Source organism: Trichococcus ilyis (assembly GCF_900109135.1).
GTDB lineage: Bacteria > Bacillota > Bacilli > Lactobacillales > Aerococcaceae > Trichococcus > Trichococcus ilyis.
In genome coordinates, this window is sequence record NZ_FNYT01000010.1 from 1 (window position 1) to 95,797 (window position 95,797).

Here is a 95,797-nt window from a genome sequence, read left to right on the forward strand (position 1 = left end):
GCAGCGATTGGGGACGCGGCCCTGGCCCACGTAATATCTACTCTGGCGGTGCCGTCTGACTTCTTTTGAAATGGAGGTCGGGTCTTTGTCCAGGGAGCGGGCTATGGTGCGGAAGGAGTGGCGTTTTTCAAGTGAGTGTTGAATGGCGTAACGATCTTCAAGGGTTAAATGTTTCTGTGTTGTCATAGGTGAACACTTCCTTCTTTTTGTAAGTGAGGAAGCAAAACATTATCCACCTTGAATTATAGGCTGTTTGCAGGAGTGAATTCCACTCCCAGCTTTGCAGAAGTTAATTCCGTATTTTGAACCAGTCAACTGGAATTTAGTTTTTCAAATAACACCTGTTGCTGCTTTAATGTTTCCGGCTTCATGCGCTCGTGTTTTGCTTGCCAATGATTGATTAATATGCTACTATACGTATATAGATTTCTGAGGTGTTCGACTTATTCTCAATGTGTTGACCGAACAATTTATTACTACCTTGGGATCCTGTTTATTCCGGTGGATAACACGCCTTTTCATTTGGTAGTTAGAGACTGGATATTGGAGCCCACCTGCTTATATGCGGGTTCAAAACTAGTAGAATATACTCACCGGCACCATCGGATTTCTAATAAAGTTTTATACTTTTGGAGCTGCTCTCAGAGCGGCTTTTTTTGCAGACTGGAAAACGCGGGAACGCACTGATTAGGTGTCTATCCTGCAACTTCCTTGAGGAGAGGACGCCCATTGGCAGAATTATTGATCGCTCTTTTTTCATTATTGCTGGTTCTGACCGGCCTTTTCATGACAATGAAAGGCCCCACTGTTTTTGTGCTGGACCCCGATCGGGTAACCGAGCAGCAACGCCATCAGATTTGGCTCTTTTTCCGCAATGGCGGAGCCCTGTACATGTTGATCGGGTTTCTTTGCCTAGTGACGGTTTTCTTCAAGAGCACCCTGCTCTATGTCTTTGCCGTGCTTATCGCTTCAGGCTATACAGCTCTGTTCAGCATCCGGTTGGCTGGCATGATGAAAGATCAGAACGGCTGACCATGAATTTCTCGAAAACAACCGCATGCGCTTTCATTTTTATGGAAAGTGAAGTAAAATAAACTTGTAAGCGATACTAGTTTAGAGGAGTGGTTAATATGTTTCAAGAGTATAAGAAAATTTTGATACCGGTTGACGGATCCAGAGAATCAGAATTGTCCTTCCGCAAAGCAGTGGAAGTGGCCAAACGAAATAAAGCAGCCATCATCATTACTCATATTATCGATACGCGGGCCATACAGACCCCTACCGGCTTCGAAGGCAGCTTTACCGATGAAATCGTCCGCCAATCGAAAACGTTGATGGAAGAGTACAAAACCTATGCCACAAATGAAGGAATCGCGGACGTTCAGACCGTCATCGAATACGGCTCGCCGAAAGCCATCATCGCAAAGGACTTGCCCGGCGAATACGGCGTTGATTTGATCATGATCGGCGCGACCGGCCTGAATGCGGTCGAAAGACTGTTCATCGGTTCTGTATCCGAATACGTCATCCGAAATGCTCCATGCGATGTGCTCGTTGTTCGGACCGACCTCGAAAATAAACCAAAACCAAAAAAATGACAGGCAGTGAGCGGCTTTAGCACCGCTGCTTCAAAAAACAAAAAAATTCCGGCGCGCCTTTCGATGGCGCGCCGGAATTTTTTGTTGATTATGATCAGTGATGTTCGCTGAAACGAACGACGTCGCGAGCGATCATCAATTCTTCGTCAGTAGGGATCAACAATGCTTTTACTGTTGAATCATCAGTCGAAATGATTCTCTCAACGCCGCGGACGTTGTTCTTTTCATCGTCGATTTTGCAACCGAACCATGAAATGCCATCAATGATGATTTTGCGGGTAACAGCGGAATTTTCACCGACTCCGGCAGTGAAGACGATCGCATCCACACCGTTCATGATCGCAACATATTGACCGATGTATTTGATGATGCGGTTATGGAAGATATCCAAAGCGATTTGAGCGCGCTCGTTGCCGCCCTCTGCTGCTGTTTCAACATCGCGCATGTCGCTTGAAACGCCGGATAAGCCCAACAAACCTGATTTTTTGTTCAGGATCTCAACAAATTCGTTGATGTCCGTAATGCCCAGTTTGCCCATCAGGTAAGCGATCAATGATGCATCGATATCCCCTGAACGCGTCCCCATCGTGATGCCTGCCAAAGGAGTGAAGCCCATGGAAGTGTCGATCGATTTTCCGCCTTGGACTGCAGTGATCGATCCGCCGTTGCCGATATGGCAAGTAATAATCTTCAACTCTTCGATCGGTTTGCCCAGCATTTCGGCAGCACGTTCAGCAACGTATTTGTGGCTTGTTCCGTGTGCACCGTATTTTCTGGCAGCATATTTTTCGTAGTATTCCATCGGGATGCTGTACAGGTAATTCACTTTCGGCATTGTCGTATGGAAAGAAGTGTCGAATACGGCCACACTTGTGATTTCAGGCAACAATTTTTTGAATGCGCGGATTCCGGTGGCGTTCGCTGGATTGTGCAACGGTGCCAAATCGCCCAATTCTTCGATTTGTTCCAGGACAAGGTCATCCACAAGTGCGGAATCTTTGAAGATTTCTCCGCCGGCAACGACGCGGTGGCCGACGCCCGTGATTTCATCGTAGCTTGAAATGATGTTTAATGCCAACAACTGATCCAGCAAATTTTGGACTGCGATTTCATGGTTCGCGATATCTTCGGTTACTTGGAATTTTTCGCCTTCTCCGTGTTTGATTGTGAAGATGGAATCGTTCAAACCGATCCTTTCGATAATTCCGTTTGCCAGAACGTCCTTCTCAGGCATAGCATATAAGGTAAATTTCAAGCTTGAGCTACCAGCATTGATAGCGATGATTTTTGACATTTTTTTCTCTCCTTTAAATTGACTGATTTTTATTATATCTCTGCTAAATATTATATCATCTTTGCGCTCCAATTGTGGAAAATATCCAGGAAAGATTGCATCTTTTGTGCGTTTTTAAGATCTGGAATTTCGCCCAAAAGCACTTGTTTGGCTTGAATCGATTTTTCGCCATTTTTTTGAACAATAATGATTGATTTTTTCATTCCATTTTTATGGAACAGCTCAGCCGGAAGGCTCAGAAAAGCTTGTATATGAACGTTTTCTTTCAGCCACCCCATTAATACAGAACTTTTATCTGTTTCAAAAATATCAGAAGGAACGATAAAAACGCCCCAACCGGATTCTTTCAAATAGTTCACATTTTGTTCAAACATTAGAAAATGCGCAAAAGAATTCCCTTCCGAAAAGGCGGTTTTATAGTTCTTTGCGCGCTCATTTACCGGATAATAACCGACCGGAAAATCCGAGACGACGATATCCGACGGCTCAATCAACAGCTCCTGCAGACTGTCCGAATGCGTATAATGGATTTTATCAGACAACCCCAGCAAAGATCCGCTGTTGGCTGCAAGACTGATCAACAGGTCGTCGTTGTCCACCGCATCCGCGGTCACTTCATTTCCCCTGCCCTCAAGATGCGCCAAGACGATGTTGAGCAGATTCCCTGTCCCTGCGGCCAAGTCTGAAACATGCAGTTTTTCTGTCTTATTCTTTTTGATTTCGCCGATGAAATAAGCGATCAGATATGCGATGGTGTCGGGGGTCATCTGGTGGTTCATCTGCAGCTTGTCTTCCTTTGTTGCCCTGATGAAGGTCAACTGGATGCTTTTGCGGATGATCTCCTTGTCCAAGGTATCCAGATTCATCTTCTTGTACAGGCTGTCCAAGCGTTTCACCGCATCGTCTGAAGGCAAACCTTCCACTTGCTGGGCTTTTCCGCCGAAGGAAAGGTTTTCCAACGTCTCAGCCAACGCTTCAATATATGATAGCTCCGCCTCCGTTTGAAGCAATCTGATGGCTTCATCCATCAATCCGAAAAGACTTTCAACATTTGTTGCTTTCAAATCGTTCACCTACTCTTTCTGCCGCTTGAAAAGGCTACAAAAAAACCCGCGAAGGAAGTGACTGATCATTTTCCCTCGCAAGGTTTTTCGTGTGTATGTAATTGGTTGATCGGCAAAAGTACAAGTATTATTTAGCTGTAGGGTATACAGAAACTTGTTTTTTGTCACGGCCAAGACGTTCGAAACGAACGACACCGTCAACTTTTGCAAATAAAGTGTCATCTCCACCGATACCGACGTTCGTACCTGGATGAATTTTAGTTCCGCGTTGACGGTATAAAATTGATCCGCCTGTTACGGTTTGTCCATCAGCACGTTTAGCGCCTAAACGTTTTGATTGGGACTCACGGCCGTTTGAAGTAGAACCGCCCCCTTTTTTGTGGGCGAATAGTTGTAGATTCAATTTCAACATGGTTTGCACCTCCTTATTGAGTAGTACAGTTTTTATTGCATTTTTATGGACACATAATCCGGATATGTCTGAGCGACATCCTCCAATGAATAGAATAGATGCTTCAGTAAAATTTGTGTGATGTATTGCTGTTCAGCTTCGGTATCGGTCCGGATCTCTGCATAGAGATAACCGCCCTTTGCGTCCGCTTCATCGACAAGCATTTGATAGCCTGCCAGCCGTTCCACACTGTTGACAGTTTCGATGGCCAATACGGAAACGGCGGCGCAGATGATATCCTCACCGTGGACTCCGTAGCCGGCGTGGCCTGTGACTTCGAAAGAAATCAGGTTGCCGTAGTCATCTTCTCTGAATTTCACTTCAATCATGATTATTCACACTCTTATGCGTTGATTGCGTCAATGATTACTTTTGTATAAGGTTGACGATGACCTTGCTTGCGGTGTGTATCTTTTCTTCTCTTGTATTTGAAAGTAGTTACTTTCTTTTCTTTGCCCTGTTTTTCAACAGTGCCTTCTACAGAAGCACCTGTTACGAATGGAGCGCCAATTTTAGTTTCTTCTCCACCTACAAATACGATTTCATCAAAAGTTACTTTATCACCAGCTTCAGCATCTAATTTTTCAATGTAGATCGCTTGACCAACTTCAACTTTCAATTGTTTACCACCAGTTGCGATAATTGCGTACATATTCTCTGCACCTCCTTATTTTACTTAGACTCGCCAAACGAAGTGCCCTTGCGGATCTTAAGACTCCCGTTCGTGCGGTTGTAGCCGTGGTGCGCACATTTACAACATGAATAGTTTAACAAAAACCAGCGCGTACGTCAACCTAAATCATGTCATAAAAAAACAGGGCAGCTGCCCTGTTTTTCGGACTGTCGAACTTGTTGCGAACAGGCCCGGATTTTTGCGCTATATTCTCAAAGATCCTTGATGAATTCGCTTGAGGACACGATTCGCGTGCCGTATTGTTGCCCGAATTCGGTATCATGCGTGACGATCAGGACACCTGTCCCTCCAGCGGCGATTTCTTGGATCAGTTTGCCGATGCTGTCCGATGATTCGCGATCGAGGGCAGAGGTCGGTTCATCAAAACAAAGCACGCGCGGATTCAGCATCATCGCCCGGGCGATTGCGACCCTTTGCTTCTGCCCTCCGGACAGAGTGGACGGCATCGCATCCAGCTTGTCTTCCAGGCCCATCTGCTGCAATAAATCTGCCGCTTTCGCCGTCAGCTCCTCACGGCTGCCCAATTTTTGGGCAAGCGGCGCCTCCAATAAATTCTCCAGCACAGTCAAGTTCGGGAATAAGGCATAATCCTGAAAGACCATACCGATTTTGTTCTGGTAGAGTCGTCTCTGTTTGCGGTCCGCATATTCCGCACCCTTCAGCCCTTGCTTGCACAAAACCGCATCTTCGATGGAAATGGTGCCTTGATCCGCTCTTTCCAAATTGTTGAGCAAACGCATCAAGGTCGTCTTGCCGGTACCGGAACGTCCCACGAGTACAACGATTTCACTGGAATCGATGTGGAATGAAAAGTCATCGATCACTTTCGTGTCATGATAAGACTTAGTTAAATTCATTGCATTCAATAACATGATTGCCTTCCCCCCTAAAAGTTCCCTTTGGATTCAAGTTTATTCAGCAGCACCGTAATGATGGCCGTAACGGACAGGTAGACGATACCCACTGCCAGGAAAGGCACCAGCGAGGCATATGTATTCGCTGCAATCTGCCCTGCCCGCAACAGTTCCCCAAGACCGATGACATAAACCAAAGAAGTATCTTTTACTAAAGCAATCACTTCATTCCCTACCGAAGGCAAGACGATCTTGGTGACCTGCGGAATGATGATTTTGAAAAAACCTCTGAACTTGCCGATACCCAACACTGAAATGGCCTCAAACTGCCCTTTCGGAACCGCAGTGATCCCCCCGCGGAATATTTCCGCATAATAGGCAGCATAGTTGATCAAATATGCTAAAATTGCTGCGGAAAAACGATCCAATGTGATTCCGATGAGCGGCAAACCGAAGAAAACAAACATCAATTGCAGCAGCAACGGCGTCCCCCTCATGATGAAGACATATATCTGGATCAGAAAACCCAGCCACTTCGGTCCGTAAACCCGGATGACGGCAATCAGAAAACCTAACGGAATGCTGGAGATCCCTATGATGAAGAACAACGTGAGCGTCATCTTCAAGCCGTCAAACAATGATGGCAGTATCGTCTGTATCAAGTCCATTTCATAAACCTCTTTCTTACCCTGTATTTTCTTTATTCGCTATAAAACCATTTGTCGTATATTTCATCGAAGGTCCCGTCTGCCTTCATCTCGGCCAAAGCTGCATTGACCCGTTCTTGCAGCTCCGTGTTGCCTTTTTTGAAAGCGACCGCCATCTCGTCTTCCCCGAAGTTGTCTTCAAGGACACGATAAACGTCTTTGCCGGACTGCTTCATGTAGTAACGCCCATAGACTTCGCCCACGACGACGGCATCCACCCGCCCTGACTCCAAATCGCTGAAGGAATTATTGTTGGAAGGATAAAGCACCAGATCTCCGCCCAATTTTTCGAAGATCCCGGATGCATCTGCTTTGATTTTATCCACGGAGCTGGATGATTGCTGCGTCGAAACCAATTTCCCTTCCAGATCCGCTTTCGTCTGGATATCGCTGTCCTTCAAAACGATGATGGCTTGCGCATCCGTGATGTACGGTTCGCTCAAGAGGACTTTCTCGGCCCGCTCCGGTGTGATGGCGTAGCCGTTCCAGATCATGTCGATGTTCCCCGAATCCAGTTCGGTCTCCTTCATTGCCCAATCGATCGGCTGAAAAACCATTTCGGCCCCGATTCGTTCGCCAACCGCTTTCGCCAGATCGACATCGAAGCCGACGATTTCATTGTTCTCATCGCGGAAACCCATCGGCGCAAAAGTGTCATCCAACCCCACAATCAACCTTTCGGCAGCAACAGCTTCCGAACCGGCAGCAGACTCATCAGTGGTCCCACCACTGCACCCAGCCAACAACAATAACCCTGTTCCGATAAATACAGCTTTCTTGATCTGATCCAACATCCGGCTTCCCCCCTCAACAACCAATTTTGTTATTCAGCGAACCATGTTGCGTAGATTTCATCGTAGGTTCCGTCTTCACGCATTTCATTCATCGCTTTGTCGATCGCTTCTTTAAGAGCGCCATCTTCCTTGCGCAAACCCACACCGTATTCTTCTTCGCCAAAATTATCACTGAGGACGGTATACTTTTCCTCGCCTTTTTGTTTCATGGTGTAACGGCCCAATACTTCGTCAACGACGATTGCATCACTGCGTCCGCTTTCCAGATCGTTGAAGACATCATTGAAGGTAGGGTACAAAATCGGCGCGCCCCCATCAAACTCATCTGCAATTCCGGTTTCGTCGGCTTTGATGGCATCGAATGCTGCAGAGCCTTGTTGCGTCGCGACCACTTTCCCGGCCAAATCGGCTTTTGTCTTGATGTCGCTGTCTGCCATCGTGACGATGATTTGGCTGTTGTTCAGGTATGGTTCAGTGAACAGCACTTTCTCTTTGCGTTCCTCGGTGATGGTGTAGCCATTCCAGATCATGTCGATGTTCCCCGAGTCCAATTCGGTTTCCTTCATTGCCCAATCGATCGGCTGGAAAGTGATTTCCACATCCAGTCTTTCAGCAACCTCTTTCGCCAAGTCGACATCAAAACCAACGATTTCGCCGCTTTCATCCTTGAAGCCCATCGGCGCAAACGTGTCATCCAACCCCATGACCAATGTTTCTTTGATTCCCGAATCTGTCGATCCGGTCGCCGAAGAATCCTCAGCAGCTCCGCCTCCGCATGCTGCCAATAAACTTGTGGATGCCAACAACAATAGCACTAATTTCTTCATACTTTTCTCCTCCATATAATAAGTACTTTTTACTGCCGTTTTTTTTGCGCGGTCCCACAGAATGGCTCTTCCAATAAAAAAAGCCCTCTAACTTCCTGCTGAAAGTTAAAGGACGATTGAAGTCGTGGTTCCACCTTTTTTTGCGGCATCTTCACAGAGACCGCCTCATAACGTTCCGTTCGAAACGTCAGCGCTGTAACGGGCACAACCGAGTCAGCCTACTTGGGACAGCGGAAACTGTCGGTTCAGCTTTCTTGCTCAGAGATGTGATTTCACTGAATTCTATTGTCTGCTCGCACCACCCGCAGACTCTCTGGAAATAGGCAAAAGTTACTTTTTCTCTTCATTGCATTTAGAATTTAAGACAATGATACCACAGCATTTTGGAAATGCAAGCTTTTCATTAAAAAATATCTCATCCATTTCTAATCAGGATCAGTCATACATCCAGGCCACGAGCTTGAACAGCGGATAATACACCACGATGAACAAAACAAGGTTCAGCACAATCGTCGGGCCCAAACGGCCAGAAGCGAATGCGTTGAAATCAAGCTGCGTGAGTTCCATCAGGCTATAGAAACCAAAAACGAACGAATCGACCAGCACAATCGCCAGTATGAACAGCAAGGCCAGCACAAAAACATTTTCCGTCAAGTATTTCTGCATTTTTTTTACCAAATACACAATGACCGAAAAAGCGACTGCGTAGATGCCCAAAATACCGCTGTAGTAACTGTCGAACAGCAGCCCGAACAGAACCGCATATAGCTGCATCGGCTGCTTTGGGAAATAATAGGAAAAGAATACGAAACCAAACAAGGCCAAATGCGGCACGAGGGTATATTCCTCACTGAGAAACTGACCCGGGAAGGCATTGATCAAAAAACCGTCCAGAATCAAGAGCACGTACAGCACCACCGGGATGAAATAAGTGTGGTGCAAAGATCTGTTCTGCACCATCACTCACCACTCCCGCTCAAACGTTTGATGACCGTCACGAACCGGATATTGTAGACCTCTCCGGCCGGTTCGACCGTCACTTGTTTAAAGAGACCGTAGCTGTCCATGGAGACTTCCTTGACGGTACCGATCAGCAGCGCGCTTGGGGACACGCCTCCCAAGCCTGATGTGATCACGCTGTCGCCCGGATTGATCGCCGCATCCGGTGCGATCTGGGACATGGATAGCATCTTCGTATCCTCATCATAGCCATTGACGATGCCATGAACCGGTCCGGATTCGGTCTGGATTTCAGCCGACACGCGGTTTGTCGTATCGTTCGAAGTGGTCAACAAAAGGACTTTCGCACTGGTGGAATTGACTTCGGAGACGCGACCGATCAGACCGTTCCCGGCCATCACCGACATGTCAACTTCCACGCCGTCCTGGGATCCCTTGTCGATGACGATCTGATTCAGCCAACTGTCGGGGTTGCGGGATACCACGGAAGCATTGATTTGCTCATATTCTGATAACGTGTTCTTCAAATCAAGTTCTTCCTGCATCCGTGCATTTTCCTGCTCCAGATTATAGACTTTCACTTGCAGCTCATAAACGGTATCAATTTTACTTTTTAAAGATTGGTTTTCTTCATACGTATTCATCAGGTTATCGACTGAATCAACAAAATTCGCCACTACTTCCGCCGGCTTCGAGAATATCCTCGCAACGGAGCCTGTCACATCGTTCCCCACACGTTGCGGCGCCGATGTGTCTTCTCTGTTGTTGGTGAGAGAATATGCTATCAAGCTGATAAAGGTGATCACACTGACCAATAGGATAATCAATTTTTTATTGTTAAAAAACTGATTCACATTGACACCTCATTTCGTACATCACTTTCAATTGCATGCATTCTTTTACTGCCTAAAATTTTTACGTTTGTATACGTTGATATTCTTCAATGTTTCGCCTGTCCCGATGGAAACGCAATCCAACGGATCGTTGGCGATAAATACGGGGACTTCCGCCTCGGCGGAAATGACTTCGGCAATGTTCTTCAAAAGTGCGCCGCCGCCTGTCAAAACAATGCCGTGATCGATGACGTCAGCGGAAATTTCAGGAGGCGTCTCCTCCAGCACTTCCCTGACGGAATGGATGATGTTCTCGACCACATCATGAATCGCAACGGCTACATCCTCGGCATGGATTTCCAATGTCTTCGGCAGTCCGTTCACCATGTCCCGGCCGCGGATTTCCATGGAACCGTAGGAAGCCGCCTTCCCGATATCGGCACAGCCGATTGTTATTTTGATATTTTCGGCAGTCCGTTCCCCGATCAGCAAACCGTATTTTTTGCGAATGAATTGGATGATGGCCTCATCCATCCGATCCCCGCCGGCAGTGTTGGATCGGCTCGTAACGATCCCGCCAAGCGAAATCGTCGCAACATCCGTTGTGCCGCCGCCGATGTCCACCACCATGTTGCCGGTGGGCGCATGTACGGGAAGCCCAGCACCTACAGCAGCAGCGAAAGGCTCCTCTATGATGAAAGCCTCCTTGGCGCCGGCTGTCCGGGTTGCATCAAGAACAGCCCGTTTCTCAACTTCGGTTACACCGCTGGGCACGCAGACCATCACATACGGTTTGATGAACGCATTCCCAGTCGCTTTTTTGATGAAATATTTCATCATTGCGACAGTCGTATCATAATCCGCAATGACGCCTTCCTTCATCGGACGGGATGCCACAATCGTGCCAGGCGTTCTGCCGAGCATCTGAAAAGCTTCCTCCCCAACGGACAATATTTCGCCTGTATGGATATTTTTTGCGACGACAGAAGGTTCTCTGAATGCGATGCCTTTGCCGGCTATGAAAACGATCGTATTGGCCGTACCCAAATCGATTCCGATGTTTTTACCTTTAAAATTCAAACTTACCAAGTACTTCTCATCCTTCCGTCTGATTGACTACAAGCTCTCCCACAAACAAATTCTTTTCTATTTTACCACAAACCGGAACAAGAAAAACATCAATGTAACAAACAAAAGAAAGAATTAATCAATTTGACAGGAATGCCGCCGATCAGTAATACTGACGCCGAATCCCCAACCTAATTGACACAATATATTCACACCATTTGCGTTGGGCGTTCCAACACACCAAAGCTTGGAAGGAACGTCCGGTTATCGAAATGCTCATACTCGTGTCATGTAAAAAGGGCCCGAGACGATGTCCCGGACCCTTTGATCGATTAAGTTAAGGCAGATTAGATTTTTTCTACGTTGGAAGCTTGCGGTCCACGGTTTCCATCGACGATTTCGAATGAAACTGCTTGTCCTTCTTCCAAAGATTTGAAACCTTCACCCAAGATAGCTGAGAAGTGTACGAATACATCGTCTCCGTTTTCGCGTTCGATAAATCCAAAGCCTTTTTCTGCGTTAAACCATTTTACTGTTCCTTTTTCCATGAAAAATTCCTCCTCGTGCGCAGCACTTAAAAATGATATTCTTGCTTTTGGTACGATAGGAATGCTCATGACAATCTATTCTTTACCAAACAAAAACACTGACATAATCATATATCAGGATTTCTGATATTGCAAGTTTTTTGCCATCAAATTTTCATTTTCGCAGCAAAAACTAAATGATACCGTATTCCCGCAAACTGAGATATGCATCGACGCCGATGATGAAGTGGTCGAGGATTTCGATCCCCATCATTTCGCCGCATTCCACCATCCTTCGCGTAAAAACCAGATCGGCCTCCGAAGGATCAGGGTTCCCGGAAGGATGATTGTGCGCAAGGATGATCCGCGCAGCCGCAAACCTGACCGCCTCCCGGAAAATCTCGCGGGGATGGGCAACCGAACTGTTCAGGCTGCCGATGAAAATCGTCTTTTTCTTGATGATTTCATTCTTTGTGTTCAGATAGACCGCCACCACATGCTCTTGCTGGAGGTCGCGCATCTCTTTCTGCAAAAGCGTCCCTGCACTCTGAGTGGAGGTGATCGTTCCGCTCTTCAATTGCGTCGCATTGGCTATGCGGACTCCCAATTCGACGCAGGCTTTGATTTCGATCGCTTTGGTTCGGCCGATTCCGTTGATCGAAGTCAATTCTTCCAACGATGCCATCTTCAAGGAATGCAGATCCTCGAACTCATTCAATACCCGTAACGCCAATTGCATGACATTGCTGTCCCTGGGTCCCGTCCGCAGAATGATCGCCAGCAGCTCGTGCGTCGCGAGCGCTTTTTCTCCGAATTGATCCAACCTTTCGCGCGGCCGCGAGGCTTTGGGAACCTCCATCAGCAGATTTGTTTCTTGCACCATCTTGTTTTACCCCTTTCCTTCCGTCTATCTGATAGATACGCAGGAATGAGCCGAACAAGTTATTTCTCTTTCAACCAATCCATGACCGCATGCAGATCCGGCAAAACAGCGGTCGTTTTTGCTTTCGCTTCGTCATCTGGAACGATCAGATCCGGGATCATGATCACTTCAATGCCCGCATCGAAAGCTGCGCGGACACCATTCAGCGAATCTTCCAGGATCAGGCAGTCTTCCTTCGGAATGCCGAGGGGTTTCCAGGCGCTCAGGAAAATCTCCGGATCCGGTTTGGCGAAGGATACTTCATCGCCGCAGACCTGGTAGCGGAAATACTGCGAAATGTCAGCCAACTCAAGGTAAAAACAGACTTCCCTCCGTCTGCTGCTGGAAGCGACAACGCAAACCACTCCTTCCGCCTTCAGAAAGGCCAGCAGATCGTGAAGGCCTTTTTTGATCGGAAGCCCCTGCTCGGAAGCGATGTCCGTCTGCCTCTTTTTCATTTTCCTCAGGAAACGTTCCGCCAGTTCAGCATCGCCGAAGTCGGAAGCCAATTCCGGCATCACATCTTTATCGGATCGCCCTACTTGTTTCAGGTAATAATCGAAGTCGAAGGCTATCGGCAAAGCGAGCTCTTCCGCCAATTCACGCTGCGCCTGATACCCCAGCGTTTCCGTGTCGAACATAAGTCCATCCATATCGAAAATGACCGCTTTTTTACGCATCTGAAAACTCCTTGTCATTTAATAAATAATGCCTTACTTCGGAAAGGAAATAAAGCGAACCGGTAATCAACAGCATGCCCCTGTCGGATTGCTGCGCCTTCAGATCGTCGATGGCAACGCGCCAATCCCCATAGGCTGCAGATTCCGGTGCGCCGATCCGCTCGCAAAGCTCAGTGACCGATGCTGCCCTCGGGAAATCGAAACTGGTCACGTACAGTTTGCTGCCGGGGATCGATTTGATCAACCGGCCCATCTCCTCCAGATCTTTATCCGCCAAAGCCGCCAACAGAACCGTGATTTCCTTGTCAGGAAACTTCTGCTTGATCGCTTCGGTCAGCACTTCCATGGCAGGGATGTTATGGGCACCATCCAGCATGACAAACGGTGCCTGCGAAACAATTTCCATCCGCACCGGCCAAACCGTCCCCAGAAATCCGGTTTTGATTGTGGCCTCCGAATAAGCCAAAGCGTATTTCTGGCAGAACAGCAAGAAAGCCTGCAACGCAGTGGCGGCATTATCCACCTGATGGCCGCCCATCAAGGCAATTTCAAGGTTTTCGTAACTCCCCAACGGAGAGCTGAAATCAAAGACTTCATGGTAGGCGGACCCGCCCTGCCAATTCGAGACGCTGAAATCCCGGCCGAACGCATACAGAGGCGCTGCCATTTTTTCGGCAGTGTCCCGCATCACCGCCAACGCCTCTTCAGGCAGTCTGCCGACGACGACGGGCGTCCCTTGTTTGATGATGCCGGCTTTCTGGTAGGCGATCTCCCCGATGCTGTCCCCGAGGATATTGCTGTGGTCTTTACCTATCGTTGTGATGAGCGACAAGTCCGGCTCGGCTACATTGGTGCTGTCGTACAGTCCTCCCAAGCCGACCTCCAGCAAGACGACATCGCAAGGGTGTGACCCGAAATAGGAGAACATCATGGCGGTCACCACTTCAAATTCCGTCAGCGGCCCCATATCCGTCTGGCTGATTTCCTCATAAAGTGCGTACAACAGGTTCGCTTGCTCCAAAACGTCTTCATCCGGGATGTTTTCTCCATTGATGCCGATTCTTTCGTTGAAGCTGACGATATGGGGCGAGGTGAACGTCCCCACCGAATAGCCAGCCGCCATGAACAGGCTTCTTAAATAAGCAACATTCGAGCCTTTTCCATTTGTTCCGGCGATATGGATGGATCTGAATTTACGTTCCGGGTGACCCAGCCGTTCCATCAACCATTCCATCCGGACTATGCCCGGTTTAGGCCCCATCCCTTTGCGGGTATGGATCCACTCCATTGCTTCTTCATAAGTTGCAAACATCCAGCTCTACACTCCTTTTCCATTTAAGAAGAACCCTATTTACAAAGGCTTTTGCTAAATAGGGTTCTTCCTGTTCAATTCGCTTCCCCGATTAAGCTAATTGTTCTTTCAGGGCAGTGATGCGTTCTTCGACAGCCGCCAATTTTTCGCGGTATTCCGTTTCTTTTTGCTTCTCCCCATCGACAACAGCCTGTGGGGCTTTGCTGATGAATTTTTCGTTGTTCAACTTGCTTTCCACACGGTTGACTTCTTTTGCCAATTTCTCCGCTTCCTTCTCAAGACGGGAAATCTCATCTTCCAATTTGATCAGGCCGGCCAACGGCATATAGACTTCTCCGCCTGAAAAGACTGCGGTGACGGCATCGCTGGCAGCTTGGATCTGTTGGCTGATTTCGAGTGTGTCCGGATTGCAGAAGCGGAAGATGTACGATTCGTTGGCGCGGAAAATCGCTTCGGTCGCTGCGTCGTTCACTTTCAGCTGCATCGGAACTTTTTTGGACAATGGTGTGTTCATTTCAGCGCGGACATTGCGGACGCCGCGGATCAGTTCGATCAGTTTTTCCATCGCTTCTTCGGCTGCTTCATCGATCTGGCTGTAATCCGCTTCCGGATAGGCTGCCGTCACAATGGATTCGCCTTGATGCGGTACATTTTGCCAGATTTCTTCGGTGACGAACGGCATGACCGGATGCAGCAAGCGCAAGACGTTATCCAAGACGTACGCCAGGATGCTGCGGGTTGTCTGTTTTGCCGCTTCGTTTTCCCCTTGCAGCACCTCTTTGGACATTTCGATGTACCAGTCGCAATAATCGTCCCAGATGAAACGGTACAACAGGCGTCCGGCTTCACCGAACTCAAATTTTTCGAACAGATCCGTCACTTTTGTGATGGTCTTGTTCAGGCTGGAAAGGATCCATTTGTCTGCGATTGTCTTTTCCCCGGAGATATCGATATTGTCGAACGTCAGGTCCTCCAAATTCAGCAGCACATACCGGCTGGCATTCCAGATTTTGTTGATGAAGTTCCAGGCTGCATCCATCTTCTCGTAGCTGAAGCGGACGTCCTGACCGGGAGCGGACCCGTTCGCCAGGAACCAACGCAGCGCATCGGCGCCGTATTTTTCGACGACTTCCATCGGATCGATTCCGTTCCCGAGCGATTTGCTCATTTTGCGGCCTTGCTCATCGCGGATCAGGCCATGGATCAGCACATTCTCGAACGGGCGTTTTTCCGTGAATTCCAGACTCTGGAAAATCATCCGGCTTACCCAGAAGAAGATGATGTCGTAACCGGTCACCAGCGTGCTGGTAGGGAAGTAGCGTTTGAAATCTTCCGCATCCTCATCCGGCCAGCCCATTGTCGAGAACGGCCACAGCGCGGAGCTGAACCATGTATCCAGAACGTCTTCGTCCTGCGTCCAGTTTTCGCTGTCGCTCGGCGCTCCCATGCCTACGTACATTTCGCCGGTTTCCTTGTGGTACCAAGCCGGGATCTGGTGTCCCCACCAAAGTTGGCGCGAGATGACCCAATCATGGACATTTTCCATCCAAGTCAGGAAGGTGTTCTCAAAGCGTTCCGGATAGAAGGATACCTTCCCGTCCGTGTTTTGGTTCTGGACGGCCTGCTCGGCCAATGGTTGCATCTTGACGAACCATTGCGTGGAGATGCGCGGCTCGACAACGACGTTCGTGCGCTCAGAATGGCCGACGCTGTGGGTCATTTCTTCCACCTTCACAAGATAACCCAGTTCCTCCATATCTTTCACGATCGCTTTTCTGGCCGCGAAACGGTCCATGCCGGCATATTTGCCTGCCAGTTCGTTCATCGTCGCATCATCGTTCATGACGTTCACTTGCGGCAAATTGTGGCGCAAACCGACTTCAAAGTCGTTCGGATCATGAGCCGGTGTGATTTTCACGACGCCAGTCCCGAAATCCCTTTCGACATAATCATCGGCTATGACCGGGATTTCCCGGTTCACCAACGGCAAAGTCACCGTTTTTCCGATGAATTGCTGGTATCTCTCGTCTTCCGGATGAACGGCAACAGCCGTGTCGCCCAGCATGGTTTCAGGGCGGGTCGTCGCCAACTCCAAATAGCCTGAACCATCCGTCATCGGATAGCGGAAATGATAGAAAGCGCCCTGGACATCCTTATGAATAACTTCGATATCGGACAGGGCCGTTTTAGCTTTGGGATCCCAGTTGATGATATAAGCGCCGCGATAGATCAAGCCTTTTTCGTACAATCCGACGAAGACTTTGCGCACCGCATCGGACAGACCTTCATCCAACGTGAATCGTTCACGGTCGTAATCGACGGAAATACCCATTTTGCCCCATTGCTCACGGATGACGCTGGCGTAGTCCTCTTTCCATTCCCAAACCTTGTCCACGAAAGCTTCCCGGCCCAAATCGTAGCGGGTGACGCCTTCCTCGGCCAATTTAGCTTCGACTTTGGCTTGGGTCGCGATGCCCGCGTGGTCCATCCCCGGCAGCCACAAAGTGTCGAAACCTTGCATGCGTTTTTGGCGGATCAGCATATCCTGCAGCGTCACATCCCAGGCATGGCCCAAGTGCAGCCTGCCGGTTACGTTCGGAGGCGGAATGACGATCGAATACGGTTTTTTGCTCTTGTCTCCGCTTGGCTTGAACAGCCCTTCTTCCACCCATTTTTGATATTTCCCGGATTCCACTTGTTGGGGTTGATACTTTGTCGGCATTGCGTCTGCTTTAGACATTCAGCCACTTCCTCTCTTTTTCATTGATTTGTTGCATTGATTTGTTGCGAAAAAAAACGTCCTGCATACGAATATGCAGGACGATATGATCGCGGTACCACCTAAATTACAGGAAACGGATTCCTGTCTCTCTTTTTGATAACGGAGAATGCTCCGAGCTGCGCTACCCAGTCCATCCGAGGACCTTCACACAACTTGCTCACAAGCTACTTCACTTTCCTTCCCCAAAAAAGCTTTCACCAAACGCTTTTCTCTCTTATGTGGTTCCGGGCAAGCTACTCTTCTTGATCGACGCTTTATGTATACTTCACTAGTTTAGCACCTTTTCATTGAAATCTCAATGCGATTACAGCAAATTTTTGGCCGCCGCCAAGGCTGCGGCTTCATTCGGTTCCGTCGCGATTTCAGGAACGATTTCCATGTAGGAAAGAATGCCTTCTTTGTCGATGACAAAGACGCTGCGCGCCAACTTGTTGTCCATTTTGGGGATCTTCAGTCCGTAGGCTTCCGCAAATTCGCCCGCATCATCATGCAGCATCTGCATATCGATGCCGTTTGCCGAACACCAGTTGATCAATTCTTCTTTTGTATTTTTAGAAACCGACAACAAGGTCAAGCCCTCGATATTCGCCGCCGTCTCGTTGAATGCGCGCGTTTGTCTGTCGCAGACGCTCGTATTGATGTCCGGGAATACGCTGATCAGAACAACCGAACCGCGCAAATCATCCAAAGATACCTTTTCGTCTTTTGTGTTGTACAAAGAAAAGGCCGGCGCCTTCTCCCCAACTACAGGCTGCGTCCCTAAAACCTCAACCGGTTCACCCTTTAATGTCACTTGCATGAAAACATTCCCCCTTATCCGATAATACTTCCATTATACAGATAAGCCATGATTTATGGTAAGGATACGCTCTCGCATGCCGTTCACAGCAAATCGGAAAAGAGCGCCTCATCCTGGCTGGCGGTGTCCTCCCGGCCGGTGATGTTCGACACCACAATGCCGGCGACTGCGCGCGCCACGAGCGGTTCCACATCGAGCAGCGCTTCGAAACGTCTCGCCTTGTCCAGATTCGGCTTGGTTTTGGGCGACGGCGGAGCAAAAATCGTGCAGCAATCCTCGAACGGCTGCACCGACAAATCGAAGGTATCGATTTTTTGCGCCAACTCGATGATCTCCAATTTATCCATCGTCGCCACAGGACGGATGATCGGCGTGGTCGTGACGTCATTGATCGCAACCATGCTTTCCAGCGTCTGGGATGCGACTTGGGCCAGGGATTCCCCGTTAAAGATCGCCCGCCCTTTGCGTTCCGCTCTGATAGCATCGGTGATCCGCAGCATCATCCGGCGCGTGATCGTCATCAGGTAATCCGCCGGCACCTTCTCCTTGATTTCTTCCTGGATTTCGGTGAACGGCACTTCGATGAACTGGATTTCGCCGCCGAATTTAGTCAATTTGGCCGCCAAATCTTTGGCCTTCTGCAATGCTTGCGGGCTCGTGTAAGGCGGACTGTGGAAATGCACGGCCTCGATCTTGACGCCGCGCTTCATGGCCAGATAGCCGGCAACCGGCGAATCGATGCCGCCGGAAAGCATCAGCATGCCTCTGCCGCCAGAACCGACCGGCAAGCCGCCCGCGCCCTGGAACGTCTGCGTGCTGAGCATGATGCCGCCCGTTTTGATGTCCACGCGCACAAGGATATCCGGTTGTTTCATCTTGACCGAAATGTCGGGAAAAGCATTCAGCACAGTCTCCCCCAGTTCGGCATTCATGAAGGTCGTGTCATATTCGTAGCTATGATCCGAACGGCGGGTCGCGATCTTGAATGTCTTTCCGGCCGTCCCCATTTTGGCGAGCAACTCCACCAGAACCCGTTTCACTTCATCGAGATCACGCGACACGAGATAGACCGGGGAGTAATTCTGGATGCCGAACACATGCTGCAGGCGTTCGATGATGACTGCCTCGTCGGCGCCGTTCAGTTCCAGCAGCATGAAGTCATGCTCGGGTTTTATTTTGATCTGCGGATGATCTTTCGTAACCATCCGGACGTTTTGCGCCAACTGTTGCACAAAGCGTTTTTTGTTTTTCCCTTTGGTCGACAGTTCGCCAAAGCGGATTTGAATGTGTGTTTCCATTTATCTTCTCTTCCAATCTCTTGCGTATTCTATTGTATCTTCTGGAACTTTTCGTGCAGGGAGCGGAAATGTTCGATGAAGGCTTCCGCTTCCGCCTCCGTGTTTTCGCCGGCTAGGCTGATCCTGACTGCGCACTGGCTCCAGGAAACCGGCACACCCATCGACCCCAACGTATAAGGCGTCCCCTTCTTTCTGCTTGAGCAGGCGCTGGTGGTTGAAATGAAGATGCCCTGGCTTTCGAAAGCATGGACCATCACTTCTCCCCGAACCCCTTTCATGGCGAAGCAGAGGATGTGGCTGGCTCCGTCTTCAGGCGAGAAGATCCGGACATCCTCATATTCCGAAAGGGCAGCGGACAACTTGTCCCGCAAAAGCTGTTCTTGTTTCCGGCTGGCTCCGCTGTCCGCGAGAGCCATGCGCAAAGCTTTCGCCATCGCTGCGACGCCCCCGACATTCTCAGTCGTGCTGCGCATCCCCGCTTCTTGACCGCCCCCTGTCAACAATGGCGCGATCCGTTTGCCATGCTTTTTGTACAGGATCCCGACGCCTTTGGGGCCGTGGAACTTATGCGCGGAAAGCGACAGGAGATCCACCCGCGGATGCCGGATCAGCGGCTCGCATTCACCGACCGCCTGCACGGCATCCACGTGAAAATGGACCCAAGGGTAGTTTTCCAGCAGATTGCCGATCGCTTCGATCGGCTGGATGCTGCCGACTTCATTGTTGATGGCCATGACGCTGACCAGGATCGTATCTTTCCGGATGGCCTTCTCAAGCTCCTCAAGCGTCACGATTCCGTTCCCATCGACGGGCAGATAGGTGATCTCAAAACCTAACTTTTCCAGCTGTTCCAGCGATTTCGTGACCGCAGGATGCTCTACAGCCGAAGCGATCATGTGCTTCCCGGCAGCGAACTTTTCCATTGCGGTTCCTTTGATCGCCCAGTTGTCGCTTTCTGTGCCGCCGCTTGTAAAGAAAATCTCATCCGGTCGGGCGCCCAGCAGTTGCGCGATCTGTTTGCGCGCTTGCTGCAGCAAAGCATCCGCTTCGTTGCCTAATTTGTGCAGGCTGGAAGGATTCCCAAAAAATTGTTCATTCACCTTCCGGTATGTATCCAGCACTTCCGGATACATTTTGGTTGTCGCACTGTTATCGAAATAAATCATTTATGTCCACACTTCCTTACTGACTTTGCGCTCATATCGGGCATCCTATCCATTATATAGAAAATGCCGGGCCATTAAAAGCTTACGGCTCAAATTTCTTGCGATTGCGTCCGCCTATCGGAAAAGGAGAGCGGGACAGAACGCGTTTACGCAAACTATGTTCGGACGCAAGTAAAAAGGCCGGGATTTTGTCCCGGCCTCCTTGCGTTCTGTTTTTTGCTGCGTTTAATAGTAACGGCGCTCTTTTTCTTCCTGGTAGGATTCTTCCACTTTGCGGGCAGCACCGGCTTCGACACGGTTCAACGGAATTCTGATGGCTTCCAAAGAACCTTCGTAGTCGTATTCGCGATGGAAAAGCACCAACGCTTTATTGATGGCATTCTCGATTTCCACATGCGAATGGCGGTAACGGTTTGCGTACTGGATCATGTATTCCGTCAGCATCGCGTTGTCCACGATCGCTTGCGTTTGGTTATCCAACATTTCGATGTCTTCTTCGCACATTTTGGAGATGGCATCGATTTCGTCCATATCGATCTTCACGCGGTTCAGCTTGGAGGCCAGATCCTCGATGCGGTCCGTGACCGAGAAGAAAAGATCCAAGTAGACTTTCGGCAATCCCGGCAGATGGTACTTTTCGATCGTGCGTTTCATATTGCGCATATCCAACTCGTACAGATCGATGCTGTCCTTGATTTCCTTCTCACGGTTGCGCAAATCGCTGAGATTGCTGACCAATTCAGACTGCTCCTTGTCGATTTCCGAAAGGCGTTGGCTGATTTTTTCGTAATAATCGCGCACGACCGAGTAGGAAATTTCATGTTCCTTCATCATCTTTTCATAATAGCGCAACGCTTCGTTTTCTTTCAGCAATTGCTCTTCGAATTCCTGCGCGCGGCCCAATTCGTTTTTGTTCAGGAAATAATTCTGGGAGACGCGATCGATTTCGAGCAGCACATAACGGTTGCTCTGAAGGACATGGTCCATTTTCTTTTGCAGATTGGCTGTGTGCCTGCCCACAAAGTCCTTGGCTTCCATTTCCCTTTCCATGATGGCATAAACCGCTTCAATATCGCGCTCGACCTTATCCATCTTCTTGGCCGCTTCATTGATGTCGGCAAGGCCGATGGAATCTTTCGCTTCCTGGATTTCTTTTTCGACTGCGGCGATCTCGGCAGAGACATCCACACCTTCGAAAATGTACTTCTCATCCAAAAGGCGCTGGTAGCCGTCTTTCAGATCGACCACTTGCTCTTCGTACTCGGTCTTGATTTTTTCGTTCAGTTCCGGAATCTTTTCGACGACCTCTTCCATCACGAGCAGGTCCTGTTCGATGCGCGAAAGGATTTCTTTGGCTTCCATATGGTCGCCTTCGTTCGTCAAGGAGTTGAATTTCGTGAAGTCCAATTCCATGTAATTCAGGTTCTTCTCCAACGTTTCGATGGCCGGGCCGAACGTGAAGCTGTGCGCCAACAGCTGTTTGCGGATTTTGTTGTAGCGCTCTTGAATTTCTTCCAATTCTTTGCGGTTTTCCTGGGCGCTTTCCAACAATTTTTCGAGCGCCTTGTTCACCTTTTCCACACTGCTCTTCGTTTCGTCGATCAACTGATCGGCTTGCGAAATGGCTTGCTTCGCCTTGATGAAGTTCATGCGTTGGATGTATTGTTCGGCACTGACCAGCGCTGCCTCAATCTCAGGATACTGAAACCGCGTGATGGTCTGCCACGTAGCTTGCCAACTCTCATACGTGCGCTTCGTCTGCCCTGTCAAATTCATATTTTTCAATGTGAACAGATTATCGGCGACCGGTATGGCCATCGCTTTTTGTTTCTTCTCATCGATTTCTTTGATCCGATTCGACTGTTGCCTCGTCAGGTACATGATCGCACCGTAACCGATCAATACTATCAATATTATCGCCACTAACCAATATATAAACTCCATCAATAAATCCTCCACCTATTCCGACAATTTCGTTTATTTGATATTAAAATTGAAAACGCCCAATATATCTCATTTTTTAGTATAACATAGAAAGAACCAATCAGAAACCAGAAAATAATCGGGAAACTGAATTCCTTTCCTTGGAATCGCGAAAGCGTTCCGGAGCGCCGCAAAATCGTATGAACGTCGATTACCCATTGCGTAAATTTCTTTTTTTTGGTACAATAACCTTTGTGTAAAATAATGCAGCGAGAAAGAAGCACCCGCGTCAACAGTTCATCGCCATCTTTCAGATGGTTCAATTGCGTACCCTTGCGGCTGCATAAGGTGAAGATTGAAGGATGACCTGCACGCATTGCCGAATTTTCATTCTTATTTTACTCCAAAAATCAAACATTTATTGGAGGAATTTTATTATGTCACGTTATACAGGACCAAGCTGGAAACAAGCTCGCCGTCTGGGCATCTCACTTTTGGGAACAGGTAAAGAATTGGAGCGTCGTCCTTATGTTCCAGGTCAACACGGCCCAAACAACCGTAAAAAATTATCTGAATATGCTATGCAATTGCAAGAAAAACAAAAATTGCGTCACATGTACGGCATGAACGAACGTCAATTCGCGACATTGTTCAAAAAAGCCGGTAAAATCAAAGAAGGTAAACAAGGTGTTAACTTCATGATCTTATTGGAACAACGTTTGGATAACGTAGTTTACCGTCTAGGTTTGGCTTCCACTCGTCGTCAAGCACGTCAATTGGTTAACCACGGTCACGTTACTGTCGATGGCAAACGTGTGGATATCCCTTCATACGAAGTAGCTGTTGGCCAAGTAATCGGTTTGCGCGAAAAATCTAAAGACTTGGTAGTGGTTAAAGCTGCTGTTGAAGGTTTGTTCGGACGTCCGGACTTCGTTACTTTCGACGAAGAAAAAATGGAAGGTTCATTGAACCGCCTGCCAGTTCGCGAAGAATTGCCAGCTGAAATCGATGAGTCATTCGTAGTAGAATACTACAACAAATTAGGCTAATCTCCCCGGAGAACAGCTCAGCGCAAGAAACGGCAAAGCAATTTGCCGTTTCTTTTTGCATTTTGCATCATGGAAAAAGGACTTAGCGGCCGCTAAGTCCTCTTTTTTTATCATGCCCGCTCACCCATACTGCGCCATGCAGATCCGATAAATCGGCAACAGTTCACGGAAAGTCTCCTCCATCGCTGCCAGTGTGCCATCTTCTGTCGCGAGACGAGGATCGCTGGGCGCCAACTTGCGACCGATCAAGAGTTCCGCCTTCTTCACATCCCGCAGTCTGAGCAGAAGCGTCTCCCATCCGACAGCGGCAACCGGCTGCACCTCCGGAACGGTGTGGTCGACCGAAACGACGTAATCACGCGGCAGCTTCTCCAGTTCCGGAATCCGCTCCAGCAGCGCCAAGGCCATTTCCATTTCTTTGGCGGGCTGGTCTATCAGGCAGAGATAAAAAGTGACGCCCTCTTCGGCAATGCCGATCTGAAAATGCGGATATTTCTTGTAGCCCCTTGCGTCGCCACCAATGGCGCACCACGTATTTTCCGGCGCATATCGGGTGCGGCGCAGGTGCTTGGCGACATGCACCGGCAAAGATTGTTCCCCCGACGCTGATGCGATAAGCTCAGCCGCTGTTCCGGCGAAATAGCGGAACTTTGGCTGGATTTTTTCGCGGATGCCGTCCATCCTTTCCTCAAGTCCCTGTATGTCAAAAATATTGAAGTCTTCTTCCGTGAAGTGAATTCCCGCCAAACCGTGCACCTCTTTCTGATTGTCGTCCCACTATTATAGTGAAAAAGCCGGAAGAGGGACAGTTTTTTGATTATTGGAAGTTCGTTGCGAGTTCCTCGATCATCAGATGCATCGATTCTATTCCCCCGCCTGACAGATACCACAAGTCGGAGGACAAATTGATGATTTTGTTCTGCTTGTACGCATCCGTCTGATAGACGAAATCATTCTCCAGCAAGGCTGCGGTTTCGTTGGATGCCGTCCCGATCGCCGCCGTACGGTCCACGACAAACAAAATTTGCGGATTGATTTCCAGCAGCCCTTCATAGCCGATGGACTGGCCGTGCGTGGATCCCTCGATTGCGGCATCGACAGGAGTGAAACCCAAAGTGTCATAAATGAATCCGAAACGCGAGCCGGTGCTGAAAGCGGACATGCTCCCATCGTTCAAGAGCAGCGTCAAGGTTTTCTCGCGGATGCCGGCTGCAGTTGCCCGGACCGTTTCGATTTCTTTGTTCAGGCTGGCGATGGCTTCTTCGGCGGCAGCCTCTTCGTCAAAAATTGCCCCCAAGGTAGTGATGTTGTGTTGGACCGACCCCCAATAATCCGTGTAATCGACGCTGAGCACGACCACTGGCGCGATTTCTTCCAATTGATCCGCAAAGTCCGCCAGGCGGTTCGAAATGATGATGAGCTCAGGCGCCAACTTTGCCAATGACTCCATGTTCGGCTCTTTCAGCGTTCCGATATTTCCGAATTGGTCTGCCTCTTCCGCAAGATAAGCCGGCATGTTTTCGGTCGCCGTCCCCGTGACCGCAGCCTGTTTGCCCAGAGCGATCAGCGTGTCCAAGTGGCCAAAATCCAAAACGGCGACATTTTCGGGATCCTTAGGCACTTCGACGGAACCGCGCGCATCCTCGATGGTCACCGTCTCTTCGGATTCCGGAGCTGCTGTTGTCGAATCTGCCGCATCGGCAGCCCCTTCCTGGGCGCCGCAAGCCGCCAGAGTAAAGATTGAAGCCAAACTCATGATTGTCTTTTGCCATTTTTTCATGTTTCATTCTCCTCTATTTTAAATTGCTTGATAAGTGCAATGTTTTTTCCCATCGGCAGTTGTGATGACTTCCAATGGCACTTCATACAATTCCTGCAAAACTTGGGTCCGGATCACTTCCTCGACCGTGCCGCTCCGGAAGACTTTTCCGTTTTTCATGGCGATGATGTTGTCCGAAAAAACGGATGCGAAATTGACGTCGTGGATGACGACAAGAATCGTTTTGCCCAGTTCGTCCGCCAGATTGCGGATGGTCTGCATCGTCACGATGCTCTGTTTCAGGTCGAGGTTGTTCAAAGGTTCATCCAAAAGGATATACTCGGTGTCCTGAACCAGTATCATCGCGATGGCCGCCCGTTGGAGCTGTCCGCCAGACAACGTATCCAAATAGCGGTTGGCGAATGCTGCCAGATTCAGATAGCCCAAAACCTTATCGATCATTGCCTGATCCGCATCATTCAGTCTGCCCTTCGTATAGGGGAACCTGCCGAACGAGACCAATTCGCGGACCGTCATGCGCACCTGATAGGCATTCTGTTGTTTCAGGATCGAAAGCTCCTTCGCCAGTTCATCGGACTGCCAAGCCTCGATCTCTTTCCCGCGGATCGTCAATATCCCCTCGTCCTTCGTCAACAAACGGCTGATGACCGAAAGGAGCGTGCTTTTGCCGGCGCCGTTCGGACCGATGAAAGCTGTGATTTTACCCTTCTCGATCGCCAAGGAGATGTCGTCCAACACTTTTTCATTCTCATAGGCTTTGCTGACGTTAGTGATTTTCATAATTTGCCCCTTTCCTTCCATAATAACCAAAAGAAATAGATGCCCCCGAACAGTTCGACCAGAATGCTCACATTCGTTTGCAGTTTGAACACTTCTTCGGCGATGAATTGCCCTGCCACAATCATCACAAAACTGAGCAGACTTGCGCCAGGCAACAGATAGTTCAGGCAATAGGTCCTGAACAGCCGATAAGCGATGTTCGCAGCCACAAAACCGAGAAACATCATCGGTCCGACGAGCGCCGCCGAAACGGTCATCAAGAGGATGGCATGCATGAAGGCAAGCTTCGTTTCCTTTTCGACAGCGACACCCAGATTTTTGGCTGTCTGCGTTCCCAGACCCAAAACCTCCAATACTTTCCGCTTGCGCCACAGGCTGATGACCGAGAACAAGGCGATCGGCGCTGCCAAAACAAGTACGGAACCATTGATGTTCTGAAAACTGGCAAACAGCTTCGTCTGGAGTTTATCGTATTCATTCGGATCCATCAGCACTTGCATGAAGGAACTGATGCTGTTGAAGAATGTCCCCATGACAAGCCCGATCATCAGGATGATCTGCATATCGTAATTGTACCGTTGCCACGAAAGCCGGTACAGCAAGAAATAACTTCCCAGCATCAGGAATACCAAAAAAAGGAACTGCCGCTCGGCGCTCAATTGGCTGCCCAAAAACGAGAAACTGAAGTACATCAGCATTGTCTGGAGCAAGCGGTAGAAGGACTCGACTCCCAGTAGGCTGGGCGTCAAAAAGTTGCTGAGAACGACGGTCTGAAAGCTGACTGTGGCAAAGGCAGTACTGATGCTGATGACTGAAAAAGTCAACAGCTTCGTGCTGCGCCAGCCGATGATGAACCGGCTGGCGTTGCCCAAATCCCAAAAGAAAAAAAGGCAAGCCACAGCAACGGCAAGGATAGCCAAGCGTTTCATGACGATGCGGTTTTTCGATGCGTTCTTCATGCGGGGCGCCCTCCTCTCAGCAGCAGCCACAAGAACAGCCCGCCGCCGAAAACACCGAGCACCGTCTCCACCGGTATTTCGTACGGGGGGATGACCGAACGCGAGAACACATCGCACAGCAACAGGAAAATCGCTCCGAAAAGGGCGGTTTTGCCATGGGTACTGCGGACATTGTCACCGAAGCGCAACGAGACGAGATTCGGGATGATCACTCCCAAAAAAGGAAGATTTCCGACCGTGCTCAAGATGACGGCGACCGCCAAAGACACGAACAGCGTCCCGATGAAAAGGACCGCTTCGAACGGCAATCCGAGGTTTTTGGCCGCATCCTTACCGAAGCGCGCAATCGTCAAATGGTCTGCAAAGAAATAAAGGGCCGCGGACAACAGGAAAATGAGGTACATCCCCTCGTACTGCCCTTTGATCACCAATGAAAAATTTCCCTGCATCCAGGCGGAAAGGTTTTGCGTGACGTTGAAGCGAAAAGCAAAAAAGTTGGCGATGCCCCCCAGAATGTTTCCGTACATCAGGCCCAGCAACGGTATCGTCATCTGGCTTTTGAAAGGCAAGCGATTCACGACGATCAAAAACAGGAAAGTCCCCGCCGCGGCAAAGGAGAAGGAAAGAGCCATCTTCCCCATAACCGATAAGCTGGGAAAGAAAACCATGCCGCACAGCATCCCCACCTTCGCCGCATCCACAGTCCCGACTGTGTCGGGGGCGGCAAACCGGTTCTGCGTCAATGCTTGCATGACCAGTCCGGATAACGCCAAACCCGCTCCAGCCAATAAAACCGTAATCGTCCTCGGCAGGCGTGACGACACCAATATCAGACGGTCCGTGCTGTTCCCGGCCAGCAACTGCTCCATCGAGAATGCGGCCGTCCCCACTCCCAAGGAAAGCAAAACTGCAGCTGCCACCGCCAAAACAAACAATAATTTCTTCAAGCTCAACTCACCATCTTCCAAAAGCAATTCCTTAATGAGAACGATTCTAATTGAGAACCATTCTCATTTAATGGTATAGGTGCTATTCTACTTGAAGCCGGAATAAAACACAAGACCACAAATGAGATTTCCATGAAAAAAAGTAAGCGAATCTTAAATACAGTGTTTTGGTCTAGCCTGAACCGCGAAAAAACGTCACGAAAAAGACCAGCCCTTTTGACGGACTGGTCTTTTTCGGAATGACTTCATTTTTTCAGGATGCCTAAGATCCCTCGGGAAATGACCCGGCCGACTTCCCGGCCGATTTGCGACATCAAATTTTTGGTGAATCGGTCCATTGTGGAATCGCGGGAACTGCCCGCCCGTTTTTGCCGGCTTTGTTCCCTTTGGCGTTCATTTTCGAGTTTTTTCAGCTGTTCGGCTTTTTCCTTTTCCCTCGCGGCCAGTTCTTCGTTCTCTTCCAGCTCGATCGCTTTTATTTCCGCCAAACGCTGAAGTTGCTCATAAGAGGATTCCCTGTCGATTGCCTCGCTGTATTTATAAAACAACAAGGAACGGTTGATTTTTTCTGTCTTGACGAGCGGGTCCAGAATGCCCATCTTGCTCTCCGGCGGATAAATCATGACTTGCTGAACATAGCCGGGGGTCCCTTCCGGATCGAGAAAAGACACCAGCGCTTCCCCGACTTTGAGCTCCGTCACTTTTTTAGCCAATTCTTCCCCCTCGCGTTGCCGGAAGGTATCAGCGACCGCTTTGACTGTCTTCTGTTCCTTCAGCGTAAAGGCGCGCAAAGCATGTTGGATCTTGTTGCCCAGTTGGCTCAAAATGGCATTCGGGAGATCGGTAGGATTTTGCGTCACGAAATAAACCCCGACTCCTTTGGAACGGATCAGCCGTACAATGAGCTCGATTTTTTCCTCCAGGATATCCGGAATATCCTGGAAGAGGACATGCGCTTCATCAAAAAAGAAAACGATCTTCGGCTTTTCCAGATCACCGACTTCCGGCAATTGCTCGTACAACTCCGAAAGGAACCACAACAGGAACGTCGAATAGAGTTTTGGCGACATGAACAGCCGGTTCGCCATCAGAATGTTCACATAACCGCGACCATCCGCATCCGCTTTTAACAGATCCTGGATATCGAACATCGGCTCGCCAAAGAAAAGGTTGCCGCCCTGTTCTTCGATCACCAATAAGCCTCTCAAGATCGCACCAATGGATTGCTTTGAGACATTTCCGTATTCGCGGCGCAATTCCGCCGCATTGTCTCCGACAAAATTCAGGATGGCCCGCAGATCTTTGATGTCGATGAGCAGGAGCTGTTTCTCATCCGCCACTTTGAAAGCAATATTCATGATCCCTTCCTGGGTCTCATTGAGCCCCAGAAGTCGCGACAACAGGAGCGGGCCCATATCGGAAATGGTCGTCCGCACGGGCACACCGCTCGAACCGAAAATATCCAGCAGTTCCACCGGGTAGCCACGGAGTTCAAAATCCGCCGGCTGCAGCCTCGTCACCCTTTCCCTTATTTTTTCGTTCCATTCACCCGGCTCCGCAATGCTCGCCAAATCCCCTTTGACGTCCGCAAGAAAGACCGGGATGCCGGCTTTGCTCAATTGTTCTGCGATAACTTTCAACGTCACCGTTTTGCCTGTGCCGGTCGCACCGGCTATCAGCCCATGCCGATTCAGCTTATCCATCTGGATGATTGCCGGATTTTCCCCTTGCCCGATCACCAGTTCTTGGCGCATTCAAAATCCCTCCTAAGCCTGACATTTCACTCTTATTGTACAATATTTTGAAAACAGCGTACAACCGTAAGCCCTCTCTTTCAAAAGCAACGCCAGAAAGTGCAGCGGAAAGCAAAAACCACTCCGCCAAAAGTCGGGTGAGTGGTTCAAGTCCCTCATTACCTGATGATTTCCGCTCCCAATGAACCGGAAAAATGCCGCAAGGCCCAGTCGTGGCCGATCGGATCAAAACTTGCGACAGCTTTCTCATGGATGACGATCCTGTAGCCGAGATTGTATGCATCCACTGCCGTATGCAAGACACAGATGTCGGTGCAGACACCCGTCAAATGGATTTCCGTGATACCCCGTTCCCGCAGGCGAACATCCAAATCTGTGCCGCTGAAGGCGGAGTAGTGGCGCTTGTCGATCCAATACACGTTCCGGCTGTCTTTATGCTCCTCATAGAGAGCCGCCAAAGAGCCGTACAGTTCTCTTCCTGCAGTACCGGCAAGGTTGTGCGGCGGGAACAGTTTATTCTCGGGATGGTACACGTCCTCGGCGTCATGACAATCGATGGCAAAAACGACAAAGTCACCTTTTTCGACAAAAGACTGCGTGACCGCGACCAATTCCGATTCGATGCGCTGTCCATCGGCTCCAGTCGTCAAAGCGCCGTCTGTCGCGACAAAATCATTCGTATAATCAATCGACAACAATGCTCTCATGGGCATTCCCTCTATTCTTGGTTATTTTTCAGCAGTTCGATGACCATCTCTGCGGATTTTTTCCCGGCTTCGACGATGAATTCGTCGAATGTCTGCGCCGCGCCGTCGCTTGCTCCGTCCGAAATGGCGCGGATGATTGCGAATGGCGTCCCCATTACATAACAGGCCTGAGCGATCGATGCCCCTTCCATTTCAGTTGCAAAGGCGTCGGGGAAACTTTCTTTGATGCGGCTTGTACCGCTCTCTGAAGCGATGAACGAATCGCTGGAGACAATCGTTCCTTGGACGACATGCAGACCGACTTTTTCTGCTGCGCGGGTTATCTTTTCGACGACTTGTTGATCCGCTTCATAGTAATGCGGCATCTGCGGAACTTGCCCTACGGAATAGCCGAATGCGGTGGCGTCGACATCATGATAAGCGACCTTATCCGCCACAACGACATCCCCGACATGCAGACTTTCCTGCAGTCCGCCGGCCGATCCCGTATTGATGACGAAGTCAGGACGGTAACGATCGATGATGAAGGCGGCGGCAATCGCCGAATTGACTTTGCCGATGCCCGACTGGACCAATACCACTTCCTGGTTTTCGATTTTCCCTCTTGTGAAAACGAGGTGGAAATGGCTTTCTTCTGTTCTGTCTGTCATATTTTCCAACAATATACGGTTTTCTTCTTCCATTGCTCCAATAATTCCGATCATACGTGTTTCCTTTCTGGTAGCTGCATTTTAGATCAAAGAACGAAAGCAATCGCGAAGACCAAAATGATCAGCAGGATGACGATCAGGATGGCTTTGTTCAGATAGCTGTCCAATCTCCTGCCTCTCTCCTTGTCCGATAGGCGCTGCGCCTTCGCGGTGGCTGGCTGTTTTTCAGCCTTGCGGAACAGCTTTATTTTCGGCTTGACGATTGGGGCTTTGTTGCCGTTCTCCGACCTTTTCTTTTCGGTTGGCGTGCTTCTTTTTTCAGCCGCAGCAGGAGCCGGTCTGTTTCCTTTTTCGTTTGCCGGAGTGGCGGATCGCTCAGGCACTTTCAGCGGGGGCATGATTTTTTTGCCCTCCGCCCCTGTTTGGGTTGCTTGGTCCCTTTTGTACTGGCGATAACGTTCCCGGGTGATCAGCGGTTTCTTTGGTTCTGACATCCTATCCCTCGATTCTTTCGCGCAAAAGACGCATCTCCCAATAAAGCATGGCGTAGATGGTTTTCGAATCGCAGATTTCTCCGGATTCCTGCAAAGCTTTTGCTTCATCGTATGTCAATTCCAATACCTCGATGAATTCATCCTCATCCATCGGCAAAGAATTTTCGATTTTCGTCAATCCTTCCGCCAGATAGATTGTGATCCGCTCATCCAAGTAAGCCGGTGTCGGATAGAAGACCGCCAATTCGGACCACTGCTCCGCACGATAATCCGTCTCTTCCTCCAGTTCGCGAATGGCTGCCACCAAGGGCTCCTTATCGGATGTCTCCAATTTTCCTGCCGGGATTTCGACCACGGTCCGATCCAATGGTTTCCGGAACTGCCTGACCATCACCATTTTGCCGTCGGAAGTGAAGGGAATCATCGCTACGGCACCCGGATGCCTGATCATCTCCCTGACTGAGGTTTTTCCGTTCGGCAACAGCACTTCTTCCCGCACCAAATGCAACAAGACGCCATCGAATATTCTCTCGCTTTTAACTGTTTTTTCTTCAAATTCCATATTTTGTACCTCCCCTATCCACTCTCTTGATCATGTATTATCATAACCTATCTTTTCCGCAATTTACAAGAGTCTCGCGAGATTCGCCCAAAACAGGCAGCGGCAGTCAAAATCATCCTTTCGGCCGATAGGTGACCACCGCGCTTTTATGCTAGAATAATAGCATAAGCACAGACAAAGTGGACAGCATGTATTCAAAGGAGGAAATGGTTATGTGGAGCAACATTAAAGATATTTTGAGATATACGTTTTCCAGCGTCATCAGCCTGATTGCATTGGTGGTATTCTATTTCATATTCGGGTTTGATTTCTGGACTTCGATTGCGCTGACCCTCGCGCTGGGCATCTTCTTGTACTACGCCCAAAACGGCGGAAGAATCCAATGGCCACTGAAGGCACAGAAACAAAAGAACGCGCCGGGCAGACTCAGCGCCGACAAAGAGGCATTCTACCATTCGAAAGGAATGACCAAGGATCAGATCGCTTACTTCCGCAGCACAATGGCCCAAGCGAAAACAACTATCGAAGACATCGAATCCAATCTGCAGCAGCGCTCAAAATTGAAGGCGATCGCCGCACGCAACGACACGGTGGGCATACTGAAGGACTTCTTCCGGAATATCGTCAATCAGCCCAACCGACTGCATGAAGTCGACAAATTCCTGTACACGAATCTTCCCAGCTTGAAGGAACTGACGGAAAAATATATTACGATTGACGGCCATGTCTCCAAACCGAAGGAAACATACACAGCCTTGGACAATTGCGCCCAGACGATCGATGAGATGTGCCGTCTGATCGCTGAGGATTACGTGCGCTTCATGTCCAATGACATCGAGGATATGGACATCGAGTTGGAACTTGCAAAGCAAGTTTTGAAAAGGGATAATGAAGGAAAAAGCACCGTAAATGCTTTGGACGAAGAAATCTAGGAGGAATACGGATGGATCCATTTGATGCTGCAGGACAGAACAAACAAACTAACAACAAGGATGTCAACCAGGAGTTGGATGATTTGCTGGCCAACCCTTTTGCCGATCCATTTGCCCAGCCAGCGGTGATTGCCGCTGCACCGGAAGCTGCGAACGCGGTGATCAATCCAGATCGGCTGATCGATCGTTTGCCGGAGGAAAGGCAAAAGCAAGCATTGGCATTGGCCGGACAAATCGATGAAAATAACATGCAGGCCATCATCAGCTATGGCGCGGCAGCCCAAAAACAATTGGGCGAATTCTCTCATTCGATGCTGGATCATGTCCAGAACCAGGATACCGGCGAAATCGGCGATTCCTTGAACGATCTGATGTACCGTCTCAACGAGGCCAAACCGGAAGACCTGCGGGCAGAGGACAACAATGTCTTCCGCAAAATCTTCGGCAAGGTCAAACAATCCGCCTATGAGATGACGGCAAAATACCAAAAGATTGGTGCCCAAATCGATAAGATCGCGATCAAATTGGACAGGGAAAAGAACGGTTTGCTGAACGACAATGTCACCTTGGAGCAGCTGTACCAAAAAAACAAGGATTATTTTGAAGCTCTGAACATCTACATCGCTGCCGGGGAAGTCAAAATGGAGGAGCTGCAGAATAATGTGATCCCTCGTGCAATCCAAACTGCCGAGGCCTCCCAGAGCCAGATGGATGTGCAGATCGTCAACGACCTGAAGCAGTTCCTCGATCGACTCGAAAAACGTACGCATGACCTGCGTTTGACCAGACAGATGACGATCCAACAGGCTCCGCAGATCCGCCTGATCCAAAACACGAACCAGGCACTGGCCGAAAAAATCCAGTCCTCGATCCATACCGCCATTCCGCTGTGGAAAAACCAAGTGGCCATCGCCTTGACCCTGTTGCGCCAAAAGGATGCAGTGACAGCGCAAAGGCAAGTGTCGCAAACCACCAACGATCTGATGCGCAAGAATTCTGAAATGTTGAAAATTTCAGCCATCGAAACGGCCAAAGAAAATGAACGGGGTGTGATCGATATCGAAACGCTCAAGCAGACACAACAGGACTTGATCGAAACATTGGAGGAGACCATCAAAATCCAACAGGAAGGCCGCATCAAGCGCAAAGAAGCCGAAAAGGAATTGGCGCAGATGGAAAACGATCTGAAGGGCAAATTATTGGATATCCACCAACAGGAACAACAACTTCATTGATGCCTCAGGACTGCTCCGTTTCGGGGCAGTCTTTCCTTTGGTGCTGAGCCGGACCTTCGATAAGCTTTTCTTGGGAAGCCCATCGAGCGAAGCGCCTTGCTTTTTCTGAAAACCTTCCGTCGCAAGGGCTTATTATTTGTAATGTGACTCATTTTATATATAATAGGAGTATAGTTAATTAGAAATAACTATATTGTTACTGCATTTGTATTTAAAGAAAAGGAGGAAAAGAAATGGGCTTTATTTGGTCTTTAATTGTTGGCGGAATCTTAGGCGCGTTGGCAGGATCGTTTTTGGGCAAGGATGTCCCCGGTGGCATAATCGGAAACATCGTCGCTGGTTTTGTCGGTTCATGGTTAGGAACAACTTTATTTGGAGCATGGGGGCCTGAAATCGGCGGATTCTACATCGTTCCTGCATTGGTCGGGGCAGTCATCCTGATTTTCATCCTATCCTTCCTTCTGCGAAGCATGAAGAAGTAACCTTTCCGATTCGGACCCTAGCAGATAGGATATCTGTTTTATGATAGAACCGTTGTTTTGCGATCGTGTGGCGGATTGCAGGAACAACGGTTTTTTTGCATTCAAAAAGCGCACCGGAAGAAACTTCCGGTGCGCTTTGGATGCGCTAATGTGAAAAAATAGGATTATAATTTTACAACGTTAGCTGCTTGAGGTCCGCGGTTGCCGTCAACGATTTCGAATTCAACTTCTTGGCCTTCTTCCAAAGTTTTGAAGCCTTCGCCTTGGATAGCTGAGAAATGTACGAATACATCGTCTTTTCCTTCAACTTCGATGAATCCAAAACCTTTTTCGCCGTTAAACCATTTTACTTTTCCTTGTTCCATAATCGTGTAATACCTCCAAAATTTTCATTGGTAAAATGCTAATACAAATAATTAGTATCATATTAGTTCAAGTTACTAATATAATTATAACGAATTTCCCGCCCAAATTCAAGAGGAATTTATGCGCTTTCTTTAAAAAATATTCCTCAAAAGATAAAATCTTTGTCTCCTCTGCCAAAAATCAACAGAAGCACGCAAAAACGACGTCAGAATCCGTCATCTTGCGTGCTCTTGCTCTATATTCACATCATTTTAACGCGGCACGACGAGCAGGGATCAGGCTTCTTCCTGCACGAGGGCTTCCGGATATTCGGATCTCACAATATCCGCGCAACGTCTGCATAGGGAAGTCGCATCCTCGATTTGTCCGACCTCTTCCTTGATGGCACGGCATCTTTCGCATGTTTCGCCATGTGCGTGCTCCACCAGAACGGCAAGATGATCGAACGGCACCGCTTCGGCTGGAGCAGCTGCCAATTCATTGACATCGAGATGCGAAACGATGAATAATTGCTCCAGATTCGCATCCAAAGAGTCGAACAGCGCTTTTGTTTCCTGGTCCACGAACAGCGACAGATGCGCCTCAAAAGATTTTCCGATCGTCTTCTCATTACGCGCAACTTCCAGTGCTTTCAATACCGCATCACGGATATCCATGAATTTTTCCCATTGGCCCAAAATTTGGGACTGGTCTTCGCGGATGCTGATTTCCGGCAATTCAGCCAATTGTGCGTACTGCTCCTCTTCTTTCAGGAAACTCCAGATTTCTTCCGTCGTGTGCGGGATGATCGGGGTCAAAAGTTTGGCCAACTTGACCAACACTTCGTAAAACACAGTCTGCATCGCGCGTCTTTCTGCATTATCCGCTTTTTCGATATAGACGACATCTTTGGCAAAATCAAGATAGAATGCCGACAGATCAACCGTGCAGAAGTTCATGATCGTTTGGTAGATGGTCGAGAACTCGTACTCTTTATAGGCTGTCACGCAAGTTTCAACAACTTGATCCAAGCGCGCCATCATGTATTGATCGACGCTGCGCAGCTCTTCGTAGGCCACTGCATGCTCCTTCGGTTGGAAATCTTCCGTATTCCCGATCAGGAAACGCATCGTGTTGCGGATTTTGCGGTAAGTTTCGGAAACTTGCTTCAGGATGTCGTCGCTGATCCGGACATCGGATTCATAGTCGACACTGGATACCCATAGGCGGATGATGTCCGCGCCCATGTTCTTGACGACTTTTTCCGGCAGGACCGTGTTGCCCAACGATTTGCTCATTTTGCGGCCTTCCCCATCCAAAACGAAACCTTGCGAAAGGACTGTTTTGTAAGGTGCAACTCCGTTGATCGCAACGCTGGTCGTGATGCTCGAGTTGAACCAACCGCGGTACTGATCGGAACCTTCCAAGTACATATCGGCAGGGAAGGTCAGATCTTCCCTTGCGCGCAGCACAGCTTCGTGCGAGGAACCGGAATCGAACCAAACGTCCATGATGTCCATTTCCTTCGTGAATTCCCCGTTCGGACTGCCCGGATGCGTGAACCCTTCAGGAAGCAAGTCTTTTGCTTCCCGCTCGAACCACACGTTCGATCCGAATTCGCCGATCAAGGTTGCGGCATGATCGATTGTTTCCGGAGTGATGATCGGTTCGCCATTCTCCGCATAGAAGATCGGCAACGGCACGCCCCAAACTCGTTGGCGGGAAATGACCCAGTCGCCGCGGTCGCGGATCATGTTGAACAATCTGACTTTGCCGGACGGATGCAGCCATTCGACATTGTCGATTTCGTCCAGGATGTCCTGACGGAATTTATCGATGGAAGCGAACCATTGCGGCGTCGCGCGGTAAATGACCGGTTTCTTGGTGCGCCAATCATGCGGATAGCTGTGGACGAAGAAGTCCAGCTTCAGCAGCGCGCCTTTTTCAGCCAGCAGATCAGTGATCAGTTTATTGGCTTTGTCGTAGAATACGCCTTCGAAACCTGGTGCTTCAGCTGTGTAGCAACCTTTGTTGTCGATCGGGGACAGTACTTCCAGGCCATATTTTTTGCTGACGAGATAGTCGTCCTCACCGTGGCCTGGAGCGGTATGGACCAGCCCAGTACCGGCTTCAAGCGTTACATGGTCCCCTACCATTACTAAGGCTTCGCGATCATAGAACGGGTGTTGGGCTGTCATATACTCCAACTCCGAACCTTTCAGTTCCTGCAGGACTTCCACGGATTCCCATCCAATCGCTTCTTTGACCGTACCGATCAATTCCTTGGCGACAACAAATTTCCTGCCGTCAGCGGATACAACCACATAGTCGAAATCAGCATTTACGGAAATGCCCAAGTTCGCCGGCAAAGTCCAAGGTGTGGTCGTCCAGATGACGAAGGCGGTGTCGTTGTCCAAGATCCCTTTGCCGTCCTTGATCTGGAAAGCCACATAGATGGAAGCGGACTTCACATCTTTGTATTCGATTTCGGCTTCCGCCAGCGAGGATTCGCTGGATGGCGACCAGTAGATAGGCTTCAGGCCTTTATAGATGTAGCCTTTTTCCGCCATCTTCCCGAACACACGGATTTCGGCTTCTTCATATTTCGGCAACAGCGTCACGTATGGATTTTCCCAATCGCCTGCGATGCCCAAACGTTTGAAGACGGTTCTCTGTCCGTCGATCTGTTTCCAAGCATAATCTTCGCATAACTTGCGGAATTCAGCCAGGCTCATCGCCTTGCGGTTCACGCCTGTGTTCGTTAGGGCTTGTTCGATCGGCAGACCATGTGTATCCCAACCCGGAACGTATGGAGAGCGGAATCCGGACATGGACTTCGAGCGGACAATGATGTCCTTGCTGATTTTGTTCAGGGCATGTCCCATGTGGACGGCGCCATTGGCGTAAGGAGGGCCGTCGTGCAGGACAAAAGTCGGTTTGTCCGCATTCAGTTCTTGTCTTTTTGCATAGATATCCTTTTCTTCCCAATCCTTCTGCCATTCCAATTCACGGACAGGCAAATTAGCTTTCATCGGAAAAGCTGTTTTTCCCAAGTGCAGCGTATCTTTCATTTTCATTATCGGAAACTCCCTTTTCATGATTTTTTCTACAAAAAAAGACCCGTCTCCAAAAGGGACGAAGTCTTCGTGGTACCACCCAAATTCAAAGCGACAACGGCCGAAATCGGCTGTCATGCTTCCTCTTGCAAACCGTTAACGCTGCTCAGGCGACCTTTTTTACTTCTGTCTGTTCAAAAAGATTCTCATGGAGGATCCTGGAAAAAGAGGGACTTATTGGCCTTCCACCATACGCCAATTCGCTGAAAGTGTCTTTTTTTCGGGTGTTCCATTCTTCAATAATTAGATTCTACTTGTTTTCTTCCGGAATTTCAATAGCTTCCAATGCAGCTGCGGCAAGTTTCTCTTCCGCTCTTGCTTCTTCAGCCAGTCTTCCGCCGACTTCGAATTCGGCGGCATCATCTGAATTTGCGACCAAGTCATCGATGATGCGGGTGCGGTTGGACAAGACTTCATTCAAAGTGGGTGTTGACACTTGGCCTTCCGGGGAAGCGTTCAACAGATTGTTCCACTCATCATTCATGATGAGGTTCAGTTGGGACTCAACAAGCAGCTGCAGCTTCTGTTTGAAATTGCGGCTTTCCTTGCGGACCGCATCCGTCTCTTCATTAATTTTTGTGGCTTTTCCGGCCGCTTCCTGCAACAGGCGATCCGCACTTTTTTCAGCTTCAAACAAGATGATTTCAGCCTCTTTGCGCGCATTTTCTTTCAGTCTGTCGGCGGCATCCTGCGCCACGACGATCGACTTGTTCAGGGCATCCTGCAAGTTGCTGAAATGCTGCAGTTTTTCTTCGGCAAATTTCAGTTGTTTTTGCAGATCTTTATTTTGTTTGATGACTTCTTCAAATTCTTTGGTGACTGCATCCAAAAAGTCGTTGACTTGTTCTTTGTCGTACCCTTTAATTTTGACAGGGAATTCCTTGTGTTGAATGTCTAATGGAGTCAAGCTCATCTAATACACACCTTTCGTTCTTGTCATTCTTTATTTATACAATACGCCAAACTCGACGCGCCATTTGTCTTTTTTGGACTTGCCCTCAATGGCTTTGATCTGGATCCTTCCGTAACCGCGGATGGACACGATGTCCAAAAGTCCCAATTCGAAATCAGGCCGTTCGAAAACTGCCCAGTTCAATTTCACTTTTCCGCCGGTCACCAACTCTTTGGCCCGTTGCCGCGAAATATTGTAAATCGCAGCAATGACTGTATCCAGCCTCAGCGAACTGACCGTGTCATGCACGATCGTCCAATCATCGATAGGGGTGATCAGATCGGTATAGGAGCGGCCCTCAAGCCGCACACTGACCTTGCCGATCTTGGTGACCTGGGCATGCACGTACCCGGCTATATTCGACGCCATCAGGAATTGCCAGCGCGTGCCGTCAGACAAAATGTCGCCGAAAAGTTCCCTTTTCATGCCGGTTCCGGTCAAAGTGCCTAGGATTTTGCCGTGAGTCAAGCTGGCAAATTTGGACGGGTAGACGACTTCCGTAAGCTCTATTTCGAAATCGCTTTGGGTCGGGCTGAAATATTCGGGGCAGATGATCGCCCGCTTGCGTTCAGCCGCTTCATACCCCCCATAGAAATGGACATGGACCTCGCCTTTTTTCCCGACCAGCATCTCAATGATGTACTGCTGCCGGGGATCCAGGAAATCCGTCAGATACGGTGTATAGGTTTCCTCAGCTTGCGTAATCCAAGACTGGGCATTGTCGATGAACGACTGCTCTTCCTTGCGGAAATGTTGATAAACTTCTTGCATGCGAATCCCTCACTTTTTCGTTTGATGAAAAAATGTCCGTCAATTCAGCACTCTGATCAGGAACAGGATGACGACCTGCGCTCCGTATTCCACCAAATTCAGGAACAGGATGCCCGCCACCACACTGAAGCTCACCATGCCTACAGAGGGGATCAGTCTTCTGAATATGTCCAGGTAAGGCTCCACGATGCTGGCGATGATATAGCCGAATTTGGAGGTTCTTGCTCCCGGCAACCAACTCATCAATGCGTACACCAACAGGATAGTCGAATAGGCCGAAATGCTCCAACGGATTATCTGTAACAGTCCAATCAATAATTGTGTCATTATGTTTCCTTTCTAGTAAAACGAACGCTCTTCTTCCAGTGTTTCGGCTAGTGCGCCTTCGACGCCTACTGAAGCGGGGGTGCATAAAAAAATTTCATCGCCGACGCGTTTGATTTCTCCGCCGATTGCATACACCGTTCCCGTCAGGAAATCCACGATCCGTTTTGCCTGTTCCGCATCGATCCGCTTGAAATTAAGCAGGACTGCCTGATTCCGCAAAAGGTTGTCGGCAATCTTTTCCACTTCGGAATAGACTCTTGGCTCCACGACATGGATGCTGGCTTTTTCGGTCATCGCTTGCTGATTCATGGGAATCACCTTTGCTTTCGTCGATCTTTTTTGGGTGCTCCGATAAGACGGAGCTTCTTCCTCATTGCGCTCGGATCTGCGGACGGGAACGAATGCCGTTGGTTCAGCGACTTCCTCATATCCGTCCTCCTCATCTTCAATGACGAAGTACTTTCGGAATAAATCTTTCAGACCCATAAGACCCCTCACCTCTTCCTAGTCTACGCTTCTGTTTCGGCAAAAAATGCCGAGCCGACACGTACGAAGGTCGACCCTTCGGCAATCGCTGTCGGATAATCTTGGCTCATGCCCATGCTTGTCTCTGTGCAGGGGGCATGCATCAAGTTCAACGCCGCTACTTGCTCTTGCATCCTTTTCAGATCCTTAAAGCATTGATGCAACTCCACGTCTGTAGCATCAATGGGTGCCATCGTCATCAATCCGACAACGATGATATTCGGTAAACTTTCCAGGCTCTTGATGAAAGGGATTGCCTCGGACACGGAAAGCCCATGTTTGGAACTTTCACCCGTAACGTTGACTTGCACGAAGCAAGAAACAGGCTTTTCCGCCCGTTCATTGATTTCTTTTGCCAATGAAGGGCGATCCAGGGCATGGAAGTAGGCGATGCGGTTGATCACCTGCTTCACTTTCCTTGTCTGGAGAGTGCCTATATAGTGCCAGACGATGTCTTCCTGAGGAAGGGCTGCTTGCTTTTCGATCAGGCCCTCCAGACGGTTTTCCGCAAAATGGCGGTATCCCAAGCGGTACAATTCTTCCACTTGTTCAACCGGTCTCGTCTTCGTGACGGCAATGACGGTCACGTCTTCCCGGTTGCGGCCGACCGCCGAGCAGGCCGCTTCCACAGTCGACTCCACTATCCGGCAGTTCTTTTCGATGGTCATGCTTATCTGCGTCTCTTGCGGAAGAATGGTGGTGTATCCAGGGAATCCTCTCCACCGTTTCTTTCCTCTTTTTGTTCATGATAACGTGGATAATTGTCTTCTGCTTGTTTCACCGGGAATGCTTCCGGTTCCGTTTCGGATTGGGCAGGAGCTTGCTCTCTCACGCTCGTATCCCTGCGGATATCCCAATCACCGAACAGATCCTTGGCTGGCTTTTCTTCCGCCTTTTCGCTCGGAACATACTTTTCTTGGTAGGAAATAGGCGTGTTGCCTACTTCTTTGCGCCCTTTGAAAGCACTCCCTCCGCGATTAGCGGTTTTTTTTTCATCTTTTTTTTTGTCGTCGATCCCTGTAGCGATGACTGTGACGATGACTTCGTCGCCCAAGTTTTCATTGATGGATGTACCGAAGATGATGTTCACTTCGGATGTTGAAGCTTGCGCTACGATATCGCTCGCATCCTGTGCTTCGAACAAGGTCAAGTCCGATCCGCCGGTGATGTTCAGCAAGATCTGCTCGGCGCCATCGATGGAAACTTCCAGCAATGGGGAAGAAATGGCTTTTTTGGTTGCTTCAGCCGTACGGTTTTCGCCGGATGCGATACCGATACCCATCAGGGCTGAACCTTGGTCCTTCATGACGGTCTTCACATCAGCGAAGTCCAAGTTGACGTATCCTGGAGCTGTGATCAGGTCAGAGATCCCTTGAACCCCTTGACGCAACACATTATCGGCTTCACGGAACGCTTCCAACATCGGCGTCTTTTTGTCGACGATTTCCAAGAGGCGATTGTTGGAGATGATGACCAATGTATCGACGTTCGCTTTCAATTCAGCGATCCCTTCAGCTGCGTAACGGCCTCTTTTTGGCCCTTCAAAAGTGAACGGACGCGTAACGACACCGACAGTCAAAGCCCCAAGGTCTTTGGCGATCCTGGCTACGATAGGGGCTGCACCTGTACCGGTACCGCCGCCCATTCCGCAAGTGACGAAGATCATGTCTGCGCCGGCTAAAGCTTCAGCGATTTGTTGTTCGCTTTCTTCTGCAGCTTTGCGGCCCACTTCCGGAACCGAACCTGCGCCCAAACCTTTTGTCAATTTAGGTCCGAGTTGGATTCTTGTTTCTGCTTTTGACGCATTCAAGGCTTGCGTATCCGTATTGGCAACGATGAATTCCACGCCTTGCACGCCTTCTTCGATCATGCGGTTCACGGCATTGCTGCCCGCTCCACCGACACCGATCACTTTAATTTTTGCCCCATCATTCATGCTTGAATCGAATTCCAATTCCATTTCATTTCCTCCTATTTCATACCATTCTTTTATGTTCAGTGTGATTATTCAAATAAATTATTGAACCAGCGTTTCAATTTCCCGACCAGGCTTTCTTCATAATGGACCTCATCAGCATAGGTCTCGTTTTCGAAGGCCGGCTCTTCTACGACTGGCGGTTGTTTTGCAACTTTGGATTGCATTGGGATCACTTTGCCTGCCGACTGCACTTTCCCTTTGGCAACGCGGTAAATGTCATCCAGACCGGCCACATATTTGATCAGTCCGATGCTAGTGGCGTAAATCGGATTGCGCATTCCCATCTGTTCCGGAATGTACAGTTTGACGTTGATTTCGAAAATTTCTTTCGCCAAATCGACTACACCCGGCAAGGCCGCTGCGCCTCCGGTCAGAATGATGCCGCCGGGAAGATCGCGCGCTTCGACTTTGTCCAAGGCGCGTTTGATGTTTTCGAAGATTTGCACCAGGCGGGCTTCGATGATTTCGGACAGATATTTCTCATCGACTTTCACCGGTTCTTCTTTTCCGATCGTTTCGACAGGGAAAAACTCCTCATCGGATGTGTCCTCGGAAATGGCGTAGCCGTATTCACGTTTTACGCGTTCCGCGTTCTCCAATGTTGTATTCAAAATGATGGAAATGTCCTTGGTCACCAGGTCGCCGCCCTCGGGATCGACAAACGAAAATTTCAATTGATCGTCATGCATGACAGACGCGCTCGTTTGGCCGCCGCCCATGTCGATAAGGATGGTCCCGAAGTCACGCTCGCCTTTGTTCATGGCTACGCTTGAAATGGCTAATGGCTGCACAACCATATCTTCGATCTGCAGACCCGCTTTCTCCACACAACGCTTGATGTTATGGATGATCGTTTTTGGACCCGTGATCATGCTTGCGTACAGTTCGAGACGGACACCGATCATGCCTCGCGGATCCCTGATGCCGTCGAACCCATCCACGATGAACTCTTCGGGGATGACGGAAATGATTTCTCTTTCCGGCGGCACCGAACGGACTTTTGCCGCAGCAAAGACGTTCTGGACATCCTTGTCGGTTATTTCCTTGTTTTCGCTTGAGACTGCATACATCCCGTGGCAAGGTTCGATGCTGATTTGATTGCTTGGTATGCCTACGATGACGTTGGAAATCTGAATATTGGCTTTCCTTTCAGCTTGACTGACTGCACTGCGGATCGATTCGACCGTTTCATCGATATCAACGATGACGCCCCGGCTAAGACCTTTGGAAATTTCATTCCCGACTCCAATAATGTTCATTTGATCTTTCACATATTCTGCTACTACTACTTTTATTGAAGTGGTTCCAATATCTAGACTGACGTATATTCCTGAATTCTTCATGGTTTTATTGAAACCTCCGTTTGACATAATGGCTTGTGTAAACATCCGCATTGCTCCGAAAAATCCATCGGTTGTCGATGCGTGATGCCAGAAAGCTATACCTTATCATTTTATCATAATAACTCTTCATTTACGAAGATTTTTACAAATAATTCTATCAGAAGGAAGTCTGATAAAACTTCTTCAATCCCTCAACAATGATCGAAATCATTGTTCAAGGATTGACTGCAAGTCAATCTTGATTTTCCCGACTCATTCCGGTTGAACGGCGGAATCGGCCGGAACGGACGCAGCTTCCGTTGTTGGTGCAAAAGGAGTAAAGTAAACGCCGACTTCAAGGTCGATGACTCCTTTGGCTTCACCCAACTGGCTCACGATATCCGGGTAATACAGTATCTTCTCGGCGAATGAGGGCAGGATGGCTCTCACTTCATTGCCGTCGTTCATGTATACCGTGATCGCATAGGGGTTTTCTTCCGTTCCGGTGTATTTGATTTCGGAAATGCTGTTCTGGACACTGTCCGTCAATTGCATGTATTGTTCGAGCAGATCATCCAGATTCTGATTCATTTCGAAACTTGTGATGATCGGATTGTTGCCGATCGGGACCTTCAGTTCCGTATTCGCCACCGTTCCATTTTCCAAAACATTATAGTAACTGCCTTCTGAATAAACATAGGCAATCGTTTCGTGTTCCGTGACGTGGATCGTGACATCATTCAAACCGCGCAGCGTCACTTCCGCCTTTCTGATTTGCGGTAAGGCATTGGTGACGAACGCATCGATTTTTTCGTCATCCCAGACTGCCCCCAAAGCGGTCACTTTCCCGGTGATGTGACTGGCATCGATGATGCTCTGTTCCGGTACAGCTTCTGCCCCTTCCACATAGATGTCCTTGACCTTTCCGTAGGGGGAAATCAGAAAGCCGCAAGCGGTCGCGCCTGTCAAGAAAACGAGATACCAAACGAAATAACCCGGCTGCTTTTCATCTTTGCTGGCTTCGGGAAGATCCTTTCTTCTTTTCCGATTCGACCTTCTCACTTCCAGGAAACGTTGCAGGCCGGAAATCTTTGTTGCCGGTTGCTCTCCCTGTTCCTGACGCTGCCTTTCCAACTCAGCAGCCGCGCGTTGCCAAGGAGTCCCTTCAGTCGAACTCTTCCTGTTCAGCCTTTGTCGGATTTTTCCGAAAACCATCTGGCCGCCCTCCCTTCCTTACTTCCTCAAATCCATGATGACTTCGATGATCCGGTCTGAAGCGTCCGTTATGCCCATCCGTTTTGCCTGGAAAGCCATTTCTTTGCGCGCCGCTTCATGCATCATCAGATTGTCGATGGCTTCGAACAAGGTTTGTGCCTGCAGATCCTTCTCGAGGATCATTTCGGCTGCCCTATTCTTCACCAAGCTTTCCGCATTTTTTTGTTGATGGTTATTCGTCACATAAGGGCTTGGGATCAGGATACTCGGCAAGCCCAGAGCCATCACTTCCGTCAATGTGGTCGCACCGCTGCGGGATACGATCAGATCGGTCCGCTTGAAAAGCTTCGGCATGTCATGGACATAGGGCAAAATCCGGATGTTGTCCAACCGGTCCGGAAGTGCGCTTATTTGCTGCTCCACCTTTTCATAATGGACTTCGCCGGTAGCCAACAGCACTTGGTACGGTTTGTTCTTGAAGAGCGGATAGGCTGATACGAAGGATTGATTCAGTTTTGCCGCTCCGCGGCTGCCCCCGAAAATCAGGACAGTAGGCAAATCCTCCTTCAATCCATACTCTTTCAGGTCGGCACTTTCCTTCAAAGAGGCGACTTCCTGCGCTCGGGGGTTGCCGGTGAAGACAATCTTTTCCGGATAAGCGGCGAAATCTGCGCGGGCATCCTCGAAGCAAATGCAGATGCGGTCCACAAATCGGCTCAAAAATTTATTGGTGACGCCAGCGACCGAATTCTGTTCATGGATGATCGCCGGAATGCCTAGTTTGGATGCAGCGTAGAGGACCGGTGCACAAACGTAGCCGCCTGTCCCGATTACGACATCCGGTTTGAATGCTTTGATGATTTTCTTCGAGTCCGAAATGCTCTTGAACATCAAGTAGACGGTCTTGAGGTTCTCGGGCGACAGGCTCCGGCGCAGACCCTGGATCTTGACGGATCTGAAAGCAACGCCGGCTTTCGGTACAATCGTGCTTTCCAGACCGCGCTCCGTGCCCACGTAAAGGAATTCACTGTCAGGATATTTTTCTTTGATTCGGTTCATCAGGGCTAAAGCCGGATAGATATGCCCACCCGTCCCGCCGCCGGATAATACTATTCTCATAAGTTTATGGGTCATGCTTAAGACCCTTCCTCCTCACTTGTTGCCTTGACCAAGGAAACGACCGCATCCGTGAACGCTTTACCGCGCACTTCGAAATTCTTGTATTGATCCCAACTTGCGCAAGCCGGAGACAGCAGAATTGTGTCGCCTTCCTCGCTGTACTGATAACTGATCGGAACCGCACTTGCGACATTGTCGGTCACAACAATTTCTTTGATTCCGGCCTTTTCTCCGGCATCCTTCAGCTTATCCGCAGTCTCCCCGAAGACAATCAGCGTCTTCACGTTACCCAAGAAAGGAACGAGCTCATCGAAACTGTTCCCGCGATCCAGGCCTCCCGCCAACAGAATGACAGGCGTGCGGAAACTGCTCAGAGCTGTTTTGGTCGCAAGGATGTTTGTTGCTTTCGAATCGTTGTAGAATTTTCTGCCGTTCAGTTCGGATACGAATTGGATTCGATGCTCGACGCCATAAAAGAGATGGAAGGCCGAGACGATAGCGGCATTGCTCACGCCGCAAAGTTTCGCTACGGCAACGGCAGCCAATGCATTCTCGATATTGTGTTCGCCGGGAACCCTCAAATCAGCGATGTCCATCACCTTTTCGCCCTTGAAATACAGCGACCCTTCACTCGCATATGCCCCATCATTCAACACCTGTGTGCGTGAAAATGGAACGATTCGGGCTTTCGAATGTTGCGCCAATTCACGCAATTCCGCTTGATCCCAATTCAGGACAAGATGATCGTCCGCCGTTTGGTTTTCGGTTATGCGCCACTTCGCTTTGACGTATTCTTTCCGATCCCCATGATAGTCCAGGTGCGCTTCCGTGATGTTCGTGATGACGGCAATGGCAGGCCGCATCGCTTCGATGCCCATCAATTGGAAGCTGGACAGCTCCATCACGACATCGTCATCGGCAGTCGCTGTGCGCGCCACTGCCGATGCGGGCACGCCGATATTTCCTGCTTTATAGGCTTTGCCTATTTTTCTGCCCGCATTCAACAAATCCGTAATCATTGTCGTAGTCGTGGTCTTTCCGTTTGTGCCTGTCACACCGATCAGGCGGCCTTCCAGAATCTCAGCTGCCAACTCGACTTCCGTCAAAACAGGGATGCCCAATTCAAGCGCCCGTTTGACCATCGGATTGTTGTACGGAATGCCCGGATTTTTGACCATGAAGGAGAATGATTCATCCAACAATTCGATTGGATGGGATCCGGCGATGACTTTGATGCCGGATGAAATCAATTCCTTCGCATCCGGATTGTCGGCCAGCTCCTTCGCATCATTGACCGTGACCATTGCGCCCAGTTCCAGGAGCAGTTTGGCCGCGTTCATTCCGCTGAGTGCCAAACCGAGCACCAATACTTTTTTGTTTTCGAACCGATTATTTGTTTTCATGTGTTTCTCTCCCTTCAATTAGACAAGCAACCATAGGGCCAAAAGTGCGGAGCTCAGACCGACCGCCCAAAAAGTCAGGACAACGCGCCATTCGCTCCACCCGCTCATTTCGAAATGATGGTGAATCGGCGACATCTTGAAGATGCGTTTGCCGCGCAACTTGAAGGAGCCAACCTGCAGCATGACGCTGGCCGTTTCGATGACGAAGACAAGCCCGATCAGCAACAAGGACCACTCCAGATGCAATGCCAACGATACAACAGCCAGCCCCGCTCCCAATGCCAACGAGCCGACATCGCCCATAAAGATTTTTGCCGGCTTTTTGTTGAAAAAGAAGAAACCGATCAGACCGCCGACGATTGCGATGCAAAACACCAGCACTTCCACTTGCCCTTGAAGGTAAGCCAAAATGCCGTACGCCGTATAGGCGATTCCTGCCGTTCCCGCGACTAACCCATCCAATCCATCAGTCAGGTTCACAGCATTCGAAAAACCGGTGATCCAGATGATCGTAAAGGCAGCGAACAGCAGCCAGTTCTCGATCTGTCCAAAGAATGGGAGTGTGATCAGAGGATCCGACCCCGATAAAAAGAACAACGTCACAAAAATGAAAGATCCGACCAACTGCGCAAGGAACTTTTGCTTCGAAGTCAGCCCTTCGTTTTGTTTCTTGAATATTTTCAGAAAATCATCCAAAAAGCCGATCGCCGCAAAAAACAACAATACGAACAGCAGCATCGCCAGTTTTACGGTGAGGACTTCTTTCCATACCGAGGTGCCGATCACTGTCAGGATCGCAGCGATGATGAACACGACTCCTCCCATCGTCGGGGTGCCACTTTTCACTTGATGCCATTTCGGGCCTTCCTCTCTGGTGACTTGTCCGAATTGTTTCACTTTAAAATAGCCGATGAAGATTGGCATCATGCTGATTGTGATGGCAAAGCTGATCGATAAAGGCAGCAGCATTTCTGTCCAATGCATATGATTTCCTCCTAATTAGGTGTTTTACGTTTTGAATGTGTGATACGAGCGTGCGTGATACTAGTGAACATTTACTCCAAAATGACCTTGACTTCAGTTGCCGCGTTCAGGATGGATCCTGTTTCGAGACTCTGGAATACAACATAACCTTCGCCTTCGAAAGTGAAGTTGATGCCCGCAATTTCCGAAACCTTCAGCACATCGTCTTTTGACCAGCCGTAGACATCGGGCATCGTCATCGCGCCTTCCGTCATGAGGATCGTTTTCTGGTTCGTGATCGTCTGGGTTCCGGCGTATGGGTATTGCTGGACGATCCGGCTGCCGCTGCCGATGATCGCGGTGTCATTGTAGCCGACCGCAGTCAGGGCCGCCAATGCTTCATCTTTGGATAAATTTGTCACCTCCGGCATCGATGCCTGGTTGACATCGCCGGTCACTTCCGTATTCAGGTTGTCATACTCGATTGCCCTTGTCATGAAAGGATTGAATATTTCCGACAGATACTTGGAGCCGTTCAGGCTGTCCAGATTTGCAGGCCGTTTCAGAGTCAAATAAAGAATGTAGCTAGGATCGTCCGCTGGAGCGAATCCGACTACCGAGTAAAGGTAATTGGAATAGCCAGTATAATACTGTCCAGTCGTGGAATTCACCACTTCTGCGGTACCTGTTTTGGCGGCGATATCGGTTCCCTCAATCTGATAAGCTTGGCCGGACCCATTCTCGTTGTAGACGACTTCCTTCAGGTAAGTCAGCACCGTTTGCGCGGTTTCTGCCGTGATTGGAGAACCGACTTCTTCCGGCTCGACAATGGTGACTTCGCCCGTATTCGGATCTTCCGTGCGATCCAAATAGTTCAGCTTCATCATGGTCCCTTCATTGGCGATTGCCGTAAAGGCCTGCATCAATTGGTAAGGCGTGACCGTTACCCCTTGGCCGAATGCCGTATTTGCCTTTTCAATCGGATATGTATAGCTGTAATTTCCGGCCGCTTCGTTTTCCAGCCCTGAATCGGTCGATTTGCCGATGCCGAAGGCCTTCATGTAAGATTCCCACACGTCGTAGCCCATCGTTTGCACCAGTTTTACGAAAGCCACGTTACTGGAGCGGGCCAACCCTTCCAGGTAAGTGATGTTTCCCCAGCCTTCTTTGTTGTAGTCACGGATGGTTCCACCCTCGACTTCCACACTGCCGGAAGCATAAGTCGCAAAGGGGCTGAACACGCCCTCGTTCACGGCTGCCGCTAAAGTCAAGATTTTGAATGTGGAACCCGGTTCGTAAGTATCCTCCACCAGCAGATTCTGCCACTGAGCATCAATGCCTTCTTTGGTCGTGGCATTGAAGGTGGGCCGTTGGGAAGCCGCCAGGATTGCGCCGGTTTCCGGATTGACCAGCATGGCTGTCATCGATTCCGGTTCAGCCTCTGCGTACACTTGCGACATCAAGCTTTCCAGATAGATCTGAAGGCGGCTGTCGAGTGTCAGGTAAAGATTGTCGCCTTCGATCGGTTCCGCTTTCTGAATCTGGGTACCCGGAATCCTGTATCCGTTGGAATCCTCCTGATAACTGATTTCACCGTCACTGCCGTCCAATTCGTCGTCATACAAGGATTCTATCCCCATCATGCCGACCAGTTTCTTTTCTTCATTCGTGTCTGCTTCCTCTTCGCTGACTGAACTTTGTGCAAAGCCGACGAGATGGGAAGCAAAAATCCCATTCGGATAAAGTCTGGACGGCGTTTCCTCGAATGTGATCCCGGGAAGTTTTTCCGCTTCGATGTTGGCTTTGGTCGCATAATTCAGGTTTGTCCCTGCACTGCCGAATTCGACTTGTTTCAAGCCTTCTTGCTCCAGGATGGTCAAGATTTCTTCTTTGCTCATGCTGATGTATTGCGCCAGGGCTTCAGCTGTTTTTTCCTTGTCGACGACATGATTCGGATTTCCCTTATCTTCACTCCATTCATCGGTCAAAACAGCCACCAACGAATAAGAAGTAGCATCCAAGGCAATGGGATTCCCACCTATGTCATAGATGGTTCCTCTTTTTGCGGCAAGGATACTACTTCTGGTATATAAGTTATTAACATGCTCGCTTAGATTCTCGCCATTTACCTTCTTGGTGATCATGATCATAGAAAAACGAAACATAAATACAAGAAATAGTAAACCAGTCAAACCAACCATGATGCGAGTCATTTTGTTTCGGTTATTTTGAGGATTAGCTTTTGTTTTCATCGCGTAACATTCCTAACGTTTGCTTCATTCATTTTCAGGCCGAGTTCTTTTGCTATTTCTATGATGCGGTCGTATCTCGAGAGCTCCTGGACCTCTTGTTCCAGGTTCTGGTTTTCCAATCCGATCGCAACGCTCTCGTTTTGCAAGTCCTGCAATGCTCTGTTCTGATTGGAGAGGGTCACTTGGGTAGCGAGTGATGACAGCAGCACGACCAATGCACATAGAACAGTGATGGTGATGGCAAATTTTTCGACTTTTGCATATTTATCTTTAACGGCCCTGTAGCCTTTCGGTCCAGCCTGGCCTTTACTGGCTTCTTTCCGTTCTTTCGGCAATGCCGGTTCCGCAATCGCCGCTCTATATTCAGGTAATGCCACTTAATCCTCTCCTCCCCCAAAATCAATCGCGCGGCTACAGCACAATTGATTGGTTCCGACTGGTGATCTTGAGACACAGAGCTCAGGCGCTCCACTTGCTCTTGTTTATTTTTTGACTCTTTCGATGATGCGCAATTTCGCGCTTTGGGAACGCGAATTCTCGCTTAATTCCACCTCATCCGGCAAAATCGGTTTCCGGCTGATCAACTTGTAGTCCGCTTCATATTCTGAGGGAAGGATCGGCAATAAAGGCAGGCCTTCCTCTTTCGAGCTGGCTTCTTTGAAAAGGATCTTGACGATCCGATCTTCCAAGGATTGGAAGGAGATGACGCTCATGCGGCCTCCGACGTTCAGCATTTTCAGGCCGTCCTCGATCGAATCTTCGATTGCCGCCAATTCATCGTTGACAGCGATGCGCAAAGCTTGGAAAATGCGCTTAGCCGGGTGGCCGCCTTTTCTTCTGGCAGGCGCCGGAATGCAGTCCTTGATGATTTCGACCAGTTCGCCTGTCGTCTCGATCGGTTTGGTTTCGCGGAGGCTTTCGATTTTGCGGGCGATTTGCTTGGAGAATTTCTCTTCGCCGTATCGGTAAAAGATCTTCACAAGTTCGGCAAATGGCCATTCATTCACAATGATGCGGGCCGTCAATTCCTGTTCTTGGTCCATACGCATATCAAGCGGTGCATCGTAGCGGTAACTGAACCCGCGTTCCGCCTGGTCCAGTTGCGGGGAGGACACACCCAAATCGTACAGGATGCCGTCGACGCCAAAAACGCCGCGTTTTTCCAATTCTTCTTTGATGTTCCGGAAATTGGCCTTGATGAGTGTCACCATGCCTTTTTCGATATAGGACGCCAGCTCCGCCTCCGCGTTTTCGATCGCGATGCGGTCTTGATCGAAGGCGTACAGATGCCCCTGTTCATTCAATTTTGATAAAATCACGCTGCTGTGTCCGGCGCCCCCTAAAGTGCAGTCGACATAAATCCCATTTGGTTTGATGTCCAAACCATCAATGGACTCTTTTAGTAATACGCTATAATGTTCAAATTTTTCCATTTTACACCTACAATCCAAAATCAATCATCGTTTCGGCAATATCTTCGAAGTTTTCGGCCGCCTCATCAGCAAATGCCTCCCATTTCTCATTGCTCCATATTTCTATCCGGTCGGATACACCGACAATTCGGCATTCTTTTTCAATTTTCGCATAATCCAGTAATGTTTGGGGTATATTGATGCGCCCTTGTTTGTCCAATTCCGCTTCCATGGCGGCTGAGTAGAAAAAACGGGTAAAAGCGCGCGCATCTTTTTTGGCAAGAGGCAATTGTTTCAATTTCTCTTGGAGCAGTTCCCATTGGCTTAACGGATAGCCGAACAAACAGCCGTCCAACCCGCGGGTGATGATGAACGTTTCGCCTAATTCTTCGCGAAACTTAGCTGGCATGATCAATCGGCCTTTAGCGTCCACATTGTGTTTGAATTCGCCCATCAACATAAAGACACTCGCCCCCACCTTTAAATATGTTTTCAGTCTACCACATCCCCCCACTTTCTACCACATTTTCCCGAACAATTCATAAAAAAAACAAATTGGCTTCGATGAATAATCGAAACCAATTTGTTTTTAGTTATCATCTCTCAGTTTGCCGAACGCAAAAACGGGATATCATAGGGCCAGCACCGAATAAATCTAATCAAACCGATCCGTTCGGAATGAATTTGGTGAAAGTGGGGGATCTGCCCAACGGATCCTTTTGGTTGCGGCCCGGATGCGCGTCACTTGTCAGCCTTATGCAATTCAACGGCTGTTTCATAGGCGTTACGCAATTCCGAACCGATGCAGCTAAGATCCTTTTGGCGCACGCGTTCCTGTCCTGCAGCCTTCAAAGAAGGCAACTCGCCTTCCAGGATTCCGCTGATCATCCTCCTGAACTCGTCGTTCGTCCTCCCTTTGTAGACATGTTTACCATCAATCAAATCATCTTCATAAATCGGGATATCCCGGACCAGAATTTCCTGCCCCATCGCAAGTGCCTCCAGCAGGACGATCCCTTCAGTTTCTTCATACGTCGGAAAGAAAAACAAATCAGCACCGCAGTATGCATTGCGGAGCTCATCGGGAGCCACATAACCGGCAAATTTCAGATTGGGCAATTTTGTCGCTACCGCTTCACGGATTTCCCGCGGAACTTGACGGAGATTCAGGTAGCCGAACCAGATGAACTGGTAGGCAGGCAGGGCTTTGGCCAAAGCGACAAAATCAAGGATCCCTTTCCGTTTGATGTAAAGACCGACAGACATGACGATCTTGTCAGCTTCCGTATAGCCGTATTTATTGCGGAATGCCGCCCCCATTTCCTTGTTCGACCGATAAAACGACAGATCGATGCCGTTTGATATCGGAATGATCGGTTTTCCCAGACCCGCCTGCTGCAGCAACCGTTTCGAATACGGGGTAGGCGTCAAGACCACATCGCCATGGCTGTAGCAGTGCAGGATCCACTTGCTGAACAACGGTGCCGCCGCATTGGAGAAGATGAAGGAATTCTGGAAATCCTCTTTTGTGGAATGGGCGTGGTAAACGATTGGTTTGCCCAGTTTTTTGACTTTGTGCAAGAGACGATAGGATTGTCCGAAGTAGGTGTTGATGTGCATCAGATCAAAATCGTCCTGGAAATCCGTCGTAAAATCGATTCCTTCCAGTGTGAGCGCCTTTTTTTGGTGCTCGATCGCTCTGCCCAAACCGGATTTCCCGATGTATTTCATACCTTCGGAGTACAGCAATACTTTCATGATAGTGGCCTCCCTTCTTCAGATTTCGGACTATCCCCTCACGAGGAAATAAATGCGCAAAAGCACCAACAGATAATAAAAAATCAGCGCCATCAAAAAGAGTATTTTGATGAAATAACGATAAAACCTTTTTGGCTGATGCCCCTTTTTCCGCCTGTCGAAATACAGCGTCTGCAGCAGCCCCGCAACGCAGGCTGCCAAGAGGAAGTGCGGCAAAAGCGAATAGGTCAAACTGTAGACGCTCAGGATATGGATGCCAACCAACAAAAACGGCAGCACGACATCCGCCACCGTCAATTGGATGATCTGTTTGTACCTGAGATATGGCCGGAAAAATTTATTGATCAGAATCATTTCTAAAACCGGAAAAACATAAAACAAAATTTCAAGATAATGGAATTTTTGCATTCCGAAGCTCCTTTACGAAAATATGGCATTCAAGCCGCGTACGTTCATTTTACCTCATTCCGGCGATTTGTGCCTCCCAGAAAAAAGAAAACAAAAAAAGCCAGCAGAACGTTCATTCTGCTGACTGGAATTGCGGATAGCATTTCATGATTAGTTTTGTTTTTCAACAACTGCTTCTCCATCATAGTGACCGCATGATGCACAAACGTGGTGGCTCTTTTTCAATTCGCCACAGTTAGGGCATGCGTTCAAGCCTGGAATCGCTAATTTGAAGTGCGTACGTCTTTTTGCTTTTCTCGCTTTAGATGTTCTTCTTTTAGGTACTGCCATTTCCTTACACCTCCCTGTATTAATCGCTGGATTCAGTTAACAAATCAGCGTCAAAAATTTCACTCTGTTTTTTCTTCGTCTTCTAATAGGGCCTTCAGACCAGCTAATCGCGGATCGATCTGATCGGATTTTTCCTCTTGTCTCTTCCTTGCGAAAGTTTCTTCGGAAACAACTTCCCAGTCAGCGCCACTCGGCATTTCATCGGATTCCAACTCTTCCGGCGTGTAGACTTGCAGAGGCAGATTCAGCAGGATATTGTCCTCGATAGCGGGAACAAGATCCACTTCATCACCCTCAAGCGGCAACACGACTTCCACAGGGTTATCCTGTTCGAGGTAGAGCGATTCATTTTCGGTGTACACTTCTTCGATCGCTATTTGCATAGGTACATCCACTGGTTCCAACGACCTTGACGAAGGCAGGGTAATCGTTAGATCGATTCGGAAATTGGCAAGCACAGAATGATTTTCGTATAATAAGAAACCTTCCGCCTTGATCGGCGACACTGCTAGGATTTCATTATTTCTCTGCATCAATGAACTTTTCCGGTCTATCGTCCGGGAGAAATAGTGCGGTTCACCACGATGTTCTTGTAATTCTTTTAATGGCCACTTCATTTCCATCACCCCTAAAATAACAAATTGAATTATACTAGTGAAAAAAACCTTTGTCAATGTATTTTCCTTTACATCAAAAAAGGAAAACGTTTTTTTACGCTTTTAATTCTTTGGCCAATGCGATCGTTTTGTCCAAAAGCACCTTTTCTGCATCGACGACCGGATAGCGTTGTTCCTTATCCTCACTGTTCATCAATGAAACTTCCGTGCAACCCAACAGCACAATATCCGCACCGCAATTTTTGAAATCTTCCAATATTTCGTAATACAAAGGGAAAAATAAATGAGATCTTTCTTTGATGTAATAATAAATCATTTTATTGATCTTGTCTTGTAATTCTCTGTCCGGCAAAACCACCTGATAACCATTCTCGACCAGACGATTTTCATAGATCCGGCTCTGATGTGTTCCTTCAGTGGCGAATAAACCGACTTTTTTTGCGCCTTGATAATGTTCGGCGATGTAGTCGACCGTAAGATCGATCATATTCAAAATAGGAATATCCGTTTCCTTTTGGATATCATCGAAGAAATAATGGATCGTATTGCAGGGCATGATGATGAATTCCGGCCGAAGCAGATTCAACATGTGGACATCTTCTATCACAGCATCGACTGGGTTCGGCTTGGTCGGATCCAAGATGTATTCCGTGCGGTCGGGAATGTCAGCGTGATTCATCAGAATGTAATTGAAATAATCCTGGTCGTTTTCGGGGAAATGGCGCTTGTTCATTTCAACAAGAAAATTTGTCGTCGCCAGCGTTCCCATTCCTCCGAGAATACCAAAAAATTTTTTCATCCTTTCTCATCCCTCATTTCCCGTTTTGTTTCTCGATTCAGGTTATTCCTCTGGCGGATGTTCTCTGAATTTTTTGTAGTAGTTGAATTTGGAAGCCAACACATAGAACTTTCTTTTTGGGCTGACTTCGAAAGGCGCATCCAAAGGGTGCACAACTTTGCCTTCTTTGTAGAGCTCTTTCACTTTTTTTCTCAGCGCATCGGAATCTACATATTTCAGCAGAAGATTCTTCGGCGTCATATTGAACAAAGCTTCGTTCTTGTTGATGGTCAAGCCAAGCTTCTTCTTGGCGATGCAATCCTCAACATAGTACTTCGCGACATTATTGCCGCTCGCCGTCACATAGTAGTTGCTGACGCCCAGACGCCCGTTCAGTTCGAAGAAGACATAGTCATCCTTGCGTTTGTCGTACTTCACGTCAAAATTGGAAAACCCGTAAAACTCGGTTTCAGCAATCAGTTTTTGAACGGAAGCGACAATTTTCTTTTCTTCTCGGGCCCAGATCGTCAGATGATTCCCGATGGCGGATGGCGTGTGATCCTCCAAGAGGATTTGCCCGAATGCAATCAGCTTGATCTCCTTGTCCCGCGGCGATGTGTAGACCGTCACGACGCCAAGATAGGTATCGTCGCCGGGAACATATTCCTGCAGGATCAGATTATCCGTATAGCCGTTTTCGCGCACTAAATGATAAATGCGCTCCAGATCCTTTTCATCCCGGCCGATGAAGACTTTTTCCTTGCCGTCGAAATGCAGCCCTTGGTACATGATGGCATTCGAAGGCTTGATGATGATCGGAAACTCGAACGGCAAATCCAGCGAAAATTCGTCCATGACCAAGGTCTTTGGATAAGGGACGCCCGCTTTTTCACAGATCGAGTAAAAGCTTTCCTTGTTTGTCGCCCGCAGGAAAACAGCCTCATCCACATACGGAACGATCCAATCGTCACTGAAGCGGTCTTTCGTGCGGATCAACAGCTCCGCATAGCGGTCGTCCGCACCGAAGATGATTTTTTTCATGTTCGGATAGTCGCGGCCGATTTGTTGGATGGTTTCAAAAAAATGATCCAGGTCATCGATTCCCGGTTGGATGTAATGCTTGATGATTCGGGAATTGCCGATAGGGCCTATGATCATCGGGCTGATGATATTCGTTTTAACTTGGTACGCCTCATAAAAAGCTCTAGCCAGACTATAAGCTCCTCTGTTCCCCCCTACGATTACGGGAACGAAACTGACGGAGTTGGCTTCTTCACTCATGCGATTGTCCTCCTTAGTGCCTAAAACCGAATAATAACGGCTCTAGCATCTATTAACCTATCCATTATATTTCTTTGGATGTAGTCAGTCAAACGCTTCTTGCGATTTTACATTAAAGTTTTCATAAATTTACCAAAAGGGTCAGCACGGATCCTGCAGGCCATTTCGGAGGTAGATGAGCGAGCGGGTGAAATTCTGCTCCTCCAAAGTCGCCACGGCCCCCAAGCGGTAGATGCGGTCACTCCGGATTTCCAGCTGCAGATCCGCTGTATGCGGCTCACGTAATTTCGTGACGATCGGGGTCTCGGTGTTTTTTTTCAAGGCATTCAGATAGCGTCTGCCGGCTTCAGTAAATCCAAGCAATCGGATTGTGCCGGCTTTTTCCTGGAAAGCTTCCGCTTCCGCCTTGGTTATCCCCAGCAAAATATAGGTGCACATCCGTTGCAGCCTGGCCCATGTCCAGCGCTTCGTCTTCATACGCCGGATGAAGGCCGTGAAGTCAAGCGCATCCTCGGCCTCTTTCTTCAGCCTGTATTCGATGCCCTCTTCCACCTGATAAATGCTCCGCAGTTCCGCATGCGACAAAAGTACGAGCTGATGCTGCAGCATTCCCCAATACGGATCCCAGTCAAGCAGCGGGCGCACCCGCAGCGCCTCAGACGTCTCTTTCGGAACAAACTTCCCCAAGTCCCGCTGACCGGTTTCTTTCCGCCGGTGGAGGGCCCATTCGCGGATAGCGGTGCCGCTCGCGAACTCCTGATCCGCAGATTCATCGTCGTGGTGGCCGGCACCTTTTCTGGGCACGACAGCCGTTTCCATCGGCTCCGGGAATTGCTCGTTTTCTCTGACATAAGCCAGTCCGAGTTGATTGTTTGGAGTCGTAAAGGAAAGGGCAGAACCTTGTGGGCGCAAGACTTCGGCAATGGCCGTTTCCAGTTGCGCAGCATAGGTTCTGCCATCATTTCGGTAAGTCTGAAAAATCCGATCGATATCCGCTTCGTGTTCGCGCAGCAAGCGGTTATGCGCGATGAAATCCGCTGACGTTCCCGTTTCGGCGCCGAACGCGAAGGCGTCGCACTGCATCGCCTGCAGCAGGCGGACGCCGGCTTTCGCGAACAGATCGGCCGCCTGCACACTTCCCAACACGGGCAGCTCGACGATAATGTCCGCTCCGTTCCGCAAAGCGATTTCTGCACGCGTCCATTTATCCAACAGAGCGGGTGCGCCCCGTTGGACGAAGTTGCCGCTCATGGCGACAACCATGACATCGCTGTTGGTCATCCGCCTAGCTTCCGCCAATTGATAGCGGTGCCCATTGTGGAACGGATTGTATTCTGCGATTACTCCACACGCTTTCATCGAAATGCCCCCTTTGCTTCAGATCTGGTTGCCTAGGCTTTTCTGCAGGCAAAAAACCAGCGCGGACTGTCTTCACGCACTTCAGAAACCCCGAATTCCGCCGTCACCGCAATATCCGTGAATCCAGTCTCTGCAAGGATCCGCTGATAAACGTCCAACGGATATGTGCGTTCGCGATGGTATTCCGTGTGCCGCTCAAACAATCCCGGATTCCCCGGCGAGTCCACAAAGAAAGTCAAATCGTGCTCGACGCTGTTCTCGGCATCGCCGGCGAAACTCTCCCAGAGGAAAGCGCCCTCTTCATCCTGGTAGATGTACTGATACCCCGGAAAAACGTTATTCACTTGATGCAGCGAATGCACATCGAACAAAAACACGCCGCCGTCGCCGAGATTTCGGTTCACGCTTTGGAACACTTGCGCCACTTCGTTTTCGTCGGACATGTAGCAAAGCGAATCGGAGAAGCACGTCACCACGTCAAAATCCCCCATCGGCTCCAAGGAACGCATATCCCCAACCGCCAACGCCAGCCGAACGCTTTCTTCCTGCATGCGATTGTACGCAAGGCTGAGCATTTCGTCCGAAAGGTCGACACCGGTCACCTGATGGCCTTTTTTCGCCAACTCAACGGCAATCTTCCCTGTGCCGCAAGCCAATTCCATAATGTTCAATCCGGATTTTCCGGCCGTGTATTTTTCAACATAAAGAAGCCAGCTGTCGTAGACAGACTGGTCCATTATTTCATCATAGTAATGGGCAAAGATGTCGTAGCTCATTGCTCGGTGACCATCCCTGAGATGTCGACCATCGGCGCATCGCTCCATAATTTTTCGATATTGTAGTAGCCGCGCTCCTCATGGTTGAATACATGCACGATGACGTCGTTCAGATCGATCAATGTCCATTTGCCGGAGTCCTTGCCTTCGACATTCTTGACTTCGCCCTTGTTTTTGTGCACAGCTTCCACGATCGCTTCAACGATGGCCGCGACTTGCTTTTCGTTGCGGCCGTTCATGACGACGAAATAATCGCCGATCGATGTCAGACCGCGTACATCCAATGCCATGATATCCTGCGCCAATTTGTCATCTGCCGCTTTGACTACTAATTCCAATAATTCTTCGCTTTTCAAATTCATTCTGATTTCCCCACTTTTCTTTGGATCCAACTGTTGTAGACATAGATCGTGCCGGGATAAATCGGCAGTTCTTTCTTCACCAGATGGATGATTGTTTTTTCTATTTTAAAATAAGCAGCCTCTTCCAGGCTGATTTCCGCCAGCCTTCTGGCTTCATCAACACCTTTGAACGTTCGGCCCGATTCGATGTAATCGGCAATGAACAGGACTTTGCCGATCAGGGTCATCGTTTCGCCACCGATAGTATGCTGGCGGATCGCTTCGAGGATCGCTTCATCCGTGATCCCGAACAGCGTTTCGGCATAATAAGCGCCGACGGGCCCATGCATGATTTCGCTGCCGTATCCGATCATTTCGCGGTCCATCCCTTGGGACAGGACGATCGCCTTCAGGCTTTGGGCATCATGTTCCTTCGCATAGTCGTGCAGGATTGCGGCCAAAGAGCAGGCCTCCAACGATGCGCCGTATTTTTCCGCCAGACGGATGGCACAAGCCTCGACCCGCAGCACGTGCTGGAAACGCGATGGCTTCATCTGCTTTTCCACTTCAGCCAAGACAGCTTCCCGCGCCCAATTTGTGTAGATACCCGTGTATGCAAGTTCAGTCTTCGTCATCGAGATAGAGTCCTTCTTTCAGAATGTAATCTTTGACGTCCTCTTTCACCAGATAGCGGATCGAACGGCCGGTCTTGACCATCTTGCGGATTTCCGTCGAACTGATGTCAATCAGCGGCGCATCGACCCAAATGATCGGATAAAGGCTCTCCCGTCCATAGCCGGGCCTGGCAACGCCAACGAACTGCACAAGCTGCACCAACTCATCGATGCGTTCCCATTTCGGCAAATATTCGACCATATCTCCGCCGATGATGAAGTAATAATCGGTATCCGGATGCATGGCCGTCAAAAACTTCATCGTATCGATCGTGAAGCTCTTGCCCCCCCGCTCCAATTCGATCGTTTCGATGTCGAACAACGGATTGCCGGCGATGGACAACCGCACCATCGACTCGCGGTGTTTGGCCGGGATTGATGGCTTTTCGTCGACATGAGGCGGTTCGGCATCGGGCATGAAATAAATCTTGTCCAGCCCGAGTTGCTCCCCAACCTGCTGCGCAACAATCAGATGCCCTAGATGCGGCGGATTGAAGGTGCCCCCCATGATGCCGATGCGCTTCCGGTCCTGGAATGCGATCTGTGTCTCGACTTCCGTTTCTTCAATGATCATATAATCCGTTTGTCCGATCAAATTTAAAGTTGTGATCAATTTTGTCTCACCTCAATAAAATATGGATTGGCCTGCACTTAGATTTTTTCGACGACTGTCGAATAACGACGATTTTTTTCTTTTGATGATGGTTTGAACAGAACGAGCGTGCGGCCGATCTGTTGGACCACAGTTGCCTGCAGGTTTTCCTCGATTGCGGCAGCGACGTCTTCCGTCTCCTCATCGGTGTTCTGCAGAAGCGTGATCTTCAGCAGCTCTCTTTTTTCCAGCGCTTCCCCGATTTGGATCAGCATTTCCTCGTTCAACCCGCCTTTACCCACTTGGAAGAGCGGATTCATATGGTGCGCTTCTTTTTTCAGATATTGTTTTTGTTTGCCTCTTAATTCCATTGGACACCTCAGTCTTTTCTTTTTAAATGATCGGTTTGCGCATGACAGCGTCTACGCCTTGCGGGACCCATGCTGCGACTTTGCCTGGTTTGCGGACAGTTATCCATCCCAATCCGGAAAATACGATATCCGACGGTACCTTGACGTTGAATTCGCGTCTGACCAACGGCGGGAAATTTTCCGCGTCTTCCGCAGACGGCGGCTGCAGCAGTCCACCCAGATGTTTCGCATAGAACTCATCGGCCTTCTCCAATTTGGTGCGATGGATTTTCAGGTCGTTCGAGAAGTAGCAGGTGAAGGAAGACCTTTCCCCGCTGATGAAATCAAAACGCGAGGCTCCGCCCAGGAACAGCGTTTGTTCTGGATTCAATTGATAGGTGATCGGTTTGATTTCATGCTGCGGCGCCACGAGCTTCAATTCTTTCGGGCTCAACACATGCGCCATTTGATGGTGATGGATGATCCCTGGCGTGTCGATCAGGAAATGACCGTCATCCAGCGGAATACGGATCTGATCCAAGGTTGTGCCCGGGAATTGGGAAGTCGTGATGACGTCCTCTTTATTTCCGGTAGCGGCCCGGATGATCTGGTTCATGACAGTGGATTTTCCGACATTGGTTACACCCACGACATAAACATCTTTGCCGTCGCGCTCTTCCTCAATGGTTTCCAACAAGTCATCGATGGATGTCGCTTTTTTGCCGCTGACCAAGACGACATCAACCGGACGCAAGCCGACTGCCTGAACTTGTTCGGTCAACCATTGCTTCACACGCGACAGCTTGACCGACTTCGGCAAAACGTCCACCTTGTTGCCGACAACCAGCACTTTGTTGTTTCCCGCAAAGCGATGCAAGCCCGGGATCATGCTGCCGTATACATCAAACAAGTCGATGACGTTGACGATCAAGGCATCTTCCATGGAAATGGTGTTCAGCATCGCCAAAAATTCATCGTCCGTGACGGAAACTTTTTCCATTTGGTTGTAGTGGCGCAGTCTGAAACAGCGCTGGCAGTATAATTGCCCGGATTCCAATCCCTTCCGCAAGGCAGCTGCCGGTGTGTAACCCCGTTCGGTCGGATCATCGGTTTGGATTTTCGCCCCACAGCCGATGCAATAGAGATCTTCTGTTAATACTTCTTTAGTCAAGTGATTTCCTCCATATCATTCCTGGATCATTTTTCAACAATCGTTTCAGCAGTTTTCTTTCAAAGAAACGGTTGATGCGCGTATTCCATCCGTCCGAATTGATGATCGGCATAACCCACACAGTCTTGATGCCGGTCCGGTTTGCACCGAAAACATCCGTCAGCAACTGGTCCCCGACCATTAAACACTGTTCCAAAGGCAACTGCAGTTTCTCTGCCGCTTTGAGGTAGCCGCGGCGGGAAGGCTTCATCGATCTTGGCACGTACGGCAATTGCAGCTTGTCCGCAATCACTTTGATGCGCTTATCACTGTTGTTGGATATGATCACGACAGGTATCGCATTTTCTTTCATCAAGGCAATCCAATCCTTCAATTCCTGCGTCCCTTCCGGATTGTTCCAGGCAATCAAAGTATTGTCCAGATCGGTCAATACGCCATTGATGTTGTTCTTCTCGAGTTGTTCCGGAGTGATGTGATAGATGGACTCCACCATCCATGTCGGTTTGAATTTGTTTAGCATAACGTCTCCTTGTCAAAAAAATAAGAGGATGGGTAAAAGCAACAACGTCACTTTTCAAGCAGAACCCGAGGCCAATATACCCCAAGTCGCGCCCCAAAACCGAAAAACTGCACAGCACACAACCCGAAACAAGCATCCTGTACCCCACAAAAAGTTTTGACCCAGCCTCACTACTATCTAATTGTATATTATAACCCCATTCCAGTAACATTATAAAGCATAAACCAAAAAATACAAGAGCGCGATGGACTGCGAGAGTGTGATGAATCCCGGGTAGAAATCGAGCACTAAGAGGACTAACACTAAGCGGACGCTTTTTGTCCGTGTGTGGTAGTCAGCTTAGGCACAGATTTCTGGGATTCAGAACACGTTTAAGACAGAGGGATGAGCCCGATGCTATCCAGGTGCATATAAGCAAAAAAACCCAAGGATTGCTCCTCGGGCACTCTGCTTATTTGATTACTTGCACGCCATTTTTTTCGACATGCAGCAGCTTGACTTCACAGTCTTTGACAGCGGCTTTTGCCGCCGCGGCGAATGCCGCTGCCTTTTCTGGCTGGATCATCGTCAGGATCGTCGTACCCGCACCGCTTAGGTAAGTACCGTACGCCCCCAGCTCATGACCCAATTCCCGGACTTGACTCAGCTCCGGAACCAATTTGCCCCGATAAGGCTCATGGAAGACATCCTGCTCCATCAATGCGCCAGCTTTTTCGATGTCACCCGAAAAGACAGCCGCCACCAGCATATTCGAGATGCTGCTGCCTCTGACGGCTTCCTTGAACGGCAGCGATTCCGGCAGGACAGCCCTGCTCTCCTTCGTCAACAACTCCTTTTCCGGAATTGTCACTACTAAAGCAGTTTCAGGAAAACTGGCTTTCGTCCAATAGACTTTTGAATCCAAGACAGTGCCGACTGTAAAGTCCCCTGTGATCGCAGGCGTCACGTTGTCGGGATGGCCTTCAATGCGCGTTGCGATCTGGATTTTATCATCGACGCTCAATCGCAGATCGGCGCATTGATTGGCCAGCTCGATCCCTGCGACGATGGCAGCCGAACTGCTGCCCAATCCTCTCGCGGCAGGAACTTCACTCGTCATCGAGATTTTTCTTGGTGTCATATGCGGCGCCAAGGACAATGCCGTTTCAATAATCAGATTCGTTTTGTCAGTCGGGATCCCCGCTCCCAAATCATGGAGGATTTCCCACTCGTCGGCCTCTTCTTTTACGGTCAACGTCAAATATAACGAGACAGCCAATCCGAGGGAATCAAAGCCTGGCCCCAAATTGGCGGAAGTTGCCGGTACACGGATTTCAAACATCCTACTAATCAATCCTTTCCAAAAGAACGATGGTCCATCATTTCTTGATCTAGTATTTATTCGGAATAAAACGAAAGGCCGATCAGTGCTCCAATACTTTGAAATGGACCTTCAATTTCATATCATCATTATCTTCCATCGCTTGGATGATTTCATTTTCCTGCGCTTTGGACATCGGGTGCGTAACGATGACGATGATCGCTTTGCCGTTTGCCAAAGGCTCCTGAATGATTTTATCGAAGCTGACTTCTGCAGTTGCGAAGATTTTCGCCAATTCCAAAAACTGGCCCGCGCGATCGGTGACTTCCAAGCGCATAAAGACAGGATTGATGACCTGCTCCGGCTTCGCGATTCGGGTCTCCACCTCGTACTCGTTGAAGATGTTTCCGGTCGTTCCCAAAAGGATGTTTTTGGCGATGTTCATCACATCACTGACGACGGCTGTTGCAGTAGGCAACTCACCGGCTCCGGCTCCGTAGAACATCGTCTCCCCAAGGGCTTCCCCAGCGACAAAGACTGCGTTCATTTCATTGTTGACGCTGGCCAACGGATGCGATTCGGGCACGAATACCGGTCCGACTTCCACGTTGACGCTGTCGTCGATTTTTTCAGCAGTGCCGATCAGCTTGATTTTGTAGCCTAAACGGTTCGCCAACTTGATGTCGTTGATGGAAACGTTGCGGATACCCGTAACTGCCACATCATCCAACGTCACATCATTCGTTCCGAAAGCAAGACGGGCCAAAATGACCATTTTGCGGGCCGCATCCAAGCCATCGACATCGCTGGTAGGATTCTTCTCGGCAAAGCCCAACTCTTGGGCCAAAGTCAGCGCCTCATCATAAGAATAGCCTTCTTTGTCCATTTTGGTCATCATGAAATTGGTCGTACCGTTCACGATCCCCATCACTTTTTGGATATTATCGGAAGCGAAACTTTCTGTGATGGCACGCAAAATCGGAACGCCGCCGGCAACCGCTGCTTCGTACAAGAAATCGCATTTGTTTGCTTTCGCCAACGTGACCAATTCTTTCCCGTGCAAAGCCACCAGATCTTTGTTCGCCGAAACGACATGCTTCCCAGCCGCCAAAGCTTTGGAAATGTAGTCTTTTGCCGCCGGAACATAGCCGATCAACTCGACGATGATCGAAATTTCTTCGTCATTCAAGATATCATCGAAGTCATCGGTGCAATGAACCGAATCGCCGAAGAACGCTTTGCATTTGTCGACATCGCGGTCCAGAACCGTTTTGATGACAACTTCCTGTCCGACGACCTGATTGATTTTGTTTTGGTGGCCACCGATGATGCGGGCAACGCCAGTTCCTATCGTTCCTAGTCCTAATAAACCTACGTAAATCTTGTTTGCCATTATTCCACCTCTTCAATTATTTCCTTATTACACAGTATACTGAAAGTTGCGGAATTACTCTACATAAAAATTAAAAAATTTTAATGTTTGCCACTCGATTCCCTTGAACTACTATCTCCCGCCTGCTCGTTGGGCTGCGCCCGGTTCAATACTTGATGCGGGAGTCTTCTGTCGGAAAAGAAAAAACGGCAAACAAAAAAAGGCAGCAGGGAAAATGAGCTGGCTCATTTCCCTGCTGCCTTCATTCATGCATAGCTGGATGAATTAATCTTGCAATAATTCGTAAATTTCGATGGCAACTAAATCAAGATCATCAAATTGATAAGTTTGGTTTGAATCGTGTTCTTCCAATTCAAAACTTTCCGTATCGCGGTTGTATTTAACGACGCAACGTTCTACGCCTTCTTTTTCAAAACGACGGATTTCGACATCACCATTGTCTTCCATCATTACTTCTAGGCGACGAAGGATCGCTGAGAGCTGTGAAGGTTTCATGATATTTCCCCTTTCAAGACTAACTTCTTATTTATTCTAGCACTTTTTTTCTGACTGCGCATCAATTTACTGTAATTTATCCAAGAAAAACAATATTTGAGTATTGTGTCACGACGTCTCTGAAAAACCTTTCAAAACAAGGTTCATACGATGGATCGGAACGACTTCACAGCTCCAGCTGCAAGCTACTCTCCCCACCAAAGTTTCACCAGCGCCTGCGTGCCGTCATCAGCAAATCCTTTGACTGCCAATTGTTCATACAGCGCCGCTGCTTGCTTGGTCGCCGGCAACTCGATGCCCAACCGATCCGCTTCATCCAAAGCAATCTTCAGGTCCTTGACAAAATGTTTGACGAAAAAACCTGCAGAGTAATCTTGCTTCAGGATTCTCGGAGCATAGTTCGTCAAAGACCAGTTTGCTGCACTTCCGGAACCGACTTGTTCGATCACGCGTTCCAGGTCGAGCCCGGCGGCTTTCGAATAAACCAATAGTTCAGTCATGCCGGTCATCGTTCCGGCCACCATGATCTGGTTGGCCATTTTTGTATGCTGGCCGCTGCCGGCTGGCCCCTGCAGCATCACCATGCTGGAAAAGACGGACAGGACTTCTTTTGCTTCTTCAAACGCAGCTTGATCTCCTCCGACCATCGTTGTGAGCGTTCCGTTCTTTGCACCCTTGTCTCCCCCTGACACAGGGGCATCCAACGTCCGAATCCCTCTTTCTTTCCCGAAAGCATATATTTTTTCCGCCAAAGTCGGCGTGCTCGTGGTCATATCCACGAGGATGTGGTGTTCGTCCGCTTTTGAAAAGATTCCGTTCTCCCCAAAATAGGTCTCTTCAACGTCAGCAGGATAACCGACAATCGTGATGACAATATCCGATTGTTCCGTCACGGCGGCAGGCGTATCGCACCAGACAGCCCCTTCAGAGACGACCGCATCTGCCCTGCTTTTCGTCCGGTTATAGACATGCACAGAATGCCCCGCACCCAAAAGATGTCTGATCATGGACGAGCCCATGACACCTGTTCCGATAAATCCGATTTTTTTCATTTATTCAACCGTCCCTTCTAAACGCTATGATAACAGTATACCTTACGGCTGGCGCAGATAAAAACAAAAATGCGCCGGGAAACAGATTATCCAAGCAATCTGTTTCCCGGCGCTCCAGTTCAGCGTCTGATTTTTTCCAAGAGATTCACTCTCAATTTCACTTCTTCGCGCGGGTGCGCTTCATAAATGTCGATACTCGTTTTATAATAGCTCAATACGGCATCCGCAAATGCTTCGGAAGAGATTTTTTGCATCAGTTCATCCCATACCTCTTGGTTTGTCGCAACATCCGAATGATGGTAGAAATCCGCATAGGCGATGATGGTCTCTCCGATTTTTGCATCCTCAGCGAACAACATCCCTAAGCTGTTTTCCGTGATCAGATCGGCTAAATAATCGTTCCGCTTGGCGATGACCGGGCACCCGTTCACAATCGACTCAAGATAGGTAAGCCCTTGCGTTTCCGATTCCGAGGCGTTGATGTAAATATCCGCCATCTGGTAATATTCCTTCACATCCTCATTCTTCACTTCTCCAACAAAAATCACGTTCCGGCTCAGCTGCATATCCCCAACCAACGTTTCCAACTCCCGACGCATGGGTCCATCGCCCACGAAAATGAGCTTTGCTGTCGGATAGGCCTCTACAACCTCCGGGAGGGCATGCAGAAGCTTATCCAGATTTTTCTCCGACGACAGCCTGCTGAGGGAGAGCAAAACCAATTCGGAATCCGAAATGCCTAATTCTTCGCGTTTTCGCGCTTTGATGCCCTCGATCCGATCCGGTATCTGGACCCCTGTCGGAATGACGCGGATTTCCTTGTAGATATTGTAGGATGCCAGTTTTTCTTTCATTTGCTGACTGGGGGCGATGATGCCCATCGTCCGATTGCAGAAATAACGGGATGCGATTTTCACTGCCTTAGGCTTCACCACTCGGCCGTTAGCGATATAATGCAGATATTTTTCGTACATGGTGTGGTAAGTATGCACTGTCGGAATCTGCAGCATATATCCTACAAATTTGCCGGTCAACCCCAAACTGAACTCAGTATGTGTGTGCACGATATCTATCTTTTGTTTCTTGGCTTCCTTCAGCGCTCTGTTCATCCCTTTGACCGCGATCCTGCGGTCTCTGAAAGACAGAAACGGGATACTGGTCAACCGAATGATATTTTTTTCATCTTCGCGGGCATTGGGGTCAGTCGTAGTGAAAATGATGACTTCATGACCTTTTGCTTCCAATTCCTCTTTCAGGATGCGGATAGAAGTGGACACTCCGCTCACTTGAGGAAAATACGAATCTGTAAACATGCCTATTCTCATGACTTCACCTCGGAAAAATCCTATCAAATTTTAAAATAGCTCAATACGTTCAGTATATAGAATATTCCGATATTTGTCACCCATCTCGTCAATGGTAGCAAAAAAGAGACCGGACACGCAAGCACGTCCGGTCTCTCATTCGCCTCAATCGGCTTAGTCTAATTTAGCTTTCATTTCTTCAACCAATGCGATAACTTCTTCAACAGTTGTGCACTCGTTGATCGCTTTGTCCGCTAATGCTTCCATTTCTTTGGAATCCAAGCGTTTCATCAAGCTGCGTGTTTTCAGGACGCTGGATGCGCTCATGGAGAACTCATCCAAACCAAGACCTACCAACAACGGAACCGCTGTTTGGTCGCCGGCCATCTCGCCACACATACCAGTCCATTTGCCTTCAGCGTGGGAAGCATCGATAACGTGCTTGATCAGCGTCAGGATAGCTGGGTTGTATGGTTGATACAAGTAGGATACTTGTTGGTTCATGCGGTCTGCCGCCATTGTGTATTGGATCAAGTCATTTGTTCCGATACTGAAGAAATCGACTTCTTTAGCGAATTGGTGAGCCAATACAGCAGCTGCAGGAATTTCGATCATGATACCTACTTGGATATCATCAGCAACTTCTACGCCATCGGCCAATAGATTCGCTTTTTCTTCTTCCAGCATTGCTTTTGCTGCTCTGAATTCGTTCAAGGTTGAAATCATCGGGAACATGATGCGCAGTTTTCCGAAAACGGAAGCACGCAACAATGCACGCAATTGTGTACGGAACATTTCTGGCTCAGCCAAACAAATACGGATTGCACGGTAACCCAAGAATGGATTCATTTCTTTCGGCAATTCCAGATATGGCAATTCTTTATCCCCACCGATGTCCATTGTGCGGACAACGACAGGTTTGCCTTCCATGCCTTCCAAAACAGCTTTATAAGCATCGAACTGCTCATCTTCTGTCGGGAAGTCCGAAGAATCCATGTACAGGAACTCAGTACGGTACAGACCTACCGCTTCAGCGCCGTTAGCGATAACGCCGTCCAAATCTTTAGGCGTCCCGATATTGGCTGCCAATTCGATATGTTTGCCGTCTGCTGTCACTGTGTCCGCATTCTTCAGTTTGTGCCATTCCGCTTGCATTGCAGAAAACTCTTCAGCTTTCTTCTTGTATGCAGCTAATGTTTCTTCATCCGGATTGATGAAGACGTCGCCGTCCAAACCATCCAAAATGATGATATCGCCGTCTTTGACGATTTGTGTGATCTCTTTTGAACCTACGATTGCAGGAATTTCCAAAGAGCGGGCCATGATTGCGCTGTGGGAAGTACGGCCACCGATATCGGTAACGAACCCTTTGACAAAATCACGGTTCAATTGAGCCGTATCACTAGGAGTCAAATCTTTGGCAACGACGATCACTTCTTCCGTGATTGTCGATGGGTTAGGGATTTTGACACCCAACAGGTGGCTTAATACACGTTCCGTAACGTCGCGGATATCCGCTGCACGTTCTTGCATGTATGGGTTGTCTTCCATCGCTTCGAACATACCGATGAACATGCCGGCAACTTCAGAAAGAGCCGCTTCAGCATTGACACCGTTATCACGAATATTGGCGTTCATGGAGCCAATCATTTCTGGATCGGATAATACCATTAAATGTGCATCAAAAACTTGTGCTTCTTCTTCGCCAAGTGACACTGCCGCTTTGTCTCTGATTGCACTTACCTCTGATTTAGCGGTTTCAAAGCTTTCCAGGAGGCGAGCAACTTCGCCTTCTGAATCTTCCACTTTACGCTTCTCAAAGGATAGATCCGGTTCGGTCAGCAAATATGCTTTCGCAATTGCGATACCGTCACTAGCTGCTATTCCTTGTAAGTGGTTTTTCATATTACTCTGCTAGCCCTTCTTTTACCATTGTTTCAGTGATTCCAGCCATAGCGTCTGCTTCGTCCGGACCTTCAGCTGTGATGACAACGTCAGCGCCTTGACCTACGCCTAATGACATTACACCCATGATTGATTTCAAGTTAACTGATTTACCTTTGTATTCTAAATTAATATCAGAATTGAATTTGCTTGCAGTTTGAACCAACAAAGTTGCTGGACGTGCGTGAATCCCTGTTTCTGCGATTACGTGATATTCTTTTCTTTCCATAGTCATAAACCCCTTTTGAGATGTATTTATTTAAGGTACTTTTGATACGTTTCCATTATAACAGAAAAATGGGAAAACGGATTAAAAATAACCCTTTCATTAAATAAGATTACCATTTTTCGCTTTATACTACAACTGTTTTAAATAGATTCGTTCAAAAATTTGTCATAATTGTTGAATTGCCACTATTTTTTTTACAACCTTTCCGTTTGGCCGAGGACTGTCCCGCCTCCTGTCGTGCAAGAAATTTTTCGTATCACTTTTTTAAATCAAATCACTTGAAAGTCAAAATAGGTCAATGTATAATGGGCACATAAGGTCAGAGTTGGTCAGAGCACCTTCTCGCGAGTAATCCTTAGCCGTTACTACTATAATATAGATGTATCAACGACCCATATAGAAAGGAAGATTGCCATGCTTTGTCAAAATTGCGGAAAAAATCAAGCCTCCATTCATCTTTACGCTAGCGTGAATGGGCAAAGACGCCAAATCGACTTATGCCAGAGTTGCTATCAGGAATTCAAAGCGGCTCAATCACAAAGAAACAACCCGAATCAAAGATCGCAAGGTCCCACAGATCCTTTCTCATTCGGGAACCTGGATTCCTTCTTCCAACAGATGAAGCAAAACCAAGAACAGAATTACCAGCAGCCCCCTGCTCCCGAGTCTGCCCGCGGCGGCAAAGGCGGTCTTTTGGATGAATACGGCATCAACCTTACCCAATTGGCGCGCGACGGCGGCATCGATCCCGTCATCGGCAGGGACAGCGAAATCGCCCGCGTCATCGAAATCCTGAACCGACGCACAAAAAACAACCCCGTCCTCACAGGGGAAGCCGGCGTCGGCAAGACGGCCGTTGTGGAAGGCCTTGCCCAGAAGATCGTCGATGGTGACGTCCCGCAAAAACTGCTGGATAAGGAAGTCATCCGTTTGGATGTTGTGTCCCTTGTGCAAGGCACCGGCATCCGCGGTCAATTCGAAGAACGGATGCAACAACTGATGGACGAAATCCGCGCAAACAAAAAAATCATCCTCTTCATCGATGAAATCCACGAGATCGTCGGCGCAGGCAGCGCTGAAGGCAGCATGGATGCCGGCAATATCCTGAAACCCGCCCTTGCGAGAGGCGAACTGCAATTGGTCGGCGCCACAACGCTGAACGAGTATCGCCGGATCGAGAAAGATCCTGCGCTGGAACGCAGATTCCAACCTGTTCGCGTGAATGAACCGACACCTGAACAGACATTGATCATTCTGCAGGGCATCCGTCCAAAATACGAAGACTATCACCACGTCAAATATACGGATAAAGCGCTGGAAGCAGCCGTAAAACTTTCGCACCGCTATATCCAGGACCGGTTCCTTCCGGACAAAGCCATCGACCTGCTTGATGAATCGGGATCCAAAAAGAACCTGACCATCAAAGCCATCGATCCGAAACAGATCGAAGAACGCATCGAGACAGCCGAAAAAGAGAAGCTGGCCGCGCTGCATGCCGAAGACTACGAAAAGGCAGCCTATTACCGCGACCAAATCACGAACCTGAACAGGATGAAACAGCATCCGAGTCCGGCCGACGGTGACCCTGTCGTCAACGAAGAGGATATCCAAAAAATCATCGAAATCAAAACGAATATCCCCGTAGGCGACCTGCTGGAGAAGGAACAAGCGCAACTGAAGAACCTGGACATCGATCTGAAGAAGAATGTCATCGGCCAAGACGAAGCCATCGACAAAGTAGCCAAAGCGATCCGCAGGAACCGCATCGGCTTAAGCCGTAAAAACCGTCCGATCGGCTCCTTCCTGTTCGTGGGACCTACCGGCGTCGGCAAGACCGAATTAGCCAAGCAATTGGCAATCGAAATGTTCGGCACCGAAGACGCGATCATCCGCTTCGACATGAGCGAGTACATGGAGAAACATGCCGTCTCCAAATTGATCGGGTCCCCTCCTGGGTACATCGGCTACGAGGAAGCCGGCCAATTGACCGAACGCGTCCGCCGCAGCCCGTACAGCATTGTCCTTTTGGACGAAGTCGAGAAAGCCCATCCGGATGTCATGCACCTGTTCCTGCAGATACTCGATGACGGCCGCCTGACGGATTCCCAAGGCAGAACCGTCAGCTTCAAGGACACCATCATCATCATGACCAGCAATGCCGGCACCGGCGTCCAGGAAGCGAGCGTCGGGTTCGGAGCCGCCATGAAAGGCAAGACCCACTCCATCCTGAACCGTTTGAATGATTACTTCAAGCCCGAGTTCATCAACCGCTTCGATGCGATCGTCGAATTCAACCAGTTGTCCAAAGAGAACTTGAGCCGCATCGTTACGCTGATGCTGGATGATGTGAACGAATTGCTGAAAGACAAAGAAATCCAAGTGACGGTTTCGCAAAAAGCAAAAGATCGCCTCATCGATTTGGGTTATGACCCAAGAATGGGCGCAAGGCCATTGCGCCGCGTCATCCAGGATCAGATCGAGGATCAGGTAGCTGAATTCTATCTGGATAATCCGAAAATCAAGGATTTGTTTGTCGATGCAGACGAAGAAGGTAACTTGGTGGTCGTCAGCAAAGTCGAACGGACCGAGACAACCGCAACTGAATAAACAACACAGAAGGAAAGGCAAGGGTCCAAGAAGCTCTTGCCTTTCTCGTTTGGATCATGCATGAAAATTATTCATTTGTTTCTTTACTCTTTAAATAAATTAACAGTTGTTATATAATTATTCTATAAACAGCCAACCTAAGTTAGGGGTGTTCGTCCATGAAATTGATCGATGTTACAAATAGCCACGCTGATCTTGTACGTGAGCAATTGGCCAACACCGATGCTCAATTTGTCAAAGTTTATTCTTTGGGACAAACCACAGTCATCTTTACCGGAGCCGCAACACACGAGGATGTCATCATCCTCAACAAAAACCGTCGTGTAAAACAAAGCGAAATCGACTTTGTTTTGACGAAGTTGTTGCATCTTACCGTTGACGATGTGGAAGTTATGCCTGGCCATAACTTCGTGGAGCTGTCTCATCTGAAATGATTGACATTTTCTGCAATCGAAAAAAAACTCTTCTTAACGCAAAGAGGCTGGGACTAAACTCCCAGTCTCTTTTTGTATCCGAACATAGTGTGCGTAAACGCGGGACAGAACGCAGCCCCTGGCTCCACTTCACGAACAATGCTCGAATGGCCCGCAGCCATTCTGCGCTTGTTCGCTCCAGTGGTCCGGAGCTAAACGCGTTCTGTCCCGCTCTCTTTTTGTTTTATTCTTTTGATTCCGATCAAAGCAGAGCCGTCAATTTGACATCCGGGTACTTATCCTCGAACCAGCGCATGGCAAATTGGTTTTCGAACAGGAAGACCGGGTTGCCAAAGCGGTCGCGGCAAAGCAGGTTGCGGCTTGATGACATGTTCGGATCCAGATCTTCCGGATCGATCCAGCGCGCAATCTTGGACCCCATCGGCGCCATTTCGACTTCGGCATTGTATTCATGCAGCAGACGATACTGGAACACCTCAAACTGCAACTGGCCGACCGCACCCAGAATATAATCCTCTGTGTGGTAAGTTTTGTACAATTGGATGGCCCCCTCTTGGACCAACTGTTGCACACCTTTATGGAAGGATTTCTGTTTCATGACGTTTTTTGGCGTTACCTTCATGAACAATTCAGGGGTAAATTGCGGCAAAGCTTCGAACTGGAGTCCTTTTTTGCCTTCATAGATTGTGTCGCCGATCTGGAAGTTGCCTGTATCGTACAATCCGATGATGTCCCCCGCCACAGCTGTTTGGACTTGTTCACGAGTATCGGCCATAAATTGCGTCGTATGCGCCAGTTTGATCTTCTTACCGGTCCGGTTCACGAAAACGTCCATTCCCGGTCTGAATTCGCCAGAGCAGATGCGCACGAACGCAATCCGGTCACGGTGGGCCGGATTCATATTGGCCTGGATTTTGAAAATGAAGCCACTGAAGTTTTCGTCAGTAGGCTCAATCGTTTCACCGGATTCGGTCACGTGCTCGCTCGGGCTTGGAGCGAAATCCACGAAAGCGTCAAGGAATGTCTGCACACCAAAACCTGTCAAAGCGGATCCGAAGAATACCGGCGTCAATTTTCCGGCTGCAATCGCCTCTTCCGAGAAGTCGTTTCCGGCTTCTTTCAGCAATTGGACATCCTCAACCGCTTGTGTATAGATGGTCGAACGCGTCACTTGGTAATCGCCTTCGATTTCGCCGTCTTCATTCAGCGGCAAGAAGTCGTTGTCTTCATTTTCTTCCGGGTGCGTCAGTTCCACGCGGTTATTGTAGATATCGTACAGACCCAACAAGTTTTTCCCCATGCCCATCGGCCAGTTCATCGGGTAGGCATCGATCCCCAAAACTTCTTCCAGTTCAGCGATCAGATCCATCGGCTCGCGGCCATCACGGTCCAATTTATTGATGAAGGTGAAAATCGGAATCCCTCTCATGCTGCAGACTTTGAAGAGTTTCTTTGTCTGCGGTTCGATCCCTTTCCCGCTATCGATGACCATCACTGCGCTATCCACTGCCATCAAGGTGCGGTAGGTATCCTCCGAGAAATCCTCGTGGCCGGGCGTGTCCAAAATATTGATCTGTTTGCCATCATAATCGACCTGCATGACCGAACTGGTTACCGATATACCCCTTTGCTTTTCGATTTCCATCCAGTCCGATTTGGCGAATTTGCCTGATTTTTTCCCCTTGACCGTCCCCGCTTGACGGATTGCCCCTCCGTACAACAACAGTTGCTCCGTGATGGTGGTTTTCCCGGCATCCGGATGGGAAATGATGGCAAACGTTCTTCTTGCTTTTACTTTATCTGCTAATGTTTGAGTCATATTGCTCTCCTTTTTTGTATATCTCAATCGTGATCCGTGTCTAAACAAAAAGATAGCATGAGCAATATGCACACGCTAACCCACGACAATACCTTTGTTATTATACAGGAAATACGAGCATTCCACAAGATTGTCGTTGCAATAGTAAGCTTTGTGCACGCTGCTCCCGCTTGCAAAAAAGCAGCCTCACCCGGACCGACTTTTCTCGGTCCGGGCAAAACTGCACTTCAGTCATTCTGTTGCTTCCGCTTCATCGGCGGCCTCTTCAACCTCTGCCCCGTCCTCTTTGAAACGTTCCTTTGCAGGCCGATCGTTTTCGTTCGCATAGGAGATCCCGACTTTCAAAAGACGGCGATTATCAAATTCCAGCGTTCTGATGATCAAGCCATCCTCTTCAATGGATGCTTCCTCGTTTTCTTCCGGGAACTCGCCCAATTCCGTCAAAAGATAACCGGCTATCGTATCGACATCCGCGGATTCAAGCTGCGTACCGAAATAATCGTTGAAACGATGCAATGGTGTTGCGCCATCGGCTTCGTAAAGGTTGTCGCCCACCCGTTCGATCAGGACATAACTTTCATCGTACTCATCCTCGATGTCGCCGACGATTTCTTCCAGTATGTCCTCCAAAGTCACGATCCCAACCAGACCGCCGTATTCGTCGTGCAGCAGGGCCAACTGGTTGTGGCTCCTTTTCAGGTAGGACATCAATTCGTCCGTCAGGATCGTTTCCGGCACAAATAGAGGTTCGTTCATGATTTTACGCAGATTGATTTGGTTGATCGGGGTGTTTTTGGATTCCTTCAACAAATTTTTAAGATGGAGCACGCCGATGATATTGTCCTTATCGTCTTCATAGATCGGGATGCGCGTATACGGGGAGTCCAATGCGGCCTCGATATTTTCCACGACGTCATCGTTCACATCCAGCATAAAGGTATCCGTCCGCGGTACCATGACTTCCCGGGCCATTTTATTGTCCATGGAAAGCACTCCTTTCAGCATGTTGAATTCCATCCGCTCGATGGTCCCCTCATCACTGCTCTTCTCCAACAGTTCCCGCACTTCTTCCCGCGAAAACATGTCGTTCCCGCTTGTAAATGTGATCGGGGTCAGCTTTTCCAGCACACTGGTCGAAAACGACAGGAACCAGACGAAAGGCCTCATCAGCTTCTGGACCACCGTGATGACGCCGGCACCCGCCCGCGCCACTTCTTCCGGGCGTTGCAGCCCCAGTTGCTTCGGAAAAAGCTCACCGAAAACCAAGGAAACATAGGAGAGCGCCAGCGTCACGACCAAAATGGCAGCCTGCTCGGCACCCGGGATGTTGCGTAAATACGGATCCAGCTTGGCCGCGAATGTATTTGCGGCCGACGCACTGGAAAGGAAGCCCGCAAAGGTGATGGCAACTTGGATAGTCGCCAAAAAATCATCGGAATGATCCAGCAGCGCCAATATTTTGCGCGCCTTTTCATCCCCTTTGATGGCTTGGTTCGCCACCCTGTTCTTGTTCAGTGAAACAAATGCGATTTCGGATGCCGCAAAAAATGCGTTCACCAAAGTCAATACCGCAATCAGCAGCAATTGCCCTAGCAAAGTCTGATTACTGGGGTCTGTGGTCATAGATTGTTTCTCCTTCGTTTATTGTCTGTTTAAAAGTTGATTGTTATCTTTCATTATCTAATGCCCCGGCAGAAAACACAAGTATTTTATCCGGAAACGTTGCCGAGGCCGCAAACAGCCCCTCCGATGATCAACGAATCGATCAGCGGAGGGGCTGCGTTTATGCTAAGTCCATAATTATTTTGCGGCTAATTCCGCTTCTTGTTCCAAAGCTTTTTGAGCCAACAAGTTCAAGTAATTCCAAGGACGGTCGAAATGCGGTTGGAAGAAGAAGTCGACCAAGGCCAAATCTTCGATCGTCATTTTGTTCTGAATAGCCAGTGACAACGTGTTGGCTGATTGTGTGATGTCGTATTTGGACATCAGCTGACCGCCGACGATGCGGTTCGTGCCAACTTCGTAGACAAGTTTCATCAGGATCTTCTCATTCGATGGCATGAATTCCGGACGGTAGAAGTCTTCCACAACTACTGAGCGTGTTTCAAGACCGAATACCCCAGCACTTGCATCGTTCACGCCGGTAGAGCCAATATTGAAGCCATTCAAGTACAGACCTGAAGTGGATTGGGTACCGCGGTACTTCATTTTAGGGCCGTTGATGTTTTTTCCGACCAGCATACCCATGCGCACTGCATTTGTGGCCAACGGAATATAGGCGTGGCCGCCGTTCGGGTTGTAGTTCACCGCACAGCTGTCCCCTGCTGCGTATACGTCAGGCAAGCTAGTTTGCATGTAATCATTCACGATGATCGCACCGTTTTTCATCATCTCCACTTGACCTTTGACAAGCTCAGTGTTCGGTCTGAACCCGACACATAGGATGACCATTTCAGCTTCATATTCGCCGCCGGTCGTGACCACTGTTGTGACGTCCCCTGCTTCGTTGTCTTTGAAGCCTTTGACCATTTCGTTCAATTGCACTTTTACGCCATGTTCACGCAAATCAGCTTCCAGGATGTCCGTGAATTCGGAATCCAGATACTTGTTCAAAATGCGGTCCAGACCATCGACCAGCGTCACTTCTTTTCCGTCATTGGCGAATGCTTCCACCAACTCGATTCCGATGTAGCCGCCGCCGACAACAACGATTTTCTGCTTATCGTTTTTGCGCGCGATGATTTCTTTCGCTTGGTTGTAGTTTTTGCACAGCAAAACATTTTTGCTGTCGATGCCGTCGATCGGAGGGATGATAGGCCATGAACCTACCGTCAGGACCAACTTATCATAAGTGTCTTGGAATTCTTCGCCAGTAACTAAGTTTTTCACAGAAACAGTTTTTGCGGCTGTATCAATGCTTGTTACATCGTGTTCCATATTTACGTTTGCGCCTAATGAAGCAAGCTCCTCAGGGTTGGAATAGAATAATCCTTGGGGATCTTTCACGACACCGCCGACGTAAAGTGCAATCCCGCATGACAAGAAGGAAACGTTGTCGTTTCTTTCGTATACTGTTACTTCAGTACCTGGGTTCTCCTTCAAAATTGTCTTCACTGCTGACGTTCCGGCATGTGTACATCCCACTACGATTACTTTCATTGTACTTCCTCCTAAATTTTCCGCATTAATATATTTTGCACAAACCAATTGGCGTCATTCTCATAATTCATAATAAAAATTGCACAAATTGATTCGTTATGCTCTTAATACTTTTTATATAATAAAGGATTCCAAAGGTAAAAAGCAATCAATAACCCTTGGAATCCTGTTTAATTTTTTTCACTCTTTATACAACACTTTTTTTCTCCTGTTTTTTACATATCCGTGAACATACTGAATAATGGTTTTCGCGACTGCATACGCCGGAATCGCCAAAATCATCCCCAATACACCGGAGATTTTTCCAGCTGCCAAGAGCAGAAACAGGATGGTCAGCGGATGCATGTCCAGTGTTTTGCCCAGAACATTCGGCGAAATGATGTTCGATTCCACTTGCTGTACCACCAACACAACGGCACAGACCAGCAGCGCCTTCGTCGGGGAGACCGTCAGCCCGATCATTGCAGCCGGAATCAGACCGATGTAAGGTCCCAGATAAGGAATGATGTTCGTGATCGCTGCCGTAACCCCTAGCAAAAAGGCGTAAGGCAGTCCGATCAGCAGATAGCCGATGAAGGTGAATGTACCTACGAACAAACAGACAAGCGCCTGCCCGCTGATGTATTTGGCGATTGTTTTGTTGATTTCCTTGAACAAGGCAAGCACATCAGCGGAATATTCCTGCGGCAGCAGTTGGGCGACAGCTTCAGGAAACTTGTGGCCATCCTTCAGCATGTAGAAAAAGATCAACGGAATGATGATGACAAGCAACGCGATATTGGCGACGGCCGACAATAGGGAACCGATACTGCCCGTCAGACCATTCAGGAAGGCAGTGATGCTGTTCTGGACACTTCCGGTCAGCTGCGATAATTGGGTCGGAATATCCAATCGGCGGATCCACTCCTGCTCAATCACTTGTTGATAAAGTTTGTTCAGGGAACGGATCACCCCAGGCAAATTCGTCAGCAGCTCGCCGATCTGGTTCACCAGACTCGGAATGAGCCCGAGAAACGAGAAAATGACGATGCCGATCAAAAGGACCATGACGACGAGAATGCCGATCGATCGTTTGATTTTGAGCCGATTCTCAAGCATTTCGATGAACGGCATGAAAATATAATACAAAAACCCGGCTACGAGTACTGGCGTGAAAATCGTCGAGATGAAGGCTCCGATCGGATAAAAAATAAAATCGATTTTAGTGGATACCCAGATCAGACAGGCCATGACCAGAAGCCAGACACTCCAATAAAGCAAATTTGATTTCCTTAACTTCTCCATGAAATTCCCCTTTTGCATCCCGCTCTATTCACCGATCATCGGAGCGGACAGATACGCCTCCAATAATTTTGAGCAAGCGTCCAAAGATTTCCGGTGGGTCCGCTCGTAAGCGTGGCTCGCATCGATTCCGGGACCGATCAAAGCGTGGCGGACATCCCACCCCGCTTTCATGGCTGCGGAGGCATCACTGCCGTAAAATGGGTAGATATCCAATTTGTAAGGGATCTGCTGCGCTTCGCACAGCCCGACCAATTGTTGCCGCAAACCAAAGTGATAAGGGCCCGATCCGTCCTTCACGCAGATGGACACGGTATACTCGTCCGTCTGCTGATCATCGCCCATCGCACCCATATCGACAGCCAGATACTCCACCGTGCGCTCCGGCATGTTTGAATTGCCGCCATAACCGATTTCTTCATTATTCGAAAAGAAGAAGCAAGTCGTATATGGCAGCGTCAGTTTTTCATCCACGATGCGGTGCAGGTGCTGCACCAGGATAGCCGCGCTGGCCTTATCATCCAAGTGCCTTGATTTGATGTAGCCGGACGGAGTGAGCTCTGTCCGCGGAGCAAAACTGATGAAGTCCCCTACGTTGATGCCGAGTCCCCTCACATCCTCGGCGGTACGCACTTCCGCGTCCAAGCGGATTTCCATGTTGTCCTGGTTACGGTCGGCGGTCCGTGCATCCTTGTAGACATGGACGCTCGTTTGGTGCAGCAAAATAGTTCCGGTCCATTCCTTTCCGGTGCCTGCACTATGGACCGTACAGTATTCACCATCAATCGAATGATAGGTGAAGCCGCCGATCAGATCGATCTTCAGTCTCCCATCCGGCTTGATCGCACGCACCATCGCGCCCAATGTATCGATATGCGCCGTCACAAAACGCCTTCTTCCGTCTTCCTTTCCTTGCACGGTTACCATCAGGCTGCCTTTGTGGTTCCTTTCCGGTTGATACCCCTTCTGTTTCAGATTCTCATCCAGAAAATCGATGATTTCTGTTGTGTATCCTGTCGGTGACGGGATATTTGTCAATTGTTGGATTGTTTCCATTATGTCTTGCATATTCACCACTCCTCTTGCTGATTATATAAGTATAGCAAAAGGAACCGATGAAATGAGGCAAAAGCAACTAATTCAGACAAAAAGTTTCGAGTTAATGTAAAATAAGCAAAGGGAGATTCCAACGAACCCCACACATTTTGAAAGCGAGGAATGACCTTTGTTGCATTTTAAATGGACACAAGATTTGGCATCACAAACCTACCGGGATGCTTTGGCTATCCGCAAAGAGGTGTTTGTAGTGGAACAGCAAGTTCCGGAGGCCATCGAAATTGATGATCTGGAGGATAAAACCTTGCACCTCGTCGGCTATGAAGACGCCACTCCGGTAGCCACAGCCCGGATTTATCCGATGAACAACAGCAAATACAAAGTACAGCGCGTCGCGATCCGCAAAGTCGCCCGTGAAAAAAAATACGGCAACAGCCTGATGCAGGAAATCGAAAATCATGTCCGGGAACTCGGCGGCAAGCGGCTGTTTCTCGGATCCCAAAACCAGGCCATCGGTTTTTACGAAAAAGCCGGCTACACCATCTGCGGTGAAGAATACGAAGAAGCCGGCATCCTCCATCACGATATGGAAAAAATACTAGAGCGTGATGAATCCCGGGTAGAAATCGAGCACTAAGAGGACTAACACAAAACGGCCGCTTTTTGGCCGCTTGTGCTAGTCAACTTAGGCGGAGATTTCTGGGATTCAGAACGCGTTTTCGCAGAGCGTGAGAAAAGTCGTTTAGCTCCCCGTACGTTGGAGCATCCCACGAAGTGAACCTCTTTTGTTCACTACGGGGGATGCGAAACGTTAGCGGGAGCTGACTTTTCGAACGCGTTTTCGCAGAGCGTGATGAATCCCGGGCAGAAATCGAGCACTAAGAGGACTAACACAAAACGGACGGATTGGAAAAAACAGGCAGGAAGCTTTCCGCCCTAGCGGTGTTGCTTCCTGCCTGTTTTCCGTTTCAAAGCAGCATGGCGATGAAGTGTTGCGCGATATTGAAATAGATCAGCACAGAGGTCAGATCGCTGAAGGTCGAGATGAACGGACCACTCGCAACAGCCGGATCAAACCCAAGCCGGTCCATCAAGACCGGAATTAAGCTGCCCGCCAGATTCGCCACTGTGATGGCGACCAACATCGAAATCCCGATGATGCCGCCGAGGATAAAGTTGTGTTTCCAGACGCCGATGACAAGGGCAATCGTAACACCGGTAACAAATCCGGAAAGAAGGCCTGTCGCCAACTCTGATAAAATGGTCCGGAATAAATTCTTCTCCTCCTCGTCCTGCATGCCGATTTTCCTTACCGCGACGGCAAGCGATTGCGTCCCCGCATTTCCGGATGTACCGGTGATCAAGGTGACAAACACAGAAAGGATCGATGCGTCCGCAATCAACCCCTCATATTGGCTGATCAGGGTGGATGTCCCCATACCCAAAAACAAAAGCGTAATCAACCACGGCAGCCTTTTGGAGGCCGCCACAAAAGGGTTTTCTGATTGCTCTTCAACGTCGACCCCGGCCAAACCGGAGAAGTCGCTGACGGCTTCCTCATCGATGACGTCGATGATATCGTCGACGGTGATGATCCCCAGCAGCACATTGTTTTCATCGACAACCGGCACAGCCAAGAAGTCGTAGTCCCTAATTTTGTGGGCAACTTCTTCTTGCCCTTCGTTTACGTTCACCGAGACGATCCGTTCGCTCATGATGTCGCCGATCATCATATCTTCATCGTTCACGATCAGATCCCTCAAGGAAATGACCCCGACCAACACATTATCCACATTGACGACATAGATGTAATAGATGGTCTCCGCATCAGGCGCTTTGCTTTTGAGGATCGCCATCGCCGACCGGACTGTCTGGTTTGCGACGATCGAGACGAACTCCGGCGTCATGATGGCCCCGGCAGTCTCATCTTTATAATTCAGCAAAGCACGGATATCTTTCGCTGCCTCCAAAGGCATCAAGCGCAGATACAGCCAAATGCGCTCATCCTTCAGCTGCTTCAGCATATCCACGGCATTATCGGCATACATGTTCGCCAACATATCCGCTGCGTATTGATTGTTCATTTCCAAAAGATAGGCTTCGATCGACTCGACATCCTCTTCGATGATTTCGAACATGTCCGCCATTTCGTTCGCGGAGAGATAATGATACATCGTGATGCGTTCTTCAGGGGACAAGGCAAGGTAGATTTGGGCTTGATCATAGACATGATAGTCCAAAAAATCGGAACGGAACTTCTCCATGTCCTCTGTCTGGATGGATTCACGGATTTTTTCCACCGCACCGTCCAATTCAAATTCATATTGTGGTTCCAGCAAGGATATCCGCCTCCTTCTTTTTCTGGCTGCTTTCCCATTTGATGAAATCATCCGGCAAAGGAGCCTCTATCTTCAGGGATATGCCACTGAACGGGTGGACAAAGGCCAGCGACTCGCAATGCAAGGCTTGACGCAACATATCAGCATCCGCTTTCCCGCCATAGAGGTCGTCCCCAAGCAATGGAGCGCCTATTGAGGCGAAATGCACCCGGATCTGGTGCGTCCTTCCCGTATGCAACTTGATCCTTACGGTCTGCCCCTCCGGATAGGACTTGTCCAACCAGTATTCCGTCAGCGCCTGTTTGCCGTCTTCCCGCACCATCCGCATCATAATCGAATCCTCCGTCCGGCCGATGGGGCCATCGATGAATCCGTGCGGCTGCGTCAGTATCGGTTCGGACAAGATCGCGCGATAGGTTTTATCGACTTCTTTGTTGCGCAATAACGTATCCATCAAAGCATGCGCATAGCCATGCTTTGCAAAAAGCATTACGCCGGTTGTGTCCCGGTCCAATCGCGTGACGATATGGATGACTTGATCAACGTAACCTTGGCGTTGGTAATAACCTTTTACGCGGTTGGCCATCGAAAGCCGAGGATGCACTTTGGATGGAATGGAAGCTGCTCCGGTGGGTTTGTTCACGACCAGAAAGTGGTCATCCTCAAACAAAATGTCCAGAGGCATATCCACCCCGACAGTCGTTTCATGCTCCCCTTCATCAGGAATCTTTATCGTGACTTTATCGCCTTTTTCCAGAGTAGCCAATACTGTTCGTTCTTTGCCGTTCAGCCAGATTTTGCCGCCATCGAATTTGATCGTGGCCAACAGACTTTTCGATATCCCTTTGGACTGCAAAAAAGTCTTGATTTGTATTTTGTCTTCCTTGTCATGTATCCAGCTAAAAATCACTTTACACTACCCCTACTCTATACCGAATCCCCAGGCGTTGATCGGCCATTCTGTTTATTCTGTTTGTACACTTAGGTCTTTCGGCCCAGCCGGCCCTGCTGACAGAGCAGTCCGACAAGATTGACGCCGCGGCTTCAGAAGAGGCTGCGCAATCTTATTTTTGGCCGCTAACACACATTCCTATTCTAACCAAAACGAAGCCATTCCACAACCGAAGGCCACCCGCCTTCCAAAAAAATTCGCAGAAAAAAGCTGCATCCCCAATTTGTCTGGGGGTGCAGCCCTTGCCTGTTTCTCAATATTTTTTCTCAAGATCGATCAGATTACGGCTAGGTTTGCCGTATTTTTTGAAACTTCCAGCATTCTCCCGGACAATTTCGAACAGATTGTCCCGAAAATGCTCAACGACGCCCGAAAAATGCGGTGTGACCAGTATCTTCTGGTGATCCCACAAACGGCTGTCGGCAGGCAACGGTTCTTCATCAAACACATCCAAGGCCGCATAAGCCACTGTCCCGTTATCCAAAGCCTTGATAAGGCTATCAGTGTCCACTGTGGCTCCTCGGCCTACATTCACGAAAAGCACGCCTTTTTTCATGCGCGAAAAAAGAGCCTCATTGAAGACGCGATAGGTTTCTTCTGTCTGCGGAAGGATGTCCACGACAATATCCGCAAAATCGATGACAGTGCCGATATCATCCATTTTGACCGTCACATCCAAGCCGGCCACCTCCCTGCCGCTGCGATTGACGGCGATGACCTTCATCCCGAAGGCTTTGGCCAACTCTCCAAGACGATTCCCGATGTGGCCCGCGCCCACAATCATCATGGTCTTGCCTTTCAATTCCTGGAGGTCAGTGATCTGTTCCCAGTTTCTCTGCGGCTGGTTCAAGATCGCCGTCCTCAAACCGCGCATGTGCGAAAGGAGTACACCGATCACATATTCAGCAATCGGTTCGCTGTGGATGCCGCTTGCGTTCGTCAAATAGATTCCTTTTCTTGCAAAGGTTTCCAGCGGAAGGCTGTTCACGCCCGCGGAAGTGGCTTGGACCCATTTCAAGGAAGGCAATCGTCCTCCCTCCAGCAAACCGGTCAACTTGTCGTTCCAGCCGATCGTCCATTCGACTTCGCCCAGAGCATCCGTTTCGGCATTATCCATCACCATCGCGTAATCCGGAAAGAGTTCCTCCAATGCCGCGATATGCTGTTCCTTTAAGCCTGTCTTCAGCAGCCATTTTTTGGACGCCATTTTCACCACTCCTTTGTCCGTTCATTTCTATCGTTTTTCTTGACGCCGATGAACGCATCTTCGACCCGATCCCAAAAATGGGTATGGCGATAACGTGCGAAATGCACGCGTTCCCGGGCAATCCGGTAGACCAAACGCTCGATGCGTCTTTTCTTGAATGTCAGGTGGTCCACCGACAAAATCAGCCGATCCTCTTTGTGCGGATAAATCACAATCCATTCGTCCTTGGCGATGATCATGGGCGAACTCAACGTCCGGTAGACACGATTGTTCACTGAAGCCATTTCCGTCAACTGGATTGCTTCCGTACGGGGGTGGATGACGGCTCCCCCGAGGGATTTGCTGAATCCTGTCGAACCTGTGGGAGTGGAGACGCAAAGGCCATCCCCCCGGAATGTTTCGAACAATTCATCTTTCACATAGACATCACAGACCATCGTCCCGTCCATTTTCTTCAAACTCGCCTCATTCAAAGCGATGTATCTTGTTTCCTGCTCTTCATCCGCATACTTGACGCGGACATCGAGTAAAGGATAGCTGACGCTTTCGCCTTTGTCCTTTTTCAGACTTTCGACAAGTTCAGCCAATTCGTAAGTGCGCCAATCCGTGTAAAAACCCAGATGACCCGTATGAATCCCCACAAAGCGCACTTGGCTCAATTGATCTTCGTACTTATGGAATGCCGAAAGCAATGTGCCGTCGCCCCCGATCGACACCACCAAGTCCGGATAGTCCGTGACAATTTTAATATCTTCAGAGAGGCACATCTCTTTGAATTTCGCCGCTACCGACAAAGTCTCCGGCGTCTGGTTGTGGACCAGTGCAATTTTCATGTTTGAGCTCCTCTCGATCAACTGTTCTGTCTTTATTCTTTTTTGTCGGAAAAATAGCGCTGCGCATCCTTGATTTCTTCGCGTATTTCCGACATCTCTTCGTCAAGGCGAAAAGCGGCTTCCGCTGCCCGGATCAGACGGTCATGCAATTCTTCCGGGTACTCGCCCCGATATTTGTAGTTCAAAGAATGCTCGATCGTTGCCCAGAAATTCATGGCCAATGTTCTGATCTGGATTTCTACCAAAATCTTCTTTTCTTCAAAAATGCGTTGGACCGGATATTCAATCACCATGTGGTACGAACGATACCCGCTTTCTTTTTTATGGGTGATGTAATCCCGCTCTATTATGATATTGAAGTCCTTTCTCGCCCGCAAAAGGCGCACAACTTCGTGTATATCCTCTACAAACTGGCACATGATCCTCAACCCGGCAATATCCTGTACATCCTCTTCCAACCTGGTCAGGTCGATGTTCCGGATTTCCGCTTTTTCCAATATGCTTTCCTTTGTCTTGACACGGCCCGTGATGAATTCAATGGGCGCGTGCGCATTCTCATCGCGATATTGCTTGCGTATTCCTTTCAGCTTGACTTTTAGTTCCTCAACCGCCTGCTCATACGGCGCCAAAAATGAATCCCAGTTTTCAACTTCCTTATTTTCCATATAGAACGACACCCTATCATATAGTATATGCTACTTTATTTTAGCACAATTATTTATGATTCTATATAATTCTTGTCGAAAAGGCGCGAATTCATTTTTTCTTCAAATGTAGCGGTTGCGCTGTGCGCTCCGGCATCTCAAAACAATCAACTCCGCAGAACTTGTGATACAATAGGAATAAGTTTTTGAACCGCCCGCTGATACGCATGCTGATGTACCGGCAGGATTGACGGTTCGAATTATTCATCAGCCCCAGACAGAACGAACCTTACTATGGAAAGGAAGTAATGCCGATGAGCCAAAACATTGAAAAAGAATTCAAAAATCTGCTGAATAAAGAAGAATATGAAGCCTTGATCGCCGCCTTCGCCCTTGACGAAACAGAAGCGATCAAACAAACCAATATTTACTTCGATACACCGGACTATCAGCTGAAGAACCTGAACAGCGGACTGCGCATCCGAACTTATGAGGACAAAGCCGAAATCACCTTGAAAACTCCAATCCAGAAAAACGAAAAATTGGAGACGAACGACGACTTGAGCCTGGAGGAAGCAAAAGTACTGATTGAGGACCAAAGACTGAAAAAAACAGGAAATGTGGCCGCGAAACTCAAGGAATTGGGCGTCGCTAACGAAGAACTCGTGATCATCGGACAGCTTTCGACCATCCGTTATGAATTTCCGGGTGACAACGGAACCTACTTCCTGGACAAGAGCTTTTATCAAGATCAAATGGACTATGAACTGGAATTCGAATCGGAAAGCTTGGAAGAAGGCGCCCTCGCGTTCCGAGCTTTCTTGGACCAATACGGAATCAAGGTCCGCAAAGCCAAGCAGAAAATCGAACGCATGCTGGATTACCCCAATTCGACGGCGCACCAGTAAACTTAAGCGGCCCGTCAGCGACAAACGGACCGATTCTCCAAAATTCCCAGCGGAGAGTCGGTCCGTTTTTTCATTTTCTAAATAGGCAAAAAACTGCCCTGCTTCGGTTTATGAAGGCTGCTGGCCCATACAGGACAAAAAAACAGTCGATTTAGTTGCAAATTAGGTCATTGTCTCGTAAAATACAGCTTGACAATCAATCAGCCGCTTCTGAAAGAAGGCAGCTGTTTTCCGGCGGTTTGGATGACCAAGATGCAAAAGAAAAGGTTGTGCAAAGCCTTATTACTACTTGTTTGGGCTTTTTTTTGGTAAACTAAATGTAAGCAAAATGGAAGGATGGAGGGATACAATGTACAGGTCAAAACAGAATATCGCTGATTCTGCCTCTTCTCCTCAACAGATTTTTGAGCTTTATCTATTTGTGAATCCGATCGGGCACAAATGCTACCGGACGGAACAGGAAGTCTTAAAATTCATGAGTTCGTTGGATGGCCCAAAAGTCCACTTCCGCTTCATAACCTTCCACAATTTCAACACCGTCACACAGTACATGAAGCGCCTGAATTTGCCGGAGAAAGATCTGACTTTACGAAATCAAATATACAGTTCCATCTATGATGCCTCATTGGCGTATAAGGCTGCCTTGATGCAAGGCAAAAAACGCGGCCGAAGCTTTTTGCTCCATCTGCAAAAATCACTCGCGGACGGCAAGACCACCTACTCGAAAGAATTGCTGGCTGAAGTCGCCGCCAAAGCCAAACTGGATGTCGACATGTTTTTTGAGGATAAAGAATCTCCTTTCGTAAAAAACAGCTACGAAGCCGACCAGCATATCGCCCAAGAGATGAACATCAAAACAAATCCGTCGTTGGTCATCTTTGACAATCTGAATTATCACTATGGCCTCTTGTTGGAGGACAATATCACTGCCGAGGCGCTGCATGAAGTCATCAAGGATTGTTCGGTTGCGTGCGCACAGAAAAATGCCAGTATGAAAAATACGAATATCACAACAATCGGGAAAAACTACATACGCATCACGCACTGACAAGAAAAGGCTGCGTCGTCCCTTACAGGACCACGAAGCCTTTTCTTTTTCGTTTAAGATTGTTGTGCTGCGATCAATTGTTCCAGTTCATTCAGACGTTCCTCGAATACTTTCATCGCATCCTCGATGTAGGCGGATTGTGTCATATCCACGCCCGCTTTTTTCATCACTTCAATCGGATAATCGCTGTTCCCTGCCTTCAGGTAGGACAAGTACTGCTCCAAAGCGCCCGCTTCGCCCTCGACGATGCGTTTTGCCAACGCCGTTGCCGCCGAAAAGCCGGTAGCATACTGGTAAACATAGTAATTGTAGTAAAAATGCGGGATGCGGGTCCACTCGATGGCAATTTCAGGATCTTTTTCGACTGCTGGACCATAATATTTGGCGTTCAGTTCCCCGTAATAGGAAGTCATGAAGTCTTGCGTCAAAGGCACTCCTGCCAAGGCTTGCTGATGGATGTAGTGCTCGAATTCAGCGAACTGGGTCTGACGGAAAATCGTCCCTTTGAAGCCATCGAGATAATGATTCAGGATGTAAATGCGGACTTTGGGATCGGTCTGGGTCTTCAGCAAATAATCCGTCAAAATATTTTCGTTTGTGGTCGAGGCAATTTCAGCCAAAAAGATCGAATAATCGCCATATACATAAGGCTGATTTTTCCTTGTCAGGTAGCTGTGCACACTATGCCCCAATTCATGGACAAGCGTATACAGTTGATTCAATGAATCCTGCCAATTCATCAGGATGTATGGGTTCGTGTCATAGGCGCCGGACGAGTAGGCTCCACTGCGTTTACCCTCGTTCTCCAGCCAATCGATCCAACGGTTGTCGAAAGCTTCCTTGAGGATGGCCTGATAATCTTCTCCCAGCGGTTCCAGACCGCGCAAGGTTTCCGCCGTTGCCTCTTCGATGCTGTATTTGATCGGGGCTTCCCCTGTCAGCGGCGTATACATATCGTACATATGCAGCTCTTCGACTTTCAACATTTCTTTGCGCAAAGCCACGTAGCGATGCAACAGCGGCAGATGTTCGTTGACCACATCCAGCAAAATGTCATAGACCGATTCCGGAATGTGGTTGTTCGCCAAGGCGGCTGCCCGCGCGGATTCATATTTGTGCACTTTGGCTTTGTAGTTGTGCGTCTTCACGTTCGTGGACAACGTTGTCGCAAAAGTATTTTTCAGGCCAGCATATGTCTTGTAGAGCGCCTTGAAAGCCCCTTCCCGGACTTCCCGATCCGGGCTTTCCATCAATTTACCGTAGAGGCCGTGCGTCAATTGGACCTCCTGTCCCTCCTCGTTCTTCACAGTCGGGAAGGTGAGATCGGCGTTATTGAGCACCGAAAAAGTTTTGCTGGGCGCCGCAAAAATCTCGCCGGCCCCCGCCAAAAGCTCCTCTTCCCGGGCGGACAGTACATGCTCCCGGGAAGAGGTGAGGCTGTCCAAGAGATGGGCGTACGGCTGCAATTGCTCGTTTTCCGCCAAATATTGCCGCAGATCCTCTTCCGGAATTTCCAGAATTTCCGGTTCGAACCAGGAGGTCGCTTCGCTGACACTCGTCAGCACCGACACGGCCTTATCATGCAAGTTTTGATACAAGCTGTCCGCCGTATCCTGATCATTTTTCAGATGGGAATAGACATAGACCCGTTCCAATTTCTGATTGATTTTGAGGACTTCTTCGATCCCTTTCAGCAAGGCTTGGCTGCTTGATCCGATGGTTCCTTGCAGAGCGCGTACGAACGGCACGGCACCCGCCAGCTCTTCCAAGGTTTTTTCGAAAGCTTCATCTGTCGGGAAGATCGCTGTCAGATCCCATGTGGAAGCTTCCGGGACTTCTGTTCTCTTCAATAGTTTCTGTGCATTTGTCATCCGGTTTTCCCCCTCTAATTTCTCAATAGTATAATTTTAGCATACCTTGGGACCGAAAGGGTACTGGCAGAGGATGCTAACTTAAGCATGATTTCTGGTGCGCCGTTTTCCCTTCCAGCGGCGCGGACAGCAGAACCCATTCTTCCTTGCCTATGGCTGCGGCATATCCCTCCTCCACAAGCCGCATCATGAATTGGAGCAAGGGTCCCCATAAAGTTTCCTTGTCCGACTCCACCGAAACCCGTGTCCGCACCAAATTCGTCCGTGCGCTTTTTGACAGCCAGGCCAGCAGGTATTTCTTGGTGACAGATTCTGCCTTTTCCGGCCGATTGAGTTCGCTCAGCAGATAGTAGCGCCAAATGTAGGCAGGCGTGCGGATCCCTAAAGTCCGGCAAGGCAATTCGAACAGGAATAACGGCAAGTGATAGAGGTCCTTGCGATCGAGGTAGACCGTCAACAGAAATTGCCGGTGTTCCTTGTCAGTGCGATACCGCAGCAGGTTGATGTCTTTCGCCTGCATATGCTTGCGCGGGGCAGTTTTTCCCTGGACAGCGGTCCCCGACTTGGTATTATCCGGCAAGCATCCCTTCCTGTAGAGGCTTTCCAAGGAAGTTGACTGCAGATCCATCACGCGAATTTCCGTTCTGTCAAAGCAGAAGCGCTCATCGCTGCTTAACTTAAGGTGGTGATAGACGACCAGTTGTTCAGATTCGGTATCCAGAATCCCGATCCAGCTTCCAAGCGACACGGAATGCTTCAAAAATTGGTAGACAGATTGCGTCATTCTCGCGGATCCGGGTTGATAATTCCTGCCACAAATCCACCATACTTCATAGCCGCATCGCTGGTACCCCCGTGTCCTTCCCAACAGATCGGCGGGAGCGATCGGACTGCACTGGTACTCGATGGCAACTTTCGTCCCGTCCTCGAGAACAAGCAGGAGATCCGGCCGCTGCTGCAGTTCCGGAAGCCAACACTCCAAAGTGACGGCTACCCCTTCACTTTGGAATTGTTCCAGAAGCAGCTGTTTCCCCTTCAGATGGGGAAGTGTTTCGCCCTCGGAAAAAACGGAACAGTCCGAATGTTGCAGGTGAGCAAAGTGCGCAATCATGATGTTTCCTTTTTTCAGCACCAACTTCCCTTTGCAGGCTGGACAATAATAATCATCCGATTTTTTCCCTTTTTCTTTTGTGGCTTGGCAAGCCTGAATCAATTCTCCGTTTGCATTGCTGGCGATCAGCATAAGCAGCAGCCCCTTCTGTCTGTTTCCCATAATATCCGCAAAAGGGCAAGAAAAAATCCGACCCTTTTCGGGGTCGGATCGGATTATTTATTTAAAATAGTGCCTTGCGGCTTCCAAGGCATTGTCTTGGATGACCAATTTGCCGTATTCGCCCAATATCTCTACAGCGATGTCGGATTCCTCCGCAAATTCCAAAGCTTTCAGAATTTCGTTGTCGATATTCGTTTCCGTCATCTCGTCGATGAAGTAGACAATCGCCAAATAATACTGGTTGTCGTAATGATAGAGCGAGGATACGCCGCTTTCCAAAAACATCCGTTTCGCCAGCTCCAGAAAATCATCGAAACTCTGGAATTTGAACACGATTTCCAAAGGTGCCATATCATCCTCATCGGCCTCAACAGCTGTTTTGTCCCGTTCATTGAAGCTCTTCGTCTGTTTTTTGATGTAATCCACCACATGCTCCAATTGATTGGAACCATTCGCCATATCGAAGTCATCTTCGTTGTTCATCCCTTTGCTGATGAACAATTCTAACCCGTTCCCATTAGGCAGCACTTGGAAAGTAATTGCATCTGATTCATGAAATTGATTATCGACATCGACTTCCTCGAGGATGCTGTAGAAAAAGCTCTCGATTTGCTTTTGATTCCCCAATAAATCCAGAAAAGTAATGCCTCTTTCCTCCAAATCAGAATTCTCAATCAAAACGCGAATTGTGTTTTCGTTGATGTTTTCCATTTCCATCATGCTTCACCCCACTTTTCTTTCCCTATTTTTCTTATACCCATTGTAAATCAAATCGTAAAAATGTAAAGACAAAAGCACAAAATCTTTTGACTTCTCATGTGTTTTCTCATCTGAATATTTCTTTTCTGCCAAAACACCCAAATTCAGCGGTCAAAAAAGACAAGTGCGGCCATTTGCGCGGTGCACTTGTCTGCTGATTGTTGTTCAGTTGCTTTTGGCTAGAAGTTTGCCAATCTTTGCGCTTTTTGCAGTTCCAGCGCGCGGACTTCCCTTGGCAAGAAACGACGGATTTCATCTTCGTTATATCCCACTTGCAGGCGTTTTTCGTCCAAAATGATCGGACGACGCAATAGGCCGGGGTTATCCTCGATCAAAGTGAATAATGTATTTAAAGGTAGTTCGTCTAAGTCGATGTTCAATTCTTGGAATGCTTTGGATCGAGTGGAAATAATTTCCTCAGTGCCTTCTTCAGTCATTTTCAGGATGCTCTTGATTTCGATTTCTGTCAAAGGTTCGGAGAATATGTTCCTTTCAGTATAAGGGATGTTATTTTCTTCTAGCCATGCACGTGCCTTGCGACATGAGGTACAACTTGGGGAAGTATATAATGTTACCATCTCTGATCTCTCCTTTTTTTGTAAGTTTTGTTTGTGAACTACTTACAACTATTATTATAAACCAATCCAAGCACAATAGCTATCCTTTTTTTTAATGCCTTGCAAAATTCTGTCACATTTCGGACACATTCGCACTTCCGAATAGTCAGAACAAAGTTTGTGAAATGCTTATTTAACAACCTTTCCGAGCGCTATATCTCAGTTCCGAAATTTTATAATTTATAATAAATATCGTTTGATAATTATTTTTTTCCGAATTCAGCCTTTTCATTTAAAACGCTTACATTACGTCAGCGTTCCTCCGACTTTGTGCATTCGAATTAAATCGTGAATACGCTCCGGATTTGCGTTATAATAAAAAGTGACGTACTTAACCTAGGAGGCATTTTATGAAAAAGAAAATATTTTCCGGCGTTCAGCCTAGCGGTATCCCGACAATCGGGAACTATATCGGAGCGATGAAACAATTCGTGCAGCGTCAAGAAGAATATGATTGCACCTATTGCATCGTAAATCAGCATGCGATCACCGTTCCCCAAGATCCAGCCACTTTGACCGAAAGGACACGCGGATTGGCGGCTCTATATTTGGCTCTGGGCATCGACCCGAACAAATCGACCATCTTCATCCAATCGGAAGTCCCTGCCCATGCACAAGCTGCGTGGATCGTCCAATGCAACACCTATTTGGGCGAGTTGGAACGAATGACCCAATTCAAAGACAAGTCCTCCAAACAAGAAACCGTATCGGCTGGATTACTGACCTATCCTCCTCTGATGGTAGCGGACATCATCCTCTACAACACGGATTTCGTCCCTGTCGGTGAAGACCAAAAGCAGCATATGGAACTGACGCGCGACTTCGTCCAACGCTTCAACAACAAATACGGAAAGGGCAGCAAAATCCTGTCCATGCCGGAACCGATGATTCCTGAAGACGGCGGCCGGATCATGAGCATCCAAGACCCTACCAGCAAAATGAGCAAATCCGACAAGAATACCAAAGGCTTCATTTCATTGCTGGATGAACCTAAAGTCATCCGCAAGAAAATCAAGAGTGCCGTAACCGACTCAAGTGGTGTCATCGAGTACGATAAGGAAAACAAGCCTGGCATTTCCAATTTGCTGACGATTTTCTCGGCCTTCACCGATAAATCCATCGATGAATTGGTTTCCGAGTTTGCCGATTCCGGCTATGGCAATTTCAAAGAAAAATTGGCGGATGCCATCATCGCCGAATTGGAACCGATGCAGAATCGCTACTATGAGTTATTGAACTCCAAAGAACTGGACGACATTTTGGATGCGGGCGCAAAACAAGCAAATGCGATCGCCTCCGAAACCCTGAAACGCATGGAAACAGCAATCGGCCTCCACAGATAATTAGAAAAGCGGTACAAGCCCGCTCTGCCTCGAAAGAAATTTAGGAAATCTGGCCCTGAATGAGCATCGTAGAGCGCAATGGGTCAGATTTATCTAATTTCCGAGAGGCAGGCTTGGACCGCTAGCCATTATGTTTTATGAATTTAATGCTTCACGGGTTCGTTCAGCCCTGTTGCAAAAGAGAAGCCCCGCGCACAATGCGGGGCTTCTCTGTAAGCGCCAAATAATCAGGTATATACTGCAACACGAATAACCCTGCTACAATATGGATATCATATCGTAGTAGGGTTATTTGCAGTTTTCCTGGATCTCTGTACTCCATGGCAAATAATCCTCAAGAAGTTCGGGCTCCTCTTTGAAGGGCGTGTTCGGAAGTTCCTTGAACAAATAC

Annotated in this window: 96 protein-coding genes, 1 other RNA gene and 3 other annotated features; of the genes, 13 read left to right on the plus strand and 84 right to left on the minus strand. The window is 48.7% G+C overall.

The features are described from left to right. Positions 1-186 (minus strand): helix-turn-helix domain-containing protein (locus BMX58_RS06255; protein ID WP_131814051.1); only part of this gene is annotated, 186 nt, incomplete at its 3' end. A gap of 237 nt (positions 187-423) precedes the next feature. Here BMX58_RS06255 and ssrS point away from each other — a divergent pair. The 3 genes from ssrS (at position 424) to BMX58_RS06270 (ending at position 1,598) form a co-directional block, all read left to right on the plus strand. Continuing rightward, a non-coding RNA gene (gene ssrS, locus BMX58_RS06260) (6S RNA) lies at positions 424-613 on the plus strand. Positions 614-729: 116 nt separating this feature from the next. After that, the gene (locus BMX58_RS06265) at positions 730-1,032 is read left to right on the plus strand and encodes a hypothetical protein (RefSeq protein ID WP_068623191.1); all 303 of its coding nucleotides are present in this window, start codon (positions 730-732) and stop codon (positions 1,030-1,032) included. Between the two features lie 98 nt (positions 1,033-1,130). Then, complete coding sequence (locus BMX58_RS06270) at positions 1,131-1,598, plus strand: universal stress protein (protein ID WP_068623192.1); 468 nt, start codon at positions 1,131-1,133, stop codon at positions 1,596-1,598. 94 nt (positions 1,599-1,692) lie between these two features. Here the strand turns inward: BMX58_RS06270 and BMX58_RS06275 are convergent, their stop codons facing one another. The 21 genes from BMX58_RS06275 to BMX58_RS06375 all read right to left on the minus strand — a co-directional run bounded on the left by BMX58_RS06275 (position 1,693) and on the right by BMX58_RS06375 (position 22,574). Then, positions 1,693-2,892, minus strand: coding sequence for an acetate/propionate family kinase (locus BMX58_RS06275; protein WP_068623193.1), 1,200 nt, complete (start codon positions 2,890-2,892; stop codon positions 1,693-1,695). 50 nt (positions 2,893-2,942) lie between these two features. Continuing rightward, the gene (locus BMX58_RS06280) at positions 2,943-3,956 is read right to left on the minus strand and encodes a class I SAM-dependent methyltransferase (RefSeq protein WP_131814053.1); all 1,014 of its coding nucleotides are present in this window, start codon (positions 3,954-3,956) and stop codon (positions 2,943-2,945) included. A gap of 127 nt (positions 3,957-4,083) precedes the next feature. Further along, the gene (gene rpmA, locus BMX58_RS06285; RefSeq protein WP_068623194.1) at positions 4,084-4,368 is read right to left on the minus strand and encodes a 50S ribosomal protein L27; all 285 of its coding nucleotides are present in this window, start codon (positions 4,366-4,368) and stop codon (positions 4,084-4,086) included. Positions 4,369-4,400: 32 nt separating this feature from the next. Further along, entirely contained in the window at positions 4,401-4,736 is a 336-nt protein-coding gene (locus BMX58_RS06290) for a ribosomal-processing cysteine protease Prp (RefSeq protein WP_068623195.1), read from the minus strand. Positions 4,737-4,750: 14 nt separating this feature from the next. Further along, the gene (gene rplU, locus BMX58_RS06295) at positions 4,751-5,059 is read right to left on the minus strand and encodes a 50S ribosomal protein L21 (protein WP_068623196.1); all 309 of its coding nucleotides are present in this window, start codon (positions 5,057-5,059) and stop codon (positions 4,751-4,753) included. 16 nt (positions 5,060-5,075) lie between these two features. Next, positions 5,076-5,149 (minus strand) — a sequence feature (ribosomal protein L21 leader region). A 143-nt stretch (positions 5,150-5,292) separates the two neighbouring features. Next, the gene (locus BMX58_RS06300; RefSeq protein WP_068623197.1) at positions 5,293-5,973 is read right to left on the minus strand and encodes an amino acid ABC transporter ATP-binding protein; all 681 of its coding nucleotides are present in this window, start codon (positions 5,971-5,973) and stop codon (positions 5,293-5,295) included. A 14-nt stretch (positions 5,974-5,987) separates the two neighbouring features. Then, positions 5,988-6,623 (minus strand): amino acid ABC transporter permease, encoded by a 636-nt coding sequence (locus BMX58_RS06305; protein WP_068623198.1) that lies wholly within the window; start codon positions 6,621-6,623, stop codon positions 5,988-5,990. Between the two features lie 32 nt (positions 6,624-6,655). Then, a complete protein-coding gene (locus BMX58_RS06310) occupies positions 6,656-7,456 on the minus strand; it encodes an amino acid ABC transporter substrate-binding protein (protein ID WP_239420559.1) in 801 nt (266 codons plus the stop codon). A gap of 29 nt (positions 7,457-7,485) precedes the next feature. Then, a complete protein-coding gene (locus BMX58_RS06315; RefSeq protein ID WP_084253937.1) occupies positions 7,486-8,283 on the minus strand; it encodes an amino acid ABC transporter substrate-binding protein in 798 nt (265 codons plus the stop codon). Between the two features lie 105 nt (positions 8,284-8,388). Beyond that, positions 8,389-8,639 (minus strand) — a binding site (T-box leader). A gap of 79 nt (positions 8,640-8,718) precedes the next feature. Next, a complete protein-coding gene (gene mreD, locus BMX58_RS06320; protein ID WP_068623200.1) occupies positions 8,719-9,243 on the minus strand; it encodes a rod shape-determining protein MreD in 525 nt (174 codons plus the stop codon). After that, positions 9,243-10,097 carry a rod shape-determining protein MreC gene (gene mreC, locus BMX58_RS06325; RefSeq protein WP_068623201.1) on the minus strand — a complete coding sequence of 285 codons (855 nt, stop codon included), beginning with the start codon at positions 10,095-10,097 and terminating at the stop codon, positions 9,243-9,245. The genes mreD and mreC overlap by 1 nt, the downstream gene beginning before the upstream one ends. Before the next feature lie 45 nt (positions 10,098-10,142). Beyond that, positions 10,143-11,156 carry a rod shape-determining protein gene (locus BMX58_RS06330; RefSeq protein ID WP_068623273.1) on the minus strand — a complete coding sequence of 338 codons (1,014 nt, stop codon included), beginning with the start codon at positions 11,154-11,156 and terminating at the stop codon, positions 10,143-10,145. A gap of 335 nt (positions 11,157-11,491) precedes the next feature. Then, positions 11,492-11,692 (minus strand): cold-shock protein, encoded by a 201-nt coding sequence (locus BMX58_RS06335; RefSeq protein WP_068623202.1) that lies wholly within the window; start codon positions 11,690-11,692, stop codon positions 11,492-11,494. Positions 11,693-11,864: 172 nt separating this feature from the next. After that, positions 11,865-12,554, minus strand: a complete 690-nt coding sequence (gene radC, locus BMX58_RS06340; RefSeq protein ID WP_068623203.1) for a RadC family protein — start codon at positions 12,552-12,554, stop codon at positions 11,865-11,867. Positions 12,555-12,613: 59 nt separating this feature from the next. Beyond that, a complete protein-coding gene (locus tag BMX58_RS06345) occupies positions 12,614-13,273 on the minus strand; it encodes an HAD family hydrolase (RefSeq protein WP_068623204.1) in 660 nt (219 codons plus the stop codon). Then, entirely contained in the window at positions 13,266-14,585 is a 1,320-nt protein-coding gene (locus BMX58_RS06350) for a bifunctional folylpolyglutamate synthase/dihydrofolate synthase (RefSeq protein ID WP_068623205.1), read from the minus strand. Before BMX58_RS06350 ends, BMX58_RS06345 begins: the two co-directional genes overlap by 8 nt. A gap of 91 nt (positions 14,586-14,676) precedes the next feature. Then, positions 14,677-17,325, minus strand: a complete 2,649-nt coding sequence (locus BMX58_RS06355) for a valine--tRNA ligase (RefSeq protein ID WP_068623206.1) — start codon at positions 17,323-17,325, stop codon at positions 14,677-14,679. A gap of 73 nt (positions 17,326-17,398) precedes the next feature. After that, positions 17,399-17,626: a binding site (T-box leader), on the minus strand. Positions 17,627-17,671: 45 nt separating this feature from the next. Then, on the minus strand, positions 17,672-18,166 hold the full coding sequence (gene tpx, locus BMX58_RS06360; RefSeq protein ID WP_068623207.1) for a thiol peroxidase: 495 nt from the start codon (positions 18,164-18,166) through the stop codon (positions 17,672-17,674). Positions 18,167-18,249: 83 nt separating this feature from the next. Further along, positions 18,250-19,464 (minus strand): tRNA uracil 4-sulfurtransferase ThiI, encoded by a 1,215-nt coding sequence (gene thiI, locus BMX58_RS06365; protein WP_068623208.1) that lies wholly within the window; start codon positions 19,462-19,464, stop codon positions 18,250-18,252. A gap of 29 nt (positions 19,465-19,493) precedes the next feature. Continuing rightward, positions 19,494-20,630 (minus strand): cysteine desulfurase family protein, encoded by a 1,137-nt coding sequence (locus tag BMX58_RS06370; RefSeq protein ID WP_068623209.1) that lies wholly within the window; start codon positions 20,628-20,630, stop codon positions 19,494-19,496. Positions 20,631-20,855: 225 nt separating this feature from the next. Then, positions 20,856-22,574, minus strand: a complete 1,719-nt coding sequence (locus BMX58_RS06375; RefSeq protein WP_068623210.1) for a septation ring formation regulator EzrA — start codon at positions 22,572-22,574, stop codon at positions 20,856-20,858. A gap of 416 nt (positions 22,575-22,990) precedes the next feature. On the opposite strand from BMX58_RS06375, the gene rpsD reads away from it, so the two are divergent. Continuing rightward, complete coding sequence (rpsD, locus tag BMX58_RS06380; RefSeq protein ID WP_068623211.1) at positions 22,991-23,602, plus strand: 30S ribosomal protein S4; 612 nt, start codon at positions 22,991-22,993, stop codon at positions 23,600-23,602. Positions 23,603-23,722: 120 nt separating this feature from the next. Here the strand turns inward: rpsD and BMX58_RS06385 are convergent, their stop codons facing one another. From BMX58_RS06385 to BMX58_RS06430, 10 genes are all read right to left on the minus strand, one after another. Beyond that, positions 23,723-24,349, minus strand: coding sequence for a DUF1054 family protein (locus BMX58_RS06385; RefSeq protein WP_162268624.1), 627 nt, complete (start codon positions 24,347-24,349; stop codon positions 23,723-23,725). Between the two features lie 70 nt (positions 24,350-24,419). Next, positions 24,420-25,382, minus strand: coding sequence for a siderophore ABC transporter substrate-binding protein (locus BMX58_RS06390; protein ID WP_068623212.1), 963 nt, complete (start codon positions 25,380-25,382; stop codon positions 24,420-24,422). An 18-nt stretch (positions 25,383-25,400) separates the two neighbouring features. Beyond that, the gene (locus BMX58_RS06395) at positions 25,401-26,162 is read right to left on the minus strand and encodes an iron ABC transporter ATP-binding protein (protein ID WP_068623213.1); all 762 of its coding nucleotides are present in this window, start codon (positions 26,160-26,162) and stop codon (positions 25,401-25,403) included. Continuing rightward, positions 26,159-27,121 carry an iron chelate uptake ABC transporter family permease subunit gene (locus BMX58_RS06400; protein ID WP_068623214.1) on the minus strand — a complete coding sequence of 321 codons (963 nt, stop codon included), beginning with the start codon at positions 27,119-27,121 and terminating at the stop codon, positions 26,159-26,161. Before BMX58_RS06400 ends, BMX58_RS06395 begins: the two co-directional genes overlap by 4 nt. Beyond that, positions 27,118-28,068, minus strand: coding sequence for an ABC transporter permease (locus BMX58_RS06405; protein ID WP_068623275.1), 951 nt, complete (start codon positions 28,066-28,068; stop codon positions 27,118-27,120). Before BMX58_RS06405 ends, BMX58_RS06400 begins: the two co-directional genes overlap by 4 nt. 245 nt (positions 28,069-28,313) lie before the next feature. Further along, complete coding sequence (locus tag BMX58_RS06410) at positions 28,314-29,822, minus strand: helicase HerA-like domain-containing protein (protein ID WP_068623215.1); 1,509 nt, start codon at positions 29,820-29,822, stop codon at positions 28,314-28,316. A 158-nt stretch (positions 29,823-29,980) separates the two neighbouring features. After that, positions 29,981-30,529 carry a cysteine hydrolase family protein gene (locus tag BMX58_RS06415; protein ID WP_068623216.1) on the minus strand — a complete coding sequence of 183 codons (549 nt, stop codon included), beginning with the start codon at positions 30,527-30,529 and terminating at the stop codon, positions 29,981-29,983. 11 nt (positions 30,530-30,540) lie between these two features. Continuing rightward, positions 30,541-31,233, minus strand: coding sequence for a 5'-methylthioadenosine/adenosylhomocysteine nucleosidase (locus tag BMX58_RS06420; RefSeq protein WP_068623217.1), 693 nt, complete (start codon positions 31,231-31,233; stop codon positions 30,541-30,543). A gap of 32 nt (positions 31,234-31,265) precedes the next feature. After that, on the minus strand, positions 31,266-31,673 hold the full coding sequence (locus tag BMX58_RS06425) for a hypothetical protein (protein ID WP_068623218.1): 408 nt from the start codon (positions 31,671-31,673) through the stop codon (positions 31,266-31,268). 1 nt (position 31,674) lies between these two features. Then, entirely contained in the window at positions 31,675-32,235 is a 561-nt protein-coding gene (locus tag BMX58_RS06430) for an NUDIX domain-containing protein (protein WP_068623219.1), read from the minus strand. A 212-nt stretch (positions 32,236-32,447) separates the two neighbouring features. Here BMX58_RS06430 and BMX58_RS06435 point away from each other — a divergent pair, with 212 nt between their 5' ends. The 3 genes from BMX58_RS06435 (at position 32,448) to BMX58_RS06445 (ending at position 34,884) form a co-directional block, all read left to right on the plus strand. After that, positions 32,448-33,167, plus strand: coding sequence for a 5-bromo-4-chloroindolyl phosphate hydrolysis family protein (locus BMX58_RS06435; protein WP_239420561.1), 720 nt, complete (start codon positions 32,448-32,450; stop codon positions 33,165-33,167). Positions 33,168-33,178: 11 nt separating this feature from the next. After that, positions 33,179-34,402 (plus strand): toxic anion resistance protein, encoded by a 1,224-nt coding sequence (locus BMX58_RS06440; RefSeq protein WP_068623220.1) that lies wholly within the window; start codon positions 33,179-33,181, stop codon positions 34,400-34,402. A gap of 233 nt (positions 34,403-34,635) precedes the next feature. Continuing rightward, a complete protein-coding gene (locus BMX58_RS06445) occupies positions 34,636-34,884 on the plus strand; it encodes a GlsB/YeaQ/YmgE family stress response membrane protein (RefSeq protein ID WP_068623221.1) in 249 nt (82 codons plus the stop codon). A gap of 164 nt (positions 34,885-35,048) precedes the next feature. Here BMX58_RS06445 and cspD read toward each other — a convergent pair whose 3' ends face one another. The 38 genes from cspD to BMX58_RS06635 all read right to left on the minus strand — a co-directional run bounded on the left by cspD (position 35,049) and on the right by BMX58_RS06635 (position 71,256). Continuing rightward, a complete protein-coding gene (cspD, locus tag BMX58_RS06450) occupies positions 35,049-35,249 on the minus strand; it encodes a cold-shock protein CspD (RefSeq protein ID WP_068623222.1) in 201 nt (66 codons plus the stop codon). Between the two features lie 276 nt (positions 35,250-35,525). After that, complete coding sequence (ileS, locus tag BMX58_RS06455; RefSeq protein WP_068623277.1) at positions 35,526-38,306, minus strand: isoleucine--tRNA ligase; 2,781 nt, start codon at positions 38,304-38,306, stop codon at positions 35,526-35,528. Positions 38,307-38,595: 289 nt separating this feature from the next. After that, the gene (locus BMX58_RS06460; RefSeq protein WP_068623223.1) at positions 38,596-39,258 is read right to left on the minus strand and encodes a DivIVA domain-containing protein; all 663 of its coding nucleotides are present in this window, start codon (positions 39,256-39,258) and stop codon (positions 38,596-38,598) included. Between the two features lie 30 nt (positions 39,259-39,288). After that, positions 39,289-40,068, minus strand: a complete 780-nt coding sequence (locus tag BMX58_RS06465; protein ID WP_068623224.1) for a YlmH family RNA-binding protein — start codon at positions 40,066-40,068, stop codon at positions 39,289-39,291. A gap of 39 nt (positions 40,069-40,107) precedes the next feature. Next, positions 40,108-40,395 carry a YggT family protein gene (locus BMX58_RS06470; protein ID WP_068623225.1) on the minus strand — a complete coding sequence of 96 codons (288 nt, stop codon included), beginning with the start codon at positions 40,393-40,395 and terminating at the stop codon, positions 40,108-40,110. Between the two features lie 12 nt (positions 40,396-40,407). Continuing rightward, a complete protein-coding gene (locus tag BMX58_RS06475) occupies positions 40,408-40,881 on the minus strand; it encodes a cell division protein SepF (protein ID WP_068623226.1) in 474 nt (157 codons plus the stop codon). Between the two features lie 23 nt (positions 40,882-40,904). Next, positions 40,905-41,588: a YggS family pyridoxal phosphate-dependent enzyme gene (locus tag BMX58_RS06480; RefSeq protein WP_068623227.1), complete on the minus strand. Its 684-nt coding sequence runs from the start codon at positions 41,586-41,588 to the stop codon at positions 40,905-40,907. Between the two features lie 2 nt (positions 41,589-41,590). Next, complete coding sequence (gene ftsZ, locus BMX58_RS06485; protein WP_068623228.1) at positions 41,591-42,880, minus strand: cell division protein FtsZ; 1,290 nt, start codon at positions 42,878-42,880, stop codon at positions 41,591-41,593. A 44-nt stretch (positions 42,881-42,924) separates the two neighbouring features. Beyond that, positions 42,925-44,241, minus strand: coding sequence for a cell division protein FtsA (ftsA, locus tag BMX58_RS06490; RefSeq protein ID WP_068623229.1), 1,317 nt, complete (start codon positions 44,239-44,241; stop codon positions 42,925-42,927). A 252-nt stretch (positions 44,242-44,493) separates the two neighbouring features. Continuing rightward, positions 44,494-45,435 (minus strand): cell division protein FtsQ/DivIB, encoded by a 942-nt coding sequence (locus BMX58_RS06495; RefSeq protein ID WP_084253941.1) that lies wholly within the window; start codon positions 45,433-45,435, stop codon positions 44,494-44,496. A gap of 18 nt (positions 45,436-45,453) precedes the next feature. Beyond that, the gene (gene murG / locus BMX58_RS06500) at positions 45,454-46,569 is read right to left on the minus strand and encodes an undecaprenyldiphospho-muramoylpentapeptide beta-N-acetylglucosaminyltransferase (protein ID WP_275425221.1); all 1,116 of its coding nucleotides are present in this window, start codon (positions 46,567-46,569) and stop codon (positions 45,454-45,456) included. Between the two features lie 2 nt (positions 46,570-46,571). Further along, entirely contained in the window at positions 46,572-47,957 is a 1,386-nt protein-coding gene (murD, locus tag BMX58_RS06505) for a UDP-N-acetylmuramoyl-L-alanine--D-glutamate ligase (protein ID WP_068623230.1), read from the minus strand. Positions 47,958-47,975: 18 nt separating this feature from the next. Beyond that, entirely contained in the window at positions 47,976-48,941 is a 966-nt protein-coding gene (gene mraY / locus BMX58_RS06510; RefSeq protein ID WP_068623231.1) for a phospho-N-acetylmuramoyl-pentapeptide-transferase, read from the minus strand. Positions 48,942-49,012: 71 nt separating this feature from the next. Further along, positions 49,013-51,172 carry a penicillin-binding protein gene (locus BMX58_RS06515; RefSeq protein WP_068623232.1) on the minus strand — a complete coding sequence of 720 codons (2,160 nt, stop codon included), beginning with the start codon at positions 51,170-51,172 and terminating at the stop codon, positions 49,013-49,015. Further along, the gene (ftsL, locus tag BMX58_RS06520; protein WP_068623233.1) at positions 51,169-51,549 is read right to left on the minus strand and encodes a cell division protein FtsL; all 381 of its coding nucleotides are present in this window, start codon (positions 51,547-51,549) and stop codon (positions 51,169-51,171) included. Before ftsL ends, BMX58_RS06515 begins: the two co-directional genes overlap by 4 nt. 105 nt (positions 51,550-51,654) lie before the next feature. After that, positions 51,655-52,605, minus strand: coding sequence for a 16S rRNA (cytosine(1402)-N(4))-methyltransferase RsmH (gene rsmH / locus BMX58_RS06525; RefSeq protein ID WP_068623234.1), 951 nt, complete (start codon positions 52,603-52,605; stop codon positions 51,655-51,657). 7 nt (positions 52,606-52,612) lie between these two features. Further along, a complete protein-coding gene (mraZ, locus tag BMX58_RS06530) occupies positions 52,613-53,044 on the minus strand; it encodes a division/cell wall cluster transcriptional repressor MraZ (RefSeq protein ID WP_068623235.1) in 432 nt (143 codons plus the stop codon). 281 nt (positions 53,045-53,325) lie between these two features. Further along, positions 53,326-54,342 carry an LTA glycolipid anchor biosynthesis glycosyltransferase, IagA/BgsA family gene (locus tag BMX58_RS06535; RefSeq protein WP_068623236.1) on the minus strand — a complete coding sequence of 339 codons (1,017 nt, stop codon included), beginning with the start codon at positions 54,340-54,342 and terminating at the stop codon, positions 53,326-53,328. A 30-nt stretch (positions 54,343-54,372) separates the two neighbouring features. After that, the gene (locus tag BMX58_RS06540) at positions 54,373-54,750 is read right to left on the minus strand and encodes a DUF3397 family protein (protein WP_068623237.1); all 378 of its coding nucleotides are present in this window, start codon (positions 54,748-54,750) and stop codon (positions 54,373-54,375) included. 150 nt (positions 54,751-54,900) lie between these two features. Beyond that, positions 54,901-55,080, minus strand: coding sequence for a 50S ribosomal protein L32 (gene rpmF / locus BMX58_RS06545; RefSeq protein ID WP_084253942.1), 180 nt, complete (start codon positions 55,078-55,080; stop codon positions 54,901-54,903). Positions 55,081-55,139: 59 nt separating this feature from the next. Continuing rightward, the gene (locus BMX58_RS06550; RefSeq protein ID WP_068623238.1) at positions 55,140-55,697 is read right to left on the minus strand and encodes a YceD family protein; all 558 of its coding nucleotides are present in this window, start codon (positions 55,695-55,697) and stop codon (positions 55,140-55,142) included. A gap of 94 nt (positions 55,698-55,791) precedes the next feature. Beyond that, positions 55,792-56,496 carry an aspartate/glutamate racemase family protein gene (locus BMX58_RS06555; RefSeq protein ID WP_068623239.1) on the minus strand — a complete coding sequence of 235 codons (705 nt, stop codon included), beginning with the start codon at positions 56,494-56,496 and terminating at the stop codon, positions 55,792-55,794. Positions 56,497-56,538: 42 nt separating this feature from the next. After that, on the minus strand, positions 56,539-57,756 hold the full coding sequence (locus BMX58_RS06560) for a carboxylate--amine ligase (RefSeq protein WP_068623240.1): 1,218 nt from the start codon (positions 57,754-57,756) through the stop codon (positions 56,539-56,541). A gap of 141 nt (positions 57,757-57,897) precedes the next feature. Continuing rightward, a complete protein-coding gene (locus BMX58_RS06565) occupies positions 57,898-59,115 on the minus strand; it encodes a nucleotidyltransferase (protein WP_068623241.1) in 1,218 nt (405 codons plus the stop codon). Between the two features lie 32 nt (positions 59,116-59,147). Further along, positions 59,148-59,891, minus strand: a complete 744-nt coding sequence (locus BMX58_RS06570) for a class I SAM-dependent DNA methyltransferase (RefSeq protein WP_068623242.1) — start codon at positions 59,889-59,891, stop codon at positions 59,148-59,150. Further along, the gene (gene rsfS / locus BMX58_RS06575; RefSeq protein ID WP_068623243.1) at positions 59,888-60,253 is read right to left on the minus strand and encodes a ribosome silencing factor; all 366 of its coding nucleotides are present in this window, start codon (positions 60,251-60,253) and stop codon (positions 59,888-59,890) included. Before rsfS ends, BMX58_RS06570 begins: the two co-directional genes overlap by 4 nt. Then, complete coding sequence (gene yqeK, locus BMX58_RS06580; RefSeq protein ID WP_068623244.1) at positions 60,250-60,867, minus strand: bis(5'-nucleosyl)-tetraphosphatase (symmetrical) YqeK; 618 nt, start codon at positions 60,865-60,867, stop codon at positions 60,250-60,252. Before yqeK ends, rsfS begins: the two co-directional genes overlap by 4 nt. After that, positions 60,854-61,480 (minus strand): nicotinate-nucleotide adenylyltransferase, encoded by a 627-nt coding sequence (locus tag BMX58_RS06585; RefSeq protein WP_068623280.1) that lies wholly within the window; start codon positions 61,478-61,480, stop codon positions 60,854-60,856. Before BMX58_RS06585 ends, yqeK begins: the two co-directional genes overlap by 14 nt. A gap of 77 nt (positions 61,481-61,557) precedes the next feature. Then, complete coding sequence (gene yhbY, locus BMX58_RS06590; protein ID WP_068623245.1) at positions 61,558-61,869, minus strand: ribosome assembly RNA-binding protein YhbY; 312 nt, start codon at positions 61,867-61,869, stop codon at positions 61,558-61,560. 22 nt (positions 61,870-61,891) lie between these two features. Next, positions 61,892-63,019 (minus strand): ribosome biogenesis GTPase YqeH, encoded by a 1,128-nt coding sequence (gene yqeH, locus BMX58_RS06595; protein ID WP_068623246.1) that lies wholly within the window; start codon positions 63,017-63,019, stop codon positions 61,892-61,894. Then, positions 63,012-63,539, minus strand: coding sequence for a YqeG family HAD IIIA-type phosphatase (locus BMX58_RS06600; RefSeq protein WP_068623247.1), 528 nt, complete (start codon positions 63,537-63,539; stop codon positions 63,012-63,014). Before BMX58_RS06600 ends, yqeH begins: the two co-directional genes overlap by 8 nt. A 451-nt stretch (positions 63,540-63,990) precedes the next feature. Beyond that, complete coding sequence (gene thrB, locus BMX58_RS06605; protein ID WP_068623248.1) at positions 63,991-64,860, minus strand: homoserine kinase; 870 nt, start codon at positions 64,858-64,860, stop codon at positions 63,991-63,993. An 82-nt stretch (positions 64,861-64,942) separates the two neighbouring features. Next, a complete protein-coding gene (locus tag BMX58_RS06610) occupies positions 64,943-66,232 on the minus strand; it encodes a homoserine dehydrogenase (RefSeq protein ID WP_068623249.1) in 1,290 nt (429 codons plus the stop codon). Between the two features lie 264 nt (positions 66,233-66,496). Next, positions 66,497-66,727: a YkuJ family protein gene (locus BMX58_RS06615; protein ID WP_068559993.1), complete on the minus strand. Its 231-nt coding sequence runs from the start codon at positions 66,725-66,727 to the stop codon at positions 66,497-66,499. Positions 66,728-66,912: 185 nt separating this feature from the next. Next, positions 66,913-67,779 (minus strand): NAD(P)-dependent oxidoreductase, encoded by an 867-nt coding sequence (locus tag BMX58_RS06620; RefSeq protein ID WP_068623250.1) that lies wholly within the window; start codon positions 67,777-67,779, stop codon positions 66,913-66,915. Between the two features lie 119 nt (positions 67,780-67,898). Beyond that, on the minus strand, positions 67,899-69,092 hold the full coding sequence (locus BMX58_RS06625; RefSeq protein WP_239420565.1) for a glycosyltransferase: 1,194 nt from the start codon (positions 69,090-69,092) through the stop codon (positions 67,899-67,901). Between the two features lie 165 nt (positions 69,093-69,257). Beyond that, positions 69,258-70,988, minus strand: coding sequence for a phosphoenolpyruvate--protein phosphotransferase (ptsP, locus tag BMX58_RS06630; protein WP_068623252.1), 1,731 nt, complete (start codon positions 70,986-70,988; stop codon positions 69,258-69,260). A gap of 1 nt (position 70,989) precedes the next feature. Further along, positions 70,990-71,256 carry a phosphocarrier protein HPr gene (locus BMX58_RS06635; RefSeq protein ID WP_068559983.1) on the minus strand — a complete coding sequence of 89 codons (267 nt, stop codon included), beginning with the start codon at positions 71,254-71,256 and terminating at the stop codon, positions 70,990-70,992. 414 nt (positions 71,257-71,670) lie between these two features. On the opposite strand from BMX58_RS06635, the gene BMX58_RS06640 reads away from it, so the two are divergent. Together BMX58_RS06640 and BMX58_RS06645 are read left to right on the plus strand one after the other, a co-directional pair. Then, positions 71,671-73,863, plus strand: a complete 2,193-nt coding sequence (locus BMX58_RS06640; protein WP_068623253.1) for an ATP-dependent Clp protease ATP-binding subunit — start codon at positions 71,671-71,673, stop codon at positions 73,861-73,863. Positions 73,864-74,021: 158 nt separating this feature from the next. Then, positions 74,022-74,297 carry a DUF1827 family protein gene (locus tag BMX58_RS06645; RefSeq protein WP_068623254.1) on the plus strand — a complete coding sequence of 92 codons (276 nt, stop codon included), beginning with the start codon at positions 74,022-74,024 and terminating at the stop codon, positions 74,295-74,297. Positions 74,298-74,538: 241 nt separating this feature from the next. On the opposite strand, the gene BMX58_RS06650 is transcribed toward BMX58_RS06645, so the two are convergent. The 5 genes from BMX58_RS06650 to BMX58_RS06670 form a co-directional block, all read right to left on the minus strand. Continuing rightward, a complete protein-coding gene (locus BMX58_RS06650; RefSeq protein ID WP_068623255.1) occupies positions 74,539-76,116 on the minus strand; it encodes a peptide chain release factor 3 in 1,578 nt (525 codons plus the stop codon). 231 nt (positions 76,117-76,347) lie between these two features. After that, complete coding sequence (locus BMX58_RS06655) at positions 76,348-77,739, minus strand: hemolysin family protein (RefSeq protein WP_068623256.1); 1,392 nt, start codon at positions 77,737-77,739, stop codon at positions 76,348-76,350. A 177-nt stretch (positions 77,740-77,916) separates the two neighbouring features. Further along, positions 77,917-79,275 (minus strand): FAD-dependent oxidoreductase, encoded by a 1,359-nt coding sequence (locus tag BMX58_RS06660; protein ID WP_068623257.1) that lies wholly within the window; start codon positions 79,273-79,275, stop codon positions 77,917-77,919. Between the two features lie 180 nt (positions 79,276-79,455). After that, positions 79,456-80,559: an AI-2E family transporter gene (locus BMX58_RS06665; RefSeq protein ID WP_068623258.1), complete on the minus strand. Its 1,104-nt coding sequence runs from the start codon at positions 80,557-80,559 to the stop codon at positions 79,456-79,458. A 24-nt stretch (positions 80,560-80,583) separates the two neighbouring features. Continuing rightward, positions 80,584-81,624: a M42 family metallopeptidase gene (locus BMX58_RS06670; RefSeq protein WP_068623259.1), complete on the minus strand. Its 1,041-nt coding sequence runs from the start codon at positions 81,622-81,624 to the stop codon at positions 80,584-80,586. A 157-nt stretch (positions 81,625-81,781) separates the two neighbouring features. On the opposite strand from BMX58_RS06670, the gene BMX58_RS06675 reads away from it, so the two are divergent. Continuing rightward, positions 81,782-82,249 carry a GNAT family N-acetyltransferase gene (locus BMX58_RS06675; protein WP_239420567.1) on the plus strand — a complete coding sequence of 156 codons (468 nt, stop codon included), beginning with the start codon at positions 81,782-81,784 and terminating at the stop codon, positions 82,247-82,249. Between the two features lie 331 nt (positions 82,250-82,580). Here BMX58_RS06675 and mgtE read toward each other — a convergent pair whose 3' ends face one another. The 5 genes from mgtE to yjbM form a co-directional block, all read right to left on the minus strand. After that, positions 82,581-83,951: a magnesium transporter gene (gene mgtE / locus BMX58_RS06680; protein ID WP_068623261.1), complete on the minus strand. Its 1,371-nt coding sequence runs from the start codon at positions 83,949-83,951 to the stop codon at positions 82,581-82,583. Then, entirely contained in the window at positions 83,932-84,861 is a 930-nt protein-coding gene (locus BMX58_RS06685; RefSeq protein ID WP_068623262.1) for an RluA family pseudouridine synthase, read from the minus strand. The genes mgtE and BMX58_RS06685 overlap by 20 nt, the downstream gene beginning before the upstream one ends. A 295-nt stretch (positions 84,862-85,156) precedes the next feature. After that, positions 85,157-86,110: an NAD(P)-dependent oxidoreductase gene (locus BMX58_RS06690; protein ID WP_068623263.1), complete on the minus strand. Its 954-nt coding sequence runs from the start codon at positions 86,108-86,110 to the stop codon at positions 85,157-85,159. Between the two features lie 2 nt (positions 86,111-86,112). Further along, a complete protein-coding gene (locus tag BMX58_RS06695) occupies positions 86,113-86,943 on the minus strand; it encodes an NAD kinase (RefSeq protein ID WP_068623264.1) in 831 nt (276 codons plus the stop codon). 32 nt (positions 86,944-86,975) lie between these two features. Continuing rightward, complete coding sequence (gene yjbM, locus BMX58_RS06700) at positions 86,976-87,608, minus strand: GTP diphosphokinase (protein WP_068623265.1); 633 nt, start codon at positions 87,606-87,608, stop codon at positions 86,976-86,978. Positions 87,609-87,901: 293 nt separating this feature from the next. Here yjbM and BMX58_RS06705 point away from each other — a divergent pair, with 293 nt between their 5' ends. Further along, a complete protein-coding gene (locus BMX58_RS06705; RefSeq protein ID WP_068623266.1) occupies positions 87,902-88,495 on the plus strand; it encodes a CYTH domain-containing protein in 594 nt (197 codons plus the stop codon). Between the two features lie 349 nt (positions 88,496-88,844). Then, a complete protein-coding gene (locus BMX58_RS06710) occupies positions 88,845-89,543 on the plus strand; it encodes a DsbA family protein (RefSeq protein ID WP_162268625.1) in 699 nt (232 codons plus the stop codon). A 53-nt stretch (positions 89,544-89,596) separates the two neighbouring features. Here the strand turns inward: BMX58_RS06710 and pepF are convergent, their stop codons facing one another. From pepF to spxA, 4 genes are all read right to left on the minus strand, one after another. Continuing rightward, positions 89,597-91,414: an oligoendopeptidase F gene (pepF, locus tag BMX58_RS06715; RefSeq protein WP_068623267.1), complete on the minus strand. Its 1,818-nt coding sequence runs from the start codon at positions 91,412-91,414 to the stop codon at positions 89,597-89,599. A gap of 76 nt (positions 91,415-91,490) precedes the next feature. Beyond that, entirely contained in the window at positions 91,491-92,687 is a 1,197-nt protein-coding gene (locus BMX58_RS06720; protein ID WP_084253946.1) for a competence protein CoiA, read from the minus strand. 57 nt (positions 92,688-92,744) lie between these two features. Further along, positions 92,745-93,407 carry an adaptor protein MecA gene (locus BMX58_RS06725; RefSeq protein WP_338061253.1) on the minus strand — a complete coding sequence of 221 codons (663 nt, stop codon included), beginning with the start codon at positions 93,405-93,407 and terminating at the stop codon, positions 92,745-92,747. A gap of 218 nt (positions 93,408-93,625) precedes the next feature. Further along, on the minus strand, positions 93,626-94,024 hold the full coding sequence (gene spxA, locus BMX58_RS06730; protein ID WP_068559948.1) for a transcriptional regulator SpxA: 399 nt from the start codon (positions 94,022-94,024) through the stop codon (positions 93,626-93,628). Between the two features lie 389 nt (positions 94,025-94,413). On the opposite strand from spxA, the gene trpS reads away from it, so the two are divergent. Then, positions 94,414-95,406 carry a tryptophan--tRNA ligase gene (trpS, locus tag BMX58_RS06735; RefSeq protein WP_068623269.1) on the plus strand — a complete coding sequence of 331 codons (993 nt, stop codon included), beginning with the start codon at positions 94,414-94,416 and terminating at the stop codon, positions 95,404-95,406. The last annotated feature ends 391 nt before the right edge of the window (positions 95,407-95,797 follow it).

Excerpts from the sequence above, each read along its gene's own strand:
- BMX58_RS06270 (WP_068623192.1), top strand. The coding sequence starts at position 1,131 with ATGTTTCAAGAGTATAAGAAAATTTTGATACCGGTTGACGGATCCAGA.
- BMX58_RS06275 (WP_068623193.1), bottom strand. The coding sequence starts at position 2,892 with ATGTCAAAAATCATCGCTATCAATGCTGGTAGCTCAAGCTTGAAATTT.
- rpmA (WP_068623194.1), bottom strand. The coding sequence starts at position 4,368 with ATGTTGAAATTGAATCTACAACTATTCGCCCACAAAAAAGGGGGCGGT.
- BMX58_RS06290 (WP_068623195.1), bottom strand. The coding sequence starts at position 4,736 with ATGATTGAAGTGAAATTCAGAGAAGATGACTACGGCAACCTGATTTCT.
- rplU (WP_068623196.1), bottom strand. The coding sequence starts at position 5,059 with ATGTACGCAATTATCGCAACTGGTGGTAAACAATTGAAAGTTGAAGTT.
- BMX58_RS06300 (WP_068623197.1), bottom strand. The coding sequence starts at position 5,973 with ATGTTATTGAATGCAATGAATTTAACTAAGTCTTATCATGACACGAAA.
- BMX58_RS06305 (WP_068623198.1), bottom strand. The coding sequence starts at position 6,623 with ATGGACTTGATACAGACGATACTGCCATCATTGTTTGACGGCTTGAAG.
- BMX58_RS06310 (WP_239420559.1), bottom strand. The coding sequence starts at position 7,456 with ATGTTGGATCAGATCAAGAAAGCTGTATTTATCGGAACAGGGTTATTG.
- BMX58_RS06315 (WP_084253937.1), bottom strand. The coding sequence starts at position 8,283 with ATGAAGAAATTAGTGCTATTGTTGTTGGCATCCACAAGTTTATTGGCA.
- mreD (WP_068623200.1), bottom strand. The coding sequence starts at position 9,243 with ATGGTGCAGAACAGATCTTTGCACCACACTTATTTCATCCCGGTGGTG.
- BMX58_RS06335 (WP_068623202.1), bottom strand. The coding sequence starts at position 11,692 with ATGGAAAAAGGAACAGTAAAATGGTTTAACGCAGAAAAAGGCTTTGGA.
- radC (WP_068623203.1), bottom strand. The coding sequence starts at position 12,554 with ATGGTGCAAGAAACAAATCTGCTGATGGAGGTTCCCAAAGCCTCGCGG.
- BMX58_RS06345 (WP_068623204.1), bottom strand. The coding sequence starts at position 13,273 with ATGCGTAAAAAAGCGGTCATTTTCGATATGGATGGACTTATGTTCGAC.
- BMX58_RS06350 (WP_068623205.1), bottom strand. The coding sequence starts at position 14,585 with ATGTTTGCAACTTATGAAGAAGCAATGGAGTGGATCCATACCCGCAAA.
- BMX58_RS06355 (WP_068623206.1), bottom strand. The coding sequence starts at position 17,325 with ATGTCTAAAGCAGACGCAATGCCGACAAAGTATCAACCCCAACAAGTG.
- tpx (WP_068623207.1), bottom strand. The coding sequence starts at position 18,166 with ATGCAAGTGACATTAAAGGGTGAACCGGTTGAGGTTTTAGGGACGCAG.
- thiI (WP_068623208.1), bottom strand. The coding sequence starts at position 19,464 with ATGGAAACACACATTCAAATCCGCTTTGGCGAACTGTCGACCAAAGGG.
- BMX58_RS06370 (WP_068623209.1), bottom strand. The coding sequence starts at position 20,630 with ATGATTTATTTCGATAACAGTGCGACAACCAAAATGTATCCGGAAGTG.
- BMX58_RS06375 (WP_068623210.1), bottom strand. The coding sequence starts at position 22,574 with ATGGAGTTTATATATTGGTTAGTGGCGATAATATTGATAGTATTGATC.
- rpsD (WP_068623211.1), top strand. The coding sequence starts at position 22,991 with ATGTCACGTTATACAGGACCAAGCTGGAAACAAGCTCGCCGTCTGGGC.
- BMX58_RS06390 (WP_068623212.1), bottom strand. The coding sequence starts at position 25,382 with ATGAAAAAATGGCAAAAGACAATCATGAGTTTGGCTTCAATCTTTACT.
- BMX58_RS06395 (WP_068623213.1), bottom strand. The coding sequence starts at position 26,162 with ATGAAAATCACTAACGTCAGCAAAGCCTATGAGAATGAAAAAGTGTTG.
- BMX58_RS06400 (WP_068623214.1), bottom strand. The coding sequence starts at position 27,121 with ATGAAGAACGCATCGAAAAACCGCATCGTCATGAAACGCTTGGCTATC.
- BMX58_RS06410 (WP_068623215.1), bottom strand. The coding sequence starts at position 29,822 with ATGCGCCAAGAACTGGTGATCGGGCAAGGGGAAAATCCGGCAATCATC.
- BMX58_RS06415 (WP_068623216.1), bottom strand. The coding sequence starts at position 30,529 with ATGAGAGCATTGTTGTCGATTGATTATACGAATGATTTTGTCGCGACA.
- BMX58_RS06420 (WP_068623217.1), bottom strand. The coding sequence starts at position 31,233 with ATGATCGGAATTATTGGAGCAATGGAAGAAGAAAACCGTATATTGTTG.
- BMX58_RS06425 (WP_068623218.1), bottom strand. The coding sequence starts at position 31,673 with ATGTCAGAACCAAAGAAACCGCTGATCACCCGGGAACGTTATCGCCAG.
- BMX58_RS06430 (WP_068623219.1), bottom strand. The coding sequence starts at position 32,235 with ATGGAATTTGAAGAAAAAACAGTTAAAAGCGAGAGAATATTCGATGGC.
- BMX58_RS06435 (WP_239420561.1), top strand. The coding sequence starts at position 32,448 with ATGTGGAGCAACATTAAAGATATTTTGAGATATACGTTTTCCAGCGTC.
- BMX58_RS06440 (WP_068623220.1), top strand. The coding sequence starts at position 33,179 with ATGGATCCATTTGATGCTGCAGGACAGAACAAACAAACTAACAACAAG.
- BMX58_RS06445 (WP_068623221.1), top strand. The coding sequence starts at position 34,636 with ATGGGCTTTATTTGGTCTTTAATTGTTGGCGGAATCTTAGGCGCGTTG.
- cspD (WP_068623222.1), bottom strand. The coding sequence starts at position 35,249 with ATGGAACAAGGAAAAGTAAAATGGTTTAACGGCGAAAAAGGTTTTGGA.
- ileS (WP_068623277.1), bottom strand. The coding sequence starts at position 38,306 with ATGAAAATGAAAGATACGCTGCACTTGGGAAAAACAGCTTTTCCGATG.
- BMX58_RS06460 (WP_068623223.1), bottom strand. The coding sequence starts at position 39,258 with ATGAGCTTGACTCCATTAGACATTCAACACAAGGAATTCCCTGTCAAA.
- BMX58_RS06465 (WP_068623224.1), bottom strand. The coding sequence starts at position 40,068 with ATGCAAGAAGTTTATCAACATTTCCGCAAGGAAGAGCAGTCGTTCATC.
- BMX58_RS06470 (WP_068623225.1), bottom strand. The coding sequence starts at position 40,395 with ATGACACAATTATTGATTGGACTGTTACAGATAATCCGTTGGAGCATT.
- BMX58_RS06475 (WP_068623226.1), bottom strand. The coding sequence starts at position 40,881 with ATGGGTCTGAAAGATTTATTCCGAAAGTACTTCGTCATTGAAGATGAG.
- BMX58_RS06480 (WP_068623227.1), bottom strand. The coding sequence starts at position 41,588 with ATGACCATCGAAAAGAACTGCCGGATAGTGGAGTCGACTGTGGAAGCG.
- ftsZ (WP_068623228.1), bottom strand. The coding sequence starts at position 42,880 with ATGGAATTGGAATTCGATTCAAGCATGAATGATGGGGCAAAAATTAAA.
- ftsA (WP_068623229.1), bottom strand. The coding sequence starts at position 44,241 with ATGAAGAATTCAGGAATATACGTCAGTCTAGATATTGGAACCACTTCA.
- BMX58_RS06495 (WP_084253941.1), bottom strand. The coding sequence starts at position 45,435 with ATGGTTTTCGGAAAAATCCGACAAAGGCTGAACAGGAAGAGTTCGACT.
- murG (WP_275425221.1), bottom strand. The coding sequence starts at position 46,569 with ATGACCCATAAACTTATGAGAATAGTATTATCCGGCGGCGGGACGGGT.
- murD (WP_068623230.1), bottom strand. The coding sequence starts at position 47,957 with ATGAAAACAAATAATCGGTTCGAAAACAAAAAAGTATTGGTGCTCGGT.
- mraY (WP_068623231.1), bottom strand. The coding sequence starts at position 48,941 with ATGCATTGGACAGAAATGCTGCTGCCTTTATCGATCAGCTTTGCCATC.
- BMX58_RS06515 (WP_068623232.1), bottom strand. The coding sequence starts at position 51,172 with ATGAAAACAAAAGCTAATCCTCAAAATAACCGAAACAAAATGACTCGC.
- rsmH (WP_068623234.1), bottom strand. The coding sequence starts at position 52,605 with ATGGAAAAATTTGAACATTATAGCGTATTACTAAAAGAGTCCATTGAT.
- mraZ (WP_068623235.1), bottom strand. The coding sequence starts at position 53,044 with ATGTTGATGGGCGAATTCAAACACAATGTGGACGCTAAAGGCCGATTG.
- BMX58_RS06535 (WP_068623236.1), bottom strand. The coding sequence starts at position 54,342 with ATGAAAGTATTGCTGTACTCCGAAGGTATGAAATACATCGGGAAATCC.
- BMX58_RS06540 (WP_068623237.1), bottom strand. The coding sequence starts at position 54,750 with ATGCAAAAATTCCATTATCTTGAAATTTTGTTTTATGTTTTTCCGGTT.
- rpmF (WP_084253942.1), bottom strand. The coding sequence starts at position 55,080 with ATGGCAGTACCTAAAAGAAGAACATCTAAAGCGAGAAAAGCAAAAAGA.
- BMX58_RS06550 (WP_068623238.1), bottom strand. The coding sequence starts at position 55,697 with ATGAAGTGGCCATTAAAAGAATTACAAGAACATCGTGGTGAACCGCAC.
- BMX58_RS06555 (WP_068623239.1), bottom strand. The coding sequence starts at position 56,496 with ATGAAAAAATTTTTTGGTATTCTCGGAGGAATGGGAACGCTGGCGACG.
- BMX58_RS06560 (WP_068623240.1), bottom strand. The coding sequence starts at position 57,756 with ATGAGTGAAGAAGCCAACTCCGTCAGTTTCGTTCCCGTAATCGTAGGG.
- BMX58_RS06565 (WP_068623241.1), bottom strand. The coding sequence starts at position 59,115 with ATGAAAGCGTGTGGAGTAATCGCAGAATACAATCCGTTCCACAATGGG.
- BMX58_RS06570 (WP_068623242.1), bottom strand. The coding sequence starts at position 59,891 with ATGAGCTACGACATCTTTGCCCATTACTATGATGAAATAATGGACCAG.
- rsfS (WP_068623243.1), bottom strand. The coding sequence starts at position 60,253 with ATGAATTTGAAAAGCGAAGAATTATTGGAATTAGTAGTCAAAGCGGCA.
- yqeK (WP_068623244.1), bottom strand. The coding sequence starts at position 60,867 with ATGACGAAGACTGAACTTGCATACACGGGTATCTACACAAATTGGGCG.
- BMX58_RS06585 (WP_068623280.1), bottom strand. The coding sequence starts at position 61,480 with ATGATCATTGAAGAAACGGAAGTCGAGACACAGATCGCATTCCAGGAC.
- yhbY (WP_068623245.1), bottom strand. The coding sequence starts at position 61,869 with ATGGAATTAAGAGGCAAACAAAAACAATATCTGAAAAAAGAAGCGCAC.
- BMX58_RS06600 (WP_068623247.1), bottom strand. The coding sequence starts at position 63,539 with ATGCTAAACAAATTCAAACCGACATGGATGGTGGAGTCCATCTATCAC.
- thrB (WP_068623248.1), bottom strand. The coding sequence starts at position 64,860 with ATGTTTGAAATCCGTGTACCGGCAACTTCCGCCAATTTGGGGCCAGGC.
- BMX58_RS06610 (WP_068623249.1), bottom strand. The coding sequence starts at position 66,232 with ATGGCAAACAAGATTTACGTAGGTTTATTAGGACTAGGAACGATAGGA.
- BMX58_RS06615 (WP_068559993.1), bottom strand. The coding sequence starts at position 66,727 with ATGAAACCTTCACAGCTCTCAGCGATCCTTCGTCGCCTAGAAGTAATG.
- BMX58_RS06620 (WP_068623250.1), bottom strand. The coding sequence starts at position 67,779 with ATGAAAAAAATCGGATTTATCGGAACAGGTGTCATGGGCTCGTCCATG.
- BMX58_RS06625 (WP_239420565.1), bottom strand. The coding sequence starts at position 69,092 with ATGTTTACAGATTCGTATTTTCCTCAAGTGAGCGGAGTGTCCACTTCT.
- ptsP (WP_068623252.1), bottom strand. The coding sequence starts at position 70,988 with ATGAAAAACCACTTACAAGGAATAGCAGCTAGTGACGGTATCGCAATT.
- BMX58_RS06635 (WP_068559983.1), bottom strand. The coding sequence starts at position 71,256 with ATGGAAAGAAAAGAATATCACGTAATCGCAGAAACAGGGATTCACGCA.
- BMX58_RS06640 (WP_068623253.1), top strand. The coding sequence starts at position 71,671 with ATGCTTTGTCAAAATTGCGGAAAAAATCAAGCCTCCATTCATCTTTAC.
- BMX58_RS06645 (WP_068623254.1), top strand. The coding sequence starts at position 74,022 with ATGAAATTGATCGATGTTACAAATAGCCACGCTGATCTTGTACGTGAG.
- BMX58_RS06650 (WP_068623255.1), bottom strand. The coding sequence starts at position 76,116 with ATGACTCAAACATTAGCAGATAAAGTAAAAGCAAGAAGAACGTTTGCC.
- BMX58_RS06655 (WP_068623256.1), bottom strand. The coding sequence starts at position 77,739 with ATGACCACAGACCCCAGTAATCAGACTTTGCTAGGGCAATTGCTGCTG.
- BMX58_RS06660 (WP_068623257.1), bottom strand. The coding sequence starts at position 79,275 with ATGAAAGTAATCGTAGTGGGATGTACACATGCCGGAACGTCAGCAGTG.
- BMX58_RS06665 (WP_068623258.1), bottom strand. The coding sequence starts at position 80,559 with ATGGAGAAGTTAAGGAAATCAAATTTGCTTTATTGGAGTGTCTGGCTT.
- BMX58_RS06670 (WP_068623259.1), bottom strand. The coding sequence starts at position 81,624 with ATGCAAGACATAATGGAAACAATCCAACAATTGACAAATATCCCGTCA.
- BMX58_RS06690 (WP_068623263.1), bottom strand. The coding sequence starts at position 86,110 with ATGGCGTCCAAAAAATGGCTGCTGAAGACAGGCTTAAAGGAACAGCAT.
- BMX58_RS06695 (WP_068623264.1), bottom strand. The coding sequence starts at position 86,943 with ATGAAAATTGCACTGGTCCACAACCAGACGCCGGAGACTTTGTCGGTA.
- yjbM (WP_068623265.1), bottom strand. The coding sequence starts at position 87,608 with ATGGAAAATAAGGAAGTTGAAAACTGGGATTCATTTTTGGCGCCGTAT.
- BMX58_RS06705 (WP_068623266.1), top strand. The coding sequence starts at position 87,902 with ATGAGCCAAAACATTGAAAAAGAATTCAAAAATCTGCTGAATAAAGAA.
- BMX58_RS06710 (WP_162268625.1), top strand. The coding sequence starts at position 88,845 with ATGTACAGGTCAAAACAGAATATCGCTGATTCTGCCTCTTCTCCTCAA.
- pepF (WP_068623267.1), bottom strand. The coding sequence starts at position 91,414 with ATGACAAATGCACAGAAACTATTGAAGAGAACAGAAGTCCCGGAAGCT.
- BMX58_RS06720 (WP_084253946.1), bottom strand. The coding sequence starts at position 92,687 with ATGGGAAACAGACAGAAGGGGCTGCTGCTTATGCTGATCGCCAGCAAT.
- BMX58_RS06725 (WP_338061253.1), bottom strand. The coding sequence starts at position 93,407 with ATGATGGAAATGGAAAACATCAACGAAAACACAATTCGCGTTTTGATT.
- spxA (WP_068559948.1), bottom strand. The coding sequence starts at position 94,024 with ATGGTAACATTATATACTTCCCCAAGTTGTACCTCATGTCGCAAGGCA.
- trpS (WP_068623269.1), top strand. The coding sequence starts at position 94,414 with ATGAAAAAGAAAATATTTTCCGGCGTTCAGCCTAGCGGTATCCCGACA.